The following is a 115,343-nucleotide window of genomic DNA, read 5'->3' as shown; positions in this document are numbered from 1 at the left end:
AAAATTAGCATCAAAGCACAACCAAGAAGTACTACTGGAAAAGGACCTGCGCGTCGTATGCGCGTAGCTGGACTTGTTCCCGCAAATATCATCGGTAATGGAAAGGCTACATCAGCTTCTGTCGTGGAAAAAGAAATTCAAAAGTTGATCGATTCGGGTATTAGAAAAGCTACTCTCATCGAAGTTGAGTTAGACGGCGAAAAGCAAAATGTATTCGTAAAAGAAGTACAAAGATTTCCTCACACTGGTCAAATTCGCCATATCGACTTTTTCAAAGTAACACCCGGAAAGAAGATCCTAACGACTGTTGCAGTAAAGACAACAGGCGTTGCAAAAGGCTCAAAAGCTGGTGGCCAGTTCGAACACCTAGTGCATGAACTTCGTGTAAAATCAACTCCTGAAGATCTAGTTGATGTGATCACAGTTGATGTAACTGGTCTTGATGTGGGAATGAGCATCAAAGTATCAGAACTTCCAACTCCAAAATCATGGGATATCATTGTAAACGGCGATCCGATTGTTACTTCATGTAACAAAACGAAAGCGATCTTAGCTGCAGAAAGAGCAGAAAAGGCTGAAGCTGAAAATGCTAAAAAGCCTGCCGCTAAAAAAGGCGCTAAGAAATAGTTTTCATTAAAAACCAATGAAACTCATAGTCGGGCTAGGAAATCCTGGCGATAAATACAATAACAACCGATCGAACATTGGTTTCAAAATTCTCGATGTCATTGCGAACAACATTGGCATTGAGATCAAAACTAAAAAAAAGAAATCACTGATAGGCCGAGGAGAATTTGAGGGAGACGAAGTCGTCCTTTTGAAACCCCAAACTTTTAGCGACCTCTCGGGCGAATCTGTGCTCTATATTGCCAGCTTCCTCAAAATCCAAGTAAAAGACATTGTACTCATCCATGAGGATTTGCAGCTAGAACTTGGCCAAATCGTCGTTACCAAGGGTGGCGAGAGTGATGGTCATCCCGGCGTCGAGTCCGTCTCTGTTTCTCTTCGGTCTCCAAATTTTATCCGAATTAGGATCGGCGTTCGTAATTCTAAGTATGTTGTGAAAAAAAGAGATGAATTTTTACGTGATGATTTTGAGCCCATGGAGAACCTTAGTCTGATTCAGATCATCAATGATGCCGAAGCGGCAATTCGTTCAATTTCTATGGGTGATATTGACGAAGTGATTCAGAAATATCACCTTTGATACAGTCTAATCAAGGAGACTGATCTCATGAACAAAAACATAAAATCCGTATTTATTTTCCTCCTGATCTTCCTCGTGATCCTTTACACTGTTTACAAAGGCCAAGACTTCAATGGCAAACCAGACGAAATCAGTTATTCCGAATTTTTGAATATGGTTGAGCCAGTTGAAGGTAAAAAACCAATTGGGCATATTACCTCCAAAGAAGGAAAGGATATCACGAACAAACAACAGATCATGATTGATCGCGAGCTGATTGAAGGCTGGTACATTCCTGCAGACTCTAAGGACAATAAACCAAAAGCATTTAAAACTAATATTGCGCCTATTAACGATGATTTGGTGACAAAACTTAGAAAATCTAGACTTTCCTTTACGTCGAAATCTCCCGATGAAAACAAACTTTGGTCCGTAATCTACGGAATTCTTCCTTGGATTTTCATATTAGGATTTGTTTGGTTTATCATGATGCGCCAATTGCAAGCTTCTGGCAATAAAGCATTCACCTTTGGTAAATCCAGAGCTAAGATGAACGTAGATCCGAAAGTCAAAACGACATTTGGTGATGTTGCCGGTTGTGATGAAGCAAAAGTTGAGCTTCTTGAAATCATAGAATTTTTAAAAGATCCAAAAAAATTCCAGGCCATTGGTGCACGTATACCTAAGGGTGTATTGCTCGTTGGTCCTCCAGGAACTGGTAAAACTTTGCTTGCAAAAGCAGTCGCTGGGGAGGCTGCTGTTCCCTTCTTTTCGATTTCAGGTTCTGACTTTGTGGAAATGTTTGTGGGTGTTGGTGCATCCCGAGTCCGCGATCTGTTCGAACAAGGCAAAAAAAACGCGCCATGTATTATTTTTATCGATGAGATTGATGCTGTCGGTAGGTTGCGAGGAGCGGGTCTTGGCGGCGGTCATGATGAACGCGAGCAGACTCTCAATCAAATGTTAGTTGAGATGGACGGATTTGAAATGAATGAAGGTGTCATTGTGATGGCGGCTACAAATAGAGCTGACGTTCTTGACCCTGCATTACTTCGACCTGGTCGTTTTGATAGACAAGTGATCGTTGATTTACCAGACCTTCGTGGACGAGAAGACATCTTAAAGGTTCATGCTAAAAAAGTTCCGATGGTCTCTGATATTTCTCTCAACTCGATTGCTCGAGGAACCCCTGGATTCACTGGTGCCGACCTTGCAAATTTGATTAATGAAGGTGCCCTACTAGCTGCACGTAGAAATAAAAAACGGGTCACGCAAGAGGAATTAGAAGAGGCTCGCGATAAGGTTCTCATGGGCCCGGAAAGGAAATCGATGCTCATTTCTGATAAGGAAAAAGAAATGACCGCCTATCATGAAGCAGGTCATGCACTTCTTGGAACTCTGCTTCCCTACACAGAACCAGTGCATAAAGTGACTATTATTCCCAGAGGAAGAGCACTCGGACTCACACAATCCTTACCGGTAGAAGACAGACATTCGTATCGCAAACAGTATTGCTTAGATCGAATTGTCATGTCTATGGGTGGTTACATTGCCGAAGAATTGATCTTTGGTGAGCCTTCCAATGGGTCCAGCAATGACATCCAACAGGCCACCAACATTGCACGCCGTATGGTCTGCGAATGGGGTATGTCGGAAAAATTAGGTACCATCAATTATGGTGGCGCAGAAAATTCTCCTTTTATCGGAAGAGATTACGGACAGTCGAGCAAGCCATACTCTGAAGAATTTGCAGCTCTCATTGACCAGGAAGTGAAACGAATCGTTCAAACTTCCCTGGACAAAGGAAGAGATCTAGTTCGCAAAAATAGTAAAAAATTGGAAGGGATAGCGAAAGCATTACTTTCAAAAGAAACGATCGATGCAGCAGAACTCATGGCAATTGTACATCCCTCCGGAGAGAAACCTTCGGAAAATGACCAAAAGAAAAAGTTGAATGCATCTTCCTCGAAAAAAACAAAAGGTTCCGCGAATACCAAGCCTGCCTACTCCTAAAAGATGAAGTATTGGCTCTTTAAAACAGAGCCCGATGTCTTCTCAATAGAAGATCTAGAACGGGAAAAAATATCTTTTTGGGAAGGTGTGCGCAACTACCAAGCGCGCAATTATTTGCGTGATGAAGTTAAGCCTTCCGATCTCGTTCTTTTTTACCATAGCAATGCAAGTCCGCCAGGCGTGATCGGCATTGCTGAGATTGTTGCAGCTGGTATTCCAGATCCGCACCAATTCGATCCAAATAGCAAATATTACGATCCCAAGGCTCCCAAGGATATCCCGAGATGGTATGGGGTGAAGCTAAGACTGCACACAAAATTCGAAACATTGATTTCCCTTGACATGCTAAAAAGCCTAGAAGGACTCGAGTCTATGATCGTTATTAAGCGTGGTTCAAGACTTTCCATCCAACCCGTGACAAAAAAAGAATTCGAAATTGTTCAAAAGTTAGGGCTTGGAAGAAAAAACTAACACGCCTTTCACTTTATCAATGTTGTGAAATTTTGCATCTTGGTAGTGATAAACACCTGCGCCAGCATAACTAAAATCCGGATTCAAAATATTTCTACGATGAGGAGGTGAGTTCATCCAGGCCTCCAATAAAGATTCTGCTAGTCCAATATAAGTATGATTTCCGATAGGTGGACCATTTCTTTGGTAGCTGAATTTTTTGTTTAGGTTTTGATCTGGAGTGTATACTGGAGTCCCAGCCTTATAGTCAATCCCAAAGCTGGCAATTATATTCTCACCTGCCAAACTATTCTGAATACCGACTAGATCGAGTCGGTCTTTAAGTGTTTCTTTTCCTTTTACTTTACTCGTGTGTGAATAGAAGTCCAGATTTACCATATCCTGGGCATGAGCATAAGCTGCTTGTTCGCATAACGGAGAATAACGAAATGGTTTCATTCCTAGCTTTCTTCTTTCTCGACTCGTCGCATAATATAAAGCTGCATTGAGTAAGGGATAGTCAACATTCTTAAAATCAATCACCTCTTTTGCAGGCGCATAGGTCGAAAAAGTTTGGTCAGTAAATTCTGAATATTTATCCTCTGTCCACTGACTCGAGGTAGGAATATTTCTTCCGTCAACGATGGATTCAAGGAAGGCTAATTCCTTTTTTTCTTCTGCCGATGATGTTACCGTTACTTTATTTTTAGATTCTGGAACTACTTCTTTAGGTTTTTCAGTCTTAGGTGGCGGCGTGGCGCAATTTGCAATAGTGGCTATGATGAAAAGGATGTTTAATATTTGTAATCTGTTCATTCGTTTTCCTATAAGTATCGATTGTAATCTTGAATCATATTATTAATCATGTTTCTCTCTTTATTGTATTCGATGACCTTTGCTTCTTTGATGCCAGTCTCCCAGATAAGGAAAAATGGTACTCCGAAAAGGGTAGAATGTTTTTGTCGGTATCGTTCCCTGCCTACCAATTTCTCATTCACATAAAAATCTGCGTGAAGGATTCTTTCTTGCGAGTAAATGGAAGGTAAGAGACCCAAGGTACCGATCATGAAGAGGGTAGAAATGGAAGACATCCAAAAATGCTCATACTCATTGATCTCAGAAGTATAAAGATCGATATGATGTGAACTACGAATGCCATCTGTAATGACTCGACCAAAATATCCCGTGTCTGTTATATATTTAACATATAATTTTGTAATATCGTTCAAGGATCGCTCAGATTCAGGTGAAGAAACCTTTAGCGTCAGTAATGCAATTCTCTGATTCATTACGGGACGTGAAATGATGGGAACATCTTCACTTAAGTAATTATAACAATGAGAGAAAAAGAAAAAAGTCAGGAAAATGATACGTGTCGAATTAATGTACATGACCCGCTAGAATCCTACATAAGATATCCAGTAAGGAAAAGTCTTTTTTACTTCTCAAACTGAAAAATCAATCCATCCCATCAAGTACAAGATACCTCCTCCGAGCGTCAGAAAGAATAAGAGAGATACAATGGAGATGAGACTTCCAATTTTTGCCATCTCAATGCTTCGTATCCCTCCATAGCTAAAGGCAAGCGCATTTGGAGGAGTTGAAATAGGAAATGGCATGGCAAGTGAGGCTCCAATGGTCGCACCCAGTGCCGAAGGAAAGATCGCACTCTGGGGTAGTCCCATAGTGATTGGTAATACCAAATTGGCTACAGAAGTATTGCTTAAGAAACAAGACAAGGAAAGGGACATAACACTAAAAAATACAAAAAGGAATGTTGAAGACTGGCCATCTAACGAAAAGGATTCGATCATATGTTTTGCGAGCCCGGTTTCTTCAAGTGCTTTTCCAAGCGCGATACCTCCACCCATAAGAATCAAAACATCCCAAGAAAGAGATCGAAATTCATCTAAAGTTAAAAGTTTAAATCCAAAAAACATAATCACGGGAAACAAGGCGACAGTCCCATTGGAAATCTTGTGTAAATCAGAAGTCATCCAACCAATAACGGTGACCAGAATGATAGCAAGACTAATCCTGCTTCGGTGATCTCCTCTCTTGAGTGCCGATTTTTCTGGAGCCATCAGTAGGCCACTTTCCTCGGTCTGATTCCTAAGAAAAAAGAAATACAATAAAAAAGAAAGAGCAAGGATTGAAACCACACAGACGGGGATCGCAAAAGCCATCCAAGGTAAAAACCCGATGTCGATACCTCTGTCCTTCATATAACCGATGCCAATTACATTCGGAAGTGTCCCTACTGGCGTACCTATACCTCCGAGATTTGCAGAAAATGGAACTACAAATAAAATAGACTTACGAAGATGCGAAACCTCGGATAAATTTTTCATCATGGGAGCTACTAAACCTAACATCATAGCGGCGGTAGCGGTATTGTTCATCCAGCAGGATAGAAATCCCGTTGCCATACCGAGTCCGAGAATCATAAGAATTGAGGAGCCCCTGGTCTGCTTGATTACAAATCTTGCAAGGGACTGATCTAAATTATAATGGGAAATAGCTTGGGAAATTACAAAACCACCTAAGAATAGTAATATGGTTTCAGAAAAATAACAAGACAGAAAAATGGTGGGTTTTGGCGCACCTAATCCCCAAGAGGGCAGGAGCCATAGTAATTCCAAAAATAAGATCAACAATCCAGTCACATACAAAGGAATGAGTTCGGATATCCATAAATAAGCGGCGAGAAGGGCAATCGCTAGGTTAATCTCTTGAATGTGCGTAAGATTAAACCACTTTGCGTAAAGATTAAAGCAGGCAGGAAGAATAAGAAGGATACAAATAAGAGTATGGAATCGTTTCATTGTCGCTTGACGTTTTCCTTTGGTACTGGTATCTTATTTACTAACTTCAACTGTTTCAACAAAAACAGCAAATACGGGAGATTTTACGGTGATTAAAAAAGCTTTTTTTCATATCAGTGGATTTGGACTCATTTTAGGCGGTTGGTTTATTTGCGTCATCAATGTAGGCCTGGACAGAGGAGCCACTCCTTTCCGATTTTTTTCTGTTCCGAACCTAATCGGTCTTACTCTCATACTTGTCGGTGCCTATTTTCCTGAGATCGCCATTCGATTCTTTGGAAAATCCGAAGAAAAATAACGCAATCTAAAATGCCAATTGCCTACAACGACTTAAAACAAGCCGTATTAGGAAGTGGACCAATGGGGCTCATTATAGCCACACTTGTCGCACAAAAATACGATGATGTTGTCTTATGGATTCCCGATAAGGAATTAGTAGAATCTTTAAAGAGACGCAGGCAAACAGAGATTATGGGAATTTCTCTTGAAATTCCTGATCATATTGAAATCGTTTCTAGTCTAGATATATTTGGAAGAGACGATTGGACATTTCATGTAGCAGTTCCATCAAGATCATTCATAGATAACATCCATTCTCTTCTCGATACAATCGACCTTAGAAATGATTTTGTATTTTCCATATTTACAAAGGGAGTTCTGGAAGCGAAATATAGGAAAAAATACGGCTTCACAACTTATAGCCAATATTTAGAATATTTGTTACAAGAGAAAAAACTAAAAACTTCGACGATAGCGGTTGTTAATGGACCATCCATGATAGCGGAGATTATGGAAGGCAAGCTTTCTTTCTTTAATGTTGGCTCTTCGAATAAGAAAACATCTGAGTACATTGCAGAAGTTTTTTATTCTAAAAACATTCATACTTCCACAACAGATGATATAAACGGCATGGAAATCATAGGTGTTGCCAAAAACCCAATGGCCATTGCCTCCGGAATTGTCTCTCTAATGCCTCATTATGGATCCAATCTGCTCGGAGAACTACTTTCAGTAGGCTTTCAAGAAGCGAGGGACTTAGCCATGAAGTATGGTGCCAGACCAGATACCGTAATGGGAAGGTCTGGTTTGGCTGACTTTTTAGCTACTGCGACGAGCAAAAAAAGTCGAAACAGAAATTTTGGTCGAAAAATCGTAGGTGAATTGTTAAGCGGACAGGAAAAACTTTCCATCCGAGATAAACTTGAAATTTTCTTTTCCCCAAAACAATTTATTGAGAGAGAATCAGACAAGTGGCATGATAATATTGAAGGCACATACGCCCTTAGTATTCTGATCGAACTCGCAAATGATATTCGTTTGCCGTTCACATTACATCGCATACTTTTTGATGTATTAACACGTAAGCAACCTCCAGACGCTCTGCTCCAATACATACAAGGTGGAAAACCATCAATACATGCGACACCGTTAGTAGTACCTAAAAAGCAGGGACTCACTCTAACTTCTGGAATCGATTTCATTTCTTTACTCGAGGATAGAATCCTAAAACATATTAATAACGCGCAAGGCAGCATATCTCGAATCAAAAAGCAATCGACTGCCATTATCGAATCTACTAGCAAACGTTTAACGAAAGCTAAAAGAAAAAACCAATCCCTTGATATTTCAAAATTTAGCGGCGAAATAGAAATTTGGCAAAAATTTCATAATGCTTCAAAAGACGAAGATACAACTTACATTAAGGAACTGATCCGATTTTACGTTCGTGAAATAGCCGATAATTATAGTCCCACTGTGCGAGAATCTCTTCTTCGTTTCATCGCACCTATTCGATTATTTTCAGGTGGATTCTTAAAAGGATCGATGATTCCACATATCGGCGGAAAAACGGAAGATGTCAAAGCTCTCGCTTCTAAGTATAATATTCTTTATGCTCCCACACATAGATCTCATCTAGATTCCGTGGAGGTTGCATATTCAATCTTCCATCTAGGATTACCTGTACCTCGTTATGCGGCGGGTATTAACCTGATGTCAAATCCCTTTTGGGAATGGATGTTGAAATCATTAGGGGCGTATGCTGTTGACAGAGATAGAACTCGTAATAGCCTTTATTTGGAATGCCTGACTCTTTATTCCCAGGTTATGTTAGAGCAAGGAATCCCTTCCTTAGTTTATCCAGAGGGGACAAGGTCGAGGACAGGCGCAAATGTGCCCGTAAAAACAGGCCTACTGACAACAGCTGTAAATGCGTATCGAAGTTCTGGAACTGAGATCGTAATCGTTCCTATTTCCGTATCGTATGAAACAGTGCCAGAAGACAATCAATTCTGTGATATACCTGATGAGCTGAGTATGGCTGCCTTTTTATCTAAAAGATCAAACGTATATGTTGAGTTTTGTGATCCGATTCCCATTTCCGAGTATGCACATAACGAGGATCCGACTCTCGAATTGTCCTATCGGATCTCTAAAGGTTGGAAACAATTTCATAAATTACTACCAAACCAAATCCTTGCAAGAATACTCATGGAGAATGAGCATCATATCGAAGTCTCGCAAGCAATCATGTTGATAGAGGATTTTATTTCTCGTCATAATGGAAATTACTTAACGAAAGATCCAGAAGAGATTTGGACGAAAGGTAAAAAAATCTTAGAAAAACGAAAGCTTATAGAAGAATCCAATCGCACTTTACATTCTAAAGTGGAATCACTGATCAATTATTATGGATCTATGATTCCTGAAGATGAGGATAAAAAATATTAAGTCTCTGGTGGTATATCAATTTTTAAATGGCGTTTGCCAGAATTGATTAAATAAACTGCGATCACAGCAAAACCACCACCGACAAGGACTGGAATTTGAAGTTCTTCATCTAACATAAAAATACTAGAAATGTAAGCAGAGAGTGGGACAATGAAAATGAATGAGCTTGCGATATCAGAACCTAATTTCGTCGCAGCATAAAAATATACTGTAGTTCCAAAAGTAGTAGAAATTACAGAAAGATAAAATACGCTCCACCAAAAAGATCCTCCCAAATTCCAAACATCCATCAACTTCGGATTGCCAAATGAAAATAGGAGTTCTATAACGGATCCAAATCCGTAAACATACAAACTGTAGGCGATGGGAGACATGTTTTTTCCTGATCTCTGGCTATTTAGTGATAAAGTTGCCCATGTAAAGGCGCATAACAAGAAATAAACATTTCCAGACTGGATTAGTGAGTCCATACTTTGTTCCCAAATTTTAAGGATAATCATGCCTCCTATCAATCCGAAAAAGAGACCTAACATTTGACGTTTGCTAATTCCCTTTCTAAAAATGAGTGCGACTACAAAAAAAGTAACAATCGGATTTAGTGTCGTAACTAAGACACCGCCAGCTCCAGGTAAACCATGAGAAAGTCCTAGAAAAAAGAACTGATTATAGATCGTGTAAATCATTCCTCCAACAAATACGTCTAGATATTCCTTTCCCGATTTTAAGCGAAAAGGGATTTTTAAAAATACAATCAAAGGAATAACGGATAGAAAAGTTAGAAGAAACCGCCAAAATACTAAAACATGAATGGGGACCAAATTTGAAATCTGCTTTGCAATGGGCCATGAAATCCCCCAGGAAATCATAGCGATAATAAGAAGGATTACAAATTTTAAATTCATAAAATGCCAGCTTTCATTAAATTAAGAAAAAAGTAAGTAGTGATAAAGGATAAAGGTATTCCTATACCCAACATTAGACCTGCGAGATGAGGAACAATATTTCGATCTATCGCGATGATTGTCGAAGTTACCATGGGTGCCATGGCAGATTCCAAAACAATTGTCTCATACATCAATCTTTCTGTATTAAAATTTCTGTAAACTAAGATTGTTATCACGGGTAAAACGATAAGCTTTAGTCCAAGTCCGAGCACCAAATGCAATCTGTGACCTTTCATAGTTCGTAAATTTAATAGAAATCCAACAGAAACAAGTGCCAAGGGAGATAGAGTATCTCCTAATCTCTGCAATACGACAATAAACCATGTAGGATAGGAAAAAGGGCGTGATAACACCGCAAGCAAAAGGGCAAAAACTGGTGCAAAGGTAAATACTCTTTGGAACAAAGTCTTAATCTGCCACTCCTTACCATCTGCGACTGTTGCAAAAATCAAACCTGGAAAACTCAAAACAAGAAAAGTACCAAGCTGATCCGAGATGATGGCGTATCCGATCGATTCTTTGCCAAGAAAGGTCTCTAACAAAGGTATACCTACGAAAGACGTATTACCCAAACCAGCAGTTAAGAGCAAACAGATCGCGGTTTTACGTTCCAACTTCTTAAATCGAAACAAGGCATATAAGAAGATGCCTGCAACGGTAAAAATCATCCAGGGCATCAACGCTGGCAAAAGAGTTTCTTTTGAAAATTGAATCTCATGGATATGATGGAGGACAAGGGCCGGCAGCGAAACGTGTAGAATAAATGAATTTAATACTTGGGATGTGTTCTCTGGAAATCTTTTCGATTTTCGAAACAAGATACCCAAAACAAAACAAATACAAAGTAAAAGTATATTCGCCATTAGAAATTGATGATCGATTTTAAAGAAGATTCATCCATAAACACGCCTTCTTCCCTTCTAGGTGCATCGATTCCATTGTCAAATAATTCCGCATACCCATTGGCGAAAATACTATAGATTGTTTCACTATCTTGCTTCAGGTCATAATGACTTTGTTCGATAAGTTCCGACAATGCTAAGACTCCATAAGCGATATCAGCGATATAAACCCGATTCATTTCACGCCATTCTTTAGATTTATTTCCTAAAATATTCTGTAATTCTGTGAATTTTTTTTTCAGGATTTGGTTTGCATAATCAAGTTGAGAATGAGTGACTGCACTGGCTGTCAATTTTTCAACTAATTCTTGGTATGCGGCAAAAACTTTTTTCTTCTGTAAGGCATGCAAACAATGATCTGTAATGATTAAATGTGTACCCTCCCAAGTTTCATTTATAATTGAATCATTATGCAATCTAGGAAGGGGAGAGAAATCACCGATGATACCATTGCCGCCTAAACAAAGTATGGCTCTCTGGGTAATCATACTCGCCTGTGAAGAAGATTTATACTTTAATAATGGGATCAAAATTTCGCTAACCGCATGATCAGACTCACTCAAATTTACAGACCGGAAATTGACAAAGGTCATAGCTGTTTGCAAAATTTGCATTTCTGCTAGAGTTCGTGCGAATATTGAAAACTGGTTTACATGTTTTCCATAGGCTGTTCTCCATTTCCCATATTCGAGTGCTTCCATGACAGCTCGCCTAGCATTCCCGCAGGCACCAAGTCCAACATGAATTCTGGAAACTTTGATGATGTACTTAATCAGATTTACAATTCCATGTCCAGGCCTTCCAAATTCCTCCGCCTCAACATCGTCATAAATAATTTCTACCGTCAGCTTGCCTCTTGATCCAATGATATCTTTTTTTCTCAGAATGTGATGTCCATTTAACTTTCCATTTTCTTTGATTCGCGGGACAAGAAACATTCCGATGGTATTGGTACCTTCTAGTTTTGCCGTAGTTACCCAAAGATCGCCTGGATTCGAACAAAACCATTTTTCACCTGTCAGTGACCATTTTCCATTATCTAATTTTTTAGCAATCGTTCTGTTAGCGGATACATTGCTCCCACCTACCCTTTCTGTTACATATTGGCCTGCCATAAAGTGGGAAGCACTTCCTTGCCCGGCTACAAGAGGTAAATATTTTTCTTTCTGCTTTTCCGTTCCTATTTTTTTTAAGGCGAGAATCATACCATCTGTCATGGCCAGAGGACAAGCAACTCCGCCCTCGCCATTTAGATTCATTAAATAAGTCAACGCATAACGATGGATATTTGGAAAATCAAAATTCCAATCTTTGTGAAAGTCAAGATTGACAACACCATACTCATAGGAAATCCTCCGTGACTCGGTCTGTTCGATAGAATATTGAATTTTATCAATTCGTTCTCCCGTTCGATCGTATTTAACGACCTCACCATATTTTCCATCTTTATGTGATTTTTCTGTTAGTTCATCTAGGATTCCCCCGACGATTTCTCCATAACCAGATAGATGGGCTAGCAAGGCCTTCTTATGGTCCTCACTAAAATTTTCTGTATACCGAAAAACCATTCTCTTTAGGGCTTGGTCTAAATCGTAAAAATTCTTTCCACGAAGACCGTTATAGTGTGAAATATCATAAGATTTTAAGGACGGATGTTCAGAAATATGATGGTTCATACTTCCAATATAGTAAATGGAACAAGGTTTCACTAGCAAAAAAGAAACTCGTTTCTATTTTGGTTTTAAGAAACAATTCGGCAAAATGGTCTTGAAAGTAGAAACAGGGAAATCTAAACAAATCCTAGGTGATGTGATCTTTGAATTACAAAACCACAGTGATTCCATGCATTGGTTTCTCACGTATGAAAGACTTGCGGAATTACTTGAAATACGTAAGGAAGACTGTCTTCGTAGATTGTATCAGTTTAAAAGCTCAAAACCACAGATGTCTTTGTCTGGCGGTTTTCACGAAGTGGATGGAGAATATCTCATCGATTTCCTAAGCGAATTGCTTGATATCGACGACATACCGAATGATTTTTTAAGAGCGGGCATTTTCTTTAGTGAACGACCGCTTTACGAACTAAGAGAATCTTATAAATCTCTCATCCAAAGGACTATAGAAAATCACAGGCTAGACAAAGAACTACTTCTCCTTCTCGCAACAGCTACTATCGATTTTGATGACGCGGTCGATTCGTATTTGATGGACAAATTTGAAATCGCCTTTTTCGTAAATCGCTCCATTCATTTCTTTTTGGAATCTCAAGAGATTCAGCCAGAATATGGTGCGGAAGAATTTTTAAGAGAATATTTAAATGCTCTCATTCCCACAAAAATTTTAAATTTCCGGGATATCACTAAAGAATTTCGGGATCGCACCTATTATGAGTTATTTGGACGCATTCGGTCTGATAAACCAAAGAAGAAAAAACCAAAGAAAAAAATCGATTTAGAATTTGAAGAGCTATTGGCATTTTTCGATTTAGATATCGAATCAACCATCGTCGATGTGAAAAAGAAGTTCAAATTATTACTAAAAAAATATCATCCTGATATCAATAAAAAAGGCGAAGAGATGACAAAAAAAATCATTATCAAATACAATCGCCTCATAGCATTGTTCAACGAAAAATAAATCTACTTCACTTTGATCTGAAACAAATATTTTATTTCGATATTGTCTTTTGCTTTCATAAATAACAAGGATGGGTTTTCTAACTCGTACTCTGAAAATTTTGCAATTACTTTGCCTTCAACAAGAATGATGTTTGGATCTGTGCTATCTAGATTTGCCGATGAAGAAAATTCTTTTGTTTTTCCATGAATCGTAAGTTTTCCTGTGATCGTATAACCAGCTGTCGCATCAAATTTTACTGCTTCTACCTTAACAAGAACATTTGGGAAGTCTGGAAATCCCAAGATTTCTTTTATGTGCGAATCTCGTCCTTCGTCGCCCGAAGAAACTTTGCTCACAGGAACTGTGATTAGAAATGGGGACTTAAGAGTATATGTTTTGCCGATAAGTTGAATGCTTACAGGTTCAGTAATGACTTCGTTGCAAATTCCAGTGACTTCTTTAGTCGTGTGATCCACAAAAAAGCTGATTTCCTTTTTTAGAATCTCGGAAGCAAATAAGTTATTCGTTAATAAGAATAACACCAAGGAAATACCGATAAATTTTTGTTTTTGATTCATACTCTAGACCTCTCTATATTTAAAATGTAATCATTAATACAGCAATGGATAGTGCCGTCAAAGATGAGATCAAAAGAAACGGCAGAATGAATTGCTTTATCTTCATATTTATCATGATGAGAGTACAAGCCATTCAAGCAATGCATTTCTAAATTTCAATAAATAGAACCTTTCCAAGTTGCTACACCACTGCCATTGATTGGAAAAGGATCTCCTAAATACTTAGGTGGTGTTTCCGATAAGATATCCCAGAGTGCAAGCTGGCGTGCAAAAAATTCTCTCATCCCGTAAAAGCCTTCCTTCTTATACGTTCTTAAATTACATTCATAAGCAAACAGTTTGAGTTTTAGTTCATTGCCTAAATACATAGCGCGAGGTAGGAAAAAGTTTTGGCTCACAAAAATCGCATCGCTCACTAGAAAAACTTCTTTTGCACGGATCAAAGTATCTAACGTGCGAAAGCCTGCATGATCCACAAATAAATCCTCAGGTCTTACTTGATTGCGTAACATAAAATCTAACATGGGTTTCAGTTCATTATAATCTGCTTGTCCGTTGTCACCGGAGAGTAATATTTTTTTAACTTTTTTCAATTTGTATAAATCAAGACCACATTGCAATCGATCCGATAGAATGGTGGATGGAGTTCGTCCACGCACGGAAGCACCTGGGATGATAGCCACCTGGGCCTGTGGCAGATTTTCAGCTACGGAGGAATGGATAGAAGATTCATAGGCCGCATCAAATTGGTAATCAATATAGAATCCAATGGCAAATGCCAAAAGACATAAGATTCCTAGTCCTTGGAGCGGGTATTTCCACTTGACCGAGGAAAGGAAACGCGATGTCTTATCTATGTAGGATTTAACTTGGTCCATGAAGAAAAAAATCGAAGACTTAAAATCTGTTTTCTCACAGGACAATCCTAAAATCAAGAAACAGATTGATCGCGTCAAAGAAAAAGGACACCAGAGAATGACTGTTTTGGTCATTCCTCATGGCTATGATAGCTCTTTTCACTTCCAAATTTCTGTCTTCACCATTCTTTTTTTTGTAGGACTTTTAGTTTCCCTGCTCACCATTGCGATTTTTGCCGTCGTACGATCCAGCAATACAAGGTCTCAGATCAACCAATTATCAGAAATTTACGGTAACTACTTTGATAGCTACCTAACGCACTCTACGCAGTATGAAGAGATGCGAGATGAATATTCAAAACTCAATGAAAACCTCCTAGAAATGTTTACTTTGATCGACGGCCAAGATGAAGAATTGTTAAAAATTCCACCAGAAGATTTCATCCAGGCAAACGCCTATGAGTTTTTGCAGAAAGAGGAACGTGAGGACGGACAATTGGATGTCGGACGTAAATATCTAAACGAGATATATGGCCTGAGAACGTTAAAGCAAAGAATGTCCGTCAACCAGAAACTCATGGATGCCAATTTTGATTTTCTATTTCACCGAGCTTCCATTTTAGAAGCTACGCCGCTGCAAAATCCTATGCTTGCCTATAATATGACTTCACCCTTCGGCATGCGCAAGTCACCTACTTCTGGTTATTGGGAATACCATGATGGAGTCGATTTGGCAAATGCCACGGGAACGCCAATCTATGCAACGGCTCCGGGTCGTGTCATAAAAGTATCCTATGGAAATGTAGGCTATGGTCATCACATAATCATCCAACATGATTTTGGTTATCATACACTTTATGGTCATTGTTCACGGATTTTGGTAAGACAAGGTCAGGATGTAAAGCAGGGCGAACTCATTGCTGAAGTGGGTGCTACGGGAAATGTTACTGGTCCTCACCTTCATTACGAGATCCTACAATTGGATGAAGGAAAATTAGACCCAGAAGAATACATGCAATCAGGAATCTATTGATTGGAAACTGAAGATAAAATAAAAAAGCGAATTAAATCACTCACCAAAGAAATCAATTCGCATAATGATCGTTACTACAAATACAATACTCCTAGCATCCCTGACATAGAATATGATGCTCTTTTTGCTGAATTAAAATCATTAGAAGAAAAATATCCCGTATGGGCAGCAAAAAACTCTCCGACAAAATCGATCGGTTCCGATCTTACAAATCAATTTACTAAATTTAAACACCAAGTCCCTGTACTATCACTCGAGAACACGTATAATACTAGCGAGCTCGAAGAATGGATCACAAAGACGGGAATGGATTTGGAGTATTCTCTCGAATGGAAAATCGATGGCGCTTCGATTTTATTGTATTATACGGAAGGAAAACTAACGACCTGCGTCACCCGGGGTACGGGTGGTATTGGCGATGTCGTTACCGAAAATGTAAAAACGATCCAATCTCTGCCACAGGTTTTAAAATCAGATCTAACCGTCACGGTTCGCGGTGAAATTTTTATGAATTTTTCAGACTTTGAGGAATTCAATGAAGAATATGGCGGGAAATTTGCCAATCCTCGGAATCTCTCGGCAGGTTCCATAAAACACAAGGATCCAAATGAAGTCGCCAAACGTCCATTACGTATTTATGTATATGATGCTTATTTTGGAAATGGAAGGAAAGGCATTCACACTCATGAAGACATTTTAGGCATTCTGAAAAAAGAAGGTTTCCCTCTCGCACCTGATACAGAAATCCTCACAGGTTTAAATCTTGTCTCTAAAATAGATTCCTTCAAAAAAAAGAAAGACAAGATGCCATTTCCGATTGATGGACTCGTGATCAAACTCAATTCCCTGGAAAAAAGAGAATCTCTAGGTGAAACCTCCCACTCTCCTCGATGGGCACGAGCATTCAAGTTTGATGCTTTGATGATGGAGACAGAAATTGAAGCCATTGACTATGCAATCGGTCGCACTGGAAAAATCACTCCAAGAGCCCGGGTCACCCCAACTCTACTCGCAGGAACGACGGTAACATACGCCACCTTACACAATCAAGACTATATTGACCAACTTGGAGCCGGGATAGGCGCTAAGGTTCTCATTTCCAAACGAGGAGAAATCATACCTGCAGTGGAAAAAGTAATCCAGGCTTCAAAAATGGGAGTTTTTAAGCTTCCGAGTAAATGCCCTGTTTGTAATACGAAATTAGTTAAGGTGGATGATTCAGTAGATTTTTTTTGTACTAACCGATACTGTCCTGAGAGAGAGAAAAATACGCTCATCTTTTTTTGCTCAAAAAAACAAATGAACATTGAAGGACTCGGTGAAAAACAAATTGAATTATTTTATAATAACAAATGGATTCATAATATTGCTGATCTCTATCGCTTACATAAAAGGAGAAAAGAACTAGAAACATTAGATGGCTTTGGAGAGAAATCAGTTAAGATAATACTCGAAGGAATTGAAAAATCAAAAGAAAAAGATTTTCGGTTCACCTTACCTTCGCTTGGTTTAAATGAAATAGGACCAAAGGTTACCGAGGTTCTGATTGAAGCTGGAATTGATTCTTGGGAAAAATTGCTTTTACTCTCTAAAAAAGCCACTGCGGAAGAGGAACTTGAATCTATACACGGGATCGGTCCACGAACCATTAAAGCTCTACTTGAAAATGCAAAAGACAAGGAAACGAATAAGTTAATCAAAGATTTGATTTCCTTAGGTGTTAAATTTACAACTGACGAAGTGGAAAAAAGTGAACTCCAACCATTTATTGGTCAATCCTGGTGTGTGACAGGAAGTTTTGAGAATTTTCAGCCTCGAGACAAGGCAATGGACCTAATCACAAAACACGGAGGAAGAAAAGTTTCCTCCGTCTCTTCGAAAACCACTCACTTGTTATACGGCCCAGGCGCTGGATCGAAATTAGACAAAGCGATTGAGCTTGGCGTCCTGACCGTTACGGAGGAAGAATTTTTGAAACTCCTAAAAAAAGAGAAAATTCCATTCTAAGGCTTACATTCTTTTAGGAGGGTGGAGGTTACCTGGAAATCGACAGTCGGCCAGAGAATGCTTTTACCATCAGCTCCCTTGTGTAGGTCGGAACAAACTTCATTCAGTTTTTGAATTCCAGATCCCATTCCGAATTTTAAAACATCTAGCGTGCCTTTCAAGATCACGGTATTTTCCGAGATCGTATAGGTTACCGGAATAGATTCCTTTTTTTTATTGAGTTCAAGCTTGAGCACAGCCGTGCCACCAGTAGGCGAAACAACAATATTGGTAAAATGACCTTTAATCTCTTTTACGGATCCAAAAAAATAGGTTTTGATTTTTGCATCTCGATCCGGATTATTCGAGTTCACCGAATCCGAAAATGCAACGAATTTCAGATTCTTCAGAGTTTCGATTACAGAAGACGATCTTTTCGTCTTTTTCACGTCAACTTTCTGAATTGATCCTTTAACGCCCGTTTTCTCAGTAAATTTGAATGCGGTCCATTCTAAAGTTGTTTTACTGGAATCATAGTCATATTCACACTTTTCCTCAGCTGCTAGGCTATTTCCGAGCAGAAAAAACGATAAAAGGAGCGCGAAAGGAATGATGTTTTTCATAGAGTAACCTTCTCCAACTAAATGTTAACCATTAGACGATAATGTCAAGACCTGAAGTCTGACGCTTTTCGTATAAATCCGTATATTATGCTTCTGTTCAGACTCATCTAAAAAACGACTTTCAATATAAGCCGACATCTAAAATATCTTCCGTAAAGAGAATCAAATTATGCATGGTGAAGAATCATTATTAACAGATATAGGATTGAGCATTATTTTTGCTACCATCCTTAGCCACATCGCTAGAGTTTTAAAACAGCCACTTATTCTTGGTTACATCATTGGTGGCGCACTTCTTGGGAAGGAAATGGGGTTTTCGCTCGTTACAAACGAAGCCTCCATCGAATTGATTTCCGAAATTGGTCTCATTCTCCTACTTTTTATCATCGGTCTCGAGATCAATCTCGGGGAACTGGCAAAAATGGGTAAAGCGATGTTCCTTCTTGGCATCCTTCAGTTTACACTCTCCGTTGCTTTCGTCTATTCTGTGTTTCCCTTCCTGGGATTACCGATCGGATCCGAAAAGTTTGACCTTCTTTACATTGCAGTCGCTCTTTCTCTTAGTTCCACGCTCATTGTTGTTAAATTGCTCCAAGACAAAGTTGAGATAAATACTCTCTCGGGAAAGTTAACCGTCGGCGTTCTTGTTTTCCAAGATATCTGGGCCATACTCTTTATGGGTGTACAACCAAATCTCAATAATCCAGAAATTTTAAAAATCTTGGGTTCTGTGGGTATCATCGTATTACTTTTGATTTTCAGCTTTTCCATTAGTAAATATGCACTTGCTCAGGTTTATAAAGCGTGTTCTAGTAGTCCCGAGCTTGTTCTGCTAACGTCTATCATGTGGTGTTTTGTGGTATGCGGTGTCGCGGGTGAAGTGGGACTCTCGAAAGAGATGGGGGCATTAGTTGCAGGCATGAGTATCGCAGCATTTCCTTATGGTGCAGATGTCATCTCTAAGCTCATCGGAATCAGAGACTTTTTTGTTACTTTATTTTTCGTCGCATTAGGCTTAAAAGTCCCCATGCCAAATGTTCAAGTTATTGCCATCTCCATGGCTATCATTGTCCTAATGTTTTTCGTACGGATGATTACCATCGCACCAGTTATCATATCACTGAAAAAAGGGGTAAGAAATGGGTTTCTCACATCGCTCAATCTAGCCCAAATTTCTGAATTCTCGCTAGTAATTATGGCACTCGGTGCTGGTTTTGAACACGTAACAAGCCAGTTAAAAGCCGTTATACTTACTTCCACGATCATTGCTTCGGTTGTTTCCACTTACGTGATCATGTTCAATCATCCGATAGCTGCTGTACTCACTCGCTGGTTATCAAAATTTGGAATCTCTGATCAGACGGAAGAAGAAAAATCTGCTGATGGTGCCCATGGACACGCCGCAGGTCACGGTGGGGGGGAGGTTCGAGATATCATCGTTCTTGGTTACTTTCGAATTGCTCGTGCCTTTGTGAGTTATTTAGTTGATCTTTCGCCTAGCCTAACGAAACGCATCATCATTGCAGATTATAATCCTGCGTTCAAAGATGAATTAACAGAAAAAGGATTCAAATGGGCATACGCTGATTTGGCACATCCAGAATCGCTGACTCATATTGGTTTGCATGATTCTTCAATGGTAATCTGCACCATTTCAGATAGCTTTCTTAAAGGAACGAATAACACACGTTTACTTTCGACATTGAGTAAATTAGCTCCTCATGCGAAAATTGTATTAACTTCGGATGAACCTGATGATGCTAAGAAATTAGTTGTTGATGGGGCAGATAAGGTGATCGTTCCAGGTGTGATTACGGGAGAGTTTCTTTATGACTATATCGCATCAGGCATGAGAAAAACCTCAAGAGATCAAACCTAGTTTTTTAAATTCTGCTTGGACAACCAGCAAATCTGCTGGTGTATCCACTCCAAGATTTGCTTTGTTTGCAAGATAAACTCCGATTTGCCTTCCTGCTTGGAGGGCACGCAACTGCTCTAAAGACTCTGCTTCTTCCCAACTCGATTGGGGAAGTGAATGATACTGCAAAAGAAAGTTTTTTTCGTAACAATAAATTCCTAAATGGCGATAGTATTTAGCTTCTTTTTTGAAAGAAGCAGGAATTGGTGACCTTGAAAAATAATTTGCCTTGTATTGATGATCAAATACGACCTTTACCTTGTTGGGATCTTTGGGGTCTTCTGAATCTATAAAGGGAACTGCTGCCGTCGTCATTTCCCAATCCTCATGTTTCTTTTTAAGCGCGACGACACCATCTATCAACTCGTGCTCAATTCCTGGTTCATCACCTTGGATGTTTACGATGATTTCAAATTCTAAAAGCTTTTCGCAGACTTCGATGAGTCTATCCGTACCTGTTGGGTGGTCTTCCCGAGTCAGGATCACATTACCACCAAACTTCTCTACCGTGTTTTTTATTTCTTCATGATCCGTCGCAACCACAAGATGGTCGATTGATTTAGATTTCAGAGAATGAATAAAAGTCCACTCGACCATGGTTTTGTTTCCAATCATGGCAAGTGGTTTGGCCGGAAATCGGGTGCTCGCATAACGCGCAGGAATAACACCCAGGACTTTTTTGGTCATATCAGTTCACTAAAAATTCAGTAAAGTAAATCTCTTTGATTTTTCCATTTGTCAAAATGTGATTTAGATGTGCTTTGATCTCTTCACGTAAATCTAATTGGTTGGTTACGGATTTTAGTTCATCTTTCGTCTTACGAGCAATTACCAAGTTAATAATGTTTTGCATTTGAGCTACGCGGGTCGCTAATTCCTGAGATAATGCAGGCTGACCAGCTTCAAATCCAAGCGACATCTTTAACTTAACAAAATGAGACTCGCCAATATCCGAAGTATTGACTCTAAACTCATCTTGAAAGCTATAGATATCTAGCGGAGGCGGTGCTTTTACTAATGCTACGTTTTTCTGTTGTTTAAAGACACTCGTTGCAGTCTTCTGAGCAACAAACATTGATATAACGGTAACAATGATGATACCAAAAATCGCAGCGGCTACATATAACAACCACTTAACGATAGGAGACATCCCGGCACCGGAAGGACTACCCTCGGCTAACCCACCTTCTTCTTCATCTACTTCACGGTCACCCATGTTAGTTTTCTCCTTCTACATTTGTTTCGGTATTTGGTAAACGTGACTCTGGCAAACCATATTTACTTTCGCCTGGTGCACGTTTCGTTGATTTTTCTGTCAGAATGATAATATCTACTCTTCTATTAAATGCCTTTGCTTCAGGCGTCCCATCATTTTCTAAAATCATGGGACGGTAAGATCCAAAGCTTACGGCTTGGAACCAACTTGGATCGATTTCCTCAGAATTGATCATGAATACGGTTGTATTGACTGCTCTCGCGGCTGCCAAATCCCAGTTATTGATATACTCTCTTTCCTCACGACCTGGGCGATTGACAGGATTGACAGCATCATCATCACTATGGCCTTCCACTCTGACGAATCTTTCCAATCCATTGATCAATCCAGCCGCCTTTCTTAAGGTTTCACGAATGGAAGGAGTCAGAATGGCAGAACCTGGATAAAAATAATCTGCACCAACAAGAGAAATAATTAAGCCTCTTTCATTTTCTGAAATTCTGACCTTACCCGCATCTACTTCTGGTTTGAAAATTTCTTGCGCATCTTTCTTTGCTTTCGAAAGATTTCGACCTACAGTTTGTGAGGGCAATGATTCGATATTCATTCCCATTTCTTCCAAAGAGCCTTTGGAAAGAGTTTGGCCACCCGTAAAGAATCCAGTCGTCGACTTAAATGCAGAGAGAATGATCTGCATCTCGCGAGCATCTGTTTTTCCTGTCGTGTAAAGAAGGATGAAGAAACAGAGGAGCAGTGTCACCATGTCCCCGTAAGTTGCCATGAACTCGGGGACCTTTTGAATGCACTCTGGACATTTAGCTTTTGCCATGACGAAAGATTATTCTCCCTCTTCTTTCAATGCAGCTCTTTCACTCGGAGTTAGGAAGCTGGCTAATTTCTCTTTTACGATCCGTGGATTATCTCCTGACTGAATCGATAAAGTTCCTTCGACCATGACTTGTTTGATTACGAGCTCGTCTTCAGATCTTCTTGTTAGCTTACGTACGAGAGGCGCGGCAAGTAAATTCTGAGCAAGTGAACCATATAATGTTGTAATTAGGGCTGTCGCCATACCCTGACCGATGGCACTCGCATCACCACCACCTAGGTTTTTTAGCATCCCTACGAGACCAATGAGTGTCCCTAACATCCCGAAACCAGGCGCAAAACCGGCGTAAGCATCTAACCAAGATCTTCCGTAAAAGTGGCGACCTGCGGTATTAGAAATTTCAGTTTCCATGATATTTCTGACGAGCTCTGGATCCGTTCCATCCACTACAAGCTGGATGCCTTTCTTTAAGAATTCTTCAGGGAGTTCATTGATATCATCTTCAAGGGCAAGTAAACCTTCCCTTCTCGCCTTTTCAGAAAAACTTACAAGAGTGGTAATTAAATTTGGTAAATCAAAGGTTGGATTTTGAAATGCTTTTTTGATTACAGCAGTAACTCCCGTGGTGGAAGTCCAAGGGAATGAAATGATGGTGGCTGCGGCAGCACCTACGAATGTAATCAAGATCGAAGGAATATCGATTAGGTCCCCGATGGCAAGACCCCCAGATACAACACCGAGGCCCATCATGGCGACCCCTAGACCTAAACCAATGACTGTAGCTATATCCATGTCTGTGCTTTATCCTTCCTCGGTCTTTTGATGGGCTTTAGGTAAATGATGGATTCGAGTTTTATAGCTTAAAACTTTTTCCATAACTTCTGCGACCGTCTCTGTAACGATGAATTTTTTTTCCGTCGTTAAAGTGATGATCGTATCAGGATTTGCTTCTATCGTCTCAATGAGTTCTGCATTGAGAATAAATTCTGCACCTTTTAGCCGATGTAGGATGACCAAGAGATCCCCCTATGAGATTTCTACTTATGTCTATCGACTGACTTTAGAATTTCGCTTACGAATTTTTCTTCCGTAAATCTCTCAATGGAGCTTTGAAAATCTCTACGGCGCAAGGAGATCTTTTCTACGTCCAAAATCGCCTGGTTTAAGGCCTCGGGAGTCTGTTCCTTAAAAAATGCCCCCGTTTTTCCTTCCGTAACCGTTTCGAGTGCACCGCCCTTTGCAAATGCGACGACGGGAGTGGCATAACTTTGAGATTCTACGGGAGTTATGCCAAAATCTTCCATCCCTGGAAAGATAAATCCACGGGCCCTTTTGTAATATTCAATGACCTCTTCCCTAGGCAGACCTTTTTTCCAGATGATATTGGAAGGAAGATTTTTTGTAAGTTTCGCTTCGTCCTGCCCGCCTCCGATGAGGACAAGCTTCCGACCATTTTTTCGAAAGGCTTCAATCGCGATATCGAGTCGTTTGTAGGGAGCAAAAGCGGAAACGATGAGGTAAAAATCTTCTTTGGAATAGTCCTGCACTCGGAAATTTGTAGAAACACAAGGTGGATAAATCACCTGGTAATCTCTTCGATAGTATTTTTGAATGCGTTTTCCCACAAAATCTGAGTTACAGGTGAAATGATCCACTCTGTTTGCGGAGGTACTGTCCCAAGTTCGTAAGTAATTGGAGATCATTTGAAATGCGAGGAATTTGAAACCGCTCTTCTTTGGAAAATAATCATAATACATGTCCCAGACGTAACGCATCGGAGAGTGAATGTAACTTAAGTGGAAGGTATTTGGATGAGGAATCACTCCCTTGGCAACGCAATGAGAGGAACTGATGATGACATCATATCCTTTTAGATCTAAAGATTCTATGGCAGTAGGAAAAAGAGGCAAGTAGTATCTATAAAATTTTTCTTTAAAGGGAAGGTTATTGGTAAATGCCGTGATGATTTTTCGATCCTCGATGCGAGCATTCAGTTTTCCTTTATTATAAAATAGCGTAAAAAGATCCGCAGAGGGATAAGCCTTTAAAAGAGAATCAAGAACAACTTCGCCACCTCTCATCCCAGTGAGCCAATCGTGTATTATTGCGACTTTCATGAATGCGTTAACCTTATTCCTTCCTTGTTAAATGTCGACAGAAAGGAAGTGAGAAAGGATTTATTTTTTTCATCACTTCTATATTATTAATTTTGAGGACCAATCCTTCTACCTGTAAGCGTAGTTCTGCCGTAAAAAGAAAGGGTTACGAAAAATGGAATAGGCATCGTATTCTCAAGGTTACGTGAAGATTCCATGTATCTTCTTCCTTCTATTCCAATCACCTCAGCATCATTTACAGTTGTATACAATTCATCATACATTTCAGTCGATCCGATCAACTTTGGCAAGGTTCCTTCATTGCCGTTCAATTTAGTAGATACTGAACTCAAGTTTTTCGTAATGGATCGGATGTCCTCGCGGTTATCCTCCATAGTTTGTGATGCCGCCTTAAAAAAATCATCAAAGTATCGAGCAGAGGGAAGGTAATCTGGAATGGCGTCACCTTCTCTTGCCGTTGGTGTAAAATAGGGAGTGTGACCATCAGAGCTTCCGGGATTGATGTTGATTACGCGATTCGAAAATAAAGTGATGGTTTGAAAATCGACTCGATAGTTATCCCAAAGAGTCAGAGGTTCCTCAAGTGCAATGACAAGCTCTATCGCATCACCCTCGTTACCATTCAAAAATCTTCGATCTGGTATATCTATGATTGGTCGCGTAGTAATATGGGCAATATATCCCTTAGTAATTCCTAATATCCGAACCTCATTCCCTTCGGAAATGCCATCAATGCGGGAATAAAATAACGAAAGGCGGTATGGAAAATTCTTAGCAGGTTTCTCAGGTCGAATGACAGTCGCAAAAAAGGCAAAAACGAGAATCCCCAAAAATATCAGACCCAGGAGAGGTTCATAATAGTTTCGAGTTCCTTTTCGTTTCGTTTCCACCCTTTACCTTTCGACGATAAAGAAAGGCTTGGCAAGTAGTTTTTAGTTCGAAGAAATGGAAGACATGAAAGCAGTCACCATCTTAAAATACGATGAAATCGCACCAGTCCTGGAACTCCGAGAAAAAGAAATTCCCGTTCCGAAGGACAATGAAGTTTTGATAAAAATCCATGCTTCCCCCATCAATCCTTCCGACCTAATGTTCATTAGGGGACTTTATGGAATCAAAAAAAAAGCACCCGTTTCCGCCGGATTTGAAGCGAGTGGCACCGTAGCTGCTGTCGGTAAAGATATTAAATCCTTAAAACCTAATATGCAAGTATCTTGTGTTGCAGGACATAATGACGGTGCTTGGGCGGAATATATGGTGACTACCGAGGAGAACTGTTTACCACTCATCGAGGGGATCACACTTGACGAGGCTTCGAGTTTTTTCGTCAATCCTATGACTGCTTGGGCTATGGTAACACGTTGTCAAAATGAAAACCATGCTGCCATGATACAAACTGCTTCCGCAAGTGCGCTCGGAAAGATGGTAGTTAGACTCTGTTCCGAAAAGAAGATACCACTTATCAATATAGTCAGAAAAAAGGAACAAGAGGACACATTACGTGAATTAGGTGCAGAATTTATCATCAACTCTGAAAGTCCAAATTTTGCAAAAGAACTTTACAAAACTGCCAAAAAACTAAACGCCACGTATGCGATAGATGCTGTTGCAGGAGAGACAGCACAGACTGTGTTGGAATGTATGCCCTATGCCGGAAAAATCATTTGTTATGGAGCCCTTTCTGAAAAACCGATATCCGTGAATGCTGGAATGATGATCTTTCAAAACAAAAAAGTGGAGGGGTATTGGCTTTCTTCTTGGATCTATTCCTTAGGTATTGAAGAATTCCAAAAACAAGCAAAGGAAGCACAAAAGTATTTGAAAACGATCTTTCAAACTAAGATAAATAAAAAATACCCTCTCGATCAGTATCAAGAAGGTTTAGAGTATTACAAAGCACATATGACCGAAGGAAAGGTTGTTTTTGTTGCCTAATATAAGACTTTTCTCACTTCTACTCTCGATTCTTTTTCTTTTTCATTCTTGTTTTACGGGTGTGAAAAAGAATATAGATAATCTAAAAAATTGTAAATTTGAATTGGTTAATTTATTAGTCCATTCGGAACCAAACAAAGACTTTCTATTAATACCGAAATTCGTTGTGACCCCAGTCATATCCGCTTCAAATCCAAATGAAGAAGATGTGGAAATATATAAATTTAATCTAAAATTATTTCTCGTTACAAATAGTGGACAACAACTGATAGGAACCATTATCAATGAAGAACCTAAGCTGATCCCCAAAAATAGCCAAGTTGAACTGCAGCTTACATTAGATATTGATCAGAAAAAAGGAATCGATTCCAAATTGATCTCTCTTCTTTTACAATTGGTTTCTGCTGCGGCAAAGGGAAGTGAGGCCGAGATCTATATTAACGGGGATGTAGAAATTCGTTCCAGTATCGGATCTATTTCTTTGCCAATATCGGAAACACAAAAGATTAAACTCAAAAGATAATGATCCGCCGAAAAATTTTATATATTGGCATGTCTCTTATTTTTGTTAATTGCATTCAGAATAAAGATGATATTTATTATTCTGCTTCTGAAGCAAATGCAAAGGTATTCCAAGCATATGCCGTTAAAGATATCACCTGCGGCAAATCCCACCTCGTAACAACGATTTTTTTGGGAAGGATTAAGGTATCCGCTTTGGACGGTTGTTTGAAGGCAATCGAACTCGTCCCATGTCCGAATTGGCAAACCAATGATCCAACACCCTCAAGATGTAGATCAATAAACTATATTCTAAAGTAATGATACGTTATCTATTTACCTTATCTCCCACTGAATATCTGGTATTTGGATGTTTGGCGTTTGCTGGTCTCATGCTGTTGACATTCACACTCCTAAAAACGAAAAAGCCTTCTCCCACTCAAAACGCAGATGCAAAAAAGGACGAATCCAAGCAGGAGACAAAATCGAAGAAAAAAGATCCGGCACTTCAGGTAATGGAGATTTTTGATTATAACGGTACTAAAATTTTACATCAAGATGGAACTTACACCGTCAACGATAAGGGTGTAGTAACTAATTATTCAAATTGGAACCTGTTGCCCAAAAATTATCAAAAAATGGTCAAGGAGCTTGACAATCGTTCTCTCGGTGAAAAAGGTCAGGATTATTTTTTAGAAATCTTAAATGGATTTTATTATGTTTCTCTTCCTGGAGGGAAAAAGAAACGATATAATTCTTTGGATGATATCCCATCCCACATCAGAAAACGACTAGGGATGTGACATCTACTCATTGTTACATGGCAGCTACTGCATTCGATGCAGGCGCATTTTGTTTGATTTTCTTTTCTACCACGCTTGCTTTTTTTGTTTGTTTCTTTTCATAATCTCGACGAAGACCTTCTTCCAAGACTTTCACCGGAGGTTTTTTTAAGTCCCATACAATTCCAAATAGAGACAATAGTTTTAGAATATAATAAGACATATCAACTTCATACCAATAAAAACCTTGGTTCACTGAGGAACAATAGTAATGATGATTGTTATGCCATCCCTCACCCATTGTAAGAAGGGCTAAGAAAAAGTTATTTTTACTCGTATCTCTCGAATCATAACGGACACTTCCGTAAACATGCGAAAGCGAATTGATCGTCCAAGTAGCATGACCTAGGAAAAATGTCGCGACTGCATAGCCATAGACTAACCAAGCCCATCCGCCAACGAGGTAGAGACCGATTGCAAGACTGAGCGGAGCAATCCAATGGTTTCGATCCAACCAACGTAATTCTGGGTATTTATAAAAATCGGGAATCAATTTCGTTTCAAAATCATTATACTCATCTCTTAGAAACCAAAACATATGCGAATACCAAAAACCTTTCTTGCTAGGAGAATGGATATCCTTGTCCGTATCTGAGTATTTATGGTGATTCCTATGATGAGCAGCCCACCACAATACACCCTTTTGCATAGACATTGATCCAATGTAAGCGAGAACAAATTGGAATACTCTCGAGGTTTTAAAAGTCGCGTGTGAAAAATACCTGTGGTATGCAGCGGTAATACCAAACATTCTAACAAAGTAAGAAACGACAGCGACCCAGAACAATTCCCATGTAAACGGAACCGTAAAAACAGTCAGAACCGTAGCCTGAATCATAAAAAAGAGAATGAGAAATAAGAAAGGAGCCTTGTGCTTTACGACTGACTCGACCATTGTTTGCGATGTATCCATACCAAAATATCCTATATAAAGATATGAGCGGGGGATTGTAGATCGGTTGCAAAAAAATTCATAGTACTTGATTCCCTCGCCAAGGAGGCAAGGCTGGCATTAGAAACCATGTCTTCAAGAATCGTAGTTCAGAAATATGGTGGTACATCCGTAGGTGATACCACAAAAATTCAGAACGTCGCTAGACGTATCAAACGTTACCATGATGAGGGACACAAAATTGCTGTCGTCGTCTCTGCAATGGGACATACTACCGACGAGCTCGTGAATCTGGCCGAGAAAATCTCGAAAAATCCGCCGAAAAGAGAAATGGACATGCTCCTCTCTACGGGAGAGCAGGTATCGATTGCATTACTGGCAATTGCCTTAAATGAGATGGGAGTTCCTGCTCAGTCGTTTACAGGATCCCAGGTAAAAATACTTACCGACGGTAATTTTTCAAATGCAAAAATTGAAATGATTGATCGCACCCGTATCGATGAAGCCTTTAACAAAGGTAAAGTGGTCATCGTCGCGGGTTTCCAGGGCATTGATAAAGACGATAATATAGTCACCTTAGGTCGAGGTGGTAGTGATACCTCGGCTGTCGCACTTGCCGCGGCACTTGGTGCAGATGAATGCGAGATTTATACAGATGTGGATGGTGTATATACCGCTGATCCGCGTAAAATCGCTACTGCCAAAATGCACAAACAGATAACATACGAAGAAATGTTGGAGCTAGCTAGCCTTGGGGCTGGGGTATTGCATTCTAGAAGTGTTGAACTAGGTATGAATTATAATGTTGTGATTCATGTTAGATCTAGTTTTCACGATAAACCAGGAACTCTAGTGATGAGTGAGGACAAAATTATGGAAAAAATGAAAGTTAGCGGCGTTACAGCTAAGGCGGATCAGGCGAGAGTTACAATTGCAGACGTTAAAGATAAACCAGGAATCGCTGCAGATTTGTTTACACAACTTGCCAACAAGGATGTGATTGTAGATGTTATTGTGCAATCTTCTCCTCGTGATGGTATAAATACCATCTCCTTTACCATCGCGAAAAAAGATATTAATGTCGCCAAACCTATCATTGACGCTTATGCCAGGTCCAATGGAAATGGTTCCTCGGAAATCGATGAGGATATCGCGATAGTGTCTGCTGTGGGTGTGGGTATGAAATCACATGTTGGTGTTGCAGCAAAAATGTTCCAGGCACTAGCAGATCAGAAAATCAATATTGAAATGATCTCTACTTCCGAAATTAAAATCTCCTGCGTGATCAAACAAAACCAATCTGAAGATGCTGTAAAAGCGCTTCACTCGGCATTTATTGGTTAGTGAAACAAAAATTAAATTTGACCTTTTTTTTTAGACAAATATATTTTTTATAACGGGAACAAAAGAGAGGGGTGCTTAAATGAATCGAACTATTTTCAGCAAAACCTTTATTCTCCTATCGATTTTCCTCCTGAGCATTTCACTCTCTGCTTACGAATCCTTAAACCAGGTCATTGCCATCGTCGGAAATCAATCCATCACGCAGTCTTCTTTTGATAAGGGCGCGGAAAAATACAAAGCACTATCAAAATACATCCCTGCTTCCAGGAAAAAAGGTTCTCTACATTCTCAAGTATTAGATTTCCTTATCGATCGAGCCATAGTTGACATCGCTGCCGAAGAAGAATCGATTCAGGTAAATGAAAAAAGAATCGAAGCTGAAGTCCAAAAAAGAATGGAAGGACAAGGAATCACAGATCCAGAACTTTTTAAGAAAACTGTTTCACAACAGTTTGGTCAGCCCTACGAACTCTGGTTAGAGGAAATTCCTTACCAGATCAAAAAAGGTCAATTATTGCAGATTAAAATCACACCCGCCCTTCCTTCTGAGCAAGAGGTGATTTCCTGGTATAACAAGAATAAAGCGAAAGTCGGATTTGAATTTAAATTTCGGGAATTGATATTTTCTCCTGCCAATAATTCGATTGATGAAGAGACAAAAATATTTCAAGAGCTAAATGAAATTCGTTCAAAATCCATGAAGGATCCTTCCTTCTTTAAGCTAGTTGCCTCAGGGCCAAGGAATGAAAGTAGACACAAGGCAAACGGTGGTTTGGTCAACTGGATTCCAACATTTGAACTTTATAAATCACAGCCCACAACGGCATCGGTCCTAGCGCAAGTCCAACAAGGTAAGGTATCGGAAGTATTCCGCGACGAAAGAAAACGGTATTGTCTTGTTTTTGTTGAAGGTGTTAGGCCCACTCCATTAGATGCTGTTAGAAAAGGCATCCAAGGTTTACTTTATCGCGATAAAGAACAGGCAACTTTTGAAGAATGGTTGGTCAACACTCGTAAAACCACCACAATAACGATATTTGATCCAATTTATCTAAAAGAACATAACATTGTAAATCCCGAAGAAAAGTATAACCAGGATTAACATGTCAAGAACAAACTACACACCTGCACTCGCTGCAGTTTATTTAGATGAACCTGCTTTACAATATCTTTCTACCAATTTACATATTGAACTCTGGAATAGATTTTTTTTGAAAATACATTCCCTCTTCAAAGACTTACCTATTCACATTCACATTTCTGAATCGATCAAAACGAGTATTTTAAATCTTATCCCGAATGATGCCAATATTGTTTATCACTCAGGGCCAATAACAGAAGAAGGTTTCCTAAAAGAAATTGCGATTTTACTTCCACCATCAAAATTCAATGACCCAGATTGGGACGAAGTATGTTTTCTATACTTCAAAGGCATTTCTCCCTTAGTTGATGTTGGGTTGATGGAAAAATCTTGGGATAGGCATAAAAAATTCTTCAGCCAATATTCCTATAGCGAGAATCTTCCAGAAGGTATCGTACCTTATATATTAACCCGAGAATTTTTAGCTACTTTACCAGATAAACTGCCTAATGATGTTCATTCATTTTTTCTGAAAAATATAAATCAATACGATGTAGATATTTTTTATATTCCACCTGATCTGCGACAATATCGCTTTGATTTTAGATTGAATGATCGAAGAAATTCATTACTCATTGAAAATTTACTAGATAAAAAACCCAACATAACATATGACCAAATTCTTCCTTCCATTCAAGAATTTCCGAGTATCTATCGACTAGCACCTACCTACATTGAATGGGAGATATACAAAGGTTGCGAGCTTGAGTGCGTTTTTTGTCCCAGAAATTTTATCGATACTTCAAATGAACCAACTGCCTACACCCATGAAAATATAAAGTTAACTCTAGATAAGCTAGATTCAGAAATACAGACCCCTTATACAGTTTGCCTTGGGGGCAATGGCGAACCTTTGCTCCATCCAAATTTGAACGAAATCATTCAAACGATACTGATATCAAAGAATGTAAAAGAACTCATTTTGGAAACGGCCTTGTATAAAAATGTAGATTCATTTGCTCGCACATTGGAAAATCTAGATGTTAGTTTAAAAAGTAAACTAACTGTGATTGTAAATCTAACAACACTGAAATCGGACACATACCGAAAATTATACGGTAAAGATTTATATAATACAATTCTTTCGGAAATTGATCGTTTAAAAACAATTCTTCCGAATTCCTCCCTCTATGTACAAATGATTAAGATGGTTGAAGTCGGTGATGAGGTCGAAGCATTCTTCACGTATTTCGAAAAGAAAGAAATTAATGTTATTTTGCAAAAGTATAATCGTTTTGCAGGAAAACTTCCTGAAAAACGCGTCAGTGATCTAACACCCATTCACCGAGAATTTTGCTGGCATCTGAACCGAGATCTAGTGATTGATGCATTAGGCAATGTATCAATTTGCAGGCAAAACCAAACTGAAATTCTTGGAAATATTTTGACAGAAAATTTTTCCGACATTTGGAAAAAGGGCCAAGTTTATTTCGCATATTCTCTTTTAGGTGAACATTCAAAAATTCCAGCACCATGTCTAAATTGTGATGAATGGTATACATTTAACGCCTAGGCCATTTGGCTTCATTCAAGCAAGGTTTGGTTCCACACGCTTACCAGGAAAGATCCTTAAATGTATTCCTGAAAACGGAAGAGATACACTTTTAGATCATATCCATAACCGGCTAAGAAAAATTTTACCCAAAGATTTTATCGTATTTTTGATTCCGGAGAATGATCTTAAACTAGCAGAATTTCTAAAACAAAGAGGTTATTTATATTTTCTCGGATCCGAAGTCGATGTTCGTGATAGATATATTAAAGCCGCTGAAAAATTTGGTGCGGAGCATATCATTCGACTAACAGGAGATAACCCTTTTATTGACCTAACGGCAATCGAATTGCTCTGGGAAGCAATGTTTCACGTAAATTCAGCTAACTATTGTCTCTCGATGCAAGGATTGCCTCTGGGCATGGGAGTCGAATGTTTTTCCTATTCGGCGTTAAGGCAAAACATCGACAAATATAAAGAACCAAGACATACTGAACATGTAAGTCTGCATATAAAAGAGAATCTTACAGAAAATGCCATTTATAGACTATCTCCTCCTCATTTGAATGACAAAGAACAAGCTTGTTCCTCACAAATTCGCATGACCATAGATACACCTTTGGATTTAAAAATGATGAAAGATGTATGGGAAGAATTAGGAGGAAACAATTCCCTTTTTGGCGCAAAGGACGTGATACAATTGTTTTTAAGTAAACCAGAAATCTTCTCTACCAATCAATCCGTGGAACAGATTCGATTCGATTTGCCAAATGAGACAAATCAGAAAAAGAAGATTTCAATGACCTACGGTGAGCCAGCAATTTATGGATCTGGCCACTTCGAACGATGTAAATCACTTTCCATCGAACTTCAAATGGCAGGCTTTGATACATTTTGTAATCCTTCTGGAGAGAAAGGCTTTGATGGTTTTATCGTTGATGCAAGAGAAAGAGAACCAAATGGATTTCCAGCCCTTCTCATCGATAGCCTTCTTCCTCCAAAAGAGGAAACGATCCATATCAACCTTTTGCCTCACCCAGAGGGAAGTGAAAGGGAGCCGAAGGATCTTTCGTTTTACTGTTCGCCGATGATTGAACTTTTTAAAGATCAATCCACAATCCCAGGGCAATGGATGATCTATGCTGGTTCTTTGAACTCTGAAATTTGTACTCTGCTTGATCAATTCCTATTAAAGACCGCCTCAGTGAAATGGGATGTAAAACATTGGATTCGAGTCGGAGGAACCATTCCAAAATCCAACCTGATCCAGTATTTCCCCAGACTCACAAAATATGAATATTTGGAACTGCTTTCCCGCTCAGAGGGTTTCCTCTCCTATTTTGGACAAAGTATTATGGAATCCCTTTACTTAAAAAAGAATACTGTCCTCTTTGGTATGACTGAAATTCATAAAAAACTGGGAGAGTATTTTGCTAACCTGGCAAACCTGACATACATCGGCGAACCCGACCACCTCTACATAGATGGAAAATCGCCTTCTCTTTCCAGTATAAAGCTAAATCGTAATGGACATTTAAAAATAATCAAATGGGCAGAAACACTTTGAACCAGAAAATATCACTATCACTTCTTTTTATTACTTTTTCACTCACTTCTATTTTAGGTGAAGGCAATGAACCGACTAATTTATCTCAAACAGATATCATTCAGTTAAAAATTGAATTAGAAAAAACAGGAAGAAACATCATCAATGCGCTCCGATATGGAAAATTTTCCTTAGCTGACTCGGAATGGAAGAAAATTCAAAGTGATAATTACAAAAATGAGGCAGAGTACCATTACCTAAACGGTGCCATACTTTACACACGCTTAGAATGGCCAGAAGCAAAAGAAAATCTTTTACGTGCACTGTCCCTTGAACCAAACCATGAGGCAGCAAGTTATTTGTTGGGAATGATCTATGCTCAAGAAGATAATTGGGCAGCAGCAAAGACGACTTGGCTTGAAACCAATAAAATTTCTCCTTATAATCCATTTTATCATTACAATCTTGGAGTCGCTTATTTTATATTAGGTGATTTGAATCGTGCAATTTCCTCCCTTTCATTGTCGCTTGAATATAAACCAAACTATTCCGAAGCAAAAACTATTTTAGCAAAGACTTATATGGAAACGGGAGAGTTTCTGAATGCACGTAGAGAAATTGAATCCATATTAGAATCTGATCCCAAAAATCAACTCGCATCCAATTTGTATGGTAGAGTGATCTATGAGATCGAAAAAGACCCCAAAAAAGCACTTTCGAAACTTAAAAACGAACGAATCTTAGGTTGGAGAGAAAAGAAAGTTTATGCAAGATGCTATTATGAAGTAAGAAGATGGAGGGAATCAGAATCTTTATTTCGCACCATCGCATTTTCTCCCTTTGCCGATGAGTATGATCAAAGTTTTTATTTGAATCTCTTATTGAATTTAGGTTTGGAAGAAAAAGCCAATGACTTCTTTCATTTCAGCCAGAAAAAAAGTCGAAATGACTCTTCCATTGCAGAGGCATATAGAAATCTCTTGTCGAGTCGAGAAGGAAAAACGCTTCTCTATCATTATTTTAAAATGAGATATTAAATAGAGTCTGGTTTCGGTTGCGTATATTTCCATTCCACGGCAACACGAATTAATTTTTCATTTTCAGTGATGCTAAGTTTGGTTTTGATGCGAGAACGTAAAGTTTCGATAGTGGAAGCCGCTAACCCCATGTTTGCTGCAATTTCTTTTACAGGCTTTCCTTCACCAATCATTAGAAAGACCTCTAGTTCCCGATTTGATAATCGATCAATGGGATCCTTTTCTTCCTTCTGAGAATTTTTATAAAGATGTCCGAGTAACCTTGTTGCTTGGGAGGAACTTACAAAATAATCTCCTCTAAGAACTGTTTGGATGGCTTCCACGATTTGAGTTGTCGTATCTTCTTTGAAAACATAGCCCATCGCACCTAATTTAAACGCACGATCCACAAAGGTATCATCCGTCAGCATGCTAATCATCACGACTGCTAAGTCAGGAAAAGCAGTCCGTAATTTTTTCAAAAGTTGAAGTCCGCTTTGGTTCTGCTTCAATTGTATATCAACAAGAACCAAACTCGGCTGCAGGCTCTCAATTTCAGAAAATGCTTTTTCAATAGTATCGGAACTTCCAATACATTCTAAGTCTTCTGACTTTGAGATGAGATTTGATAGAGCATCCACTACGAGTGGATGATCATCAACAATGTAAACCTGCTTTTTCATAGTAATTACCAATTAAGATTCTTTAAGTGCGCTGATCATTTCTTGAGTTGCCTTTTTACCATCACCAAACAACATCAAACAGTTGTCAGCTATATACAATGGATTAGGTACTCCCGCGAAACCAGGGCTAAGTGATCTTTTAATCACAACCACTGTCTTTGCTAGACCGACGTCAAGAATCGGCATGCCCGCAATGGGAGATTTCGGATCAGTCTTCGCTAATGGATTCGTAACGTCATTGGCACCGTTTACGATTACTACGTCAACATTTTCAAACATTCCATTGACTTCGTCCATTTCTTTTAGACGATCGTACGGAATATCTGCTTCCGCTAACAATACATTCATGTGTCCAGGCATTCTACCTGCAACAGGATGGATCGCAAATGTAACATCGATTCCTTTGTTCGTTAATAACTGGTAAAGATCTCGGACAGCGTGCTGCGCTTGAGCTACTGCCATTCCATATCCTGGCACAATCACTACAGTTCTTGCAATATCTAGTAACATTGCCACTTCTTCTGCGCTTGTAGATTTCACTTTCCCAGAATAGAAATCTCCATCATGTTTGGTTTCTTCAGCGAAAGCACCAAAACCGCCAAATAGTACATTCGTCAAACTACGATTCATTGCCTTACACATAATTTGCGTAAGAATGATCCCTGAAGCGCCCACAAGTGAACCGGCAATAATTAGAACATTATTATTTAGCACAAAACCGGTAGCAGATGCAGCAATCCCAGAATAAGAGTTGAGAAGGGAGATTACGACTGGCATATCCGCCCCACCAATGGGAACGACAAGAAGGATTCCCAGAACTAAACTCACGGCACTTAAAATCCAGTAGATCGATTCCTCTGACGGATTTATAACATTAAAAATACCTAGGCCGATGCAAATAAGACCCACGATGATTTTTACAATCTGATCTCCCGAGTATCTGACTGCTTTCTCTGTGATGAATCCTTGTAACTTTCCAAATGCGATAAAACTTCCGGAAAAAGTGACGCCCCCTACTAGGGCTGAGAAAACGATGGAAATGATTTCCTGATAGTTCACAGCATATTGGTATTTTGGAATCGAGAGCTGAAGAGCAGATCCTGCTACAAGCACAGAAGCAATCCCTCCAAATCCATTCAGTACGGCAACGAGTTGCGGCATGGCTGTCATTTGGATCTTGATTGCCAAGATCACTCCAAAAACCGAACCAATCAGGATCCCAATGGCGATCCATTCGTAGCTCAAAATATTTTGATCTAAAAGGGTCACCAGAACAGCAATGAGCATACCGATCGCACCAAGGATATTTCCACGAACAGCTGTCTTCGGAGTTCCTAGTTGTTTTAGGCCAACGATAAAGAGAATCGATGCCACGAGATAGGATAGATTTGAAAAATGAGTTAAATTCATTTGTTTGTTACTTAGTCCTTCTTCTTAAACATTCCGAGCATTCGGTGGGTAACCAAAAAACCACCCACAACGTTGATGGTCGCAAAAATCACAGAGAGAAGACCTAATATTTTAGTGATATTATTGTTTTCGATCCCCGCTGCATAGAGAGCTCCAATGAGTGTAATGCCAGAAATGGCGTTGGAACCCGACATAAGAGGGGTGTGAAGGATGGGAGGGATTTTTGTGATGATTTCAAATCCCACAAAAATCGCTAGAACGAAAATCGTGACGGCAATTACAAATATTTCCATAGGCTTGAAGTAGTTATGCAGAATTTGAGGTATTTGGAAAACAATTTTTCGTGGCTCTCAACCGTTCTCAAAGGAACGATTGGGCCACCTTAAATGCACTTTCCTTAAGATTAGGAATAAATTTTCTTAATTTGATCCTTATACTTATCTGTAATGATGTGTCGTTTCAATTTCATGAGATTGGTCAATTCGTCCCCCACTTCAAATGGTTTGGAAACTAAGAAAAACGGACTCACTTGTTCAAATGATTTGAAACCATGTTTGGCACTGTTGAGGTCCTTAATTTCCTTTTTATAAAAATCAACTACTTTTGTGTTGGAAATGAGTGCTGACTCATCCGTTTCCGTTACCCCATTGGCGAGAGCCCATTCCTTTAATTTTGGAAATTCAGGAATGACGATCGCACCTAAGTTTTTTTGATCTTGTCCGATGACCATGATCTGACTGATATAAGGTGATTCCAAAAGTTTATTCTCGATGGGGACAGGTTCAACATTTTCACCGCCAAGCAAGACGACCGTATCTTTTGCACGTCCTGTCAAAGTTAGCGTATCTTTATAGTTGATCATACCCAAGTCTCCAGTATCCATCCAACCATCTTTCAATGCCTTGTCTGTCGCTTCTGGATTTTTATAGTATCCTTTCATCACTTGAGGACCACGCACGTAAACGATCCCTCGGGCGCAACGTTTCCCTTCGATCTTACCATCCATTTTAACATGCGTCAGTACATCACCGTTAAAATCTCTGATTTGGACTTCTGATTTTGGAGCAACCTTACCAACAGAACCCATCACAAGTTTTTTAAAGGTTCGAACAGAGATCACAGGCGAAGTCTCTGTCATGCCATATCCTTCTAGCACGCGTATCCCGATGTCGTTGAAGAATGCATCTACGTGACTTGGTAGTGCGCCTCCACCAGAGCAAGTGGCTCTCAATTTTCCACCAGTAGCTAGGCGAATCTTAGATAGGACAACTGCATCCAAAAGGAGATAAGGAAGGAATGTTAAAATGGCCACAACCAGTGATTTCAAACCCAGAAAGAAGGAGATGATTGGATTTCTTCCTACTAAATCAATTTCATTTCCCTTTAGAAAGCGAATGGCAGCATGGTAATGTTTGGAAAAGAAATATGCTGTATTGAAGAGAGCTCGTCTAATAGCAGGCGTTTGTTTAGGATCTTTAACACGATTGTAGATCCCTAAGTAAATACTTTCCCATAATCTTGGAGCGGAGCCCATAAAAGTGGGTTTTGCTTTCCCGAAGTCATCGCGCATATCACGAACATTCGTAAAATACGTAGCACTTCCGGAAAATATGGCAACATACATAAAAGCGCGTTCAAAAATATGCCAAACGGGAAGGATGGAAAGAAATCTATCCTTAGAGTTACTTTGCAGCAATGGTGTTACATCATCAATCTGGTGCATCAAATTGGAATGCATCAGCATCACACCTTTTGGCTTTCCAGTAGTTCCTGAAGTATAAATCAAGGTGAGTAGATCATCGGGCTTAATGTCTGCGATTCTCGCTTCTGCTTTCTTTGAACCTGCGCCACGTAACTGTTTCCCTCTTTCTATCAACTCATATAGATTTAAAACGCCTTTCTCCCCTTTTGCTTTTGGGTCCATCATGATAACGGTTTTAACAGATGTTTTCGATTTAATACGATTAAATTTTTCTAAAACCTTATCGTTTTCAACAAACAAAACTTTGGCTTCTGAGTGTTCTAGAATATACTCAAGTTCTGGTTCCGTAACGTCTGTTCCACGAGGAACATCCGCAGAACCCGTAAATAAAGTCGCTGCATCAGCGATCACCCACTCAAGTCTATGGTCTGCGATCATACCGATTTTTTCTCGAGCATTCACCCCTAAATCAATAAGTGCTTCAGCCAGGTTTAGTCCTGATTCATAAAGTTCTTTAAAATTTGTGGGAATGTATTTCTTCTTGTCGTCTTTCGAAAAGAAAGCAGGGAGGGTTCCATATTTTTCAGATGATTCTTTGTATACTTCTGCTACGTTTTTTGCCATTTCTATTTTTAATCCTGAGGTAATTAATTCTTGATTCGGTTAAGTCTAGTAAGGAAAACATTGATTCGTCATAGATTCAACTATTTATCTAGTTAACTATGTTCAAATTTATCGAGATTTCAAAAAATCGGCAATGTCGCGAGCATTTTCTTCTAAACTTCCCCGAACTTTGTTTTCGCGAAGTTTTCTTGTGAAATCTGGCAGATTTTCCTCATATTTTTCATTAGAATAAGACGTAAACTCCTTGGACGCAAGGGTAGAGCCATCTGGCAATTTTATGGTGAGATCGATTGTTGTGATCATAAAATAGGATTTTAACAAATATACGATGATGATTTCTTCGAGGACTTCCCAAACAAACACCGCCAAACCTAAATCTGGTTTGCCTGTGGCTTCTCCTATAATGATTCCAAAAACCAATCCGACCGAAAGTCCTTGTAAAAAAACCTTCGCTCTAACCTCGCCCATATCTACGATGCTGGGTTCTAAAATCAAATCTGCCTTTTCCTCGGAAACAAGGGACATCCCCTCCGAAAGCAAAATGCGTCGCAACCGAACATCAAACCACTGCGCATGCCTCTGTGCGATCTTTCGGATCCATTCTTGTCGTAGTTCACTCGGTACTTCCAGAGACGAAATGGACCTCAAAAAAAGAATATCAATTTCGACCTCAGTCGGTCTGACATAAACCTTTAGTTTCGAAGTTCGAGATTGAACGTAATGGTGAAAATCGCGATGGCATTGATTCGCAAATGCGAATGCAAAAAATAATAAGATGACATGAACTTTGAATCTCAAATTTTGATGGAGTTTCGTTACAAATTTGCTGGGTCCCTCAAGCCGGCTTCCTTAAATCCTTTTGCGCGAAGGAGGCAGGAATCACACTTGCCACAAGGCTTTCCTTTTTGTGGATCGTAACAGGAATGAGTGAGATGCAAAGGGGCACCAACTTTTTGACCTAGCAAAATAATTTCTTTTTTATTTAACTCTAACAACGGTGTGATGATCTTGACACGTCCTTTTCCACCAATTCCGGCTTTCGTTCCGAGGTTTGCCATTTTTTGGTATGCCTCAATAAATTCTGGGCGGCAATCTGGATAGCCCGAGTAATCCAGAGCATTGACACCGATATAGATCGAATCAAAATTATGACCCTCTGCCAATGAAAGAGCGAAAGATAAAAACAAGATGTTCCTTCCGGGTACATAGGTATTTGGAATCTCCGAATGATCACCTAATGATTCAAATGCGGCATTTTTCCTAACCTTAATTTTTTTTTCCGTAAGAGAGCTCCCGAGAAAAAAATTTGGATCTAATTTTTGGATGAGGTGTTTGACTCCTAATTCCTTAGTGATCTTACGGCTCTTAGAAATTTCAATCTTGTGTTTTTGTGAATAATTGAATGAAAGCGCGAGTATTGGTAGATTTTTTTTCTTAGGGTAACCGTAATCTCTAGCAGCTAAATAAAGACAAGTAGTTGAATCAAGACCACCTGATAAGAGTACGACGGCGCCAGGCATTTTTAATTACGTTTTTGGCCCGCGATAAACACAAGAGCTTGTGCATGTTTCGTAAAGAGTAATTTTATCCAATAAAGGCAGCTTGGGTTTCAATTGATTCCACAACCAAACAGCCAAATTTTCACTTGTCGGGTTTTCAAGACCTTTGACTTCGTTTAAAACAAAATGATCAAGGTGTTCTTCTAATATAGGTTTTACGATTCTTTTGAGTTCGCTAAAATCCATCAGCCAACCAGTATGTGGATCAATTTGGCCCTTGAGGTAGACCGCGAACCGGAAGCTGTGTCCATGCATACGCTTGCATTTGTGACCTTCAGGAACATTTGGTAAAAAATGTGCCGCCTCAAAACCAAATGTTTTTGAAAGTTCGATCTCTTCCATCTCTACTCTTCTGTAGAATATTCAGTAAATAATGATTTCTGGTTTCCGGCGTGATCTTGGAACTCAACGGGATAATTTGCAGTGAAACATGCATCACAAAATCCTCCACCTTTGTGCCCCTCGACTGCTTTATGCATATTATCGAGTGCCAAATAGGATAGAGTATCCACCCGAAGATACTTGCGAATTTCTTCAATCGAATGAGTGGCAGCGATTAATTCCTTATGCGTTGGAATATCTATGCCATAATAACAAGGTGAAACCGTCGGTGGAGCAGAAACTCGAAAATGAATCTCTGTCGCGCCAGCGGCTCTGATCATTTTTATAATCTTCCGACTTGTTGTCCCTCGCATCACAGAGTCATCAATGACAACCACACGTTTGCCATTCACAACTTCTTTAACAACGTTGTATTTGATTTTGGCACCGAAGTCTCGGATTTTTTGGTCGGGTTCGATAAAGGTCCTTCCAACGTAATGGGAGCGAATGAGTCCACTTTGGTAAGGAATTCCAGATTCTTCTGAGTAACCCAAGGCGGCGATGTTTGCAGAATCAGGAACGGGTATGACCACATCAGCTTCCACAGGTAAAACACGTGCTAGCTGGCGACCCAAGGCCTTTCTTACCTTATAAACAGATTCTTCAAAAATATAAGAGTCAGGTCTGGCAAAATAAATGTATTCGAAAATACAAAGGCTAGGTTTCGCCTTGGGAAATGGGTAAAGTGAGCGAACTCCTGAATGGTCAATGACGATCATTTCTCCTGGAGCAACATCTCTGACATATTCCGTTTCTGTAATATCAAATGCGCAAGTCTCGGAAGCAAAAACAATCGAACCATCCGATCTCTTTCCCATGACCAAAGGACGGAATCCATTTGGATCTCTCACAGCGATCAGATACCGCGGTGTAAGGACGAGAAGCGAATAGGCTCCCCTTACCTGCGAAAGAGACTCACAGAGCGCTTCTAATAGATCGGTTTTATGGCTTTTTGCCATCAAATGTACTATGACTTCAGAATCTATCGTAGTTTGGAAAATGGAGCCGTCTCTTTCGAGTCGATTTCTGATATCCCAAGAATTGACAAGGTTTCCATTATGGGCCAAAGCAATGGGTCCAAGATGGGATTCGACACGGATAGGCTGGGCATTTCTTAAAAAGCTAGCGCCTGTTGTAGAATAACGGTTATGTCCGATGGCAGAGTCGCCGATCAACTCTCTGATCTTAGGTTGTGTGAAAATATTTGCAACCAGTCCCATATTCGCATAGCGATATAGATGCTCACCGTCTGTGGAAACGATGCCACTAGACTCTTGGCCTCGGTGTTGCATGGAGTATAGACCTAGATACGTAAAGTTGGCGGCCTCTTTACTGTTGTAGATGCCAAATATGGCACACTCTTCTTTTGGTTTGTCAGATTGAAGAATCATTGGTAGAATGACAATTGCAGTATTTCTAAAATCACGATTAGATGCAAATCAATTCCAACTATATTCTCGTAGATACGCCAAAAGCATTAGAGCTCGCTCTAATCAACCTCAGGCAATCCAAAATACTGTCGATTGACACAGAATCGTCTGGGTATTACACATATTACCCTCGGGTTTGCCTCATTCAGATCAATTCGAATGGAAAAAACTACCTTGTTGACCCGCTTAAAATTTCCGATCTGAAGGGTCTGGGCCCTCTTTTTGAAGACGAGAAGATCCTAAAGATCTTCCACTCCGCTCAAGACGATATCCGAGCCCTCAAAAGAGATTTTTCGTTTCGATTTAAGAATGTTGCAGATACCATGATCAGTTCTCGACTTCTTTCTATGGAACAGAGCTCGCTTTCCTTTGTCGTAGAATTTTATCACAAAGTAGCACTTTCCAAAGTAGAACAAAAATCCAATTGGGAAATCAGGCCACTTCAAAAACAACAACTACGTTATGCGGCGCTGGATACTGCTTACCTGGAAGCAATCTGGCTTAAAATGGAAGAGGAGCTTCGCAAAAGAAATTTATACGACGAGGCGAAGTCTGAATTCGAATTCACTGCTTCTGAAGACTATGTTGCAAAAGAAGGCGAAGGTTTCTCTCTTGCTAAATTTCCAGACATCGTAAATTTTACACCACTTGAACGCAGAAAAATCTTAGAACTTCTAAGATATCGTGATGAGAAAGCAAAACGAATCAATAAAGCTAGTTTTCGAGTTTTTGGGAATGATAAATTGTCGCAAGCTGTCAAAGAACAACCTAACGAAGAAAAATGCATCGAATGGTTCGGCAAAAAAGACGGTGGTGAAATCTATAAACTTCTCATTAGCGAATATAATGATCCGATCGAAACGTCAGAACTCTCCAAAAGACACGGCGAAGATTTAAACGAGGACGAGGACAAACGCTTCCAAAATGCCAAAAAATGGCGGCTTCGCATTATGCGTATTCGACGTATGGAACATTCCCTATTACCTTCGAACAAACAATTGATTACCATTTTAAAAGCGAATCCACAAACCCAAGAAGAACTTCGTGCATTAAACGTATTCTCCCCTTGGAAAGTTGAAAATTATGGACCGTCTCTTCTTGCCGCCTTGCAAGGACTGAATTATGATTCCATGGTGAATCGACTCTCGCCTGTTCGGTCTAAGGAAGCATTTCTCGCCAAGAGAAGAAAGACCCAAAACCACTCTTCGAAAGAAGAATGAACTTAGATCTAAAAAGCGTTCAAGGTAAACTTTCGCAATCCTGGCACTCGATGCCAGATACCACCAAAAAAATCTCCTCTGTCATCATACCTATCTTTGAATTGGATGATCTTGGCCAAGGACTGATACTCACACAAAGAGCAAAACATCTAAACTCCCACCCAGGTCAAATTTCCTTTCCGGGTGGAGTGTTAGATCCAGAAGACAAAGATTTATTACAGTGCGCACTTCGGGAATGGGAAGAAGAAATGGGAGTCTCGAGAGAACAACTCACTGTTTTAGGCAAACATGAAGGTATGCAAACGAGAACAGGATTCCACATCACTCCATTTCTTGGTAAATATATTGGGGATTTTCAATTTTCACACAACGAAGATGAGGTGGAAAAGATTATCATTTTACCATTTTCTAAACTTCTGAAAGCCCCTTTTTATTCGCTACAATTTACTTCTAGAAATGGTGACGACCATTCTTTCTATTTTGATTTAGAGGACGGTCTTCTTTGGGGTGCCACTTGTGAAATGATCATCCGTCTATTAAATGATTATGCCTCATTTGATCGAAAGCCCATTCAAGTGCAGCCAAATCTCAATTCTCCACCTTTTTTTGATCCTAAACTCATCTAAGGTAAATTCATCTCCACACCGAAAAGAATAAAGTGAGCCTTCGCATTTTGATTTCGAAAATTTCTTTTTTTTTCTCTCTCTCCTTCTTATTGGTTTTCAATCTGTATTCGGAGTCGGTTACATCTAACAAACGATATGTTTTTATTGTTGATGCCAGCGGCTCGATGGCTGAGAAAATAGATGGCGTCACACGTATGGCCATTGCGAAAGACCAGCTGATGAATTTTTTAAGTAAACTTCCGAAAGATTCAGAGGTTGGACTTGTCGCCTATGGAAATCGCATCGCTGGTTGCAGCTCCGCAAGACTGTACCAGCCCATCCAAAAAGGAGGAGCGAGTGCAGCAATTACTAAGCTAACAAGCATCATTCCTTCTGGTTCCACTCCCATTGCGCATACTTTAGAACTTGTAGGTGAGTACCTGCTTCGGGATTATAAAGAGACAGAGATTATCTTTATTTCCGATGGAATGGAAAGCTGCGAGGGCGACCCCGCTATGACTTTGCATGCCTTAAAAACGCGAGGTAAAAAATTCAATTTGCACATCCTTGGTATCGATCTGGATCCAAAAGCAGAAGAGGATTTAACCGCACTTGCAAAGATTGGAAATGGAAAGTATTTTACGGTTAAAAAACGTGAGGATATGGAATACGCTCTCTTAAATTTGGGAGGAAATCTTTTTATTTCCGATACGCAAGCGAGTTCGCCAAAAAAACCATATATAAAAATTCTGAGCATTTTGCCCTATTCGCAAACAAAAGGCAATGAATCGTATATCATCCATTACGAATTTGAAGGCATAACAAACCAAGGAAATCAATTGGTTCAGATGAATCTATTTCCTAGAGAAAAATCGGTCCAAACGAAAGAAGTTCCCCCGCTCAGGGAAAAACGTCTTGGCGATCTCTCGCAAACCGAGGTACAATTCCAGCCCGATTGGAGGGGAAAAGGAAAGTTAGTTCTAAATCTAAATCAAAACCAAGAATCAGAAACCTCCCTCGAGTTGTGGAGTCTAGAGAGTGTACCCAGAATCCTTGCCAAATCTGACATAAAACTTCTTCAGAATTTTTCCCCATAATGTCGATATATGTCGTATGAGAAACTGGCTTGTTTTGATTCTTTGTTTAACTTTGTTCGGCCTTCAGCATGTTACCAACCTGCACGCCCAAGCAGGAAAGAATCGAAATGAAGTATATAAAGCGGAAGAACTGAAACAAGGCGAATTGCTATTTCAAAAGGCATCCGAATTTTATGAAGATCGCAACTACGTAAAATCCACGGAAGAATTGAAATTATTCCTAATTCTTTATCTACGCCACCCTAGGGAATGGGAGGCGAGAAAATTGCTCTCCAAATCCTATCGTAAGCTTGGCGATACGCTCGCCCTTGCAAAAAATGAACTCGCAATGTACAAAGACTATCCGAATACCGAAGAAGGTCTCGATGCCTACCTAGAGGCGGCTCGGGCCCTGATCCGATTGGGTAGAGAGGCGAAAGCTGCTACAATTTTAAAAGACATAACGCAAAATACTTATTCCTCAAAAATTGCCCAGGAGGCAGAATTGGAGCTCGCTCAATTAGAAATTTTAGCTGAGAGTAAAAATAAGTAATTTTGAGGAAAATATTGCCTGTATGATCTCCGATAATAAAGTAGTCACGTTCACAAGTGTAAGGCCTTAGAGTAAATAAAAGATGTCATTTTTTCAAATGGTTACCTTCCCAGCAAACTCCTACATCATTGTAGAAGGGAAGAAAGATGCGAACAATTTCTATATCATCCGCGAAGGGAAAGTTCGTATCACCAGGGAGACAGCCGTTGTCGGCGAAGATCCCAATCAAGTTTTAGGGCCAGGTGATTTTTTTGGCGTTGTTGCTGCTATGAGCCAGCATGCACAAATTGAATCTGCTACCTCTTTAACAAGCGTATCTTTAATCTCAGTCAGCTACGACCAGTTCGGCACGCTCATTCAAAAATCAACGGCTGTAGCGATGAACATCATTCGCTTCTTCTCTATGAAGTTGCGCCAGTTTGATACGACGATCACTCGACTCTCCTTTCGGAATGCTGTCGAAGAGGATCCTAACGAACTCTTCAAAATTGGAGAATACTATTTCCAATTGCAGAACACAGCACATGCTACTTTCGCATATCAAAGTTATCTGAAACATTTACCTAGTGGACAATTTGTCCCTCAGGCCAAATTGCGATTACAAACAATGAACCAGCCATTCCAAGGCGCCGTCATTGACTATACCAAGTTCAATCGAAACTACAAAGACAATGAAATGATCTTTTGTGAACATGAACCAGGCAGAGAGCTTTTCATTCTCCAAAGTGGAAAGGTAAAAATCTCCAAAATTGTAAACCAAAACGAAGTCATGCTCGCGGTATTAAATACGGGAGATATCTTCGGGGAGATGGCCATCCTTGATAACAAACCTAGATCTGCATCGGCCATTGCCTCTGGTGATGTGGAACTTCTTGCCATAAACAAAGCGAACTTTGAAGGAATGGTAAAAGCACAACCGCAACTTGCGACTCGTTTGATCACCCTACTCTCCGAAAGGATATGGACCGCATACAAGCAGTTAGCAAATTTACTGTTGAAAGACTCTCAGGCACGAATCGTTGACACGCTTATGACGTTAAGTGAGAAAAATCGTGTCAAAATCGCTCAAAAACAGGCCTATAATTTTGAAATCGGAACCAAAGACTTATTGAAAATGGTGGGCCTAACGGATCCGAAAGATGAGTTACTCATTGCAGAGATCATGAAACAAAACAAATTTATCCGACTTGAAATGGGAAAAATCGTATGTTCTGATATGGCAGAGCTAGAAAAACTCGTCCAATTCTATCATAAAAAAGCAAATATGGAAAATAAACTGAAGAAGTTAAAATAAATTTCTTCTTGCTATCTTGCAGATAGATTTCTTTATTTATAGGGACAAACCACAATGAACGAAAAAATTCAAATTGAAGAAAAAGGTCAGACCATTCGCATAAAATTTATGGATCAGATTTTGGATGGAAACTCTGCTGAACTAAGAGAAGTCTTAAATTCAACTTTGGAAAAAGCTGTGACTGAAGTTTTCCTAGATCTTGAAAAGGTAGTCATCGTGAGTTCATTAGGAATCTCAAGATTGCTCTCATTTAAGAATAAGGCAGACGAGAAGAAGATGACCGTCAAGATCGTCAACATCCAAGATAAACTCAAAGAGACCTTAAAAAAACTAATGTTAGATCAGTTTTTCGGACTCTAAAAGAATTCGAAAAACTGACTTTAAAAACTTTTACTTAGGCTTCTGGCTTTAACTGATAGGTTGCCAGATCAGCCTCTGTCATAATCCTAACTAATTCTTTAAACTTAACTTTTGGCTCCCAACCTAACTTTTCTTTTGCCTTGGCTGGATTTCCGATCAAAAGTTCAACTTCCGTAGGGCGGTAATACTTCGGATCGATTTTGATCAAAACCTGTCCCGATTTTTTATCTTTGCCGACTTCTGAGTCTGCCTTTCCTTCCCAAATAATTTCGTATCCCGCAATTTTAAAAGACTCTTCAATGAATTCTCGAACCGTGTGAGTTTCATTGGTCGCAACGACATAGTCATCTGCATGGTCTTTTTGGAGCATCATCCACATCATTTGCACGTAGTCGGGAGCGTAGCCCCAATCTCTCTTGGAATCAATGTTTCCCATAGTGATGTGCGAGAGCTTGCCCGCCTTTACTGCCGCTACACCAAGAGTGACCTTGCGTGTGACAAACGTTTCTCCTCTTCTTGGGGATTCATGATTGAAGAGAATCCCATTAGAGGCATGAAGTCCATACGCCTCCCGGTAGTTTACTACCGCCCAATAGGCATATAATTTTGCGACTGCGTAGGGGGATCTTGGATAAAAAGGCGTTTTTTCCGTTTGCGGGACTTCTTGCACCAATCCGTAAAGCTCCGAGGTAGAAGCCTGGTAAAATTTTGACTGGATCCCGGTTTGTTTGATCGCGTCTAAAATACGAAGCGTTCCCACAGCATCTACTTCTGCCGTATACTCTGGAACCTCAAAGGAAACCTGCACGTGTGATTGTGCCGCAAGATTGTAGATCTCAGATGGCTGGATTTTTTCTAAAATTCTGTTTAAATTGGATGAATCCGTCATGTCCCCGTAATGGAGGACTAATTTAGGGTTAGAATGGAGATGTTCGATCCGATTTCGATTGAAGAGGCTCGTCCGACGCACGATGCCGTGAACCTCGTAACCTTTTTCCAATAAAAGTTCTGCAAGATAGGAGCCGTCTTGCCCAGTGATACCTGTAATCAGTGCTTTTTTCATATGACAAGGAACAGTTTCCATACTTGTCCAATTTAGAAAAGGAAAAATTCGTGTTCCTTTTGACCCCTAGTCCTAATGGAACACACCCCAAATGAGAAGAAATTCATAAGATACTTAGCCTAACCTCCGCTAATCTGGAAGATTCATAATATCTTCGATGATTTTTGAACTTCTTGGCGAAATCGGGAAAGGTCTACCAAATGAATTTGTGAGGCTTGCTTCGGTATCTACTCCTGAGGCATGATGGATCGAGGCTATGATATCTCTGACGTGATAGGCAGTCGTATTTTTTGCAGGCCTTTCTCCTTTCTCATCCGATTCTCCTAAAACAAAACCTTTCTGAAATGGTCCCCCGCCTAATAGGGAGGTCCAAACTCTTGGATGGTGGTCTCTTCCATCTCTTGAGCCGACATCCGGTGTCCTTCCAAATTCCGAACTTAGAAAAAAGACTGTCTGGTTAAGCAGACCACTGGCAGCGAGATCTTCAATCAATGCCGAGATCCCTTGGTCTGAATCATTCATAATTTTGGCTATTTGCGCTTTATTATTGTTATGCGTATCCCAACCCCCAATCGTAATTTGAATGAAAGGAACTTCTTTCTCGGCGAGTCGTTTGGCCATCAAACATGCTTTTCCTTGCCAAGAATTTCCATATCTCGCCCGCATCGCCTCTGGCTCTTTTGTTATATCGAAGCTAGCTAAATCAGCCGAATTCCGAAATTCTTCTGCGGCATTCACCATTTCTGACCAAGTTTTCAATTGAGAGGATTTGTTATGTGCACGAAATTCCTCATTCATGATCGAAAGAATATCCTGTCTTCGCATCAACCTCTCTCCTTTGTACTTTCCGAGAGCAGGAGACAGATGTAAGATTGCGTTATCTAAATTGCCTATATGAAATCCAGAATATGGAACTCCTAAAAATCCCGAATTTCCGATGCGACCATTTCGCCCACCCATGGTCACATAACTCGGAAAATAGGATTCTTTTGTTTTTCGTTTTTTCGCAAAAGCGAAGATGGAACCAAAATGCGGTATATCAGGAAAACCCATTCCTTCCGGCATACGGTATCCTGTATTTAGTAAGTACTGTCCGAACGCATGGTCACCATCCTCACTCCAAGTACTTCTGATGATACCTAAATGTTTAAGTTGACCTGCTGTTTTCGAGAAAGGTTCAAGCAAGCTAATCCCGTTAATGGAAGAAGAAACTTTAGAAAACGAGCTATTTGATTTTGGATCTAAGGTATCCACATGACTCATTCCTCCTTCCATATTGATAAATATGATCGATTTGACGGGGGATTTATGCGTGAATTCTGCCTCTTCCTCATTCTCTTCGGCACCAGATAGACTCGATACACCAGAGGTAATAAAGGCGGCGCTTAATAGGGCCAAACTTCGTTTTAAAAATAATTTTCTTTCGATAGATCGAATGTTAGTTGACATGTAAAAATTCCTGACTGTTCAAAATGGCCCAGCAAAGATCTTGAATGAGCTCTCTATCGTAAACTTGTTCTGATTTAATCAATTTTTTGAAAATTTTATCTGATTCAGTAGGATTGATATGTCGACCCAATAGAGAAAAATATACATAGTCTATAGTCTTTGACATAGATTTGGTTTCTTCAAATTTTCTTTTTGGTAGCGAATCATTGCCTCCAAACTCCCATGTTAATTTACTTGATACTCTTCCATTCATAAGAGTTAATACCTGTTCGATGGTTATTTCTGAAAAATCGTCGGAAATGTCTACTCGGTTCCCAGTGCCAAATACAGATAAGAAGGAGGAGTAAGGAGCAGGATGTTCAATTTCTGCTGCACTGGTTATATCTTTTGCCTGTTCTTTAGGGATGCGAATGTTACCTATACCAACAAGATCGACATGGTTCAAGTTTCCAGAATGATCAAATGGAATAACTTTGCGCTCATTGACACTGCCTAACGAGAGTGAATTTGACGCTTTAATCATCGAATTTAGTAATTGATCAGCATCTAATCTTTGTGATGTGAAGTACCTGATTTTATCCTGGACATCTTTATCCTTAGATTTTGGATAAGACCTAGCATAAGCATTTGAGGTGACAATATAAAGGATTAAGTCTTTGATTCGAAAATTTTGTTTCAAAAAAACGTTATCTAAATGATCTAAAATTGCTTTTCCTGTTACTTCTGTATCTTCATTCCAATCATCTAACGGAGTAAAAAAACTCCAACCCATTAGGCTTGTCCAAACACGATTTATAATTACTTTCCTAAATCGATCATTCTTCTTATCGGTAAGCCAGTCAGAAAATACCTTTCTCCTGTCATCTCCTGGTTTCAATTTAGCTTCGACACCATCTAAAAATTTAGGCCTAACTAGATCTCCACCTGGCGCATCATCAGTATGCGGAAAGCGCAGTCCAAGTTTAGGTTGTATATAAACGGTAGCATGCGCCAATTCGAATTTCTTTTGATAGGCTTTACGATCTGCATCACTCCATTGATTCCAATTTTCTCGATTCCATTCACCGTTTTTATCCTGCAGGGATTTCATTTCGGCGGTTGGAAGGTGCTCCTCAAGCTCCCGTGGTACATAGGCCACATCTTTACCTTTAAATTTTTCAGGATCCCAACTTCCATCTCTCACATATTGTTGGCTAAAAAAAGCAGCTAACCCATAGTAGTCTCTTCTGGTGTAGTTAGAAATGTATGGATGATCATGACACCTCGCACATCCTACTCGTTTGGCGTAAAACAATCTTCCAACGTATTCTGCAACTTGTAAGGGATCACCGTTATCCCGAAGATAAAAGCCAGTCGCCGGATTTTCAATTAAGTTTCCTTTGGAATTGATCATTTCTGTTACCAAAACGTCATATCCCTTATTCATATGTAGAGATTCCGCCAAGTACTTAAAAAATGCTCCCGTTAGAATCTTTCGTCCTTTCGTTTTATCTCGAAGCATCGAGGAAAATTTAATTCCCCAATATTCTGCAAAGCTCGGATCTCTTAGATAATTTACTGTATAATGGGTGACACGGGTTTCTTGATTTTCTTTTTCAAAGTCTAATAATTCTCCGGGTGAAGGGATGGTTCCTTTTAAATGCAAAGCTAATCTCCGTAAGACGACGGAGTCATCGGCCACCTTTATATTTGGTGAGATTTTTTTATACAATTTGTCTAAAGGATGTTCAAGGTTGCTTGCGATAGTCTGTGAGGAAAAAACATAGGCAAAGCATAAAAAAGTTACTAGAATCGCAAAAACATTTACTAAAACGCGCGATCCTTTCATTCGATGTTGAATCATAAATCGATTTTATACTCATTACTGAAGAATTGAAATATTTTTCTTGCAAAATTACGATTTTCTTAGATAAAACTTGGCGATGGCAGGCGAAAAAATTTATGAAATGCTTTGGGATTGTGAATTCTGCGGTTCCAAAAAATTACTCGGAAAATCTCATCGACATTGTCCTAATTGCGGTGCTACACAAGATCCCACCCGTAGATATTTTCCTTCTGATTCCGAAAAGGTTGCTGTACAAGATCACGTTTACTACGGAGCAGATAAGGTTTGCCCCTTCTGTCAAACTCCAAACGGAGCGAAATCAACCTTTTGTGGAAACTGCGGAGGAGCCCTTGACGGAGCAAAGGAAGTAACAAGACGTTCGTCTCAAATTGAAGGGGTCTTTCCCGAGGTTGATAGTGTTCAAAATGCAAAGCTAGATCTTAGCAACCAACAAACACCAAATTCCGATTCAACAGCTGGAAACAAGGAGGATTTAGCCTTTAAAGATTCGAAATGGATCAAAGCACATCCAAAAACTCCCAAGTGGGTCGTCTGGATGCTAAGTTCTCTGGGAGTTGGCTCTGTTGGTTTCGTACTCATAGGTGTTTTATGGACTGAAAAAGTTAATCTAAAATTAACGGAACATGAATGGACACGTTCCATAGACATTGAACAATTCAAACCCGTCTCCGACTCATCTTGGTGTGATTCGATGCCGAGCGATGCATACAGTGTTGATCGTAGATCAGAGGTTAGAAGCTATAATCAAATTGCTGATGGAGAAGAATGCCATACTGTAAAATCCGATAACGGTGATGGGACCTATTCCGAAAGCGAAAGTTGTTCAACCAAATATCGGAGCGAGCCCGTCTATGATTCAAAATGTTATTACAAAGTTGACAGGTGGGCTTACGAAAGAGTCAGCACTGCAACAGGAGTCGGTATTGAACCGGAACCGTATTGGCCGGCGCCAGTCTATCGTGACTGTTCAGGTTCTATCGGATGTGAAAGATTAGGAGCAAGAAAGGAAAAATATTTAGTTCATTTCGAAGAAATCGGAGGTGAATCCGCAGGTGAAAAGCATGATTGTGAGTTTGACCAGGGCAAATGGAAATCTTACGATAACAAGGTAACTTACCAGTCAGATAAAAGTGTAATATTTAATTACATTACTTGTGATTCAATTAATACGTTAGGCGCAGAAGAAGTTAAAAAGGATTAGGAGATAGATATGGACCAAGCATGGTTGACATCAACCTTAGAGAGATTTAAGTCAGAAGAAGGCCCCGTCAGAAAATTTTTGAAGGAAAGTTCTATCTTTGCAGAAGCATTTGCTAACCAAGAATTTGATAAAACAGATGCTTTGGTGAGAAAAGAGATCGTCGGAAGACTGGCTCCTTTTAAAGAAGCACTGAGAAAGTTAGAAGAAGGTTTTGTAGCAAAAGCACAGATTCAAAATATCGGAAAAACAAATCCTGCCGTCAATGCATTGGATCGAATCATCATGAAAATTTCCTCTGCAGGATATGGTTTAAATGGCTTAGGTGCCGGTTTCAAAGCTTCAACGGCCGAGCTTGAAACATTACTGAAACATGATTTTGGAATATTAGAAAAACTAGGTTTACTGGAACTTGATATCACTCAAAAACTTAACACTTGGTTTAGTGAAAATCCGGAATCTGCGATCCAAAATGTAATCACCGCATTAGAAAATATCGAAAAAGAATTTGAAGCTAGAAATAATATTTTTCTTAAAAAATAAAAGGAAGTAAGCAATGTCAATCATAGATCGTATTAAATTTGAAGGTTCCGCTAATGAGATCGTCTGGAAATATCCATCAGATGCCATCAGCACCGCAGGTCAGCTCATCGTTGATGAAAATCTCGAAGCCATCTTTTTCAAAGAAGGCAAAGCTCTTGATTCCTTTGGCCCAGGAACACATACCTTAAAAACAGGGAACATCCCTCTGCTTGAAGCACTTATCAATATTCCCTTCGGCGGAAAAACTCCTTTTACAGCAGAAGTATACTACGTAAATAAGTCCATCTTCGCTATGAAATGGGGAACGAATACACCTATCCCTCTAGAGGATCCTAAGTATAAAATTGTTCTCAACATTCGCGCGTTTGGTGATTATAAATTTCGTGTTAAAGATGCTCGGTCTTTTTTATTAAATGTAGTAAAAGGCGGCAACAGAACTACAAATGAGTCCATTGACGAATTTTTAAAACCAAATATTGTTAGAAGTATTGGAGATTTCATCTCTGAAGTCATCCTCAACAACAATACATCTGTTGTTGAAATCAACAAATACCGAGACGAAAGTTCTACAGCAGGTAGAGTGAAGCTTTCCCCGGAATTTGAAAAATACGGCCTCGAACTATCGGAGTTTAACGTCTCGTCTGTCAACTTTGATCAAGCGGACCCGAATTATCAAAGAATTCAGAAGATCATCACCGATAAGTTCGAAATAGATATGTTAGGTGACAAGTACCAACAAAAGAAAATGTTTGATATCGGCCAAGCTTCAGCTGAAAACCAAGGTCAGGGTGGTGGTGCCATGGGTGCTGGTATGGGTATGGGAATGGGTATGAATATGGGCCAAATGATGGGCAATATGATGAATCAGAATCAAGGCGGAGGAGGACAGGCGGCCCAACCAGCGAATGATCCAGCAACAAGGATAGCCAAACTTAAAGGACTGCTTGACCAAGGCCTCATTACTGCTGAGGAATTTGAAACAAAGAAAAAAGATATACTCTCTTCGATATGACAACATTCGGTCTATTAGCGCTCGCAATACTCCCCGGCTTTGTCATCGTACAGAGATATTATTCAAAGGATCACCTACAAAAAGAACCAATCAGTGTTGTTTTGCGATCCTTCTACTGGGGCGCGGCGCTCATATTACCAGCTGGCTTATTCGAAACTCTTTTCGTTCTTTCTGAAACACCAAGTTATATTGATTTGGCGATTCATTATTTTTTGGTCGTGGGCATTACAGAAGAAGTTGCAAAGTACTTGGCGATTCGATTCTACTCCGCAAGAAATGATGCTTTTAATGAACATTTTGATGGCATTGTTTATGGTGCATGTGTCGGAGGTGGTTTTGCCACATTCGAAAATATCTTTTACGTTTTAGAGCATGGTTTTGCGGTGGGAGTTCTAAGAGCTTTTTTATCTGTCCCAGGTCATATCCTCTGGGGTGCGATCATCGGCCATTGGATTGCCAAAGAAAAGATGGAGAAAGAAGATAGGATTAAAGTTTTTTTTATTGGTGTCGGAATCTCAAGTCTGTTACACGGCGGATTTGACTTTGTCCTTAATTTCGGAGCTTCGGCTCTAATGTATGCACCCATTTTTGTGATCACACCACTACTTCTCGTTCGGCACTACTCAAAGAGTGCACTCGAAAAGGATAAAACTTTTTTATTTGGAACTGGGAATGTACTTTTACCGACTGTTTCAACAAATGATACCATACCACCCCCTAATACGACCGTGTTAAAATTAGTTAGGGCCGTATTGGTTTTGTTAGCTGGCATTTTTTTCTTTTTTGCACTTTTCCTGTTTCCTTTTTGCATAGACGATTTCATAAAAGGTGCTGAAGATTTTGAAGCATGGATGTTTTCCATACCTACATTCTCTCTCCTCCTCTCGTTCGGTATGTATTTTTATTCTAAACGGTTCCGAGTTACGTAAAGTCTTTATGCAAACAATTTTTTGATTTCGGCTAGATTGTCTTCGGCTTCTTTCTGGCCCTTATCTATTATCTCTTGATATCTGGCAAAATCGAAAAGCTGGAATTCTTCAAGATGAAAATGTACAAATAGATCCATCTTTGGCCGCTTAAGTCTCGTTATCTCTCTACCTTCTAAGGTAATGGTTCTTGTCATGATCTGTAAAATTGGTGGGTATTTAAGAGTATCCCAAATATAGCGAAAAAAGCCCTTCTCCGTCGTATTTCTGTCTTCGAATAATTTTACTGGAACTATCTCTTGTAATGGCGAAACGTTAATTCCTAGTACCATGTCGGCACCCTTCTCTCGAATCAAACTTTCAGGCACATTATTGATCATTCCACCATCCACTAAGATTTTTTCACCTAAACGATACGGAGGAAATGCGCCTGGCAAACTCATCGCACTTACCAAAGCTTCAGTGATAGGTCCTTGGTCAAAAACATGTTCTTTTCCCGTTTGAAGGTCAACCGCCGAAGTCACAAAGGGAAGTGGCAGTTCCTCTATTCGTTGGTCACCAAAGGCGTTCTTTAACATCCGTTTCATGCGCTTGCCTTTGAAAAATGCGACAACTGGGATTGTCGGATCGAAGGCACTCTCCAATCCTCCGAAAAATTCTTTAATCAATTCCTCGATTCTATCAGGATTTTCTAATCTTGCATATAGGGCAGCAATCACCGCACCCATTGATGCTCCTGATACATAGTCAAATTTAATTCCTTCTCGATGAAGTACTTTTAATAGTCCAACGTGCGCGAGTGCTCTGGCTCCGCCACCGCCTAATGCCAATCCTCTGGTCTTTGAGACGAGATAGCGGGCAAGAGTATCTTTTTGATAAAAAGTTTTGATTTGTTCGTCCGAAGGAAGGTAACTTTTTACGACACCCGCTTCCATGAGGCGGATGGCGCGTCCTCCGAAATTGCGAATGCGACCTTTCCAAAAATTTACAATTTCTTCTTTCTCGCGATAAAATTTTTCGGGATCAGTCTCCCAGAAGACGATAAAATCGGATTGAACAACGAGGAACGATAACTCCTGTCGTGATATTTTTTCATCAAAGTAAAGATGAACCAAAGGTGTTTTTTTACGTATCTCAGTCAGATATTCAGAAATGCGTGTCGTATCCATTCCGACAAATTGCGAAATGGGAACACTGATTGATAAAGACTTTGTATTTTCGCCATAGTTTTCAAGAAAGAGTTCGATTTTTTTTCCAAAATCGTATTCCGGATCTAAAGGAACATGAACACATAATCTCCGTAAGCCGATGAATGCTCCTTGCGTGACATTCTTTTCCATATGGTCGCGCATTCTAGAGCCCATCAAATGAATGATACTTTGTGCTAAGATCTTCTCCTGCGCTGCCAATTGTAAAAAAAGTTTACCATTCAGAACATAAACAAGGCTGTCGATTACTGCGATGGCAGAAGTAGAATGATTGGAGCCAGAGATCAACGAATTTTCTGCGAGAACTTGACCAGCACCTATATATACGGCGCCTTGGTTCGCGATATTCTCAAGCAATATCTCGCCATAGCGAACAATATAAATATTTTCGGATACTTCACCCTTATAATAAAGAGCTTCATGACTTCTGATCAATTTCTCTTGGATGTTATTTGCAATTCGACTCAAGATCGCAGGAGGTAATTTTTTAAACAATTCAACGGACTTTAAAAAATTCTGTATCGCCTGTCTTTCTTGTTCGTTGCGTCTCATATTACCTACTTACTATTAGATTCGTATATTTACCCACTCCTTCTTACGAAATTTTCTAACAAATGAGATGGCTAGGAGTAAAATCCAAATAAAAAATGCAGCCCAGATCCCGATCGATCCGCCTTTGAGTACTATTCCGAATAAATAGGCCAAGGGAAGCATAACAAGAAAGGAAATGATCAAATAGGCAAACATAACCCAGTACATCATTCCAGAACTTCTAAGCGCTGAACCTACGACCATATGATAGGCATCACCCACCTGCACTAGAGCAACGATGCATAGTGCAGGGTAACCTTCTCTTATGACAGCGGGGGCATCCGTAAACATTGCAAGCAATTGACGTCCAAACACGATGAACACTACGCCCATCGTCCCCATAACAATGGCCGAAAATGTGGCAGATCGCATGGTTCCTTGGTAGGCAAGACGAATCTTCCCTTGTCCCATCGCCTGACCAAGAATAGTCGTAGCTGCGATTCCAAAAGCTATACCAGGCATAAAGGAAAGACTCATACAGGAAATGACAACACTCGAGGCAGCAAGTGTAGTTGTGCTGATAAGACCTGCGATTTTATAGAAACCAGCAAATGAGAGATTGGTTAATGTCCCTTCCACTGCGGGAGCAATTCCAACTACACAAAGTTCCTTAATGATTTCAAAATTTGGCTTCCAAACTTGAGCTTTGAAAAAGGGAGCCACATCCTTTCTAAAAAAGAAAAAAAATATGATAAGAAGCGAAGGGATACTTGACAGTGAGGAAGCAATGGCGGCACCTCTTACACCCATTTCCGGAAATCCTAAATTTCCAAATATCAAAATCCAATTTAAGAATATATTCGTGACTGCCGCCGTAATGGAGGAAAGCATACCTGCTTGCACGATGCCAATTCCGTCGAAAAATCCTCGTAAGGCGAATCCTAAGAAAAAAAATCCAGTTCCGAGAAAACGATAGGCTAGATAATCTCCCGCGTAATTTATTACCTCGGGATCGTCGCCGAGCAATTGCATGATCTGAGGGGAGTAAATAAAGCCTAACAAGGACATGATAGTACCAATTGTTATCGAAATGTAAATGGCATTAACGAGTGCATTTCCCACGCCGATGTCATTTTTTTCACCATAACGTCGAGCAACTATGATTTGAACCGCCATTGATCCGCCCATAAGAAACGCAAAAATAGAGAAATAAACCATTCCGCCAAAGCCCACTGCGGCCAAAGGCACCTCTCCAAGTTTTCCAACCATGGCTGTATCAGAAATCATTATAGCGGTATAACTGAGCATTCCGAAAAAAACAGGGATTGCAAGTGTGAGAATTTTCTGATTTAATCGAGTTAGCTTCAACACTCGATGTATTCTATGAAGCATGGTATGGACAACTTTCTATGTATTGTGATCTACACAACCACCTTTATGGATGTTTACCTGCTGAAACCCTATTAAGAATAGGTAAAAAAAATCAGAAACCTCGCTGGGAGATTTACCTAGATTCTTATGAGCGAGCATACGGCATCAAAATAAACCCGAAAACATTTTTTGAGGAATATTCGGAAATTCAAAAATTTAAATCTCTTTACCATTTCAACGAGAAAGCACCCTTTCTTCATTTTCAGGCCAAATTCAATTTAATCATCGCATTGGTTGAATTTCATGACAAGGAAATTCGAGAAATTTGCAAGGACGTCGTCGTTTCGAATGCATTGGATGACGTAAGTTATGGGGAATACCGATTGATGTTTGGAAAAGAGGAACCAAAAGAATCATTTCTCAAAAAGTTAATGGCAAGTTGCGAGGGCTTGCAAGAAGGAGAAGCGAAAGCCAAATCAGAAGGAAAGTTAATTCAAGCAAGGCTTGCAATGTCGATTCATCGGGACCTTAACTTTGAAAAACATTATGATTGGATGAAAAATTGGATGGAAAAAGAATCTATGATAAAAGACTATCTCGTTGCGATCGACTTTTGTCATATCGAAGAAGGATATCCACCAAAGGATAAGAAAACATTTTTTGAACAAGTACTACGCGACAATAGCGCAGAGAAAAGTACGGCACTTTCGATTCTTTATCATGTAGGTGAAAGTTTCAAGGACAAAACTCCATTTTCTGCTGTTAGATGGGTAATGGAAGCTTCACAATATGGCGCTCATAGACTGGGACATGCTCTTGCACTTGGCATCGCTCCGGATTATTTTTTAAGTGAAGAAAGAACAGAACTGGTCTCAGAACGACTAGACCAAATTCATTTTGATTTAGAAAATTATCATTCAATTTTAGAATTTGGAACTTACTTTTCTAAAGAAGAGTTAGAAGAGGAACGAAAACAACTTTTAAAGAAGGATAAGACTGATACCATTTCTATGAATATGAGCAGTGAAAGAACGCAATTCCTACATACTTTCCAAGATTATTGCTTGTCCTGCATTTCTAAAACCGAAAGCGTCATTGAATGTTGTCCTTCATCCAATCTCTACATTGGTATGTTAGAAAATCTAGGCGACCATCCAATCGCAAGATTTAATGATAATGGTTTAAAGATTACAATCGGTTCGGATGATCCCGGACTTTTTGATACGAATCTTTTGCGTGAATACGAGCATGCGCATAAATCAGGTTTGAGTGAAAAGGATCTCAAAGAGATTCAAAATAAGTCATTTCAGTATAAATCAACGATTTTATCTGGTCGTGAAATCGTTGACCAATCCTACCAAAGATTAAACTAGAATTTCCAAGATGAAAAAATTTGGATCCATCGTCGCCCTTATCAGTTTGTCCGTTGCATGGAATGTATTTTCACCACTTATGTCCCAAACAAAAGAGGGGTTTTACGATACGAATAATTATGACCTTCGAAACATTCCTGGTTACGACGCCGAAGGAAATGTTTTACAGGACGTAGACCAACCACCAACATTTCAGAGACCTGACCTGGCAACGCCAAAAGATGTTCGAACGAAATACGATCCTCTTGCGTCCATACCCGGCGCCGGAACAAATCTTCCGACAAATTTGCAGACTCAACCCAATAATAATCAATACCAGTCAGCAAACAATTCCATCTTAAACAAAAGCCCTATCAATCCCCTAACAGGTGAACTGAATCCAGGTGCACTTCAAAATCAGGGAACAAAAAGTAGAGGTAAAAGAGAAGCGATCAAAAAACTTCGAGAAGAATTCGATGAAGATACAGTTTATGAGGAAGATAAATTTCGTAGAGGTTACATTATTTTTTTTCTGACGCTTCCCTTCGCTTTAGGCGCTTCCGCGGCTTTGGCAAGTGTTTTGGTCGTTACAAAGACATTAACGGGCAGTCTGATTATGATTACCGGCACCGCCGGTCTTGGTGGTACAAATGTGTATCTCGACCAACAACGATTGGAAGAAAATCGCAAAAAGAAAGCTGCGCTTAAATCTGTAACTCCTTGAAGCTCCGCAAATTTACTGTCAAAGTCCTCCTCCTTTTTAGAAAACTTGAGAATGCAAAACATTCTATTCGCAACTTTTATAAAGAAAATCTGCGAAGTATCGGAAGATTTATCTATACACTTTCGGGAATCATTTCTTTCTTCATCCTCATTTTCGAATATGGCTTCTATTATCCTGTAGATTGGATACCTGTCGTTCGAAGTATTGTAACAACCCTTGTTAATTTCTTCTTAATTTATGAGTTGTTCTCCTTTCTTTTTTCCTCAAAAAAAGCTCTAGAATATTTATTCGAACACAAACTACAGTTTTTTATAATCTTTTTGATCCTCATAGAAAGATTGTTTCAAGAGAGCATACTTGCCTTCTTGAGCACCTATCACCTGACTGGTGATGATACCACATTGATATTTCTTTCAACCAATCAACTCCTTTTGATCTTTTCAAATTTAGCACATTTTTATCGTATCTCTCGTCTTTATAATGCCAAAAATATAAACCCATCTTTTGTTTTCATTGGATCATTTGCGGCCATTATTTTTTTTGGAAGTTTGTTCCTTCATTTTCCAAAAGCCACAAGTCAAAATCTTCCAAGTATTGATATCATATTTACGTCAGTGTCTGCAACGTGCGTGACTGGCCTCTCAACGATCAACATTACAGATGAGTTTACGAGAACGGGACAACTGATCATTCTGATGATGATCCAAGTGGGGGGACTTGGCTTAATGACTTTAACGAGTTTCTTTTCGTTTTTTTTGGCGGGGCAAGCATCTGTTAACGACAAACTCTTGTTAAAGGACTTACTCTCGGAGGAATCAATTGGAAAAGTTAAAGAAATATTAAAACAAATTGCCTACCAGACCATATTTATTGAAATTCTTGGAGCCGTTTTACTCTATCTTACGTTTCCTATTTCGCTTTCACTACCAGAATCTGAGAAGATATTTTTTTGTATTTTTCATTCCATTTCGGCTTTTTGTAATGCCGGTTTTAGTCTTCTGCCCGGAAATTTAAATGATCCACATTTTTCTACTGCGCAAAGTTTTCTTTCGACAATCATGATCTTGATTATGCTAGGTGGACTCGGATTTCCCGTTCTGGGCCAACTACGCCGATGGATATTTTATCGAAACGAACCTACATTTCGCTTTTCCGTCGCCACTAGGTTAGTGCTTTTTACATCCGTATTTCTCTGGTTCTTCGGTGCTATCTCCTATTTTCTTTTAGAACAGCAATATACCTTAAAGAATTTATCCATCACGGAACAGCTTTTTCATTCTTTATTTTATTCTGTAACGACAAGAACTGCGGGATTTAACACTCTCGATCTTACCAAAATGGGCATTCCCATAACATTTATTAGTTTTTTCTTAATGTGGGTGGGAGCTTCACCAATATCGACTGGCGGTGGCATCAAAACGACAACCTTCGCTATATCATTTTTAAATATAGTAAACCAGATCATAGGAAAAAATACTCTAGAAATATATTACCGATCCATAGCTCCTTCGACGATCGCAAGAGCAAGCGCCACAATTGTTTTATCTTTGTTTGTGATTTTTACAGCTATTTTAGGTCTCGTAATTTTTGAATCTGCTCCTTTTCTTGATTTATGTTATGAGGTTGTCTCTGCCTTTGGAACTGTTGGTCTATCTCGAGGTCTGACGCCAACGCTTGGATTTCAAAGTAAAGTGATCATTTGCATTGTCATGTTTGTTGGTCGCGTCGGAATTTTGACTTTATTAATCGCACTTTCAAAAAGAGCAAAAAATTATTCTTATAAATATCCGCTAGAATACGTCGTCGTAGGTTAAATATGGAACGAAAAAAAATTGCAGTCATCGGTATTGGAAGTTTTGGAAAGCTCTTCGCTAAGTATTTATTCCAAGAAGGTCATGAAGTTTTGGCCATAGATAAAAGGGAGGATATCATTCAGGACATAAAAGATTTCACAACTGTTGCTGTCAGTCTTGACGCGACGGATGAAAGTGCTTTGCGATCTCAGGCAATCGAAGAAATGGACATCGTTGTGTTGGCGATCGCGGACGATTTCCAAACGTCAGTGATTTGTGCTGACATATTAAAAAAAATTGGCGCTAAAAATATTTATGCCCGATACCAAACTGATCTCCAACAGAAGATATTAAGTTTATTAGGTATAGCAAATTTATTCAATCCGGAAGAGAGAGCTGCTCGCTCCATGTCAGAAATGTTAGGTTATTCTTCTGTAAAATCAAATTTTCTTGTTTCAGAAGAATATAGCGTTGTTGAAGTAAATGTACCAAAGCGGTATATAGATAAAACAATTGCTGAGGCAGATATTAGACATAAATATGAAATTAATATAATTACCATTAAACGCTACATAGTAAATAAAGAAAGTAAGCGTGCCTCTGATAGTAAAATCGAAAAGATCCTAGGAATTCCAAAGGGAAGTATGACTCTTCGTGAAAATGATATTCTTGTCATTTTCGCATCACAGCAAAGCTTAAATAAATTTTTGGAAGGATGATCCTTGGGTCCTAATCGAATCATCTGTCTAACGGAAGAAACCACAGAACTTTTATACCTCCTTGGTGAAGAAGAACGTATTGTTGGAATTTCTGCTTACACAGAGAGACCTCTCAGAGCAAAGCTCGAAAAACCCAAGGTATCGGCCTTCATCAGCGGAAATATCAAAAAGATAGAAAGCCTTCATCCTGATCTTGTCATAGGGTTTTCAGACATCCAGGGACAATTGGCAAAGGATCTCATAGAACGAGGATTAAATGTTTTAATTTTGAATCAGAGGTCCATTCAGGAGATATTCGACGCCATGTCCGTCCTCGGAGGAATTGTTGGAAAATTAAAACAAACGGAAGTGATGATTGATTCTTGGAAAAAGGAAATTGAAAGACTCAAAACCGAGAACCAGTCTAGATCCTTTCGACCAAAGATATTTTTCCAAGAATGGGATGAGCCCATCATTACGGGAATCCAATGGGTGAGTGAAGCCATTGCTATTGCTGGGGGTGAAGATGCATTTTCGTACTTACAGACAAAAAAACTGGCAAAGGACAGAATCATCTCTCCAGAAGACGTCTCCAAAGCCAATCCCGATGCTATCATAGGATGCTGGTGCGGGAAACCAATGGATTGGAATTGGGTTGGAAATAAACCAGAATGGCAAGATACAGTGGCAATTTCGAAGGATCAAATTTATGAGATGGATCCGTCGATCATTCTCCAGCCAGGACCTGCCCTCTTTTTAGAAGGAATTCCCGAATTAAGTAGAATCATCCGTCTGCTTGCGAAATAGGCTCTTTGTAATACTTCTGTAATAATTTTGTAACACAAATCCACTATCGTTTCTCTATATCATTCTGATATGGAGACATTCATGAACTTTCCAGTCAAAAAGACTGCAGTAAAATACTCAGTAGTTTTTATCATCGTACTCGTTGCCATTTTTACAATTGCAAAGCCTATCACTGCGCAAACTACACCCGATCCGCAAAACAATAGTACAACGGAAACTCAGACTCCTTCTGAAACAAAAACAGAAACCCCTGCTCCTGTAGCAAAAGAGTCCGAAATTGGTTTGGTGAAATTATTTAATACAGGTGGCTGGTCCATGTGGCCCCTGCTTCTTTCCTCTATCGTTGCCTTGGGTGTTATCTTTGAACGAATTTACTTTTTCTCACGAACAAAACTGATGAGAAAAGGCTTCAACCAAGACTTGGAAGATGCGATCACAGGTGGCGGTCTGAAAGGTGTTGAAGATTTTCTTTCACAAAACACTGATCAGAAAATTACAGACGTCTTAAAGAACGGTATGGAAGTTTCGCAAAACGATCCAGAAATTTTTGCATCAGGTGTGGAACGCGAAGCCAGCGAAGTGATCACTTTGTTAGAGAAGGGACTTACAGTACTTGCCGCGGTCTCCACCATTGCTCCATTAGTTGGATTCCTTGGAACAGTATCTGGTATGATCAACGCCTTCGATGCGATTGCGAACGCCGATTCAGTGAACGCAAAAGTTGTTGCGGGTGGTATTAAAGAAGCACTCATTACGACTGCAGCTGGTTTGATCGTTGCGATTCCTGCGATGGTATTTTACCAATATTTGCAAGGTCGCGTAGCAAGCTTTATCTCCGAAGTGGAAGAGTCTGCAAATAAGATCTATAAAGAATATTTAAAAGTGAAAGCTGGAAAAAAAGCAGTTTAGGCATTTCTCATGATTAAGTTAAAAAAGAAGCAGGAAATAGAAGAAATATCGGCCGCATCGATGTCCGATATTGCCTTTCTATTACTTGTGTTTTTCATGGTAACGGCTGTTTTTTTTGTGAAGGAAGGGTTAAATATTTCTCTTCCTAGAAAACAATCGGAACCTCAACCATTTTTAAGAAAGAATGTTTATGAGATCCTTGTCACTCAAGACAAATTCAAAATGCGCAATTCATCGTTTGGCACAAAAGAATTTGAAGATTTGAAAGAATTTAGAAAAGAATTAAACAATTTAGAAATTCCAGATTTACCTAACAAATTAGCGTTAATTGTCACAACAGGCGATACGAAGTATGGTAAGATGTTAGATGCACTTTCCGCTGTGCAACTCCGTGGATTTGAAAAAATATCAGTGAGAAAAAAGAAATAATATGCTCCGCAGAAATAGACCCGCTCCATCAGTTCCAGTAAGTTCAATGGCTGACATAGCATTTTTACTTCTAGTTTTCTTTATGGTAACATCGGTTTTAGACTCCGATCCGGATCTTCCGATTGACCTTCCAGATGTTCCTGGTGGAGAACAATTAAATAAGAAAATCGCAAATCTTTATCTCTCTGCGGACAAAAATCGAACTGTTTATTTTAACGGTGCCATTATGCCGTTCAATGAGGCATTGAATAACATTCGAGCAAAGATTTCAACAACGCCTGATTTGAAAGTTCTTATCCATGCTGATCAAAATCTAACCTATGAAGAGATTGATAATACTTTCGAGTCACTCAGAGAAATCGGTGCACTCAAAATATCACTAGTTACTAAAACCACCCAAGGTGGTGGGTTGAACGGAAAATAAGTTGGAAACACTAGCCATTCCCAAGAGATCCAAAAGACAAAGAGTTTTTCGCTTCATCGATAGATATCGGATGGAAGCGGGACTTTTATTATCAGCATTAGTACAGCTAGCGATTCTTTTTTTCTGGTTCACACCTAACTTTGATTCGAATAGCCTAGATGATTTGATCGAGGAAGTTGCCTTCATCGATAACGTCCAAATCACTGAACCAACAAATGAATCAAAACCAACGGATGGTGATTTTGATCTAACAGATAAGGAGAAAGAGGAGAAAAAGGAGGACCCCAGAATTGCTGGTGCTTCCGATCCCATCGTGTCCGGTGCGACTTCCCCTGTAGATCTTTCTCCCAATACAAGACCTGAATATACGTCAGAAGCGAAATCCTTGGGCATTACTGGTACCATGACACTTGAAGTAGTCATCTCAGATACGGGAGAAGTTTTGCGAGTTCGCTCTGTTGGAAAGACATTAGGCGGTGGACTCGAACTCGAGGCCATCACCACTTATAAGAGAAAGCGATTTTCTCCTTCCATTTTAGAAGGAAAGCCAATAACGGTAAAAGTTTTAGTTCCGATTCGTTTTACGCTCAATTAATTTTGTTCACGAATCAGTTGTTCTTCAATTAATGGTTTCTTAGGGATTTCAATTCGTTCAATGCGGATTTCATGCACAAAGTCTTCTGCATTGAACTTGTCTAAAATAGTAATCCTTCTTGGAAAATAAAGTCCCTCCCAATTTTCATAAAAGCCAAACTTCAACACTCCGCGATACCAAGAGAAAAGATCTCTGTAGGTAAACTCCATCCATTCCAGGGCACCGCTGTCTTTTTCATAATAAGCTAAGTATTGGTCGGTATCTGGCGTAGCCTCTACCTGAACAGAGGTTAAATACACAGTTTCATAATCCTTTCCCATTGTATTAACTTCGCCAGCATATTGTTTAATTTCAAAATCCTTTGGTTTCCATACTAACATCAAATAAAGTCTCAGAGATTCTAAGTATACCCTTACTTCATCGTCGCCAGTGAATACTTTCCCCGTATCGTCCGAGATTTGGTAGGCATCTTTCTTTGCGATCCCTAATATCAAACCCTTATTGACTCCATTTAGTAATTCGATCTCCATTGTATTTTTTTCAAAATCGAGGAACACCTTCATTCTTTGATCGGATTCTTTGATCGGCGTAAAGAATCTTACAACCTTAGAATGCCAGACATCTCGCAGAGTGAATTGGATCTGTTTGTAATTTTTCCAATCTCCAGGCTTGAGGTTAACATCCGAGGGATTAGAAATAACTGTGATAGCTTTTTTGTTCAGTTCAGGATTGATGCCCGTGTTTAATAATAAACTAGGTCTTAAGTCAGCTAACTTACAAGAGAATATGATGGATGTTAGGATGAGAAGTATGGAGAGAGGGATTTTTTTCATCAATTCCCATATAAAATGAAAAGAAAGTTATGTCAATGTGTATAAATAGAAAAGGCTGGTTGCCCAGCCTTAAGGTATTGTTGGTTTGCTCTTAAGCTTTTGCTGTAGGAGCGCTTGATTTTTTAATTGATTCAGCAACTTCATTAATTTTTGCTTTTACTGATTCAATTTTGCCTTCAGGCATTCTAGATTTAATCTCTTCAGAAATCTTAGCATAATTTTCTACGATTTTTGAACGAGTTTCATCATAATTTTTTCCAGCAACGCTAGAAAATTCTTTAATGTCTGTTAGGATTTTGTCAACAGATTGGCGCACTTTTACAGAGTCTTCAGAATTGTCAGAAGCACCTTTTGATACTAACTCATTATAAGTTTGCTCAAGTTGTACTTTTGCTTTGTCCAAACCTTCTTTTCCTGATTGGAAAATTCCGATCCCTGCATTAAGAATGTCCATTATTTGTTTTTCCATTGTTTAGCTCCTGGTTTTCACCTATTGTGCACTGCACAACCCAATCTTGTGCGTCGCACAATTTTTGTAAATACTTTTTTTCCTGAATGGGCTTTTTTTTTGTTTTTAAGTGGCTGATCCCACAAGCTTTTCTCTTTGGTGGGCCATGATGTTAGCCAGGATGGCTTGGTATTCTTCTCTTCCAGGATAGCCAATTTGGGAGACACCTGATTTCACTGCCGCTTCCGCAACCGCAGGCGCAACGCTATAAAGGACTCGTGCATCTAAGGGTTTCGGAATGATGTAGTCTTTATTGAATTCGATATGCTCTAAGCCGTACGCTTCCGCCACTTCTAAAGGAACTGGTTCTTTCGTTAACGCAGCAAGCGCGTAGGCGGCAGCTAATTTCATTTCCATATTGACTATCTTTGCTCTAACATCAATGGCACCTCGAAATATAAAGGGGAAGCCAAGAACATTATTCACCTGATTCGGATAATCACTTCTACCTGTTGCCATGATCAAATCTTCCCTGACGGCTTTCGCATCTGGATAAGGAATTTCGGGATCTGGATTGGCAAGAGCAAATACGATCGGATCTTTCGCCATCGACTTAATCATATTTGGTGTTACGACGTTCGCAACAGAAACACCAATAAATAAGTCCGTGCCTGGAAAAATTTCTTCCAAAGTCACTGCATTTGTTTGGCGCATAAAAGGAATTTTGGATTCATGTAAGCCAGTACGTTTATCTGTGATGACTCCTTTCGAATCTAACATAAATATTTTATCATGATCCACTCCAATTCGCGTAAGCATCTCAGCAATCGAAATCGCGGCCGCACCTGCACCGTTGATCACAACTTTTAAATCTTGAGCTTTTTTACCCGTCAATTCGAGAGAATTGAGTAAGGCTGCCGTACAAATGATGGCTGTTCCATGCTGGTCGTCATGGAAAACGGGAATCGCCATTTGAGCATCTAACGTTCGCTCGATATGAAAACACTCTGGAGCTCGAATGTCTTCTAAATTAATCCCACCAAACGTTGGTTCTAGGGATTTTACAATTTGAATGAATTTTTCTGGATCTGTCTCGTTGACTTCGATATCAAATACATCGATACCGGCAAATTTTTTGAAAAGTACGGCCTTACCTTCCATAACAGGTTTTCCCGCTGCCGCACCGATATTCCCTAAACCAAGAACTGCGGTTCCATTCGAGATGATACCGACCAAATTACCCTTGTTCGTATATTCATAAACCATCTCAGGATTTTTTTCGATTTCCAAACATGGGAAAGCAACTCCAGGAGAATACGCAAGCGATAGATCATAGCTGGTTTCAGTGGGTTTTGTTGGGACAATTTTTGTTTTTCCCTTTGGAAAACTAGAGTGGTACTCAAGAGCCTTATTTTTCATGGTCGATTTTTCCAATATTTCAGATTCTAGAGAAAATCCCAGAAGAAAATCCTCTGAAAAAAATTGCATTTATGATTGCCAATCATCCTCTATGTCCCTTTAAATTATCGAAATCAAAGGTGTTTTTTAAATGAATGAATGGACAGGCGAATTTTTCGGGACTCTTGTATTAATTCTATTAGGTGACGGAGTCGTTGCTGGCGCACTTTTAGAGCATTCCAAAGCAAAGAATTCTGGCTGGATTTCCATCACAGCTGGTTGGGCGCTCGCCGTCATATTCGGCATCTTTGTAGCAAAAGCATTTGGAAGTCCGGGGGCACATTTGAATCCTGCTGTCACGCTTTCTGTCTGCATCCAAACGGGTGATTTTTCAAAACTACTGCTTTATATCTCGGCTCAAATATCCGGGGCTTTTTTTGGAGCACTTCTTGTATACCTTCACTATCTTCCCCATTGGAAAAAAACCACAGATCCAAGCTTGATTTTGGCAGTCTTTTCGACCGATCCTGCCATTTCATATACGATTGCAAATTTTCTTAGCGAAGTGTTTGGGACGATTGTACTTGTAATTGGCATTCACTCAATTTTCGCGCCATCTAACAATGCTTTGTCTCCCGCATTTGGTGCCTGTCTAGTCGGGGCTTTGGTGTTTGCAATCGGGCTTTCTATGGGAGGAACAACAGGTTATGCCATCAATCCTGCTAGAGATCTTGGTCCAAGGCTTGCCCATTATTTACTACCTATCCCCAACAAAGGAACCTCCAACTGGAAGTATGCCTGGTTACCGATACTTGCTCCCATTGCAGGGGCTGGAATTGCTGCTTCCCTTCTGATGTTATGACTAAAATCCTACTTTTATTCATACTAGTCATCGAAACTTACAGTAAGTTAGATGCGTATGAAAAAAAAGTAAGGCCAGAATCTTGTTCAGAGGCGATTCCCTTATCGTCCTATCTTTCTCGTACACCGATGGCTTTGACTTTGGAAGATCCAACGGGAGCCGAGTCAGCCGAGGAACTTGTTACAATACCAAAAAAATGGCGAAAAGTCAATTTGCCTTACCTATTGGGTTTTACGAAAGCAACTCATTGGATCTGTCTCAATATTTTGAATGATACAAACAATGAGACCTTTTATTTAGAAAATACTGCACCTTATGTAGATCATGTTGAAATTTTCCAATTTTCGGAAGGAGAACTTATTTCACATAGAATAGATGGTGATAAATATCCACTTCGCAAATCGCCTTTTCCCCATTATCCGAATCCTGTATTTGATATCTCACTTCCAAAAAATAAAAAATCAAAACTGCTCTTAAAGTTTTCTGCTGAATCTAATTTATTTATCGATCCACAAATATTTTCAGACTCAGAAATGCACCTTCAAATTGTAACCACCTATGGAAAGTTTTACGGTTTTTTTGGAATTCTAGTCATGATATTTTCTTTGAATATAATGCTATTCCTGAGAACAAGAAATACAAGTTTTCTGTATTATTCGATATATGCATTCTTTACTGCGATTTATCAATTTACCTATTTTGGGTTAGGCAAAGTTTATCTATGGCCAGAATCAGGATCTTGGAACAACCAGTGCATTGTCTTCTTTGGTTCTACCGCATTTCTTGGAGTCATATTATTCTCTAATCGATTTTTAGGGATTGCGAAAAGGACAAAATTTGTTTATCCAATTTTACTTTTTTTATCTTTCCTCATCTTAATCAACGCATGCACGAGTTTATTTTTATCCCTTCAGACTGCGGATAAAATTGTACATGTGTTGGGAACGATTACTTCATTTTTGTTGCTCGGTATAGGAATTTACGTTTGGAAAAAAGGTCTCAAGATCGCAAGGTTTTATATACTCGCTTGGTTTGCGCTCCTTATCAGCATTGTTCTTTTTAATCTATTTGCACTAGGTGTGTTAACTGACTCTCCCCTCGCAAGATACTCGGTCCAGATTGGTACTTTGATAGAGATGTTTCTTTTTAATTTTGCCATTGTGGATCGAATGCAAGAACTAAATGAAAATAAATATTTCAAAATGACTCAGGTAATTATTGGAGATAGAGATAAAGCAGATCATATTCCCAAAAAGTCAACGCGACTGCTGAATCTGGATCGTTCTTTAATATTAGAAAAAATGAAACTTCTCATGGAAGAGGAAAAACTTTACTGCGATGAAGACTTGAGCCTTAACAGACTATCCGAAATGCTGGGAATCCGTGCAGACCAGCTTTCGGAACTCATTAATGAAGAAATGAAAACAAATTTTTCTGGATATATAAATCAGTATCGGATCGTCGAATCAAAGGAATTATTGCGCACGGAGCCAAAAAGAAGTGTTCTATCCATAGCGTTTGCGGTAGGTTTTAATACTAAATCGAGCTTTTATGAATCCTTTCAGAAGTTCACAGGCATGAATCCCAAAGATTTTAGAAAAAATGTTCTCGTTGGAAGTTCGGATTCTTGATTCCAGGCGAATTCTAATATAAAAAGATTATAATTATTGCTTATGGGAAACGTCCCTAAGGAATCAATATGAAATCTGCTAATTTAAAGTTTCAGAATATTTTAAAGGGGATATTCGCTCTTTCCCTTCTACTCACTACTAGTTTTTGCCAAAAAAAAGAGGATCCGAACAAAGACGTACTCGGTCAATTTTTATTTTGGCAAACGATCCTTGCACCCTCCACTTCGAGTATACCAGCCAATGCGACTTGTCTGATTGTCGCAAACGGCGCAATCCTAGGCAATGCTGATTCTACTTACAAAGATTGGTCTGGAGCCAGGATAAGTAACACTTTTGGTGCAAAAGATACCGATGGAAATTTTATCTACGCTCAGGACGCAATTCATGATGGAACAAGTTGGTTTTTAGGAGAAGCTCTTGGAATCGTAAAATCGAACAGTTCTAACGGATGGCAAACTCTCACAAGGAGCCATGACTATATTTATGGCATTGCGACATCTGGCGGGACAACGATTGGGGTAGGTAGAGCCGGCCTCATATTACGATCAACAAATGGAACAACTGCTTCAGATATATCTGCTACAGGTGTTTCTCCAAATAATTTATCAACGATTGCTGTGGGAAATGGAACATGGGTAGCGGGTGGAAATTTAGCCAACCAAACATCATTCAATTCTTCGATTCTATATTCTACAAATAACGGAACCAATTGGACTGCTTCGACCAATAACAAAGCCATGGTTGTTGTAAAAATCATATATGCTAACTCTATGTTTGTTGCTGTGGGTGGTTCAGGCATTATAAGCACGTCAACAGATGGTATAACCTGGACCATACGCACAGGTGAAGACTCCTCATTTAATTTTAGTGATATAGCATTTGGAAATGGAATCTTCGTTGCAGTTGGTACAACCTCTACCCAATCCAGTCATTTCACTTCCACAGATGGCATCACTTGGACAAAATCAAATCGGGTACTTTTGAGATCTATTTCCTATGATTCGACAAATGCAACCTTTGTAGGTGTCCAGCCAACTAGTGCAAGTAACTCAATTTACACTAAAGTCTCTACTTCTAAAGATGGTTTGAGTTGGAGTAACGTAACTACTAGCTTTGGAATTTCAGAAACAATCTTCTTAGGCAAAATTCGTTGTAAATAAGTCTACGTATGGAGAAGGATTTTTTTCCTTCTCCACGAGAGTAAAAAAGTCGCACTCCAACATATAGAGGTTTTCGAGAAATGATCTCTCGTAACAACTGAGAGTTTTCTTAAGATGTTTTTAATTCTATAACCAATTGCCAAGTTTCGTCTTTCCAAGCAAAACAAAATCGCGTAGAAAATCTCTATATCCGACTATTGTTTCCTTTTTATTTTCAGGTGCCGGATTGAATATCCCACGTTTGCGAAAAAGTTTTGATGGATTTTCTTTTATATCTGACCATGTTCCAATTTCAAGTGTCAGAGGAAGAAAGCGAGAATTGATATTTTCATTTTTGGCAATGATCTTTTCTTGAAAATGATCATAGAATCTATCCCAAAGATCACCATGCGTCGTATACGTTTCGCTTTGCGGACCAAACCTGTATTTCGTGTGACCAAGTCTAGTTTGCATATAGTTTGCAATTTTCTCAAACAACTGAGTATCAACACAAGGTCGTTTGGTTCCTGCATAGGGCCACCAAACATGATCAACCGTTCCAAAACCAGAATGAAGGTCGAGCACAGGCATGATCGCATCTTCGGTGGAGAAAAAATATTTATGAACGTAACGATAAAGAGCACGTGATTCTGGTTCCAACGTTCTCCCTCTAAAATATGGTAGCTTCGCACTGAATTTCTGACCTCCAAACAGTAAGGGTGCAGATTCTGCTTCAACACCCGAGTTCCGCATCAAATCCACTCCTGCAGGATTTGAACGGGTTTTTTTGGCTACGCCTCCCGGATTCACGATCGGAACAACGATGATACCGACCTTACCTTTTTCAACATCAGCAAGGTAACCACTGTTCCGTTTATTGAGAATAAATTCTAAAAAATCGAGAAGAACACGGATACCAATCGTTTCAAGTCCGTGGACTCCCGCAACGATCCCCACAGGATTTTTTCGAATCGCCTTTTCCGTTCCAATTTCTATCGCATGAATGGGAAAGCGAAATCCTTCTTCGGTTTTACTCGAAAACCCAAATTGTTGTAAGCGAGCATTTTTACCACCTAGCTTAACAATTTCTAAAATTCTTCTCTCATAACGGTTGAGCCTTCTAAGTCCACGTAACATATATTAATTTACCTGTTGAATTTTTTTAAATTCGTTGCAGGCGGCTATGGTTTCAATGACACCTTTTTTAAGTGCTTCGCAGCTTGCAGAAAATATTTTTTCAGAACACTCCCGATAAGAGGTGATAATGATTTTCGGATCTCCACCAAGTAAGCGATAGGCATTACTATTTCTAAATTCTTTTTGGCAATTTGCTTCGTCTAATCGAGATTTCGTGAACTCCTTTAGCTTATCTGGAACACCAGGCCAAGAAGCATCGGCACAAGATCGATATTTCTCACAGATCCTGGATGTAATCTTCAATGACTCATCCTTCCATTCGGTGGCATCTATCCCTTTCTTTTTTTTGCAATTTGCAAATTGAAATAAAATTAAAATTATTACTGCTAAATATCTCACTTTATAACTTCCTTTTTTCGTATTAGAATCTCGATACGCTCGTCTTTTGCCTTTTTTTCTGGAGTATCATTTTCATTTGATTTTTGAAATACCGCATAACCCTGAACGGATACTTGTTCTCTAGGTATGCCAAATTCATTTACCATTTTTTCTGCAATGATTGAGGCTCTATGCGAATGGTAGTCCCAGGCATTTTGAAATTTTGACTTATCAATGCTTGATTCATAAGGAATTTGGACTCTTACGATAATATCTATATCCATTCCTTTTGATAATTCGGATAATTGTTTGAACGCAAATTGTAAATCCGGATCATCTTCTACAATATCTCCCTTTGCTAGATCGGGTGTGATAAAAGTTAACTTTAGCTCTTCAGCTTCTGCAAGTCCTAGTTTTAACTTTGCCTTGTCTTTCAATTCCTTCAATGCATGGCCGATACGTTCCCATAAGTGGAAAATCTCAGACTTTGGCTCCATACTATCGTCTTCTAATATGCCCACGCCCCCGTCGACAATTTGACCTATGGTAGTCACTTTTAATCCAAAACCCTTTTTGATATCTGAGGCTACTTCACTCAATTTTTTTGAATCAACTTTACTGATCGCATACAGAATAATAAAGAGACCTAATAAAAGTGTGATCATATCTGCATATGTCAACAACCAACGTTCTTGGTCATGTGATACTTCTTCTGTTTTCGATTTAGGAAAGCGAGGTCTTCTCATGACTTACCTTTCAATTCAGGAAAAGAATCATAGAGAAAATCCCATTCTCTCTCTTCTACCACTTTAAAGAATGCTTCAAAGGTATCTTTTTTTACGGGTAACGTTGCGTAGTAACCTTGTTCTATTTTTTCAAAAAGAGGATAGACACCTAACATTTTTGACATCATGGCTGCGGGTTTAATAATGTATCCGCTTATTGGTTTATGGGCAAGTTCAAAAAATTTCCTTAGATTAAAAAGAACTACTTCTAGTTGCTTCTTTCTCAGTCTGGCTTCGCCAAGGGCTTTATAACAAACTTTGTATTCGGACTGGCTAATCACTTTTCCTGGTTTCCATCCATTGCTTAGCAATAGTCTAGCAAGTTTGATATCAAGTTCATCTGTTATATGATTTAAATCTATCAATCTCTCCACGTTCTCGCGAGTTGTTTCTTTTAACATATGTTTTACTTTCGAATATGTTGTTAATGCCAACTCTTCTAACTCTTCTCTACCATCTAAATTGTAGACGGTTTCAAAAAAATAGCGAGCCATCCCAATCGTTTCTTCTTGATTGAAATAACTTGAATAGAACTCATGGAATCTTTCTACTTGCACGCGAACAACTTCAACATGAGCAAGAGTTTCTTCAGTGGTAAGGATTTCTTTCATTTTTGTTTTATTTCAAGTGGATATGTATAAAAACCTTGCTGATCAATTTCCGTTTTAGAAATAGAATATTGATTGGGTATGGAAACGATTTCTTTATAATACTTGAATGAGGATCTAAATAAGATTCTTGTATCGAGTGTTTTTAAGGGTCGATAATAAAAGCTCAGTCCGTATTTAAAGTTTGTGCCCCAAGCCTCCTTAGTAGCTTCCAAAAGTATATTCGTCGCTGGAATTTGACGGCCTTGGAGGATATTATATACCGTTTGACCTTTGTTATAAATGCGAACTCCTTGAGAAGTTTCTGATTTAGTGATTTCGGCATCATCGGGAAAGGTTAATGACAAATAAGTCACCGAGGCAAAGTTTCCTCGGTTTTTAAATTGTAAGGTGATTTTTGATTCTTTCCCAAGTTCCAACTTAGGTTGGATGTCCATAGAAATAAATGCCGGCACCGGTTGCATGGGTAAATTAGGGATCATTTCCCAACCATTAAATACAAATTCTTGCGAATAGTTTGGGCTTGAAGGGAATATTCGAATGGATTTATCTTTTGAAGAATATTCAAAATCCAATCTTTTCGTGCGAACCAATTCCTCATGTTCTTTTAATTGCAAACCATCTAAAATTTTTTTTCCTTTTCTATACCCGAAAGGAATTGAAAAAAGACCTAACGGTGGTTCTTCGGATAAAACTTCAAGGAATATGGAATTAAATGTATCACCAGCTAATTCATCGATGACGATACGACGAATACAGTCTCCTTCTAGTGTTTTTTTCTCTTTCCCTTGTAGTTTTCCTGGCTGCCATTTCAAAGCTTTCAAATCGTAATGGGATTCACCTAGACTGAGTAAATTGAATTCCTGTTTCCATTGGAAAATCCACGAGCCATTGATTTTTTTATAAACCGAAACCGCTTCCGCTTGGCCTGATTGCGAAAGTACAATGGACTCTAAATCTGGCTCCTCATCTAAATTGGCAACCTTCGAGCCTAAAATACGAACCGTCTTTTCCGTTTCGGCTCCATATAAGGCTTGTGCAACCTCCGAGGCCGACGGAGCGTCCGCTTGCTTGCAATACCCTAAAACGAGGGGAGCAGAAAAAATTAGTACGAGAATGCCTATTTTTTGCGACATAATATCAATCTCAAATCTCTCACTCACTTTGTCCAGATTCTAACCTTTTTTCCTTTTCAGTAAACATTCAACTCGTATTCTCCGTCTATAGTAATAGAACGGGGGCGACATTGGTTTCGACTGTTGTTGACTTGGGTTCAGTGGCACGTAGAGGTGAGGGTCCTGCTTAAAAACCTTCAAAACAATAACCGCAAATAACGAATTTGCTCTAGCAGCTTAATTTAAGCTCTACGGTTTCAACGGCTGTTTCTCTCGGTGGCCTAGAAACTGACACCTCTCGAGAGACTTTTCTATACTGTCTTCAGCTTCAGTAGGAATCGAACTATAAGTTGGATCGGAAGTGACCCCTGGTTGTAGGGCAAGTCCTTCCAAAATTTATTTACAACCTAAATGTGTAGAAGCTGTACTTGAGAACGATAGGACCTGGGTTCGAATCCCAGCGTCTCCAGAAATTATTTTTAAAAATCACCGACAAAGGCCAGGTCACAAAATCTCAGTTTGCTGGGATTCGAACGACCGCATCTGAGAGAAATGGTAGCTCGCGGACTGGGACACCCCAGTCCGCGCGCGTTAAGCCATTTCGACCCGAGCACACGAAGTGCGAGGGCAGATGCGGGACGGCCTGGAACGTGTTCGACCCGGATGGGAGAACCGCGGAGACCGAATCCCAGCGTCTCCAGCATGTTTCAGATTTTGTTGTTCGCGCTCTCTAGGCCATCCTTGGCCTAATGTCGCGCTCGTGCCCATCCGTGGGCACTGTTCACAACAAAATCTTCCACTGGCCTCTCGGACCGGATACAATAACAGACATTTATTCATTGGTCACAAAATCCCAGTTCGCTGGGTTTCGAACGACCGCGAGTGAAAGATGCAATAGCGACCCCGTGAAGGCTTCATAAAAGCCGGAAGCGAGGTTGGCGTAGCCAAGGGTGGAGAAGCGTAAACCTTTTTTCCCGAGGACAGGATGTCCAAGGGCACGAGCGGGACGGCCTGGAACGTGTTCGACCCGGACGGGAAGGCGACGGAGACCGAATCCCAGCCTTCGTGCAGCTGGGCGAGTCCCCTTTGGCGCCTGAGCTATGCAGGGCTGCGGTCGCCAAGCGACCGCTACGCGCCCTTACTATCCCTCTCGCGGAAGGAAGAGATTGGAGTTTCTGCTATTCTTCTTTTTGTTGGAAAATCAGCATAATGCATTTATTTCATGTTATACGGATAAATTCGAAACTAAATTTGGTAAGATCCCGACTTGGAAACTCATCGAGGTTGAAAAACTACTCAACTGCAGTAAAACAATCGCGGCTTTATTTGGAATGAATGAAAGGCTTCAAGTATTTGCATCTCCTGTTCACGTGACATCCTTGTCACGATTCACGAGCTCCGCATTCCTGCTTCGTTATAAAAGCAATGTAGAATCTATCACCAAAGTAAAGTCATATCAAAGTTTAACGATGTCGATTGATGAATTTTTGTCTCGCATGGTATTTTTCTTACCCAACAAACAGGAAAAGTCCGTGGGTGACTATGCCATATCCGTGAGACCTGTACGAAAAATTAAGCTCGAATCTCTCGCATCGAAATACACCAGAAGCATTTTAGAGCGACCTAGTTTTCCCGATCACTTCGATACTACTTCTGCCCCAAAAAATGCCAAATCCAGTGGCTTGGTCTCTTTAAGTCTCATTCAAATTTATGTCGTATTTTTTGCGAAGATATAGCCGTCTTTAAGCCAGTCTGCTTCCTATAATGGGCAATCTTTCGCGAATATCGGGCATCTCGATTAATTTTTGTGATTTGGTTCTGGTAAAAGCCTTACCAAAGTCCCAAGTGGTTGATATGGTGGAAGAACAACAGAATTCCAAAATATGGATTACTGGTGAAAACTTTTCTATGGCCGATTGTTCTGCTGTGCCAGCTTTATTCTATGCGGACACACTGCTTAGTTTTTGGGAGAGTCATCCGAAAACTGAGGCTTATTTTGAACGTTTATTGGAAAGATCTTCCGTTAAACGTACGTTAACGGAAGATGAACCAGATTTTGATATGGATCCGTTTTCTAAAAGAATTCACAAACGATTTCGAAAATAAAAATCTAAAAATAAAACTGAATGCAAAAAGATAGTAACTCGGATGTGATTAAATAATGAAATCTAAAATCTCAGGTTTAGAAAATATCTTTCATGCACTTTCCGATCGAAGTCGGTTGGGAATAGTCGAACAATTAAGTCACGAGTCGGCTTCCGTTAAAGAATTAGCTGAACCGCTTGGCATGGCATTACCTTCAGTACTTAAACATTTAAAAGTTTTGGAAGAGGGAGGAATTGTTTTTTCAGAAAAGTTAGGTAGGGTTCGCACTTACCAATTGGATCCAACAAAACTTTCGAGTATTGATTCTTTGATGGAAGAAAGGAAAGCTGCTTGGAACCGAAGTTATGATTGTCTTGGAAAATTTTTAATCGAATCATCGGATGAGAATTCCGACGGAGAATGAAAGGAAAAATACAGAAGCAAAACACTCTACATTTACAATTGAAAGAATTATTACTGCTTCTAAAGAAAGATCCTTTTCCACCTGGGCGAATGCTGATTCCAAACGAAGATGGTTTGCCTGCCATGATGATTGGAAAATAGTCGAATTCAACTTAGAATTTCGTATCGGTGGATCGGAATCCAATCTGGTGTTAACACCATCAGGAAGGCGGCATGTATTTGATGCACATTATTATGTTATAATAATAAACGTATTTATCATTTATTCGTTTTCGATGTATGTAAACGATATTCGAATTTCTGTTTCCTTAGTAACTGTTGTTTTTGAGTCACATGTCGAAAGTCGTAATAAAATGACTTTTACCGAACAGATTGTACTTCTTAAAGTGCTGGATAAGGTCAACTTTTCACTCGAGAAAGAAGTTCGTGGCCGGGTAGAATGTACAAAGGCAGGTTTTGATCGGCTAGATAAAGTGCTTAATGAAGGCTCTGAGTAAAGGAGCCTTCATTTTATCATTGTTTTTGCCCACATTTACCTTACTTTGATCACCGCTTTTCCTTTGGCTCGACCACTTTCTACATAGGCCAATGCTTCGTTTGTTTTTTCAAAAGGAAATACTTTGTCCACAATAGGGCGAATGTACCCAGAGTTGATAAGTCCCGAAATTTGGCTCAACTGTTGTCCTTCTGCTCTCATAAAAAGAAATACAAAACTTACCTTCAGTTGATTTGCCTTTTTCCTCACTCTAAAACTGAGGTATCGAAGAATCAATTTGATGAACCAAGGAGCTGCAATTTCTTCTGCAAATTTTGGATCTGGTGGTCCTGAGATGGAAATCAGTTTCCCACCTGGTTTCAGGATGTTTAACGATTTATTTAAAGTTTTGGCATCTTGGCTGTGTAAAACCAAATCATAATCTTTCAGTATGGTCTCAAAGTTTTCTGTTCGGTAATCGATAACAATATCTGCTCCCAGACTTTTCACCAATTCGAAATTAGACGAACTAGTGGTTGTGGCAACTGTAGCACCTAAATGTTTGGCTAATTGAATGGCAAAACTTCCCACACCACCTGAACCTGCTTGGATAAAAACCTTTTGTCCTTTTTTTAAGTTAGCCAATTCGACTAATGCTTGATAGGCAGTTAGTCCAACCAATGGAATTGACGCGGCCTCTTCCATGCTTATGTTTTTGGGTTTGAGAGCTAAGTCATTTTGATTGATAACAATTTGTTCGGCAAAAGTTCCAATCCTAAAGTCAGCGGGTCTAGAATACACTTCATCCCCAACTTTAAATTTTTTTACTTGTGTGCCAACTTTAACAACTTTACCTGCGACATCGTGGCCTAAAATGAGTGGAAGTTTATAAGGTAAAATTAGTTTAAAATCACCATTTTTAATTTTTGAATCTAGTAAGTTGACACCAGCAGCAAAAACCTCAACTAGTACCTCATCCTCATTCAAAACAGGTTCTGGCATTTCTACAAGTGTTAGGCCATTTTTTTTGTTATATTTTTGAATTACATATGCTTTCATATTTTTCCCCATTCATTAGATGAAATTATTTAAATTTTTTAATTTGTTTCAGAATGGAATTTTCAAAAAGTTTATATGCATAGTGTTGCATTGTAAGAATAAAGGATGCTCCTTGGCCCACTGGAAAATTAAATTTTGGATTTTTTAGATCTATAATTTTAACTACTGTGGAAACGACAGGTTCTGGGGAAGGGGCCTTATCAAATAAATCTTTTGCGAATGCTGCAATTTGTTTTCGAAACAGGTTATAATCATCAATTTTTATCTCGGATGGAACAGAGTTATTTCCAATGTTTGTTTTGAAAGCAAGTGGCTCTACCATACTAACTTTAATATTAAATCCACTTAATTCAAATCTTAATACTTTAAAATATCCTTCTAAAGAATGTTTTGAAGCAGAATAAAATGCTACGTTGGGAAGTCCGATGAGTCCGAGGAAAGATCCTACTGTGATGATTTTTCCTTGTTTCTGTTTTCTAAAATATGGTAATAGTTGATTTGTGATTTTAACTGTTCCCCAAAAATTAGTTTCAAACTGCTTTTGGCCTAACTCGATAGGAGTCTCTTCGGCAAGCCCGGTGACTAAATATCCTGCATTATTAATTAAAACATCTAGTTTGTCAGTATGTTTAAACAATCGTTCGCTGAAGGAATTTATCGATTGATCAGAGGAAATATCTAATTCAATCAGTTTAAAAGGTAAACTAGACTGATGACTCTCTGGATTACGACTTGTTCCGATGACTGTAAAACCATTCTTGTGAAGTTGATTGGCAATTAAAAGTCCGATACCCGAAGATGCTCCGGTGATTAATATTGTTTGTTTCATTGTTTTGATCTCGTTTATCTAAATTTTTTGTAGTAACATTGGATTTTAGTAATCATAAGCGAATTTACTTGCAAAATGCAAGTAATATTTGAATAAAAATACTTGTTTTTTGCAAGTATTTTCCAAAAAATCAATTTATGTCATCGAGTCATAAAAAAAGATCGGAATGCCCAATCAGCTGTTCTCTCGATATCTGGGGAGATAAATGGTCACTTCTCATCATTAGGGATATGATATTCTTTAAAAAACGTAGTTATGGTGATTTCCTGAAATCCGCGGAAGGGATAGCTACCAATATTCTAGCTTCGAGACTTCTGGCCCTGGAAGAAAACGGTCTCATAGAAAAATTAGAACATCCAGACAACAAAGTAAAAGTTTTATACAAGTTAACGCAGAAGGGAATTGATTTGGTTTCTGTATTTATCGAAATTTATATTTGGGCCGAAAAGTATTTTGAGATTCCCAAAGACTTAAAAACAAAGATAAAAGAAGTTAAGAATGATAAGGAAGAGTTTGTGAAAATGATCACAAAGGAATTACGAATGAATTCTTACTAATTGAAATTCATATTTAAATTGGATCGGAATCATGTTTTGTGAAATATAAAGGATTTAAAATATAGCCGTCTTTAAGCCAGTCTGCTTCCTATAATGGGCAATCTTTCGCGAATATCGGGCATCTCGATTAATTTTTGTGATTTGGTTCTGGTAAAAGCCTTACCAAAGTCCCAAGTGGTTAAAAACAGGAGAAAATCACATGGAAACATCATTTTTAAAGAAGATATTGCGAGTATTGCTCGGAGCGTTCATGACCTTGGCTGGTATTGGTCATTTAACATTCCAAAGGGGAGAATTCCAGGCTCAAGTGCCGAAATGGCTGCCACAAGCTCCTAATTTCATTGATTTCGTAGTATTGTCATCGGGGGTTGTTGAGATTTCCTTAGGACTAGCGCTTATCTTTTTAGTCAAACACCAAATCAAAGTAGGATTAACACTATCTCTCTTTTTCATTGCCATTTTTCCTGGAAATGTTTCTCAGTATATGAATGGCATAACTGCCTTTGGTTTGGATACAGATGATAAGCGTTTGGTTCGATTGTTCTTTCAGCCAGTTCTAATTTTATGGGCCTTATGGTCGACGGAAGCCTTAGCATACTTAAAAGCACGAATCAAAAAAACTTGAATTGATCGGATTTAAAAAGAGTTTTTAATCGTCACTATTCACTGATGATGCATGTTACTTTTTTGATCATTCTTGCGATCGCAATTAGCTCCTGTGATCGTTTAGATCCCTTTGGATCTAAGTTAAAGGAAAACAAAAATTATCAATTGAGTGTGCTTCTCTGCTATCTTCCGACTCCGAAATTAAGTGCAACGGAGCCCCTTATTAAATACGCAAGTGATCCTAATTTACTTGCCGCAAGTTTTGCTGAAAATGCATCTATGGAGTTTCCGAAAGCGAATTTTGCTGTGTCGGTAGACCGAGGTTCAACTTGGAAATTTTTTAATGTTTCAGAAACTATCCGAGATTTTTCAATTCTCTCTTCAGAAAAGTATTTTGTAATCAGCAACGAAGCTATAATTTTTACCTTGGACGGAGGACAGACTTGGAATAAAAGATCACATAACATAGATTTAGCCCAAGATCAGGTGATCACCTTATTTTCTGCAAGGCCAGAACGCCGACTGATTCTCATTTTAAGAAAAGTGAATTCTAATTATGTTTATACTTCAGTTGATGAGGGACTTTCTTGGAATCAAACAGTATTAAATGGAAATTTAATCAACGACGAATCCTTCCAAAATTCACGATCCCGCATTTTAACCTCCGCATCAAATACAAATGGAACTATTGGAAAATTCTATTTATATGAGAGTTCTGAAATGGGAGACCAATATCAATTGATCTTTGAAAAGGCCCTTGGCAATAATCCATCAAGCCAGGTTGTACCGACGCGGATCTATTTTGAAGACCAAAACAAAGGATATTTATCCGGAAACACTCTAATCTATAAAACGATGGACGGAGGATTGAATTGGTCTGAATTTTCAACATCATCTAGGGGTAGCATCTTTTATAGCGAAGGAAATGTTTTATTTTATGCTGCGAGAAATTTCATCCAGAAGTCAGTCGATGGTGGAAACAACTGGTCACGAATAAAATCAAACTTTTCCCTCATAAGATTTTATAATCTTAATTCTTTTTATGGTAAGGAAACTGGAAAAAATTTTGAAGCATATTATAATTCTTTTGATTCGGAGGGAATCGCTAACTCTAAACTAACTTTGAGTAATTGGAATGGATTTACGTATCAGAACAATGATTTCGCAATATGTCGAAAAAGTGATGAACCTTTGCCAGTGAATATAAATGATTTTTAAAGGATTAAAAGATAAATATAGTCGCCTTTAAGTCAACTGGATTCCTAAAATGAGCAATCTGTCGGGAATATCGGGCTTCTCAATTGATTTTTGTGGTTAGGTTCTAGAAAAAGGCTTACCGACTTCCTAAGTGGTAGTGATTAATATTGTGTCATTCTTAAAAACTAAATCTAACTAAGAGTATACTCTCCAAGAAGACAGAAGGATCCAGAACAGAATCCTGCTCTCTTCTTTCAAATTTAAAATCCAAATAAGCCGCAGATGAATTCAAAATGTGTGATGAGATAGACTAGCGGAATGATATTCCCAAAGATGATAGAAGGCAATAACCAAAGAAATAAAATGACAACAGATTTTTCGATCATAAATACGAAAAACGAAAATAGAAAGATTCCGATATAGAGATCAATCCCAACCTGGCGACCCCAGAGTAGCGGAAATATTTTCCTAAATGATTTTACAAAATTCTCCTTGAAAGAGCAGTAGATTGTATAAGCGACAAAAGACACCAAAGCTCCGAGGAGAATGTACTTAACATAGAGTAATTCCACTCGGAGTGGTTTTGCTTTAGGCAATTCTTGGAATCCAAAAGCATAACCCGAGAAGAGAAACAATAAAAGATATATCAATTTTGTTTGAATGTTCATAGGAACAAGGGATAACAAAGAAAACTGAAGTCAATTTCTCTGTTCTCTTCTATAAAGAAATATGTGTAAAATTATTTGACGTTTTATCAAATAATTTGATATTTATACTTTTGTAGTAAATGCGAATGTAAGTCATTTACTCGCTAATTCAATGAAAGAGAAAAAAAAGAGCTGGGTAAACTTATCTATACTGGTAGATGAAGTCAATCGATTGTTTTATAGAATGCAATTTGTCGAGGAAAGGACACACGCCTATGAAAATCTAGATTCTGCAGAAAGAAGTGTATTATTTCTTCTTGCCTCCGCAGAGGCGACCATTCCCGAACTAGCATTTATGAGAAATGTTTCCCGACAAAGGATGCACCAAATCATAAGTAAACTTCAAAAAAAGAAACTAATCGAAGCTATCTACAACCCACAACATTCTTCATCTTCAAAATTCAAACTTTCACTAGTTGGTAAAAAAATTCTAATGCGCATGTTGCAAAGAGAAAAGAAATTGTATAAAAATCTATTTCCGCTTCCCGATGATAGATTCATTTCAATTGCCAAAAGATTGAAAGAAATCCGAGAAACATTCGAAAATGTGCCATTTTAGAATAAAAAATCGCATGGTCATAGTTAAATCAAGAACTATGACTTCTTATTCGTGTATCAAAATTATTCTTAAAATTCAATGCCTACATGCACCGACCCATTCCATCCAGATTGCGCAAAGTGGTATTCATTAAATAGGATAGATGGATTACCCACATATCGATCATTCAATGTATAGGCAATATTTGGATAAATATAAACACCTTCAAATACACGATAGATGTACCCTCCCGAGATTCCTTTACTTATTACATTAAAACTTGGATACTATTGCACCTTGCTTCCCATTGAATCAAATTGTTATTTGATTGAGAGGATTCTACGACAGCATGGGGCATGTTGAATGCACCTCCACCCAATGCGATATCTAGTCCATTATCAAATGATTTCCTTACTATGCCCGAATAACCATTCAAAAAGTAGGCAGCCGTATCTCCTTCTATAGAAATAGAGCTAGCGGATACATGTAATGAAGTGATGGAAAAGATTAAGAAAAAGCGCAAGATTGTTTTATTCATAATGGTTACCATATTTATTAAAAAACTTTTGTTTGTTTTTCTAATTTAAAGAAATTTTTTTCTCATCATGTCGTCCATGGATGTTATACCGTCTGAGGTTGCCGTCATTTTCTCCAAGCCAGCCGCAGTAGATTGTGTCAGCACTTTCATATACTCAACTGCTGTTGAAACTTCCGTTATTGCGGTTTTCGAGTTTGTATCTACTTTATCAAAATAATTTTTTATTGGTCTAAGTTGGTAAACTAATACGTATTATAGGATTTGAGCAACAACAAGCGAAAAGATAAGACCAATTATTAACGCATTCAATTGTTCATCGTTCGGCTCAAAGAATAATACTATAAATGCGAAGGCCAATGGATTCAGAAAAAATAAATTTATGATCTGATTCCAAAGAAAATACCTCTTCGAAAAACTTTTATAAGACTGCATTGGTTTCCTCTTTTTTAAACATATAATATCCCAAGATGACCATCCACAACAACCAACAGAGACTTCCAATCAAACCAGCGAAAGGTATCTCGGAAATTTCTGGAATCACCAAGGATAATAATTCTGTCTGCGCAAGAATATAAATGATCGAGGAAAATAATCCGAATGATCCTAACCATTTTGGAAATTTTTTCTCTTTCAAGATGAGGACCGAATTGATTGCCATCCAAAGGATCGTAAACAATTGTCCCAGATGTTCGCCGATCAAAACTCCGAATAAATGATGGATCGTTTGAAATGATACTATGACGGCTTCTTTTGTACCGACAGTAGCGTTTATATCAGTATAGAGATTAGTTAATATTGGTACGACAAATACCCAGCGCAATAGGCCGATTAGCTGAAAGAACAAAGCTGAGATACCAAAAATTACTGCCACAAGGGCTGCGATTTGCGACTTTTCTTTTGTAAGTTGATAAAGAGCTAAATACGAATAAACAAGAGGTAAACCAGCAAATCCAAAAAACAACCAAGTCAAGATGAGGGAAGAACCTCCCTTTTGAAATTCGATTAAAATCTTTTCCGTTGGTTCCCGAAGTATATCTGGATACTGAAAATTCATGATTAGAATTGTATAGGGAATTTGAATTAGGAACGGAGTGATCAGAAAGATCAGACCTGCAAATTGATAAGTTTGTTTTGTTTGTTTGTCCATTTGTATTACCTCAAAAGAAAATTGAATAACTGATTCCAGGAGTCGGATTGACTTTTGTACTTTCGCCTTCGGCACCAAGAGCAATCACTCCCAATCGAAAGCTCAAACCCTCCCAAATCATCAATCGATAGCCAACCTCATACATAATTGTATCTTTATTTTTATAGTCTAAGTTGATGCCTTTCCCATAGGATAAGTAAGTATAAAATGATGAGGGCTGGTCAGAAGAAGAAAACGCTAGTTTGGTGGGTAAAAACCAATAACCCACACCTAATTTATAAAACTTAGTAGTGATGTCGGGTTCAAAATTCGTAACATAATAACCGCCATGGATAGAAATTTGGTCCCTTCTATATTCGCCACCAATCGAAGGCGCTCGAAAGAAGTTGATTGAGTATTCTTCCTTTGAAAACGAAGGTGAGGAAAATATTGAAGATTGGATGATAATAAAACCAATAAGAATAAAGATTTTAATTTTCATATAGAGCCTAAATCGTTTTATAGTAACCTAACGAAACGTTGACAAAGAGTCCATTGTCGTGTGCTTTGTGAAGGCCCATCACGCCGAATTTGTTTTCAAAAGCCTGAAGTTCAGGGGCGTCTGTCCAGATATTCGGCCAATAACGAACTGAGGGTTCGATCATTAAGCCTTCTTCACCACCTAATGGAAAATATCTGTAATACATTCCAAGTCCGACAGATCTAGTCCTATAGCGCGCGGTTGTATTCGGAAATGTATATTTTGCATCATACAATAATTCTGCGAGTACTGCTTTTTGAAGGGTCAGTTCTATTGGATTGGTTTGATTGTTCTGGTTGGGTAACCAGAACTCTGTTCCATTACCCTCAAAAGGTAAATCACTTCTAAGACCGAAAAATTGATTCAAAGCAAGTTCATCGAGTGTAGTTTCGGATTTTACTCGGTATAGGTTTTCTTTAATTTCCACACGAATGTCCCAGTTTTTTCGGATCAAGTACCCGATTCCGAACCCAGTGCTGTAAGGCGCATAAACCTTTAGGTTTTGAGCCTTTTCCTCTTCGGAGAGACCGATCCCACCTGAGGCATCATAACGAAGCCCTGATCCATGGGAGTATTCGAATACCATGGATTTTCCATAATATGTCACCGCTACATTTGCTCCCTGCAAGAGGAGTGGTTGGCTCAAACCCCCCTGGACAGATACCGCTTGAGACCGTATCGGCTGATTCATGACCAACAAAGAGAGAATTAGAAAGCAAAGAATTTTTGTATGCACTGTTTACCTCAATCGTAAGAGAAGCATACACCATACAAATTTGTCTGTCGTTCCACCCGATGGGAAGGCACCTTATTTTATAAAAAATTGGAAGAAACGCATTTGATTGGCTCAATCATTCTCAGTTCAGGGGCAGTACAATCCATTCTATTGGCATTGTACTTTTATAATAAGGCGAAATCGGGAAGACAACTCAGCCTCTATTTAGGACATTTTTTCGTTCACTTTACTTGTATCATGCTTTTGAATTTGGCTTACTTTACTGGCACTGTGAAAGAATTCCCACATATCATTAAAGCTGGTTATGTGCTGGGTGTTTTTTCAGCACCGCTATTTTATTATGCAGTGGTTCGGTATTTTGGAATACCCAAAGAGAGGAAGTTTTGGTTATCTATTTGCCTTCTACCATCGATCATTCTGTTTTTCTATTGCATTCCCTTTTTTTTACAGCCTGCTGAATATAAGCTTCACTATATCGCGATTGTTGCGAAAGGCGAATTGACATCGGAAGCAAGTCTTTTGCAAATTTTTACGATGGTCACAAATTTATTTATATTTGTCCGTGTCCATTTAAGATTTCGAGAAATTAGCAAAGACTTTTCAAAGTCTGCCGACCCTGAGATTGCCATATTTGGAAGATACACAGTAGTACTTGTTATCTGGCTTTTTTTGTCTACACTCTTGGCGATTTTATTTCCAGGCAAAGTTTCAGAAGGAATCACCAATATCGGCTTTTCATTCTGGATACTCGGATTTGCATGGCACCGCGTTTATAAAGATCAGATTCAAATTGATACTTCAGAAATCGTTTCCGATGATCCAAAATACCAAAAGTCTTTTCTAAAAGAGGATAAGCTTCAAGAATTAGGGATCAAATTGGAACAAATTCTTAGGAACGAAGAGCTGATCTTAGATAGTGAATTGAATCTCCGAAAACTTGCAGATTTGCTTGGAGTTTCTGTTCATCTAACTTCGCAAGTTATGAATCGGTATTTCAACCAAGGATTCATCGAAATCATTCGGACTCGTCGTATTGAGATTGCAAAAAGATTGTTATCAAGCTCTGATCTTCCGATTCTTAGAATTGGATATGAAGTTGGCTTTAATTCAAAAAATGCCTTCATTCGGGCATTCAAAGAGATAGAAAGTATTCCTCCTTCCGAGTATCGAAGATTAAATGGTCAGAAGAAATCGCAGATATAGGAGTCGCGTTAAACTGATAGGAATCAGCAAATTTGATTCGAATCTACTTCTACTCGGACATGGTCGAGTGGAACACGCGGTACTTGCGATGTGTACCGGGCGACATTCACAGCCATTCCTTTGGAATGAGTCGAGTTTACCTGTTAGTTGGCCATTTCCCAAGGATCTGAAAAATTCAGAAGTTGTTGCATATCACTTTCAGATTTATCATCTTCCGAGATTGAAGATTGATTTATAAAAAAAGATTAATGCTTTAACTGTATCGTATGGAAATATACATTGACTTTCTTTTTGGTATTTCTTAGCATACTAGGGATTTCAAATTCAAAGGATCACTCATGAAAACAATTTTCTCCTTCTTAATCATAGTAACTATGATTGGCTGCGCTTCGCATCCGATTACGTATAGCGGTAGTAAAGCATTGACGCCATACCCATTAAATGGAAAAAGTAAAATTTTACTTTTGACTTACATGTCAAATAAAGAGACCGATATCACCGTTTCGATCGCTAATACAAATCAAAAATATTACGCCGAGATTAAGGATGTTGCTTCATTATCCAAAGATTTACCAAAATCATTTTCAGCAAATGTAAATGCAGTTTTAGTTTCCAGTGAAATTTTATCATCGTCTCCTACATTCACTGCTCTTGATGAAAAATATAAATTTCAGAAAAATTATCTAAACCTAAATCAGGGAATGCTGATACTTACAGATGAGGATCTTTTACTGATACCGAAAATCGCATCAGAAACAAAAGTAGATGCAATACTACTTATGCGTGCAGATTTTAAGATCGTAACTATGGGAGATTTTACCGTAGATGTGCACGGTCTTTTATTTGATCCGAAAGGAAACCTATCTTATTCCAATACCGCTTCAGGCGGGGGATCATTTGCCAACGTTAGCGATGATTCACTAGACGGTGCAGGAGCGAAAGCTGGAGCCTTATTAAATGCACTTAATATGACTTTTGTTCATAACAAAACAACGGGCTTACAGCCAATATTAGTTGAGGCGACAAAGAAGGTGCTAGACCAGTATTTTGTCAATTTTGCAACCACAACTAACTTAGCCAAAAAAAAGAAATAATATTCGAGCAGCCTATCAAATCAAGGACATACATTTCCGACGGCGATGTTGTACTTGCTAGAAAGATAACAACGAACCTTATTCCCCTCTGAAGTTGAAAGAACGCGGTCAAAATAGAGAATCTCTGAGATTTTCCCGTTATAAAAATCGGCACCTGGTCCAGGACCGGGTCCCGCTCCTACCACCGTTCCATTGTTCATTCCAGCAAAAGGAACGGCGAATGTTCCCGTTGATAAGGTAGTACCTTCTGCGCCTGTCGTGTCCCAAAAAAACGGGGAGGCAATCGAACTTGTGTTATCGAAATAAAAAGAAAAAATCCTGGCTGTCGCTAACCCGCTGAATCCCGTTGAACTTCGTGAGCAAACGAAAGAATTGGACCTATCTAAAGCAAAAACAGAACCAAAGCCTGTCTGCGTGCCGCCTGGATCATCAAAATAAAATTTTTTGCCACCTAGGATAGGACCAATTTGCAACGCAACTTGTATGTTAGCCGTTGCAGCACGAGAATTAACGATAAAAAAGGTAAAGGAATCTGTAGAAAGTCCAGGATAGGTACCTGAGGTATTTTCCAAATACTGTGAGCCACTAAAAATAACCGAGGGTTTGTTATTCAGTCCATTCATCATCCAACTCGGTCTGCTTGGTGGATTCCCTTGGACGACGGTATTCCCACCGAAAAAACCCGTATTATTATTTGGACTATTGTCTACCCAGGTAGCGAAGGGAGAAGTATTGATCGAATCTGCCTGCAAATGTAACTGGAGACCCGAGATTTGTAAAGGGTGATGGCCGCTTAACGCAGTGATTTCGCTCGAGGTTAACACTCGGTTATAGATACGAACATCATCCAACATCCCAGTCATGGCTTGAGATCCATCCAGCTTCATACCTATTCGTAAGAGTGTTGAAGTTCCCGTTGTCCAAGAAATGGCAGATGAGGATTGGAGGATTCCATTATAATAAACGGAGGCGTTGGTCCCATCATAGGTACCACAGATATGAGTCCATAAATTGAGTAAGTTAAAATGAGGAACAGACAGATTGGGCGTATTTCCATCATTGATTATGGTCGAGTTATCAATTGTTAAACCACTTAAAGTTCCAGCAGCCAAGGTTCCAAAATTTACAATGCTCATGGCTCCCGCGGCAGTGGGCCTAACCCAAGCACAATAACTGCGAGGTGCATTTCCCATAGGCATTCGGTTGGGTGAAGTTCTTTCAATGAAATCACTAGCAAATGCCATGGCAGAACTGATATTCCCAAAACGATCATTTGTAGGTCCAGCAGTTACAGAGGTCGCATTATTTTCATTGCCGCTCCAATCAATCGCATTCCCGTTTAACGGGAAATAGGAGATGATGCCCGATGGAACTTGGATGGCCAATTTCTCTATGGCCTTTCCATCAAGAGCGCCATTAAAAAATCGAACATCTGAAACCTTTCCCTTAAATGAGTTTGCAGCCGTTCCATCGCCTGCGATCAAAAAGCTCCCCGTAGGACCCACGGTCAGCGTGGTAGCAAACGTTAGCTTATTGACTCCGTTTACATAAACTTCCGAGTTACCGTTTCGAACGATCATTGCAACATGCGTCCAGGTATTGAAAGGGATTAAGACAGGAACAGCACCACTTACGTTTACGTTGTTATAACGAATGTACAATTGACTGTTGCTATTAATGATAAGACCATACCCATCAGATCCGAAAGAACCATTATAAAATATGATTCCATTTGTAGCTGTTCCCGCATTGAAAATCCAGGCTGAAATTGTGGAATCCCTGACAGGTGATACCATCGAGGAAGGAATGACGGACTGTACATATTGAGAAGTACCATTAAATTCATAGGCGCCATTGGTCGTCCCGTTCTCATCTGATGTCGCAGTAGGAGTACCGATCAGACTTCCGTGATTTGTTCCTACCGAATCATTTGCGTTCCCATCTAACGTATAACGGGTAATCTCAGCATTTTCCAAACGTCGCAAGGCGTGATTTGCTTCTTCAGTTATATATATATTGACTCCATCACTTGATACGTAGGCGGCACGCTCCATAAGGGCATTGCCACCCGCATTGTCTGCATAGCCGACAGTTCCTCCAGCCAAAGTCGTAACTTTTGCGTCGCTGAGTCGAACATGGCGAATTTTATAGGTACCATAATCAGATAGGATAAGGTTTGTTCCGTCTGTCGTGAGGGCAAACGGGGATGAAAATTGTGCATTCGTTCCGAACCCGTCCGTAGATGCCGCGATCCCTTGACCGGCAATCGTTGTCACGGAAATGGAACCCGTCGGATCAATCCTACGAATGCGGTGGTTTGCTCCATCGGTCACATAAAGATAGCTTCCCACCCCCACAATCCCAATAGGATTGTCAAACTGAGCAGAGGTCCCATTTAGATCCGCAAAGCCAGCGACACCTGACCCAGCGAGTGTACTCACAGCTCCCGTTACGGGATTGACTGTGCGTATTCTATGATTGTATCGATCAGAGACGTAGAGCATTCCATTAAACAAAACAATACCATGAGGGTTGTTAAACGATGCTAGCATCCCATCCGAGTTGTCAGCAAAAGGTGCGTTATTGCCATTTCCTGCAAGCGTAGTTACTTCCGCCGTTGCAAGGTCGATCCGACGGATGCGATTTCCTAAAAACTCCAGTACATATAAAGAAGTTCCATCGGTTGTTAGGGCAAAGGGTCGATAGAACTGAGCCGCTGTTCCTGTTCCATCCAAACAATTGGTCGTTGTCGTTCCAGGACAAACAGATCCACCGCCCGTGGCTCCACCAGCAAACGTTGTCGTTGTCCCATTTGTTTTGTCGATTTTTCGAATCAGATCGTTGGCATAATCTGCCACATAAACATAAGATCCATCACTTGCCATACCCTTGGGGTTATTAAACCTGGTAGCGCTTGAGGTTCCATCGGCCGTTCCAAAAATTGGTCCTCCCCCACCGGGGACATTGGTAGGATAGGAACCCACCAGGGAGTTAACGAACATATTGCTTGCGGAAGGATCGGGAAATAAATCAGCGGAAGCCACCGAGTGGACGGTTCCTCCCTTTAAATAACCTGGTAAACATTTTACAAAGACAGTTACGTTTGCCATTGGCATGGTGCCAACACTCAATTTGGGATTGACGAAACTACAAAGTACACCAGGAGTTTGGCTCGTAATGGTGACTGCATAGTTTGATCCTGTCTTGATACGAGAATTAAACTTTGTCAAACCGAGAGAGGATATGGAAGTGCTGTCGGTCCCATTATTTTGGACAGCTAAGGTCGATGTAGTTCCAGAAACACTCACGCCCACTTCGTAATATCCCGACTCCCATCCGCAGGTAAGACTCACATTGGCGATGTTCGATGTCTGCATGGTTCCACTCGCGTTTGCTAAAGTGCAAATCATCTTGGCTGAATCAGGAGTAGAAAAGGTAACGTTGTACGTTGATCCTGTTTTAACTTTGGTGCTGAAAGTAAAATTACCATCTGCAGAGACTGTCGTCGAATCGGAACCGTTGGAAAGAGTGACGCTTGTGTTTGAAAGTAGGCCTGAAACTGCCCCCCCAAGTGTAAACTCTCCCACTGTTTCCGTGGATGCTGTAGTCGCTGGAGACCGCGTGAAGATTCGAAAAATACTCAAAAATTCAATCGGGTTCCGACTGAGTGATGGTACGCTACAGGAAAGAGCGAGTAAAGATAAAAGTATGTAGGAAAAATATTTCATGTTTACTCTAACAAGGAGTAATAATATGATTCTCGGCCTAAAATAAATCTTTGTAAAGAAAAATCTGAAAATTTAGCCACTACTTTTACAAGGCGTGAAATTCAGGAGCCAAGAATTCTGAAAAATTTTAACGTCCGCATGCTTCGATTTTTGATTCCGAATGAATTTTGCTGAGAAAGACTAATTGTTTATGCAAAAATCTGTTCATAAATATACTTCGGATATTTCCTTTTTAAAGTGTGGCTAGAAGATCCCTTTTAGCAAGGCTTTCAATAGCCACACCTATCAAATGTTAATTGACCGTTAATGTGCCTAGTGCAGAAGGATTAAAGATTAGAGTTGCATTCGCTCCAGCACCATCCGTATCGCAATAAGTATAATTGACCCCATCCCCTGAGAAACGAAATGTATAGAGATAAGAACCGATCGCCGGTGCCGTAAAGGCATACTGGTATTCATCATCATTTGGATTTGCCATCATCTCGACACCGCCAGGATTGAAAGTGGCAGGGGCAAAGATCCAATTGGCATCTGTTCTTGGGTCAGTTCCCGCTGGACCATATCCAAAATCGGCTCGAATATCAACATGTCCCCCCGTATTCTGATCCGTTAACCCTAGTTCGTAAACACGGCCATACATATACGTTACAACTCCGGAATTTACGGTAAGCGTTGGGGGGTGTTGCAACTTGCACCAATCAATTTCTGCCACAACATCAGTCTCATTGACCGCGATAATGGATGTCGGCGTCGCCGGAGAGGATGATGAAAGAGTACTCTCGCCACCATTATGCGAAGCCGTTACAGCAAAATAATATGTTGTCCCATTGGACAGGCCAGTCACTTCAATCGGTGAACTAGTCCCACTCACCGAACTATCAGTTGTTGTGATAGAGTTGGTCGTTTTGTAATAAACTTTATAGTTAGTTGCTCCAGATACGGAACCGAAACTAACTGTTACCTTTCCGTTGCCAACAGACACACTAGAAAGGGAAGGCGCAGATGGCGGACCAATCGAATAGGTTACGGTGCTGATTCCTGAGAGATTCCCTGCAAGATCGCGAGCCATAAACTTATAGGTGGATACCGATCCGTTCGGAGTGGTAATGCTTCCAGAATACAGACTGCCATTTGTGATGGTTCCCGATGCATCCACGGTAGGGTCAGATCCATTGGTAGTATAGATGACCTTTTGACAACTCGTCGTAGTATCTGTACAACTTACTGTAACGGATTGTTGGGTAGCATATGTACCAGATGCAGGCGTTATAGATAGGGTGGGAGATCCCGTATCAACAGTTAACGTGGAGGAAGAGCTACCAAAATTTCCGACCATATTGCTCACGCAGAAGTTAATCTTTCGCGATCCTTCACTTAATTGTGAGCCTGAAGAGATTGTAGAGACAAGTGAAATTCCAGAAGTTACTGTACCACTTACATTTGTACCTGTTGCCTGTGTTCCAGAGGTACAATCAGAACCAATCTTCACAGCATAACTTCCGTCCCGATTTGATTGCCAATTGATTTGTGGACTTACGCCGCCTTGGATCGAAGTCCCAGGGCTCACGGAATTGATCGTGATGGTAGGCAAAATAGTGTCTACCGTATATGTCTGCGAATACAAACTAGAAATATTACCTGCCTTATCACAAGATTTAAATTTGATGGTCGTAATACTTGCATTTGGTGTTACAATCGGTGCCGAGTAAAGGGCTCCCGTCGTCACAGCACATGAAGATGTAAAAACAGGAGTAGTTCCATTCGTAGTGTATGCGACGGCTCCGCATCCAGAACCACCTGTATCACCGCAATTTAAAGCTACATTCTGAATGGTTCCATAATTACCCCCTGCAGGATTTACGGAAACAGTTGGCAGTGAATCATCTCGCGTGACGGACTGAACCAAGCTGCCCGTAACACCAGAACTCACAACACAAATGCGGTAGTTAGTCAAACCTAGAGCCAGTGATGATGCACTCAGTGGACCAAAAGTTTGATTCGTTCCTGCAGTCACCGAACCAGAACTTACGACACTCCCATCCGAACAATTCGTTCCACCTGCTCTGATCGAAAAGCTACCCGTTTTCGAACTCTGCCAAACAAACTGTGTACTGTTGATGGCGTTTGTCAGAGAACTGACAAACGACGAACCACTAGAAACGATGCTGAGTACCGGACCTGTAGAAGGAACGTACGGATCTTCACTGTTAGGGATGCCATTGCCATTAAAGTCTGCAGCAGGAAAAGCCGTACTGATCGGATCGTAGCCGAGTATCGCAACCAATTGATTTAAAAAAGGACCAAGTGTTGAGGAATGAGCTTGGAAATATTCACTCACACTGCCGTATCCTTCTTGGGCAAAACTAGAGAGTTCCGCGATGACATTGTTTGCTATATTTTGAACGGGATTGGAATTCGTAATGATGCCATTATTTACTAACCATACTTGGATCGTGAGTCCAACACCAAACGAGAAATGCTCCACTTCCACGATCATTTTGTTTTGAGAGTAATCAACCGAAACCACCTTCATTTTTTCTAAGGTAGAATCATCCTTAATATAATAAAAGCCAAGGCTTCTTTCTTCGAAACCAGATTCTATCATATCACCTTGTTCATAGGTAATGGTAAGCCTCGCCGGCTTTTGGAAAACAAGTCCCGCAGGTTCAAATTTTAGAATGTTTGTTTGAGTCGCATAGCCCGTCGGAATATTTCCGATCGGTGAGGCATTTCTAGTCACGGTGATTTGGCTTGTTTCCGAAAGGGCGCCAGACGGAATCTCTAGTGAGTATTTACCATCCTCCGAAACTACCGATCCACCCGAAGTTGTCACGGTTGCCGATGAAGAGCTTCCCTCGGTCGTCGTTTGCACACCACCCAAGGCAAGGAGCATGATATTGGACATCACAGCCGGATTTTTTTTAGCATTCTGATCAAAAAGGGAAGAAAGAATACAATTCGAACTCAGTAATAGTATAACAACTAGGTAAATTAATCTTTTCATTTTTTCCACTCACGCTTAATATTTTTTCACTTACTTTGACATTTAACACACATATGCCCAATCATTTCAATTTTTTTTAATTTCGGTTTCTCAAAAAAAGATTCATCGGATCAAATGCTTATTTAATTTCCTCTTTGTTCAGGCTTCCCTAAACAAAAAGACATTCCCTGAATCTATCATTTTTTTTACCTTCTTTCAAACATTTACTCTAAATTTTAACATACGTTACACAAGTCACAGAATAGCAATAAATGCCACAAGGCTTCGAATGCTCGCTAATTGCCGTCATCGAATCTTTCCAGCAAATAGCATTGAACTGATATGAGACGTTAACCCCTCAAAAGAGAAAAATGGCTTGTATGAATTTATTTCATGATTTAGTATATGAGAGAATTACATATAAATGAAATATATAACAACTTTATTTTGGGTCTCTTAATCCATGACGACAACAGCAGAAAAAAGAAAAATTTTATTAGTCGAAGACGAAGTATTAATTTCGCTCGCGACAAAAAAATCCTTGGAGCAGTACCGTTATGAAGTCAAAACGGCATCTTCACCTGAAGCGGCAATCAAAAGCATCAAAGAAAATCTATATTTTGATTTGGTTTTGATGGATTTGGATTTAAATCACGAAATTGATGGAATCCAAGTTGCTCAAGATATACTCAAAATTTTAGAAATTCCCATCGTATTTTTATCCAGCCATAGCTCCCTCCATTTTATTGAAAAAACAGAACGCGTTACCTCTTATGGGTTTATAGTAAAATCATCCAGCTTAACTGTGATCGATACGTCCATCAAAATGGCACTTAGACTATTTGAGGCAAAAAAAATCATAGCGAGCGAACTAGAAAGTCATAAACGAACCACCAAAGCATTGCTAGAGAAAGAAGATAAGTTAGCTACCACGCTAAATTCTATAGGTGATGCCGTCATGGTAACAGATCTTTCCGGAAACATAACAAGAATGAATCCAGCAGCAACACGCCTGACCGGATGGAATGTATCTGAAGCCGTCGGAAAACACATTGATGAAGTGTTTGTCATTTTCAATGTCTATACTAAAAAAGTCGTGACCAACCCTGTTCAAACTGTTTTAGAGAAAGGGGAAATTGTTGGTTTGGCCAATCATACAACACTTCGTTCTCGAGACGGTAAAGAATACCAAATCTCTGACAGTGCTTCACCGATTCGGGAAACAAATGGAAAGATACGAGGAGCTGTATTAGTATTTAGTGATATAACTGAAAAATACCAACAAGCGGAAGCCATTCGACTGAGTGAAAACTTATTATCTGAATCGCAAAGGATAGCCAAAATTGGAAGTTGGTGTTATGTGGCTAAAACAAAAGAGCTGAAGTGGTCTGCGGAAACATATAATATTTATGGCGTTGAAGCATCCGAGTTTCAAGTTACGATCGAAAATTATCTTGCCTTGATACATCCGGAAGACCTTCCTTATGTCATCGAAAGAGGAAAAAGAATCGAAGAAGGGTATACTGACGGAGGGTTTACCGACTTTAGAATTGTTTTAAAAACTGGGGAAATTCGGTACCTTCGTGGGCATGCGGAAAAGCTTCTGGCTACAGTTTATAGTCCCGAGATGATGATTGGAACCGTTCAGGATGTAACGAGTCAAAAATTGGAAACAGAAAGATATAGATTTCTTTTCGAAATCACTTCGGATGCCGTCTTTGTCTCAGATTCTAATTTTAAGGTCGTGGATGTGAATCCTAGTTTCACCCAACTTATGGGATATCCAAGAGAAGAGATCATCGGTAAGTCCTTAATGCTTCTCATTTTTGATGAAGATGCACACAAAGTGAACCAAGCTAGATTTCAAGAAGCGCAAGAATTGGGAAGAGTGGAATCAAGGTGGAATTTCAGAGCGAAAAACGGAAATCCAGTAACTGTGGACGTTATATCCTATGCTCTTACGCAGGATAGTCGACTGGCTATCTTTAAAAAAGTAATTTAGATGGACCTATAGGCAATCATCCATTTTCTTTTATCTTCAGAATTGTTTCTGTCTTGCCGGCGTTTCCATCGATCTTATAAACTTTCTTTCATGAGAAAATACACCTTCTTGCTCATCCTTTTTCCTTTACTCAATTGCATCACGATGGCATACTCTAAAAAATTTAACTTTGATGCAGATGCCTCGCCGAGAAAAGAATTCAATTCGCAACCAGACATAGCTTTGGGTTACAGAGTAGAGGGAGACTCACGATCTTATCTTTTTGAAAATCTGCTCATCGGAAATGAGCGCCGACTGATTTTTAATGTGAATGAAGATGTCATACTTCTATCAGAATCTAAAGTTTTACCTAATCGTTTAAAGCAGGTAGTTCTTTATAAATCAATAGGAGGAGAATTATTTAACGATAAGAAAATGGTTAGTGAGGCTGAATTAATAAGAACTGGTATCAAACCGGAAGAAATACAGGATCATTATATTTTAATTCGTGTTCTCGAAAAACTAGGTTCCTTTCAGTCTGCGCAGTATGTAAGCATCCAACGGAACGATGAAAATAAGAAAATGTTTACAAAAGAGTTTCCTCCCCGTGAGGCTTATATTTATGTCAATCAAATTGAATGGAAACAAAGAGATAAGTTAAAATATATAGGCAATAATATATTTTATTATAGTGGCTTACTCATAACAATGCCGCTCGATGTTTTAACTTCGCCTATCCAGTTAATAGGCGGTGTTTACATCCTTTTTTCTGGTGGATTCGTAAAATAAAGAGATAAACTCAATATTCAAAAATCCTCACATAATCCTTCCCTCTCGCATGACAAGAAATACAGCTAGTTCCATTTGTATTCACAGATGCTTGGACGGCTCCAGAGGAAGTATACTCGCCCCAAGCCCATCCACTCGTAAACTTGCTATTTTTTTTCATCATTCGCTATCGCCTTTGAATTTAACGATTCTGGCAAGTTTTTTTGATAACATTCGTTAGTTTTCACTGCAGGAGTTAGAAGCAGGACCAAAGCAAATAATGCTTCAAATGAAAAATGCGACATAATTTTCTAGGCTATTGCAATTTTTCCCATGAGCATTCGCAAACTCAGTGTTAAAAAATTACTTATTTTCCAGAAGTATAATTCCTTGCCTTCCGTCCTAATTTTCTTTTAGATACCGAAAGAATCTTTTCACCCATCTTACGGCAAAACGGCTGCAAAATTAAAAATGCGAACAATACTCTCCCACAGAAAGAATTTAATCATACTGGCTGCCCTCTCCCTTTTATTCATTGGAATTCAATCCTATACATCAGCATCCACAAGTTTTGTCTCTGATCCTCTGGCAAAAGCGATCCAGATCGAATCGGCAAAAACAAATCGTGGCAAATGGATCTATCCAGCGGAACGCATCGATCCAGAAAAAAAATTTGGTCCAACCCTATTTGTCATAAAAGATAAAACAGGAGCCTTCAAATCAGTTTTTTCCCAAACGTTTGCAGATATCTACTCTAGTCTCTTTCCCTTGATTCCCGTCCAATATCTTCCTTACGTTAACATCGTTTTTATCGTTTTAGGCATCCTATCCATGCATTTCATTGCAGGCATTTCCATCTCCGCCTGTTGTATCGGAGTGTTTGCCACTGTCTTTTTCTCTCAGTCGCTTGACCTATCAGAAGTTCCATTACTGTTTTTCTGGATCTCTCTCAGCTATTCGATTTGGTCACGAGGGTTCGAAGAATTCAATTCTAAAAAAATAAGCTTAGGCATATTTCTATTATTGCTGGGATGTTTTTTAAGACTCGAAATTTTGATACTTGGAAGTATTACTTTTGGCATATCTCTGATTCTGCTCTGGAGAGATAAAAGAATCAATGATTTCCTCCTTTTGATTTTTTCCTTCGCGCTACCTATTGCACTTTTTTTCCTAATCAATTATTCCCGAGACGGACACATATTTGGAATTCGGTATTTGTACAATTTTGAATCGAATGCCCACCTAACTTATATAACTAGATTTCAAAATATGTTGAATATCGTTTTCACTTCATTTCAAAGTACTTCTTTAAAAATTGGTTTTTTCTTCTACTCACCGTTTTTCCTTTACCTAATTTTCTATTTTCTACGTTCAAATAGAGAATTTAAAAAATTAAATGTAACGATGGCACATTTTATCATTATGATTTCTTATCCTCTGATCGTTGGATTTACGGCACCAAATGATGGAATTACAGTAACAGGAAGATATGCTATGGCGACTGTATTTCCTGGGATGTTTCTAATTTCCCTACATTGGAATGAATTGAAGCTAAAAAAACTTTTTTGGATTCTAGTCGTAGTATCTTTAATCATAAGTTTTATTATGATTAAGATTTCCAAAAATAGTAACAAAATGATTCGTAAAACAAATCAAATCTTGGAGCCGTTAAAGGCTGACGTATGGATCTTCTTTGATCAAAATATAAGTGGGATTGCGGGCTTACGTTTGTTAGAACAAAAGAGCATTGCTGTCGAGCAATTAGATTGGAAAAATGATTTGCATTCTCTTGTTTCAAAAATTAGAGAAGAGAAACTTAAATCCGTCATTGTCTTTGATTTTGCTAAATCTAGTCCTGTCAAATTTCCTAGGACCTTACAATTAGATTCAGAGGAATTTAACTCCCTTTGGAAAAAAGAGAACTTCCAATGTGAATTGATGGAGGAAGTTGATTATATTGCTCTACGAAGATGTAAATCCAAATCAGAGGACTGATCTCGTTTTACCTACATCAAAAATTCTTTACTTTTGAAGTTTGATTTTTAGAGGTGTCCGAAAAATCTTACATCTATGTCCGAACATCAGAAAGAAATCCAGGCTTTTATGAATATAGTAAAAGCTAAAAACAGTCATGAAACAGAGTTTTTACAAGCCGTTCAAGAAGTCGCGGAGACAGTGATTCCCTATATTTCTGACAAACCAAAATACAAAGAAGCAAACATTTTGGAGCGGCTGATAGAACCAGAAAGGACAATCATCTTTCGTGTTCCTTGGTTAGACGATCAAGGCAAGGTACGCGTAAATCGTGGCTTTCGTATTCAATTTAATTCCGCCATCGGTCCGTTTAAGGGTGGATTTCGCTTTCATCCAACCGTAAATTTATCTGTCTTAAAATTTTTGGGTTTTGAACAAACGTTGAAGAATGCCTTAACCACCTTACCGATGGGTGGTGGAAAAGGTGGGTCCGATTTTGATCCCAAAGGTAAAACTGACAATGAGGTTATGCGTTTTTGTCAGTCTTTTATGACAGAAATGTTCCGTCATATCGGCGCGAACACAGATGTGCCTGCAGGTGATATTGGTGTTGGAGGTCGGGAAATTGGCTATCTATTTGGTCAATATAAAAGACTCGCGAACGAGTTCGTTGGAGTTCTGACAGGTAAAGGCAAAAATTGGGGTGGGTCTCTCATTCGTCCTGAAGCAACCGGATATGGTACTGTTTATTTTACACAGGAAATGTTAAAAACAAAGGGCGAATCGTTAGTAGGAAAGCAAGTGGCTATTTCTGGTTCTGGAAATGTTGCTCAATATGCCTGCCAAAAACTAATAGAATTAGGTGCAATCGTTGTAACCATGTCGGACTCTTCTGGTTACATTTATGATCCAGAGGGAATCAATTCTGAAAAGTTAGCATTTGTTATGGATTTGAAGAATGTAAAAAGAGGTCGCGTACAAGAATACATTCAAAAATTCAAATCGGCTAAGTACCATGAGAAAGAACATCCTTGGAAAGAAAAAATAGACATTGCCCTTCCTTGTGCCACACAAAATGAATTGAATGGAGAGGAAGCGAGAACGTTATTAGCGAATGGTTGTATCTGTGTTGCCGAAGGTGCCAATATGCCTTCTACACCTGAAGCAATTGCAGAATTCCATAAAGCACAGATATTATTCTCTCCCGGTAAAGCATCCAATGCGGGAGGTGTCGCCACTTCTGGTTTAGAAATGTCTCAAAATTCTTTACGCTTGTCGTGGACTGCCGAGGAAGTAGACAAACGATTGCATGAAATCATGGTGAACATTCATGAAACTTGTGTTAGATACGGGAAAGTTGACAATCATGTAAATTACGTAATGGGTGCAAATATTGCAGGTTTTGTTAAGGTGGCAGATTCCATGATCGACCAAGGTTTCGTTTAGACTTATTAAGGTTAACGCTCGTATCGTTGCGGATTCGCAGTCCAAACAGGAACGAGTGTTAAATAGATTGGTTCTGCGCCTCAAAAATCTTGAGATAACAAGAAGTATGTTATATTACCAAATGGCTCATAAAAGTTATTTTTTTATGTTGGTAATTATGTTTCCATTCTCAGGTTCTGTGTTTCCTTTGAGAGTATCTATGTAACAAGACTGAAATTGCTTTAGAAAATCAAACTGGTTGAAATGAATCCATTTGTTTGCATCTGGTAAAAATAAATGAAACTTTCGATTGAGCTCTGCCTGTAATTTTTCGATTCCCCACTCTCGGCTACGTTTTTTCATTTGAGCCGGTGCAAAGAACGTCTTGCCACCTGAATCCTCTTCTTCCTTGGTCACCTGATCCCATTGAGAGAGTCCCACCAAACAAATGTATTTAATTTTGTCATTTAATGACTGTTTTAGCTTTGAAAGGAGTTCCTTATTTCCTGCAAAATCTATGATCACGGTATCGATCGATGACAGACTGGCAGCCGAATCATAATCTTTAACATCATCGAAATATTGGGATCCTTTTACAAAATCAATATTTTTTGAAGAGGTGATACCAATGACCTCTATGTTAAACATAGCTTCTTTTTTCCTCTCTTTTAATAAGAAAGCAAGAGCAAGTGCTGTCTTACTTGATGCACTTGTAATCACTATTTGTTTTGTTCCAAAATTTTGATGGTCAAAGAGAAAATCTTCAAGTAAGAAGGAGGTAGAAAACAGAGGTCTAAAGACCGCCTGAAAATTTTCGGTATCTGGAGAATAAATTGAATCAAAATTTACGTTGGAATAAAAATTATAAACAGCAGAGAGGTCCTTTCTATGCGGTGAGATATCGGAAAAGCCTGATGTCCTTACTTTTCCAGGCGCCAGTATCGCATGTGTCGCAGTCGGATAATAGCCATAAAATCTTTCGCCTACTTTCAAGGCTTCATGATTCGATTCAAGTATTGTCGCAAATCCCCAAACAGGGATGATGCCAAAATCAACCTCACCTGGAAAAAAATTCCAATAACGAAAACTTTCACCGAGCAGTGCATAGGTGATATTATTGGCAGTGAAAGAAAATCTATCGATTCGTAATAGGATTTGCCCTTCTTTTAACTCGATTCTGTTTTCAACCCATTTCGTATCTTGAAAGTTTCTTTTATGAACTTGGAATGTTGAATGTACAATTTCTGTCATACTTGATGCTCTACTACATTTTTGTTTTGTGCATAGGCTTGGCTAAGTAAAAATCCAAGTGTAGCAACCACCCCACCTATCATAATAAATAACTCAGCCCCAAAAGCCTGCTGTTCAAAGGCATCCTTTGTGAAAAAAAGATATAAAAGTGGCGCAATGTATTGATTTGCAAATAAGACGATAAAAAGAATCTGATTGCCCACTCCACCTTTTAAAAATTGCCATAAAAAGAGATTCTTATTACTGAGAATTGTCGAAGCTGCTAGAGCAGCCATAAAACACATTTCCAGGATGGAAATACCAACTCTGGAATCTAAACCCATGCTTAGGTATGTTGGATTATGAAACAAATGTCCAATCAAACTTAGCGCTCCCGGAACAAGTGCTAGATGAATCAAAATATCATCTAAAATAAAAACATTTTTAGGAGTCCTTCGTAAAGATAATAGAATCTCGTAAATACTAAATAAAATAAAACCCATAGAGGTAAAAATCGATGTCATTACAAAAGAAGAATTTGCATTAACGTGGACAGCGGGAACCGAAACTAACATCAAAATAGATGATAAATTTCCTCCGCCAACGATCAAAAGAAATGCTATGCTTTGCGTGAAGGGCCAAAGGTAAAAATACCTTCGAGCCAGTCGATTCCCAGTGAGAATGAAAAGCGAGATAGCCGCGAAAATCGACATTACTGGACCATCTGCACGGTAAAACAAAGGATTTCCGAGAAACCACATCAGGATACATAAAACGGAACCACCGAAAATTAAAAAATCTAAAACAATGGCGATCCTTTCGGAATTTTTCTCCATAACCAAATCCCTTCCTTGTAAAAAATTTCCACCTCATTCATTACTTAAAAAAAACAATGTCAATCTTTTTGTTCTCATTTATCTATTGTATGCTACCTATCGATGTTCCTTTCCGACGTTCATCGTTAACATTTCAAAAGGCAATATTGCTAAAATTTTCATGGGGAAAGAGGAATAGAGAAGAAAGAATTTTGTCTAAGTATTAGAGACCAGCATGAAAGAGACTACCTTCTCATTGAATTTAGAGACAAGCTACACGAATCTTCCAGAGTCATTCTATAAACCTTGTTTACCGACACCTGTGGCATCTCCAGATCTAATTCTATGGAATGAGAATCTAGCGAACGAGTTGGGGATATCCTACAGTATACCGGACTTACAATCGATAACGAATTTGCTTTCAGGAAATATCATTCCACAAGGGATGATACCGATTGCACAAGCCTATGCAGGGCATCAGTTTGGTAACTTTACAATGCTCGGAGATGGTAGAGCAATTCTATTGGGTGAACTTGCAGTTCCAGAAGGAGGAAAAGTTGATATCCAATTGAAAGGTTCTGGGAGGACACCTTATTCTCGTAACGGAGATGGACGGGCGACTCTCTCCTCAATGCTTAGAGAATACCTTATCAGTGAAGCGATGTTCAACCTTGGGATTCCTTCGACACGGAGTTTGGCTGTAACAAAAACAGGAGAAGCTGTTAGACGAGAACTCGTCCATGAAGGCGCCATACTCACAAGAATCGCGAAAAGTCATATTCGTTTTGGCACATTTGAATACACTTACCATTTTTTAGATACTGAGGAGTTACAGAAGCTTGCGCAATATACAATAGATAGACACTTTCCCGAAATAGCAGATTCCGAAAATCCTTATCTATCTTTATTTGAATCTGTGATGAATCGACAGATTGATCTCATCGTAGATTGGATGAGAGTTGGCTTCATACATGGCGTTATGAATACCGATAATAGCAGCGTCGCATGTGAAACGATCGACTACGGTCCATGTGCGTTTATGAATTCTTATGATCCATCGACAGTCTTTAGCTCCATTGATGCGAACGGAAGGTACTCGTTTGGGAACCAACCAGGTATCATTCACTGGAATCTAGCTTGTTTTGCCAACACTTTGCTTCCGTTAATTGATTCAGATGAGTCAGTTAGTATTGAAAAAGCAAAGACTAAATTGGATATATTTCCAGATCGCTTTGAAAGTAGGTATTGGAAGATGCTGGGAAATAAAATCGGATTCAGTGAAGTCGATGAGAATGATAAAACACTGATTTCATCTTTATTGAATTGGATGAAAAAAGCTAAAGCCGATTATACGAATACATTTTTACAAATCGAGTATGCATCCGAGGAATCGCCTGCTATCTATCAAGAAGTTGAATTCGTAGAATGGAAACAGAGATGGTCTGATAGAATTGTGGCAAAAAATCTCGATAGAGAAAGTGTTCTCAGTCTGATGCAAAAAACGAATCCCTTTGTCATTCCGCGCAATGCTAGAGTCGAGTCCGTTTTACAATCGGCTAGATTAGGCGAGATGGAACCTTTTAAAGAATTAGTAAAAATTCTCGCCTCTCCCTATGCTCGCTTAGACAAAATTCCTTTTCCTGAAGAAGAAACTCCAGAATCGGATTCTATTTACCAAACATTTTGCGGAACATAGAAGAATCTCCGATTATTGAAAGTTCCACCATCCATCGACACTGCCCGATCCATTAAAGGCAAAACTTTCTCCAATTTTGGGAACCTGTAAATTCAGTTTTAGTGATTTGGATGCAGCTAACACACGTATGATGGGATCATTCCAAGGATGCAAAGATAAAATAAACTTACCCCAGTGAACTGGGACAAATGATTTTGCACCTATAGCGACCGCAGCAAGAGCTGTTTCTTCAGGTCTCATGTGAATAGAAGGCCAATCCTCACCATACTGACCGCATTCTAGGAAAGCAAGATCGAACGGTCCATATTTTTTTCCAATCGATTCAAAGACAGAACCAAAGCCTGAATCGCCACCGACGAATACTTTATATTCGCCTATCTCAACCACATACGAACACCATAAGCTTTGATTGCGAAGGATACTTCTTCCGGAAAAATGTCGGGTCGGTGTAGCGGTTAGTCTAAGGCCAGTTGTAATATTCTTTGTTTCATACCAATCTAACTCAATAATTTTTTCAATTGGCACACCCCAAGAGAGTAAATGTGCGGACACACCTAACGGAACGATGATGGTTTTGGTCTTTGGAAATAACTTGATCACGGTTTCATAATCGAGATGATCATAATGATCGTGGGTGATAAGTAAGATATCTAATTCCGGCATATCTTCTGGCAAATAAACATCCGTTCCTTCGAAGGCTTGGACAGCAAATGAAACTGGCGAAGCATAGCCCGAAAAAACTGGGTCCACCAAAATTTTTTTACCACCAGCCAGAAATAAATAAGAAGAGTGCCCAAACCATACGTATTGCGCTTTGTTGGCATCCAATTCCTTTAGATTGATTTTAACAGAAGGGACAGGCGAGGAAGGTCTGATGGAATTTGGCTTTTGCCAGTATTTGATTGCCATCTTCCAATAAGAACTGTCAGGTGCCAACATCTCCGTCCGTTCTAAATTTTGAAAACTCCCAGATTGGAAATGTTCTGACTCGGAGACACGTTTCAAAATGTCTCCATAAGGTAGTTTGCCGAGCGTTGTGATCAATCTGATTTCCTCTTTGATTGGACTTGTCTCGGAAGCGGAAAGTGGCCGATTGTTTTTAAAAACCAGAATGCTCACGAAGTCCTTTTGAAATTCGAATAAAACATTGACATGTTTTCAAAATCCACAACCATATGGTTGTGGATACTTTGACCAGGACACTTGCGGCACTTTCCGATCCGACAAGACGGGCGATCCTTGCTCAGCTTAAGAACGGACCTGCAACCGTGAATGATCTGGTTCAACCTTTTTCTGTCTCGCAGCAGGCTATCTCCAAACACCTCGGGTATTTAGCGAAGGCAAAGCTGATTCGAAAAACTAAAGAAGGTCGGCAAAGCATTTGTGAACTGAATCCCCTGCCATTAAGAGAGCTAGAAGGCTGGGTGATGGAGTACCGTGAATTTTGGGAAGGTGCGATCAATCGGTTGGATGAATTCCTGAAAGAAAATAAAGAGGTGAGAAACAATGGAAGATCTAAATGAACCAAGAATTCGAATCGAAAGGATTCTAAAACATTCCATCGAAAAGGTCTATGAAGGTTGGACCAATCCGAACTTACTCATGAAATGGTACGCGCCGGAAGGATGTACGATTCGTTTTAAAACAATTGATGTAAAGCAAGGTGGGACTTTTCATTCCTGTATCAGCAATCCTGAGTTTGGTGATTGTTGGGTTATCGGCGAATATCTGCAATTAGATCGACCGAAAAAAATAGTTCAAACTCTCGTCATCGCAGATGAGAACGGTAAGGCCGTCGCGCCGATAGACGCTGGTCATGATCCTGATTGGGTTCCTAAAACGACTCTAAGTATCACGCTTGAAAAGATGGAAGGAAACCAGACAAGACTTATCCTCGAACAAGATGTTTCTGAGAAGCTTGCTCGAAAAACAGGCGCCTATCAAAGTTGGCTCTCCATGCTTGACAATCTTGAGAATGAACTGAAAGGAATCGCAATGCATTGAGATAGATTTTTACAACATCCGATCCAATCGTAAATGAGTCTTGCTTGGCATAGCTGCTGAAAAAATGATATGCCAGGTATATAATATTATACTTGCAGTAACCCTCCCTAAAGACGAGATTGAAGTTATGCGCCTCAGAGAAAGATTATTTTGTATTTGCATTGCATTTGCTTTTAATTTTGTAACTTCCTGTAAACCGTTGCGTTTGAACAATCCAGGCGATACCTGGTCTTCTCGCTATCTTGAAACATTATCTCTGCAATCTTTAACACGTCCAGTTAGTACTCAGGCTGCCACGGCTGACGATAGCATTATTACCTTTCAATATGATAAGACACTTCTCGTTGGCGAAACGGGAAAGACATTTTCAGAGACTGCCACACCTAACACTAGCGGCCTAAACAACTGTCAAATCGATACAGCCCTACCCCAAGGACTTACCTTAAATGAAAACGGCATCATAGCTTCCGATGGAACGCAACCGCAGGAAACCAGCGCAAAGCTTGAAAAAACAATCTCATGTAAAAATTCAACGGGCATCAATTACCAAGCCAAAATTTCTACCGAAGTGAAGGGTATCAGCTGGGTTAAAAACTTAACCTCAACAGGTTTTTCTTCTGCCATATACGAAGCAAAGGCATTCAATGCGAATGAGATTTTTTTTGTTGGAACCATTTCCAATAACGGTACGAATTGGGCACAGGATTTTTCTCAAAACATTACGAAATCTAGTTATCCCACTCCAGGAACTTCTGTTTCACCCATTATTTTCAAACTGAATGCCAAAGGAGAATTGCTTTACAATCGTTATATCGCTGGAGCTGATACTCTATCTTCGGCTCGCATTGGATTGGATGACCAAGGAAACCAATATCTGTTAAGCATGATTAAAAACAATCTTCAGATCAATATTGACTCTGAATTTGGCGGAACAGCCGTAAATCAAACGGTTTCAAATGTAAATAGTACATTTTTACTAAGTCGTATCAACTATGATGGAACATTTAGTTATGCGAAAACGGTAAGTGCGAACACTTTAACAGAGGCAAATTCCTTTTGTTATAATTCTCAAAATCAGAATATCTATATAGGAGGACGCGCAAATGGAACCTTGATCGATTATGGTTTTGATTTTAGCGTTACCGATACAGGAAATACTCCAGCCGGTTTTTTGTTAGAATTGACAAAAGGCGGGAATTATGTAACTAATCGAAAATTTTTGGGAAGTACACATGTGATTACAGATATCAATTGCCTCAACGACGGAGCTATCGTCTTGGCCATAAACCAAGTTTCGACTTCCCTAGACTATCGGACTCCCTTTGATGGAATCGCCGACATCAAAAATGCGACGAACGGCACAGCGGTAACGAGAGTTAACTCGGGTAATAGCTACCAATTTACAAAAACCATTTTTAATCCTGGAAACAATGTTACACCCAGGGTGATGGCTACCGACGCGGATGGAAATTCCTATATTGGATTCCAATCCAATGCAACATCCATTGACATCCGAATCAACATCGATGGAATTTCAGATATCAAAACTGTAAATGGAGGTATTGATTTTTATATCGTAAAGATATCGCCGGCAGGAAATTACGTATGGGGAAGACGCATTGGAGGTCTAACCTCAGATCAATTGTACGCCATGAAAATTAGACCGAGTGATGGACATATTTTTATCACAGGAACTTTCTCCGGTGCCAACCAACCACTTTATGGTGATTTTGGAATCGCGGATGTACATTCAACCATATCAGGGCAATCAAATTCCTTTATCATGGAAATCACCAAAGATGGTAGCTTTGTCAGACACATTCCCATTTCCTCTTCCTCAGTATTCCTTGTGATCAATCATATGGAATTTGATTCGGAAGAGAATCTATATCTAAGTGGCAGCTTTGGCGGCGCTGCAGATTTTCGATATTCCACAGGTGGTAAATTGATATCTAAAAGTTTTACCTATACAGTTCCGCAAGGCTTCTTTATCAAACTTAGACCGTAAACGGATTTTTCCCTTTTTAAGTTTAAAAACTTCAAATCCAATACAATGCTAGGAAATTTTCTTTTAATTGAAATCAGGCAAACAAAAGCTAGCTTACATGTTAGCTATTGTCGAACAAATTCGCAGTGACCGTGAGTGGAAAAATGAGAGGATCTTATCTTGGTTTCGATTCTCCACATCATTCGTCTTTTCTTTTTTTGATTTGCTCGCCTACCTTGGTTTTCTTGAATTTACGAATGTCACACCTACTCGAACCACTCTCCTCATAGATTTTTTCTTAATCTTATACGGAGCAATTGTCTTAAAAATCGTCTATCAGTACACGTTTTTATCAAAGTTAAAATACTTTGTTATCCTTTTTGATTATTTTACCATTATCCTGATCTTCAAATTCGATCTCACCGTCGCAACGAAAGGCGACACACTACTGTTTACAATTTTCCTAGCTACCTTCTATTTTTATTTTTTGAACCTTTTACGATACTCAAAGTCAGGTACCATATTTGCCATGTTCATCGCGATCAGTTTCTTTGAATGGAATCGCTACTCATTGCTTCCTGTGGATGTCGAAGAACTTTTACCCATGCGCATGGCTTTACTTATCATTCTTTTCATCGGTTATGCTATCATCCATTCTCAAGATAAGATGATGAAGGAAGTGGGTACTAAAAAGTTAATGGAAAGGTACTTAGCTCCCGAGCTCGTTGACCATCTAGACAAAGGCGATAAAAGTCAATTGAGCACGGGCATGAGTAAAAATCTAGCCATCCTATTCTCTGATATTCGTTCCTTTACGAGTTTCTCAGAGAAACTAAAACCAGACGAAGTCGTTCGTTTCCTAAATGAATATTTAACTCTGATGACAGAACAAATATTATCCGAGGATGGCATGATAGATAAATTTATAGGTGATGCCATCCTAGCAACTTACGGATTGACAAAAACAGAAAATAAATCACTTCATGCAGTACTCTCAGCCATCAAAATGATCCAATCAATTTCAAAAATCGATCCTTTGCTAAAAATCGGAATCGGAATCCATACAGGAAATGTTACAGTCGGAAATATTGGATCTATAAACCGATTCGATTTCACGGTCATTGGTGATGCAGTTAATCTAGCCTCACGAATTGAAAGCTTAACAAAGGTTTATCAATGCGGAATTCTTGCTTCCGAGTCTACAATTTTCGAGTTACCTAAAGATACAAAACAATATGGATTTTTAATCCGAGAAATTGACAGAGTACGAGTACATGGAAAACAAAAAGCAGTAACAGTTTTCGAAATCATTCCTATTTAGAAGGCTGAATATTTATCCGTAGATAAAAAAACTAACCAAGACACTTAGTAACACCACCGCCCAAGAAGGTAAATTCCAAAATTGCAAAAGGATAAAACCAATGGCCGCTACCGCAAAATCTTTCGGAGTAAAAATCGCACTGGTCCAAACAGGACGGTAGAGAGCCGCCAGTAAAATTCCTACAACCGACGCATTCAGTCCTAACATCGCATGACGTATGTTTGGTAAACGACGTAAGGATTCCCAAAAAGGCAAAGATCCTACGATTAAAAGAAAAGACGGTAAAAAGGCAGCACACAAACAAATAATACCTCCTAACCATCCATTAGGTGGCAAAACAGAGGCGGCACCAAGATAAGAACTAAAGGCAAAAAGAGGTCCCGGTATAGCATTTGCCACACCGTATCCTGCCATGAATATGTCATTCGTGACCCATCCGGTTGGCACAACTTCCGCTTGTAATAAAGGCAATACTACATGACCGCCACCGAACACAAGCGCACCGGCTCGGTAAAAGCTATCAAAAAGTTTAATACTCCGATCCGGATACAAATTTCGCGCGAGGGGAAGAACGATGAGCAAGGCAAAGAATAAAAACACGAAAACGGCACCTCTGATTCGACCACCAGTATGAAGAGGCTCGTGCGGTAGATCAGAACTAGACTTGAAAAAAAAGACGCCGAAGATACCAGCACCGAGTAAAACGAGGATTTGAATGAATGCTGAGTTAGCAAGAAGAACGACCACCATTGAAACAATCGCCAACGTGATGCGCTCTTTATCAGGACAGAGATTTTTCCCCATACCTAAAACAGCCTGTGCCACGACTGATACCGCTACCACTTTGAGCCCATGTAACCAGTGTTGGTGCAAGGATACATCCAAATTTGACATACCAAGTCCAAAAATGATTAGGATCAATGCGGAGGGGAATGTAAATCCGGCCCAGGAAAGGATTGCACCCAATAATCCTGCTCGAGATAAGCCTATTGCCATACCAACCTGGCTACTCGCAGGGCCTGGAAGAAATTGGCACAGAGCAACTAAATCTGCATAACCGTGATCGCTAATCCATTTCTTTTTTATTACATACTCATCTCTAAAATATCCTAAATGAGCAATAGGTCCTCCGAAAGATGTTAAACCAAGTCGTAACGCGGTAAAAAAGACTTCAAAATATTTCATTTTAAATAATTCACTTACTTTTAATCATTCTGCGATAAAAGTATGCGAAACTAAACCTTAGTTTCTTTCCATTTTCCCTTTTTAAAAAGCCAAAGTGTAAAAATGCCGACTGATGTTTCGGTAACCATCATGGACCAAAAAACCCCTTCATATCCAAAATTTAGAATCTTACCCATTGTAAACGCAAGAGGTAACTGAATGAGCCAAAAGAATACGATATTTATTTTGGTTGGAGTCATGGTATCTCCAGATCCATTAAATGCTTGTGATGCGGCCATCCACCAGGCATAAACAAAATAAGAATAGGACACGATTGTAAGCCATTTGCCACCGATCTGAATGACGATTGGATCATCAGTGAAAAGGGAAATGAGTCGCTCTGCCATAAAAAAATATACAAACGAAACACATATTAAATAGACCATATTGCAGGTACCTGTAAACCATACAGATTGTTCGGCCCGATCAGGTTTTCCAGCTCCTAAATTTTGTCCTACTAATGTCGCGACGGCATTGGACATTCCCCATGAAGGCATCATCGTAAACATCATTACGCGAAGAGCTATTGTTGCACCTGCTACTGTTTGGCTACCAAATTCAGCAAGGATACGCGTGATAAAAATCCATGATGTCATCGCTACGATCATTTGTCCAATCCCACCGATAGAAGTCTTTAAAATCCCACCAATCGTTTTCCAATCTACTTTCAAGTGAGTTGCGAGAATTTGAATGTGTTTTCCACCATTAAACAATAGCCAGAGCTGAAAACAAACTCCTACACCTCTTCCCATATTTGTAGCGATCGCAGCTCCTTCAATGCCAAATGCAGGGATAGGACCCCATCCAAAGATTAAGATGGGATCCAAAATAATATTCAACCCATTTGAA

At 39.3% G+C, this 115,343-nt stretch carries 113 protein-coding genes and 1 other RNA gene (2 of these 114 cut by a window edge); 61 read left to right on the top strand and 53 right to left on the bottom strand.

Features of this window, described 5'->3' with window-relative positions:
- The 4 genes in view from EHQ58_RS17020 to EHQ58_RS17005 are tightly spaced (at most 27 nt apart) and all read left to right on the top strand, a layout consistent with a single transcriptional unit that may run on beyond the window.
- Positions 1-627, top strand: the 3' portion of a protein-coding gene (locus tag EHQ58_RS17020) for a 50S ribosomal protein L25/general stress protein Ctc (RefSeq protein ID WP_135625156.1). It extends 6 nt beyond the left edge of the window; only the last 627 of its 633 coding nucleotides appear in the window; the start codon falls outside the window, past its left edge; its stop codon occupies positions 625-627.
- Positions 628-643: 16 nt separating this feature from the next.
- Positions 644-1,207 (top strand): aminoacyl-tRNA hydrolase, encoded by a 564-nt coding sequence (gene pth, locus EHQ58_RS17015; RefSeq protein WP_135625155.1) that lies wholly within the window; start codon positions 644-646, stop codon positions 1,205-1,207.
- A 27-nt stretch (positions 1,208-1,234) separates the two neighbouring features.
- Positions 1,235-3,199, top strand: coding sequence for an ATP-dependent zinc metalloprotease FtsH (gene ftsH, locus EHQ58_RS17010; RefSeq protein ID WP_135625154.1), 1,965 nt, complete (start codon positions 1,235-1,237; stop codon positions 3,197-3,199).
- 3 nt (positions 3,200-3,202) lie between these two features.
- A complete protein-coding gene (locus tag EHQ58_RS17005; RefSeq protein ID WP_135625152.1) occupies positions 3,203-3,670 on the top strand; it encodes an EVE domain-containing protein in 468 nt (155 codons plus the stop codon).
- Here the strand turns inward: EHQ58_RS17005 and EHQ58_RS17000 are convergent.
- Genes EHQ58_RS17000 through EHQ58_RS16990 form a run of 3 tightly spaced genes read right to left on the bottom strand, consistent with a single transcriptional unit; the run spans position 3,647 to position 6,474 of the window.
- Complete coding sequence (locus EHQ58_RS17000; RefSeq protein WP_135625150.1) at positions 3,647-4,465, bottom strand: CAP domain-containing protein; 819 nt, start codon at positions 4,463-4,465, stop codon at positions 3,647-3,649. The genes EHQ58_RS17005 and EHQ58_RS17000 overlap by 24 nt on opposite strands.
- A gap of 8 nt (positions 4,466-4,473) precedes the next feature.
- Positions 4,474-5,040, bottom strand: coding sequence for a hypothetical protein (locus EHQ58_RS16995; protein WP_135625149.1), 567 nt, complete (start codon positions 5,038-5,040; stop codon positions 4,474-4,476).
- Positions 5,041-5,094: 54 nt separating this feature from the next.
- Positions 5,095-6,474, bottom strand: a complete 1,380-nt coding sequence (locus EHQ58_RS16990) for an SLC13 family permease (RefSeq protein ID WP_135625148.1) — start codon at positions 6,472-6,474, stop codon at positions 5,095-5,097.
- Between the two features lie 19 nt (positions 6,475-6,493).
- On the opposite strand from EHQ58_RS16990, the gene EHQ58_RS16985 reads away from it, so the two are divergent.
- Both EHQ58_RS16985 and EHQ58_RS16980 read left to right on the top strand, forming a co-directional pair.
- Entirely contained in the window at positions 6,494-6,772 is a 279-nt protein-coding gene (locus EHQ58_RS16985) for a hypothetical protein (protein WP_246047417.1), read from the top strand.
- An 11-nt stretch (positions 6,773-6,783) separates the two neighbouring features.
- Positions 6,784-9,204, top strand: coding sequence for a 1-acyl-sn-glycerol-3-phosphate acyltransferase (locus EHQ58_RS16980; protein WP_135625147.1), 2,421 nt, complete (start codon positions 6,784-6,786; stop codon positions 9,202-9,204).
- On the opposite strand, the gene EHQ58_RS16975 is transcribed toward EHQ58_RS16980, so the two are convergent.
- Genes EHQ58_RS16975 through EHQ58_RS16965 form a run of 3 tightly spaced genes read right to left on the bottom strand, consistent with a single transcriptional unit; the run spans position 9,201 to position 12,726 of the window.
- Positions 9,201-10,106: a DMT family transporter gene (locus EHQ58_RS16975; protein WP_135625145.1), complete on the bottom strand. Its 906-nt coding sequence runs from the start codon at positions 10,104-10,106 to the stop codon at positions 9,201-9,203. The two genes, EHQ58_RS16980 and EHQ58_RS16975, sit on opposite strands and share 4 nt — an antisense overlap.
- Entirely contained in the window at positions 10,103-11,011 is a 909-nt protein-coding gene (locus EHQ58_RS16970; protein ID WP_135625143.1) for an AEC family transporter, read from the bottom strand. The genes EHQ58_RS16975 and EHQ58_RS16970 overlap by 4 nt, the downstream gene beginning before the upstream one ends.
- Positions 11,011-12,726: an acyl-CoA dehydrogenase family protein gene (locus EHQ58_RS16965; protein WP_135625142.1), complete on the bottom strand. Its 1,716-nt coding sequence runs from the start codon at positions 12,724-12,726 to the stop codon at positions 11,011-11,013. The genes EHQ58_RS16970 and EHQ58_RS16965 overlap by 1 nt, the downstream gene beginning before the upstream one ends.
- Before the next feature lie 16 nt (positions 12,727-12,742).
- Between EHQ58_RS16965 and EHQ58_RS16960 the strand changes: the two genes are divergently transcribed.
- Positions 12,743-13,687, top strand: a complete 945-nt coding sequence (locus EHQ58_RS16960; protein WP_246047416.1) for a molecular chaperone DnaJ — start codon at positions 12,743-12,745, stop codon at positions 13,685-13,687.
- 2 nt (positions 13,688-13,689) lie between these two features.
- On the opposite strand, the gene EHQ58_RS16955 is transcribed toward EHQ58_RS16960, so the two are convergent.
- On the bottom strand, positions 13,690-14,247 hold the full coding sequence (locus EHQ58_RS16955; protein ID WP_135625140.1) for a YceI family protein: 558 nt from the start codon (positions 14,245-14,247) through the stop codon (positions 13,690-13,692).
- 155 nt (positions 14,248-14,402) lie between these two features.
- On the bottom strand, positions 14,403-15,125 hold the full coding sequence (locus EHQ58_RS16950; RefSeq protein ID WP_135625138.1) for a SanA/YdcF family protein: 723 nt from the start codon (positions 15,123-15,125) through the stop codon (positions 14,403-14,405).
- On the opposite strand from EHQ58_RS16950, the gene EHQ58_RS16945 reads away from it, so the two are divergent.
- Complete coding sequence (locus tag EHQ58_RS16945; RefSeq protein ID WP_135625136.1) at positions 15,124-16,137, top strand: M23 family metallopeptidase; 1,014 nt, start codon at positions 15,124-15,126, stop codon at positions 16,135-16,137. The two genes, EHQ58_RS16950 and EHQ58_RS16945, sit on opposite strands and share 2 nt — an antisense overlap.
- Positions 16,138-18,144, top strand: a complete 2,007-nt coding sequence (ligA, locus tag EHQ58_RS16940) for an NAD-dependent DNA ligase LigA (RefSeq protein WP_135625134.1) — start codon at positions 16,138-16,140, stop codon at positions 18,142-18,144. It abuts the gene before it with no gap.
- Here ligA and EHQ58_RS16935 read toward each other — a convergent pair.
- Positions 18,141-18,746, bottom strand: coding sequence for a YceI family protein (locus EHQ58_RS16935; RefSeq protein ID WP_135625132.1), 606 nt, complete (start codon positions 18,744-18,746; stop codon positions 18,141-18,143). The two genes, ligA and EHQ58_RS16935, sit on opposite strands and share 4 nt — an antisense overlap.
- 169 nt (positions 18,747-18,915) lie before the next feature.
- On the opposite strand from EHQ58_RS16935, the gene EHQ58_RS16930 reads away from it, so the two are divergent.
- The gene (locus tag EHQ58_RS16930) at positions 18,916-20,625 is read left to right on the top strand and encodes a cation:proton antiporter (RefSeq protein ID WP_135625131.1); all 1,710 of its coding nucleotides are present in this window, start codon (positions 18,916-18,918) and stop codon (positions 20,623-20,625) included.
- On the opposite strand, the gene kdsB is transcribed toward EHQ58_RS16930, so the two are convergent.
- The 7 genes from kdsB to EHQ58_RS16895 all read right to left on the bottom strand — a co-directional run bounded on the left by kdsB (position 20,608) and on the right by EHQ58_RS16895 (position 25,716).
- Entirely contained in the window at positions 20,608-21,351 is a 744-nt protein-coding gene (gene kdsB, locus EHQ58_RS16925) for a 3-deoxy-manno-octulosonate cytidylyltransferase (protein ID WP_135625129.1), read from the bottom strand. The genes EHQ58_RS16930 and kdsB overlap by 18 nt on opposite strands.
- Position 21,352: 1 nt before the next feature.
- Positions 21,353-21,880 (bottom strand): flagellar basal body-associated FliL family protein, encoded by a 528-nt coding sequence (locus tag EHQ58_RS16920; RefSeq protein WP_135625128.1) that lies wholly within the window; start codon positions 21,878-21,880, stop codon positions 21,353-21,355.
- Between the two features lies 1 nt (position 21,881).
- Positions 21,882-22,709 (bottom strand): flagellar motor protein MotB, encoded by an 828-nt coding sequence (motB, locus tag EHQ58_RS16915; RefSeq protein WP_135625126.1) that lies wholly within the window; start codon positions 22,707-22,709, stop codon positions 21,882-21,884.
- Positions 22,710-22,718: 9 nt separating this feature from the next.
- A complete protein-coding gene (locus EHQ58_RS16910; protein WP_135625124.1) occupies positions 22,719-23,501 on the bottom strand; it encodes a motility protein A in 783 nt (260 codons plus the stop codon).
- Positions 23,502-23,510: 9 nt separating this feature from the next.
- Positions 23,511-23,726, bottom strand: a complete 216-nt coding sequence (locus EHQ58_RS16905) for a flagellar FlbD family protein (RefSeq protein WP_135625122.1) — start codon at positions 23,724-23,726, stop codon at positions 23,511-23,513.
- 20 nt (positions 23,727-23,746) lie between these two features.
- Positions 23,747-24,826: a glycosyltransferase gene (locus EHQ58_RS16900; RefSeq protein WP_135625121.1), complete on the bottom strand. Its 1,080-nt coding sequence runs from the start codon at positions 24,824-24,826 to the stop codon at positions 23,747-23,749.
- A gap of 86 nt (positions 24,827-24,912) precedes the next feature.
- Positions 24,913-25,716, bottom strand: coding sequence for an MlaD family protein (locus EHQ58_RS16895; protein ID WP_135625119.1), 804 nt, complete (start codon positions 25,714-25,716; stop codon positions 24,913-24,915).
- Positions 25,717-25,780: 64 nt separating this feature from the next.
- On the opposite strand from EHQ58_RS16895, the gene EHQ58_RS16890 reads away from it, so the two are divergent.
- From EHQ58_RS16890 to EHQ58_RS16875, 4 genes are all read left to right on the top strand, one after another.
- Entirely contained in the window at positions 25,781-26,761 is a 981-nt protein-coding gene (locus tag EHQ58_RS16890) for a zinc-binding dehydrogenase (protein WP_246047415.1), read from the top strand.
- A gap of 61 nt (positions 26,762-26,822) precedes the next feature.
- A complete protein-coding gene (locus tag EHQ58_RS16885; RefSeq protein WP_167883669.1) occupies positions 26,823-27,284 on the top strand; it encodes a hypothetical protein in 462 nt (153 codons plus the stop codon).
- Positions 27,284-27,583, top strand: a complete 300-nt coding sequence (locus tag EHQ58_RS16880) for an LIC13255 family lipoprotein (protein ID WP_135625113.1) — start codon at positions 27,284-27,286, stop codon at positions 27,581-27,583. Before EHQ58_RS16885 ends, EHQ58_RS16880 begins: the two co-directional genes overlap by 1 nt.
- Entirely contained in the window at positions 27,583-28,065 is a 483-nt protein-coding gene (locus EHQ58_RS16875) for a hypothetical protein (protein WP_135625111.1), read from the top strand. The genes EHQ58_RS16880 and EHQ58_RS16875 overlap by 1 nt, the downstream gene beginning before the upstream one ends.
- 13 nt (positions 28,066-28,078) lie before the next feature.
- Here EHQ58_RS16875 and EHQ58_RS16870 read toward each other — a convergent pair whose 3' ends face one another.
- Positions 28,079-29,017, bottom strand: coding sequence for an acyl-CoA desaturase (locus EHQ58_RS16870; protein ID WP_135625109.1), 939 nt, complete (start codon positions 29,015-29,017; stop codon positions 28,079-28,081).
- A 108-nt stretch (positions 29,018-29,125) separates the two neighbouring features.
- On the opposite strand from EHQ58_RS16870, the gene EHQ58_RS16865 reads away from it, so the two are divergent.
- The 5 genes from EHQ58_RS16865 (at position 29,126) to EHQ58_RS16845 (ending at position 35,556) form a co-directional block, all read left to right on the top strand.
- Positions 29,126-30,340, top strand: coding sequence for an aspartate kinase (locus EHQ58_RS16865; RefSeq protein WP_135625107.1), 1,215 nt, complete (start codon positions 29,126-29,128; stop codon positions 30,338-30,340).
- Between the two features lie 79 nt (positions 30,341-30,419).
- Positions 30,420-31,442 (top strand): putative peptidyl-prolyl cis-trans isomerase, encoded by a 1,023-nt coding sequence (locus EHQ58_RS16860; protein WP_135625105.1) that lies wholly within the window; start codon positions 30,420-30,422, stop codon positions 31,440-31,442.
- Between the two features lies 1 nt (position 31,443).
- Entirely contained in the window at positions 31,444-32,994 is a 1,551-nt protein-coding gene (locus tag EHQ58_RS16855) for a spiro-SPASM protein (RefSeq protein WP_135625103.1), read from the top strand.
- Entirely contained in the window at positions 32,969-34,540 is a 1,572-nt protein-coding gene (locus EHQ58_RS16850; RefSeq protein ID WP_135625101.1) for a cytidylyltransferase domain-containing protein, read from the top strand. The genes EHQ58_RS16855 and EHQ58_RS16850 overlap by 26 nt, the downstream gene beginning before the upstream one ends.
- A complete protein-coding gene (locus EHQ58_RS16845; RefSeq protein WP_246047414.1) occupies positions 34,537-35,556 on the top strand; it encodes a tetratricopeptide repeat protein in 1,020 nt (339 codons plus the stop codon). Before EHQ58_RS16850 ends, EHQ58_RS16845 begins: the two co-directional genes overlap by 4 nt.
- Here EHQ58_RS16845 and EHQ58_RS16840 read toward each other — a convergent pair.
- The 8 genes from EHQ58_RS16840 to purF all read right to left on the bottom strand — a co-directional run bounded on the left by EHQ58_RS16840 (position 35,553) and on the right by purF (position 43,285).
- The gene (locus EHQ58_RS16840) at positions 35,553-36,218 is read right to left on the bottom strand and encodes a response regulator transcription factor (RefSeq protein ID WP_135625097.1); all 666 of its coding nucleotides are present in this window, start codon (positions 36,216-36,218) and stop codon (positions 35,553-35,555) included. The two genes, EHQ58_RS16845 and EHQ58_RS16840, sit on opposite strands and share 4 nt — an antisense overlap.
- 12 nt (positions 36,219-36,230) lie before the next feature.
- Positions 36,231-37,628 (bottom strand): NAD(P)(+) transhydrogenase (Re/Si-specific) subunit beta, encoded by a 1,398-nt coding sequence (locus EHQ58_RS16835; RefSeq protein WP_135625095.1) that lies wholly within the window; start codon positions 37,626-37,628, stop codon positions 36,231-36,233.
- An 11-nt stretch (positions 37,629-37,639) separates the two neighbouring features.
- Positions 37,640-37,921 carry an NAD(P) transhydrogenase subunit alpha part 2 gene (locus tag EHQ58_RS16830; RefSeq protein ID WP_135625093.1) on the bottom strand — a complete coding sequence of 94 codons (282 nt, stop codon included), beginning with the start codon at positions 37,919-37,921 and terminating at the stop codon, positions 37,640-37,642.
- Positions 37,922-38,031: 110 nt separating this feature from the next.
- Entirely contained in the window at positions 38,032-39,954 is a 1,923-nt protein-coding gene (locus EHQ58_RS16825; RefSeq protein WP_135625091.1) for an AMP-dependent synthetase/ligase, read from the bottom strand.
- 108 nt (positions 39,955-40,062) lie between these two features.
- The gene (locus EHQ58_RS16820; protein ID WP_135625090.1) at positions 40,063-40,752 is read right to left on the bottom strand and encodes a hypothetical protein; all 690 of its coding nucleotides are present in this window, start codon (positions 40,750-40,752) and stop codon (positions 40,063-40,065) included.
- A 17-nt stretch (positions 40,753-40,769) separates the two neighbouring features.
- Positions 40,770-41,474: a 7-cyano-7-deazaguanine synthase QueC gene (queC, locus tag EHQ58_RS16815; protein WP_135625088.1), complete on the bottom strand. Its 705-nt coding sequence runs from the start codon at positions 41,472-41,474 to the stop codon at positions 40,770-40,772.
- A gap of 6 nt (positions 41,475-41,480) precedes the next feature.
- Entirely contained in the window at positions 41,481-41,855 is a 375-nt protein-coding gene (gene queD, locus EHQ58_RS16810; protein ID WP_135625086.1) for a 6-carboxytetrahydropterin synthase QueD, read from the bottom strand.
- A gap of 2 nt (positions 41,856-41,857) precedes the next feature.
- Complete coding sequence (gene purF, locus EHQ58_RS16805; protein WP_135625084.1) at positions 41,858-43,285, bottom strand: amidophosphoribosyltransferase; 1,428 nt, start codon at positions 43,283-43,285, stop codon at positions 41,858-41,860.
- A 41-nt stretch (positions 43,286-43,326) separates the two neighbouring features.
- Here purF and EHQ58_RS16800 point away from each other — a divergent pair, with 41 nt between their 5' ends.
- The 6 genes from EHQ58_RS16800 to EHQ58_RS16775 all read left to right on the top strand — a co-directional run bounded on the left by EHQ58_RS16800 (position 43,327) and on the right by EHQ58_RS16775 (position 48,432).
- Positions 43,327-44,544: a ribonuclease D gene (locus tag EHQ58_RS16800; RefSeq protein ID WP_135625082.1), complete on the top strand. Its 1,218-nt coding sequence runs from the start codon at positions 43,327-43,329 to the stop codon at positions 44,542-44,544.
- Positions 44,541-45,170, top strand: coding sequence for an NUDIX hydrolase (locus tag EHQ58_RS16795; RefSeq protein ID WP_135625081.1), 630 nt, complete (start codon positions 44,541-44,543; stop codon positions 45,168-45,170). The genes EHQ58_RS16800 and EHQ58_RS16795 overlap by 4 nt, the downstream gene beginning before the upstream one ends.
- A 32-nt stretch (positions 45,171-45,202) precedes the next feature.
- Positions 45,203-46,246 (top strand): vWA domain-containing protein, encoded by a 1,044-nt coding sequence (locus EHQ58_RS16790; RefSeq protein WP_246047413.1) that lies wholly within the window; start codon positions 45,203-45,205, stop codon positions 46,244-46,246.
- A gap of 16 nt (positions 46,247-46,262) precedes the next feature.
- Complete coding sequence (locus EHQ58_RS16785) at positions 46,263-46,778, top strand: tetratricopeptide repeat protein (protein WP_246047412.1); 516 nt, start codon at positions 46,263-46,265, stop codon at positions 46,776-46,778.
- A gap of 82 nt (positions 46,779-46,860) precedes the next feature.
- Positions 46,861-48,072, top strand: a complete 1,212-nt coding sequence (locus tag EHQ58_RS16780) for a Crp/Fnr family transcriptional regulator (protein ID WP_135625078.1) — start codon at positions 46,861-46,863, stop codon at positions 48,070-48,072.
- Positions 48,073-48,126: 54 nt separating this feature from the next.
- A complete protein-coding gene (locus EHQ58_RS16775) occupies positions 48,127-48,432 on the top strand; it encodes an STAS domain-containing protein (RefSeq protein ID WP_135625076.1) in 306 nt (101 codons plus the stop codon).
- 34 nt (positions 48,433-48,466) lie between these two features.
- Here EHQ58_RS16775 and gmd read toward each other — a convergent pair whose 3' ends face one another.
- The 3 genes from gmd to EHQ58_RS16760 form a co-directional block, all read right to left on the bottom strand.
- Positions 48,467-49,495, bottom strand: coding sequence for a GDP-mannose 4,6-dehydratase (gene gmd, locus EHQ58_RS16770; RefSeq protein WP_135625074.1), 1,029 nt, complete (start codon positions 49,493-49,495; stop codon positions 48,467-48,469).
- Positions 49,496-49,624: 129 nt separating this feature from the next.
- The gene (locus tag EHQ58_RS16765) at positions 49,625-50,944 is read right to left on the bottom strand and encodes a DUF1501 domain-containing protein (RefSeq protein ID WP_210412842.1); all 1,320 of its coding nucleotides are present in this window, start codon (positions 50,942-50,944) and stop codon (positions 49,625-49,627) included.
- A complete protein-coding gene (locus EHQ58_RS16760) occupies positions 50,934-52,787 on the bottom strand; it encodes a DUF1553 domain-containing protein (RefSeq protein WP_246047411.1) in 1,854 nt (617 codons plus the stop codon). The genes EHQ58_RS16765 and EHQ58_RS16760 overlap by 11 nt, the downstream gene beginning before the upstream one ends.
- Positions 52,788-52,866: 79 nt before the next feature.
- Between EHQ58_RS16760 and EHQ58_RS16755 the strand changes: the two genes are divergently transcribed.
- Genes EHQ58_RS16755 through EHQ58_RS16740 form a run of 4 tightly spaced genes read left to right on the top strand, consistent with a single transcriptional unit; the run spans position 52,867 to position 56,472 of the window.
- Positions 52,867-53,991 (top strand): zinc ribbon domain-containing protein, encoded by a 1,125-nt coding sequence (locus EHQ58_RS16755; protein WP_135625072.1) that lies wholly within the window; start codon positions 52,867-52,869, stop codon positions 53,989-53,991.
- A 9-nt stretch (positions 53,992-54,000) separates the two neighbouring features.
- Positions 54,001-54,531 carry an LIMLP_15305 family protein gene (locus tag EHQ58_RS16750; RefSeq protein ID WP_135625070.1) on the top strand — a complete coding sequence of 177 codons (531 nt, stop codon included), beginning with the start codon at positions 54,001-54,003 and terminating at the stop codon, positions 54,529-54,531.
- 13 nt (positions 54,532-54,544) lie between these two features.
- Entirely contained in the window at positions 54,545-55,543 is a 999-nt protein-coding gene (locus EHQ58_RS16745) for an SPFH domain-containing protein (RefSeq protein ID WP_135625068.1), read from the top strand.
- Positions 55,540-56,472, top strand: coding sequence for a PrsW family intramembrane metalloprotease (locus EHQ58_RS16740; protein ID WP_135625066.1), 933 nt, complete (start codon positions 55,540-55,542; stop codon positions 56,470-56,472). Before EHQ58_RS16745 ends, EHQ58_RS16740 begins: the two co-directional genes overlap by 4 nt.
- Before the next feature lie 5 nt (positions 56,473-56,477).
- Here the strand turns inward: EHQ58_RS16740 and EHQ58_RS16735 are convergent, their stop codons facing one another.
- Entirely contained in the window at positions 56,478-58,229 is a 1,752-nt protein-coding gene (locus EHQ58_RS16735; RefSeq protein ID WP_135625065.1) for a patatin-like phospholipase family protein, read from the bottom strand.
- A gap of 15 nt (positions 58,230-58,244) precedes the next feature.
- Positions 58,245-59,579, bottom strand: coding sequence for an MATE family efflux transporter (locus tag EHQ58_RS16730; RefSeq protein ID WP_246047433.1), 1,335 nt, complete (start codon positions 59,577-59,579; stop codon positions 58,245-58,247).
- A 38-nt stretch (positions 59,580-59,617) separates the two neighbouring features.
- Here EHQ58_RS16730 and EHQ58_RS16725 point away from each other — a divergent pair, with 38 nt between their 5' ends.
- From EHQ58_RS16725 to EHQ58_RS16685, 9 genes are all read left to right on the top strand, one after another.
- Positions 59,618-60,952 carry an amidohydrolase family protein gene (locus tag EHQ58_RS16725; protein WP_135625061.1) on the top strand — a complete coding sequence of 445 codons (1,335 nt, stop codon included), beginning with the start codon at positions 59,618-59,620 and terminating at the stop codon, positions 60,950-60,952.
- Positions 60,953-60,962: 10 nt separating this feature from the next.
- On the top strand, positions 60,963-61,655 hold the full coding sequence (locus EHQ58_RS16720; RefSeq protein ID WP_135625059.1) for a hypothetical protein: 693 nt from the start codon (positions 60,963-60,965) through the stop codon (positions 61,653-61,655).
- Positions 61,652-63,469: a TrkH family potassium uptake protein gene (locus tag EHQ58_RS16715; RefSeq protein WP_246047410.1), complete on the top strand. Its 1,818-nt coding sequence runs from the start codon at positions 61,652-61,654 to the stop codon at positions 63,467-63,469. The genes EHQ58_RS16720 and EHQ58_RS16715 overlap by 4 nt, the downstream gene beginning before the upstream one ends.
- Positions 63,470-63,471: 2 nt before the next feature.
- Positions 63,472-64,167, top strand: a complete 696-nt coding sequence (locus tag EHQ58_RS16710; protein ID WP_135625058.1) for a potassium channel family protein — start codon at positions 63,472-63,474, stop codon at positions 64,165-64,167.
- Between the two features lie 3 nt (positions 64,168-64,170).
- The gene (locus tag EHQ58_RS16705; protein ID WP_135625056.1) at positions 64,171-64,953 is read left to right on the top strand and encodes an ABC transporter substrate-binding protein; all 783 of its coding nucleotides are present in this window, start codon (positions 64,171-64,173) and stop codon (positions 64,951-64,953) included.
- Between the two features lie 81 nt (positions 64,954-65,034).
- Positions 65,035-65,862: a MotA/TolQ/ExbB proton channel family protein gene (locus EHQ58_RS16700; RefSeq protein WP_135625054.1), complete on the top strand. Its 828-nt coding sequence runs from the start codon at positions 65,035-65,037 to the stop codon at positions 65,860-65,862.
- Positions 65,863-65,871: 9 nt separating this feature from the next.
- A complete protein-coding gene (locus EHQ58_RS16695; protein ID WP_135625052.1) occupies positions 65,872-66,291 on the top strand; it encodes an ExbD/TolR family protein in 420 nt (139 codons plus the stop codon).
- Position 66,292: 1 nt separating this feature from the next.
- The gene (locus EHQ58_RS16690) at positions 66,293-66,715 is read left to right on the top strand and encodes an ExbD/TolR family protein (RefSeq protein ID WP_135625050.1); all 423 of its coding nucleotides are present in this window, start codon (positions 66,293-66,295) and stop codon (positions 66,713-66,715) included.
- A 1-nt stretch (position 66,716) separates the two neighbouring features.
- Positions 66,717-67,310 carry an energy transducer TonB gene (locus EHQ58_RS16685; protein ID WP_210412841.1) on the top strand — a complete coding sequence of 198 codons (594 nt, stop codon included), beginning with the start codon at positions 66,717-66,719 and terminating at the stop codon, positions 67,308-67,310.
- Here EHQ58_RS16685 and EHQ58_RS16680 read toward each other — a convergent pair.
- The 3 genes from EHQ58_RS16680 to EHQ58_RS16670 form a co-directional block, all read right to left on the bottom strand.
- Positions 67,307-68,143 (bottom strand): LBF_0142 family lipoprotein, encoded by an 837-nt coding sequence (locus EHQ58_RS16680; protein ID WP_135625049.1) that lies wholly within the window; start codon positions 68,141-68,143, stop codon positions 67,307-67,309. The two genes, EHQ58_RS16685 and EHQ58_RS16680, sit on opposite strands and share 4 nt — an antisense overlap.
- Positions 68,144-68,234: 91 nt before the next feature.
- A complete protein-coding gene (locus EHQ58_RS16675; protein WP_135625048.1) occupies positions 68,235-68,612 on the bottom strand; it encodes a phasin-related domain-containing protein in 378 nt (125 codons plus the stop codon).
- Between the two features lie 105 nt (positions 68,613-68,717).
- On the bottom strand, positions 68,718-70,010 hold the full coding sequence (locus EHQ58_RS16670; RefSeq protein WP_135625047.1) for a malic enzyme-like NAD(P)-binding protein: 1,293 nt from the start codon (positions 70,008-70,010) through the stop codon (positions 68,718-68,720).
- Positions 70,011-70,140: 130 nt separating this feature from the next.
- Between EHQ58_RS16670 and EHQ58_RS16665 the strand changes: the two genes are divergently transcribed.
- The 3 genes from EHQ58_RS16665 (at position 70,141) to EHQ58_RS16655 (ending at position 73,642) form a co-directional block, all read left to right on the top strand.
- A complete protein-coding gene (locus EHQ58_RS16665) occupies positions 70,141-70,851 on the top strand; it encodes an MIP/aquaporin family protein (RefSeq protein WP_135625046.1) in 711 nt (236 codons plus the stop codon).
- Complete coding sequence (locus EHQ58_RS16660) at positions 70,848-72,482, top strand: 7TM diverse intracellular signaling domain-containing protein (RefSeq protein WP_135625045.1); 1,635 nt, start codon at positions 70,848-70,850, stop codon at positions 72,480-72,482. Before EHQ58_RS16665 ends, EHQ58_RS16660 begins: the two co-directional genes overlap by 4 nt.
- 68 nt (positions 72,483-72,550) lie before the next feature.
- On the top strand, positions 72,551-73,642 hold the full coding sequence (locus tag EHQ58_RS16655) for a WD40/YVTN/BNR-like repeat-containing protein (protein WP_135625044.1): 1,092 nt from the start codon (positions 72,551-72,553) through the stop codon (positions 73,640-73,642).
- 126 nt (positions 73,643-73,768) lie between these two features.
- Here the strand turns inward: EHQ58_RS16655 and EHQ58_RS16650 are convergent, their stop codons facing one another.
- Genes EHQ58_RS16650 through EHQ58_RS16630 form a run of 5 tightly spaced genes read right to left on the bottom strand, consistent with a single transcriptional unit; the run spans position 73,769 to position 77,665 of the window.
- Positions 73,769-74,758 carry a M14 family zinc carboxypeptidase gene (locus tag EHQ58_RS16650; RefSeq protein WP_135625043.1) on the bottom strand — a complete coding sequence of 330 codons (990 nt, stop codon included), beginning with the start codon at positions 74,756-74,758 and terminating at the stop codon, positions 73,769-73,771.
- A 3-nt stretch (positions 74,759-74,761) separates the two neighbouring features.
- Positions 74,762-75,157, bottom strand: a complete 396-nt coding sequence (locus EHQ58_RS16645) for an LA_2478/LA_2722/LA_4182 family protein (protein ID WP_246047409.1) — start codon at positions 75,155-75,157, stop codon at positions 74,762-74,764.
- On the bottom strand, positions 75,154-75,882 hold the full coding sequence (locus tag EHQ58_RS16640) for an OmpA/MotB family protein (RefSeq protein ID WP_135625042.1): 729 nt from the start codon (positions 75,880-75,882) through the stop codon (positions 75,154-75,156). The genes EHQ58_RS16645 and EHQ58_RS16640 overlap by 4 nt, the downstream gene beginning before the upstream one ends.
- A complete protein-coding gene (locus EHQ58_RS16635) occupies positions 75,879-76,532 on the bottom strand; it encodes an FFLEELY motif protein (RefSeq protein ID WP_135625041.1) in 654 nt (217 codons plus the stop codon). Before EHQ58_RS16635 ends, EHQ58_RS16640 begins: the two co-directional genes overlap by 4 nt.
- The gene (locus tag EHQ58_RS16630; protein ID WP_135625040.1) at positions 76,529-77,665 is read right to left on the bottom strand and encodes an LIC13341 family surface-exposed protein; all 1,137 of its coding nucleotides are present in this window, start codon (positions 77,663-77,665) and stop codon (positions 76,529-76,531) included. The genes EHQ58_RS16635 and EHQ58_RS16630 overlap by 4 nt, the downstream gene beginning before the upstream one ends.
- Positions 77,666-77,765: 100 nt before the next feature.
- Here EHQ58_RS16630 and ssrA point away from each other — a divergent pair.
- The 5 genes from ssrA (at position 77,766) to EHQ58_RS16610 (ending at position 80,649) form a co-directional block, all read left to right on the top strand.
- Positions 77,766-78,116: a transfer-messenger RNA gene (gene ssrA / locus EHQ58_RS16625) on the top strand.
- A gap of 694 nt (positions 78,117-78,810) precedes the next feature.
- Positions 78,811-79,380 carry a hypothetical protein gene (locus EHQ58_RS18785; protein ID WP_167883665.1) on the top strand — a complete coding sequence of 190 codons (570 nt, stop codon included), beginning with the start codon at positions 78,811-78,813 and terminating at the stop codon, positions 79,378-79,380.
- A 28-nt stretch (positions 79,381-79,408) separates the two neighbouring features.
- The gene (locus EHQ58_RS16620; RefSeq protein ID WP_135625039.1) at positions 79,409-79,750 is read left to right on the top strand and encodes a glutathione S-transferase family protein; all 342 of its coding nucleotides are present in this window, start codon (positions 79,409-79,411) and stop codon (positions 79,748-79,750) included.
- Positions 79,751-79,805: 55 nt separating this feature from the next.
- The gene (locus EHQ58_RS16615) at positions 79,806-80,153 is read left to right on the top strand and encodes an ArsR/SmtB family transcription factor (protein ID WP_135625038.1); all 348 of its coding nucleotides are present in this window, start codon (positions 79,806-79,808) and stop codon (positions 80,151-80,153) included.
- On the top strand, positions 80,131-80,649 hold the full coding sequence (locus tag EHQ58_RS16610) for an SRPBCC family protein (RefSeq protein ID WP_135625037.1): 519 nt from the start codon (positions 80,131-80,133) through the stop codon (positions 80,647-80,649). The genes EHQ58_RS16615 and EHQ58_RS16610 overlap by 23 nt, the downstream gene beginning before the upstream one ends.
- 35 nt (positions 80,650-80,684) lie before the next feature.
- Here the strand turns inward: EHQ58_RS16610 and EHQ58_RS16605 are convergent, their stop codons facing one another.
- Together EHQ58_RS16605 and EHQ58_RS16600 are read right to left on the bottom strand one after the other, a co-directional pair.
- Positions 80,685-81,686, bottom strand: coding sequence for an NADP-dependent oxidoreductase (locus EHQ58_RS16605; RefSeq protein WP_135625036.1), 1,002 nt, complete (start codon positions 81,684-81,686; stop codon positions 80,685-80,687).
- A gap of 25 nt (positions 81,687-81,711) precedes the next feature.
- Complete coding sequence (locus EHQ58_RS16600) at positions 81,712-82,515, bottom strand: SDR family oxidoreductase (RefSeq protein WP_135625035.1); 804 nt, start codon at positions 82,513-82,515, stop codon at positions 81,712-81,714.
- A 137-nt stretch (positions 82,516-82,652) separates the two neighbouring features.
- Here EHQ58_RS16600 and EHQ58_RS16595 point away from each other — a divergent pair, with 137 nt between their 5' ends.
- From EHQ58_RS16595 to EHQ58_RS16585, 3 genes are all read left to right on the top strand, one after another.
- The gene (locus EHQ58_RS16595) at positions 82,653-83,072 is read left to right on the top strand and encodes a winged helix-turn-helix transcriptional regulator (RefSeq protein WP_135625034.1); all 420 of its coding nucleotides are present in this window, start codon (positions 82,653-82,655) and stop codon (positions 83,070-83,072) included.
- Positions 83,073-83,271: 199 nt separating this feature from the next.
- Positions 83,272-83,697 (top strand): DoxX family protein, encoded by a 426-nt coding sequence (locus EHQ58_RS16590; protein WP_135625033.1) that lies wholly within the window; start codon positions 83,272-83,274, stop codon positions 83,695-83,697.
- A gap of 44 nt (positions 83,698-83,741) precedes the next feature.
- The gene (locus EHQ58_RS16585) at positions 83,742-84,896 is read left to right on the top strand and encodes a sialidase family protein (protein WP_135625032.1); all 1,155 of its coding nucleotides are present in this window, start codon (positions 83,742-83,744) and stop codon (positions 84,894-84,896) included.
- A 239-nt stretch (positions 84,897-85,135) separates the two neighbouring features.
- On the opposite strand, the gene EHQ58_RS16580 is transcribed toward EHQ58_RS16585, so the two are convergent.
- Entirely contained in the window at positions 85,136-85,543 is a 408-nt protein-coding gene (locus EHQ58_RS16580) for a hypothetical protein (protein ID WP_135625031.1), read from the bottom strand.
- Positions 85,544-85,694: 151 nt separating this feature from the next.
- Here EHQ58_RS16580 and EHQ58_RS16575 point away from each other — a divergent pair, with 151 nt between their 5' ends.
- Positions 85,695-86,141: a MarR family transcriptional regulator gene (locus EHQ58_RS16575; protein WP_135625030.1), complete on the top strand. Its 447-nt coding sequence runs from the start codon at positions 85,695-85,697 to the stop codon at positions 86,139-86,141.
- Positions 86,142-86,388: 247 nt separating this feature from the next.
- Here the strand turns inward: EHQ58_RS16575 and EHQ58_RS16570 are convergent, their stop codons facing one another.
- The 4 genes from EHQ58_RS16570 to EHQ58_RS16555 form a co-directional block, all read right to left on the bottom strand.
- Positions 86,389-86,658, bottom strand: coding sequence for a hypothetical protein (locus EHQ58_RS16570; RefSeq protein WP_135625029.1), 270 nt, complete (start codon positions 86,656-86,658; stop codon positions 86,389-86,391).
- 418 nt (positions 86,659-87,076) lie between these two features.
- A complete protein-coding gene (locus tag EHQ58_RS16565) occupies positions 87,077-87,805 on the bottom strand; it encodes a DUF4386 domain-containing protein (RefSeq protein WP_135625028.1) in 729 nt (242 codons plus the stop codon).
- A gap of 10 nt (positions 87,806-87,815) precedes the next feature.
- Complete coding sequence (locus EHQ58_RS16560) at positions 87,816-88,286, bottom strand: hypothetical protein (RefSeq protein ID WP_135625027.1); 471 nt, start codon at positions 88,284-88,286, stop codon at positions 87,816-87,818.
- Between the two features lie 7 nt (positions 88,287-88,293).
- A complete protein-coding gene (locus EHQ58_RS16555; RefSeq protein WP_135625026.1) occupies positions 88,294-88,971 on the bottom strand; it encodes a hypothetical protein in 678 nt (225 codons plus the stop codon).
- A gap of 177 nt (positions 88,972-89,148) precedes the next feature.
- On the opposite strand from EHQ58_RS16555, the gene EHQ58_RS16550 reads away from it, so the two are divergent.
- Both EHQ58_RS16550 and EHQ58_RS16545 read left to right on the top strand, forming a co-directional pair.
- The gene (locus EHQ58_RS16550) at positions 89,149-90,264 is read left to right on the top strand and encodes a helix-turn-helix domain-containing protein (protein WP_246047408.1); all 1,116 of its coding nucleotides are present in this window, start codon (positions 89,149-89,151) and stop codon (positions 90,262-90,264) included.
- 338 nt (positions 90,265-90,602) lie between these two features.
- Complete coding sequence (locus EHQ58_RS16545; RefSeq protein ID WP_135625025.1) at positions 90,603-91,358, top strand: hypothetical protein; 756 nt, start codon at positions 90,603-90,605, stop codon at positions 91,356-91,358.
- Between the two features lie 20 nt (positions 91,359-91,378).
- On the opposite strand, the gene EHQ58_RS16540 is transcribed toward EHQ58_RS16545, so the two are convergent.
- Together EHQ58_RS16540 and EHQ58_RS16535 are read right to left on the bottom strand one after the other, a co-directional pair.
- The gene (locus EHQ58_RS16540) at positions 91,379-95,086 is read right to left on the bottom strand and encodes a LamG-like jellyroll fold domain-containing protein (protein WP_135625024.1); all 3,708 of its coding nucleotides are present in this window, start codon (positions 95,084-95,086) and stop codon (positions 91,379-91,381) included.
- 292 nt (positions 95,087-95,378) lie between these two features.
- Positions 95,379-98,090, bottom strand: a complete 2,712-nt coding sequence (locus EHQ58_RS16535; RefSeq protein WP_135625023.1) for a chitobiase/beta-hexosaminidase C-terminal domain-containing protein — start codon at positions 98,088-98,090, stop codon at positions 95,379-95,381.
- 442 nt (positions 98,091-98,532) lie between these two features.
- Here EHQ58_RS16535 and EHQ58_RS16530 point away from each other — a divergent pair, with 442 nt between their 5' ends.
- Positions 98,533-100,071 (top strand): PAS domain S-box protein, encoded by a 1,539-nt coding sequence (locus EHQ58_RS16530; protein WP_135625022.1) that lies wholly within the window; start codon positions 98,533-98,535, stop codon positions 100,069-100,071.
- Between the two features lie 90 nt (positions 100,072-100,161).
- Positions 100,162-100,839: a hypothetical protein gene (locus EHQ58_RS16525; RefSeq protein WP_135625021.1), complete on the top strand. Its 678-nt coding sequence runs from the start codon at positions 100,162-100,164 to the stop codon at positions 100,837-100,839.
- Between the two features lie 10 nt (positions 100,840-100,849).
- Here EHQ58_RS16525 and EHQ58_RS16520 read toward each other — a convergent pair whose 3' ends face one another.
- Positions 100,850-100,999 (bottom strand): cytochrome P460 family protein, encoded by a 150-nt coding sequence (locus tag EHQ58_RS16520; protein WP_167883668.1) that lies wholly within the window; start codon positions 100,997-100,999, stop codon positions 100,850-100,852.
- Between the two features lie 290 nt (positions 101,000-101,289).
- Here EHQ58_RS16520 and EHQ58_RS16515 point away from each other — a divergent pair, with 290 nt between their 5' ends.
- A complete protein-coding gene (locus EHQ58_RS16515; protein ID WP_135625019.1) occupies positions 101,290-102,813 on the top strand; it encodes an LA_3751/LA_3752 family putative glycosyltransferase in 1,524 nt (507 codons plus the stop codon).
- Positions 102,814-102,888: 75 nt separating this feature from the next.
- Entirely contained in the window at positions 102,889-104,238 is a 1,350-nt protein-coding gene (gdhA, locus tag EHQ58_RS16510; protein ID WP_135625018.1) for an NADP-specific glutamate dehydrogenase, read from the top strand.
- Between the two features lie 135 nt (positions 104,239-104,373).
- Here the strand turns inward: gdhA and EHQ58_RS16505 are convergent, their stop codons facing one another.
- Positions 104,374-105,468, bottom strand: coding sequence for a DUF2855 family protein (locus tag EHQ58_RS16505; protein ID WP_135625017.1), 1,095 nt, complete (start codon positions 105,466-105,468; stop codon positions 104,374-104,376).
- Positions 105,465-106,283, bottom strand: coding sequence for a hypothetical protein (locus EHQ58_RS16500; protein WP_135625016.1), 819 nt, complete (start codon positions 106,281-106,283; stop codon positions 105,465-105,467). The genes EHQ58_RS16505 and EHQ58_RS16500 overlap by 4 nt, the downstream gene beginning before the upstream one ends.
- 214 nt (positions 106,284-106,497) lie before the next feature.
- Here EHQ58_RS16500 and EHQ58_RS16495 point away from each other — a divergent pair, with 214 nt between their 5' ends.
- The gene (locus tag EHQ58_RS16495) at positions 106,498-107,958 is read left to right on the top strand and encodes a protein adenylyltransferase SelO (protein ID WP_135625015.1); all 1,461 of its coding nucleotides are present in this window, start codon (positions 106,498-106,500) and stop codon (positions 107,956-107,958) included.
- A gap of 12 nt (positions 107,959-107,970) precedes the next feature.
- Here EHQ58_RS16495 and EHQ58_RS16490 read toward each other — a convergent pair whose 3' ends face one another.
- A complete protein-coding gene (locus tag EHQ58_RS16490) occupies positions 107,971-109,077 on the bottom strand; it encodes an MBL fold metallo-hydrolase (protein WP_246047407.1) in 1,107 nt (368 codons plus the stop codon).
- A 62-nt stretch (positions 109,078-109,139) separates the two neighbouring features.
- On the opposite strand from EHQ58_RS16490, the gene EHQ58_RS16485 reads away from it, so the two are divergent.
- The 4 genes from EHQ58_RS16485 (at position 109,140) to EHQ58_RS16470 (ending at position 113,270) form a co-directional block, all read left to right on the top strand.
- Positions 109,140-109,481 carry an ArsR/SmtB family transcription factor gene (locus tag EHQ58_RS16485; RefSeq protein WP_246047406.1) on the top strand — a complete coding sequence of 114 codons (342 nt, stop codon included), beginning with the start codon at positions 109,140-109,142 and terminating at the stop codon, positions 109,479-109,481.
- The gene (locus EHQ58_RS16480) at positions 109,465-109,962 is read left to right on the top strand and encodes an SRPBCC family protein (protein WP_135625013.1); all 498 of its coding nucleotides are present in this window, start codon (positions 109,465-109,467) and stop codon (positions 109,960-109,962) included. The genes EHQ58_RS16485 and EHQ58_RS16480 overlap by 17 nt, the downstream gene beginning before the upstream one ends.
- Before the next feature lie 64 nt (positions 109,963-110,026).
- Positions 110,027-111,970 (top strand): hypothetical protein, encoded by a 1,944-nt coding sequence (locus tag EHQ58_RS16475; RefSeq protein WP_135625012.1) that lies wholly within the window; start codon positions 110,027-110,029, stop codon positions 111,968-111,970.
- Between the two features lie 67 nt (positions 111,971-112,037).
- Positions 112,038-113,270, top strand: a complete 1,233-nt coding sequence (locus EHQ58_RS16470) for an adenylate/guanylate cyclase domain-containing protein (RefSeq protein WP_135625011.1) — start codon at positions 112,038-112,040, stop codon at positions 113,268-113,270.
- 12 nt (positions 113,271-113,282) lie between these two features.
- Here the strand turns inward: EHQ58_RS16470 and chrA are convergent, their stop codons facing one another.
- Complete coding sequence (gene chrA / locus EHQ58_RS16465) at positions 113,283-114,455, bottom strand: chromate efflux transporter (RefSeq protein WP_135625010.1); 1,173 nt, start codon at positions 114,453-114,455, stop codon at positions 113,283-113,285.
- A 50-nt stretch (positions 114,456-114,505) separates the two neighbouring features.
- Positions 114,506-115,343, bottom strand: the 3' portion of a protein-coding gene (locus tag EHQ58_RS16460) for an MATE family efflux transporter (RefSeq protein WP_135625466.1). Its footprint extends 554 nt past the window's final position; only the last 838 of its 1,392 coding nucleotides appear in the window; its start codon lies off the right edge, out of view — the gene reads right to left on this strand; the stop codon is at positions 114,506-114,508.

It is taken from the genome of Leptospira ognonensis (genome assembly GCF_004770745.1).
GTDB lineage: Bacteria > Spirochaetota > Leptospiria > Leptospirales > Leptospiraceae > Leptospira_A > Leptospira_A ognonensis.
Note: the sequence above shows the minus strand (reverse complement) of the source record. Positions and strands in the feature narration are given on the sequence as shown.

What these genes read in the sequence shown, in the direction of transcription:
- pth (WP_135625155.1), top strand. Translation starts at nt 644, where the DNA reads ATGAAACTCATAGTCGGGCTAGGAAATCCTGGCGATAAATACAATAAC.
- ftsH (WP_135625154.1), top strand. Translation starts at nt 1,235, where the DNA reads ATGAACAAAAACATAAAATCCGTATTTATTTTCCTCCTGATCTTCCTC.
- EHQ58_RS17005 (WP_135625152.1), top strand. Translation starts at nt 3,203, where the DNA reads ATGAAGTATTGGCTCTTTAAAACAGAGCCCGATGTCTTCTCAATAGAA.
- EHQ58_RS17000 (WP_135625150.1), bottom strand. Translation starts at nt 4,465, where the DNA reads ATGAACAGATTACAAATATTAAACATCCTTTTCATCATAGCCACTATT.
- EHQ58_RS16995 (WP_135625149.1), bottom strand. Translation starts at nt 5,040, where the DNA reads ATGTACATTAATTCGACACGTATCATTTTCCTGACTTTTTTCTTTTTC.
- EHQ58_RS16990 (WP_135625148.1), bottom strand. Translation starts at nt 6,474, where the DNA reads ATGAAACGATTCCATACTCTTATTTGTATCCTTCTTATTCTTCCTGCC.
- EHQ58_RS16980 (WP_135625147.1), top strand. Translation starts at nt 6,784, where the DNA reads ATGCCAATTGCCTACAACGACTTAAAACAAGCCGTATTAGGAAGTGGA.
- EHQ58_RS16975 (WP_135625145.1), bottom strand. Translation starts at nt 10,106, where the DNA reads ATGAATTTAAAATTTGTAATCCTTCTTATTATCGCTATGATTTCCTGG.
- EHQ58_RS16970 (WP_135625143.1), bottom strand. Translation starts at nt 11,011, where the DNA reads ATGGCGAATATACTTTTACTTTGTATTTGTTTTGTTTTGGGTATCTTG.
- EHQ58_RS16965 (WP_135625142.1), bottom strand. Translation starts at nt 12,726, where the DNA reads ATGAACCATCATATTTCTGAACATCCGTCCTTAAAATCTTATGATATT.
- EHQ58_RS16960 (WP_246047416.1), top strand. Translation starts at nt 12,743, where the DNA reads ATGGAACAAGGTTTCACTAGCAAAAAAGAAACTCGTTTCTATTTTGGT.
- EHQ58_RS16955 (WP_135625140.1), bottom strand. Translation starts at nt 14,247, where the DNA reads ATGAATCAAAAACAAAAATTTATCGGTATTTCCTTGGTGTTATTCTTA.
- EHQ58_RS16945 (WP_135625136.1), top strand. Translation starts at nt 15,124, where the DNA reads ATGAAGAAAAAAATCGAAGACTTAAAATCTGTTTTCTCACAGGACAAT.
- EHQ58_RS16950 (WP_135625138.1), bottom strand. Translation starts at nt 15,125, where the DNA reads ATGGACCAAGTTAAATCCTACATAGATAAGACATCGCGTTTCCTTTCC.
- EHQ58_RS16935 (WP_135625132.1), bottom strand. Translation starts at nt 18,746, where the DNA reads ATGAAAAACATCATTCCTTTCGCGCTCCTTTTATCGTTTTTTCTGCTC.
- EHQ58_RS16930 (WP_135625131.1), top strand. Translation starts at nt 18,916, where the DNA reads ATGCATGGTGAAGAATCATTATTAACAGATATAGGATTGAGCATTATT.
- kdsB (WP_135625129.1), bottom strand. Translation starts at nt 21,351, where the DNA reads ATGACCAAAAAAGTCCTGGGTGTTATTCCTGCGCGTTATGCGAGCACC.
- EHQ58_RS16920 (WP_135625128.1), bottom strand. Translation starts at nt 21,880, where the DNA reads ATGGGTGACCGTGAAGTAGATGAAGAAGAAGGTGGGTTAGCCGAGGGT.
- motB (WP_135625126.1), bottom strand. Translation starts at nt 22,709, where the DNA reads ATGGCAAAAGCTAAATGTCCAGAGTGCATTCAAAAGGTCCCCGAGTTC.
- EHQ58_RS16910 (WP_135625124.1), bottom strand. Translation starts at nt 23,501, where the DNA reads ATGGATATAGCTACAGTCATTGGTTTAGGTCTAGGGGTCGCCATGATG.
- EHQ58_RS16900 (WP_135625121.1), bottom strand. Translation starts at nt 24,826, where the DNA reads ATGAAAGTCGCAATAATACACGATTGGCTCACTGGGATGAGAGGTGGC.
- EHQ58_RS16890 (WP_246047415.1), top strand. Translation starts at nt 25,781, where the DNA reads ATGAAAGCAGTCACCATCTTAAAATACGATGAAATCGCACCAGTCCTG.
- EHQ58_RS16880 (WP_135625113.1), top strand. Translation starts at nt 27,284, where the DNA reads ATGATCCGCCGAAAAATTTTATATATTGGCATGTCTCTTATTTTTGTT.
- EHQ58_RS16875 (WP_135625111.1), top strand. Translation starts at nt 27,583, where the DNA reads ATGATACGTTATCTATTTACCTTATCTCCCACTGAATATCTGGTATTT.
- EHQ58_RS16870 (WP_135625109.1), bottom strand. Translation starts at nt 29,017, where the DNA reads ATGGATACATCGCAAACAATGGTCGAGTCAGTCGTAAAGCACAAGGCT.
- EHQ58_RS16865 (WP_135625107.1), top strand. Translation starts at nt 29,126, where the DNA reads ATGTCTTCAAGAATCGTAGTTCAGAAATATGGTGGTACATCCGTAGGT.
- EHQ58_RS16860 (WP_135625105.1), top strand. Translation starts at nt 30,420, where the DNA reads ATGAATCGAACTATTTTCAGCAAAACCTTTATTCTCCTATCGATTTTC.
- EHQ58_RS16855 (WP_135625103.1), top strand. Translation starts at nt 31,444, where the DNA reads ATGTCAAGAACAAACTACACACCTGCACTCGCTGCAGTTTATTTAGAT.
- EHQ58_RS16850 (WP_135625101.1), top strand. Translation starts at nt 32,969, where the DNA reads ATGAATGGTATACATTTAACGCCTAGGCCATTTGGCTTCATTCAAGCA.
- EHQ58_RS16840 (WP_135625097.1), bottom strand. Translation starts at nt 36,218, where the DNA reads ATGAAAAAGCAGGTTTACATTGTTGATGATCATCCACTCGTAGTGGAT.
- EHQ58_RS16835 (WP_135625095.1), bottom strand. Translation starts at nt 37,628, where the DNA reads ATGAATTTAACTCATTTTTCAAATCTATCCTATCTCGTGGCATCGATT.
- EHQ58_RS16830 (WP_135625093.1), bottom strand. Translation starts at nt 37,921, where the DNA reads ATGGAAATATTTGTAATTGCCGTCACGATTTTCGTTCTAGCGATTTTT.
- EHQ58_RS16825 (WP_135625091.1), bottom strand. Translation starts at nt 39,954, where the DNA reads ATGGCAAAAAACGTAGCAGAAGTATACAAAGAATCATCTGAAAAATAT.
- queC (WP_135625088.1), bottom strand. Translation starts at nt 41,474, where the DNA reads ATGCCTGGCGCCGTCGTACTCTTATCAGGTGGTCTTGATTCAACTACT.
- queD (WP_135625086.1), bottom strand. Translation starts at nt 41,855, where the DNA reads ATGGAAGAGATCGAACTTTCAAAAACATTTGGTTTTGAGGCGGCACAT.
- purF (WP_135625084.1), bottom strand. Translation starts at nt 43,285, where the DNA reads ATGATTCTTCAATCTGACAAACCAAAAGAAGAGTGTGCCATATTTGGC.
- EHQ58_RS16800 (WP_135625082.1), top strand. Translation starts at nt 43,327, where the DNA reads ATGCAAATCAATTCCAACTATATTCTCGTAGATACGCCAAAAGCATTA.
- EHQ58_RS16795 (WP_135625081.1), top strand. Translation starts at nt 44,541, where the DNA reads ATGAACTTAGATCTAAAAAGCGTTCAAGGTAAACTTTCGCAATCCTGG.
- EHQ58_RS16785 (WP_246047412.1), top strand. Translation starts at nt 46,263, where the DNA reads ATGAGAAACTGGCTTGTTTTGATTCTTTGTTTAACTTTGTTCGGCCTT.
- EHQ58_RS16780 (WP_135625078.1), top strand. Translation starts at nt 46,861, where the DNA reads ATGTCATTTTTTCAAATGGTTACCTTCCCAGCAAACTCCTACATCATT.
- EHQ58_RS16775 (WP_135625076.1), top strand. Translation starts at nt 48,127, where the DNA reads ATGAACGAAAAAATTCAAATTGAAGAAAAAGGTCAGACCATTCGCATA.
- gmd (WP_135625074.1), bottom strand. Translation starts at nt 49,495, where the DNA reads ATGAAAAAAGCACTGATTACAGGTATCACTGGGCAAGACGGCTCCTAT.
- EHQ58_RS16765 (WP_210412842.1), bottom strand. Translation starts at nt 50,944, where the DNA reads ATGTCAACTAACATTCGATCTATCGAAAGAAAATTATTTTTAAAACGA.
- EHQ58_RS16760 (WP_246047411.1), bottom strand. Translation starts at nt 52,787, where the DNA reads ATGATTCAACATCGAATGAAAGGATCGCGCGTTTTAGTAAATGTTTTT.
- EHQ58_RS16755 (WP_135625072.1), top strand. Translation starts at nt 52,867, where the DNA reads ATGGCAGGCGAAAAAATTTATGAAATGCTTTGGGATTGTGAATTCTGC.
- EHQ58_RS16750 (WP_135625070.1), top strand. Translation starts at nt 54,001, where the DNA reads ATGGACCAAGCATGGTTGACATCAACCTTAGAGAGATTTAAGTCAGAA.
- EHQ58_RS16745 (WP_135625068.1), top strand. Translation starts at nt 54,545, where the DNA reads ATGTCAATCATAGATCGTATTAAATTTGAAGGTTCCGCTAATGAGATC.
- EHQ58_RS16740 (WP_135625066.1), top strand. Translation starts at nt 55,540, where the DNA reads ATGACAACATTCGGTCTATTAGCGCTCGCAATACTCCCCGGCTTTGTC.
- EHQ58_RS16735 (WP_135625065.1), bottom strand. Translation starts at nt 58,229, where the DNA reads ATGAGACGCAACGAACAAGAAAGACAGGCGATACAGAATTTTTTAAAG.
- EHQ58_RS16725 (WP_135625061.1), top strand. Translation starts at nt 59,618, where the DNA reads ATGTATTGTGATCTACACAACCACCTTTATGGATGTTTACCTGCTGAA.
- EHQ58_RS16720 (WP_135625059.1), top strand. Translation starts at nt 60,963, where the DNA reads ATGAAAAAATTTGGATCCATCGTCGCCCTTATCAGTTTGTCCGTTGCA.
- EHQ58_RS16710 (WP_135625058.1), top strand. Translation starts at nt 63,472, where the DNA reads ATGGAACGAAAAAAAATTGCAGTCATCGGTATTGGAAGTTTTGGAAAG.
- EHQ58_RS16700 (WP_135625054.1), top strand. Translation starts at nt 65,035, where the DNA reads ATGAACTTTCCAGTCAAAAAGACTGCAGTAAAATACTCAGTAGTTTTT.
- EHQ58_RS16695 (WP_135625052.1), top strand. Translation starts at nt 65,872, where the DNA reads ATGATTAAGTTAAAAAAGAAGCAGGAAATAGAAGAAATATCGGCCGCA.
- EHQ58_RS16690 (WP_135625050.1), top strand. Translation starts at nt 66,293, where the DNA reads ATGCTCCGCAGAAATAGACCCGCTCCATCAGTTCCAGTAAGTTCAATG.
- EHQ58_RS16680 (WP_135625049.1), bottom strand. Translation starts at nt 68,143, where the DNA reads ATGAAAAAAATCCCTCTCTCCATACTTCTCATCCTAACATCCATCATA.
- EHQ58_RS16675 (WP_135625048.1), bottom strand. Translation starts at nt 68,612, where the DNA reads ATGGAAAAACAAATAATGGACATTCTTAATGCAGGGATCGGAATTTTC.
- EHQ58_RS16670 (WP_135625047.1), bottom strand. Translation starts at nt 70,010, where the DNA reads ATGAAAAATAAGGCTCTTGAGTACCACTCTAGTTTTCCAAAGGGAAAA.
- EHQ58_RS16665 (WP_135625046.1), top strand. Translation starts at nt 70,141, where the DNA reads ATGAATGAATGGACAGGCGAATTTTTCGGGACTCTTGTATTAATTCTA.
- EHQ58_RS16660 (WP_135625045.1), top strand. Translation starts at nt 70,848, where the DNA reads ATGACTAAAATCCTACTTTTATTCATACTAGTCATCGAAACTTACAGT.
- EHQ58_RS16655 (WP_135625044.1), top strand. Translation starts at nt 72,551, where the DNA reads ATGAAATCTGCTAATTTAAAGTTTCAGAATATTTTAAAGGGGATATTC.
- EHQ58_RS16650 (WP_135625043.1), bottom strand. Translation starts at nt 74,758, where the DNA reads ATGTTACGTGGACTTAGAAGGCTCAACCGTTATGAGAGAAGAATTTTA.
- EHQ58_RS16640 (WP_135625042.1), bottom strand. Translation starts at nt 75,882, where the DNA reads ATGAGAAGACCTCGCTTTCCTAAATCGAAAACAGAAGAAGTATCACAT.
- EHQ58_RS16635 (WP_135625041.1), bottom strand. Translation starts at nt 76,532, where the DNA reads ATGAAAGAAATCCTTACCACTGAAGAAACTCTTGCTCATGTTGAAGTT.
- EHQ58_RS16630 (WP_135625040.1), bottom strand. Translation starts at nt 77,665, where the DNA reads ATGTCGCAAAAAATAGGCATTCTCGTACTAATTTTTTCTGCTCCCCTC.
- EHQ58_RS16620 (WP_135625039.1), top strand. Translation starts at nt 79,409, where the DNA reads ATGGGCAATCTTTCGCGAATATCGGGCATCTCGATTAATTTTTGTGAT.
- EHQ58_RS16615 (WP_135625038.1), top strand. Translation starts at nt 79,806, where the DNA reads ATGAAATCTAAAATCTCAGGTTTAGAAAATATCTTTCATGCACTTTCC.
- EHQ58_RS16610 (WP_135625037.1), top strand. Translation starts at nt 80,131, where the DNA reads ATGAGAATTCCGACGGAGAATGAAAGGAAAAATACAGAAGCAAAACAC.
- EHQ58_RS16605 (WP_135625036.1), bottom strand. Translation starts at nt 81,686, where the DNA reads ATGAAAGCATATGTAATTCAAAAATATAACAAAAAAAATGGCCTAACA.
- EHQ58_RS16600 (WP_135625035.1), bottom strand. Translation starts at nt 82,515, where the DNA reads ATGAAACAAACAATATTAATCACCGGAGCATCTTCGGGTATCGGACTT.
- EHQ58_RS16595 (WP_135625034.1), top strand. Translation starts at nt 82,653, where the DNA reads ATGTCATCGAGTCATAAAAAAAGATCGGAATGCCCAATCAGCTGTTCT.
- EHQ58_RS16590 (WP_135625033.1), top strand. Translation starts at nt 83,272, where the DNA reads ATGGAAACATCATTTTTAAAGAAGATATTGCGAGTATTGCTCGGAGCG.
- EHQ58_RS16585 (WP_135625032.1), top strand. Translation starts at nt 83,742, where the DNA reads ATGATGCATGTTACTTTTTTGATCATTCTTGCGATCGCAATTAGCTCC.
- EHQ58_RS16580 (WP_135625031.1), bottom strand. Translation starts at nt 85,543, where the DNA reads ATGAACATTCAAACAAAATTGATATATCTTTTATTGTTTCTCTTCTCG.
- EHQ58_RS16575 (WP_135625030.1), top strand. Translation starts at nt 85,695, where the DNA reads ATGAAAGAGAAAAAAAAGAGCTGGGTAAACTTATCTATACTGGTAGAT.
- EHQ58_RS16570 (WP_135625029.1), bottom strand. Translation starts at nt 86,658, where the DNA reads ATGAATAAAACAATCTTGCGCTTTTTCTTAATCTTTTCCATCACTTCA.
- EHQ58_RS16565 (WP_135625028.1), bottom strand. Translation starts at nt 87,805, where the DNA reads ATGGACAAACAAACAAAACAAACTTATCAATTTGCAGGTCTGATCTTT.
- EHQ58_RS16560 (WP_135625027.1), bottom strand. Translation starts at nt 88,286, where the DNA reads ATGAAAATTAAAATCTTTATTCTTATTGGTTTTATTATCATCCAATCT.
- EHQ58_RS16545 (WP_135625025.1), top strand. Translation starts at nt 90,603, where the DNA reads ATGAAAACAATTTTCTCCTTCTTAATCATAGTAACTATGATTGGCTGC.
- EHQ58_RS16540 (WP_135625024.1), bottom strand. Translation starts at nt 95,086, where the DNA reads ATGAAATATTTTTCCTACATACTTTTATCTTTACTCGCTCTTTCCTGT.
- EHQ58_RS16535 (WP_135625023.1), bottom strand. Translation starts at nt 98,090, where the DNA reads ATGAAAAGATTAATTTACCTAGTTGTTATACTATTACTGAGTTCGAAT.
- EHQ58_RS16530 (WP_135625022.1), top strand. Translation starts at nt 98,533, where the DNA reads ATGACGACAACAGCAGAAAAAAGAAAAATTTTATTAGTCGAAGACGAA.
- EHQ58_RS16525 (WP_135625021.1), top strand. Translation starts at nt 100,162, where the DNA reads ATGAGAAAATACACCTTCTTGCTCATCCTTTTTCCTTTACTCAATTGC.
- EHQ58_RS16520 (WP_167883668.1), bottom strand. Translation starts at nt 100,999, where the DNA reads ATGAAAAAAAATAGCAAGTTTACGAGTGGATGGGCTTGGGGCGAGTAT.
- EHQ58_RS16515 (WP_135625019.1), top strand. Translation starts at nt 101,290, where the DNA reads ATGCGAACAATACTCTCCCACAGAAAGAATTTAATCATACTGGCTGCC.
- gdhA (WP_135625018.1), top strand. Translation starts at nt 102,889, where the DNA reads ATGTCCGAACATCAGAAAGAAATCCAGGCTTTTATGAATATAGTAAAA.
- EHQ58_RS16505 (WP_135625017.1), bottom strand. Translation starts at nt 105,468, where the DNA reads ATGACAGAAATTGTACATTCAACATTCCAAGTTCATAAAAGAAACTTT.
- EHQ58_RS16500 (WP_135625016.1), bottom strand. Translation starts at nt 106,283, where the DNA reads ATGGAGAAAAATTCCGAAAGGATCGCCATTGTTTTAGATTTTTTAATT.
- EHQ58_RS16495 (WP_135625015.1), top strand. Translation starts at nt 106,498, where the DNA reads ATGAAAGAGACTACCTTCTCATTGAATTTAGAGACAAGCTACACGAAT.
- EHQ58_RS16480 (WP_135625013.1), top strand. Translation starts at nt 109,465, where the DNA reads ATGGAAGATCTAAATGAACCAAGAATTCGAATCGAAAGGATTCTAAAA.
- EHQ58_RS16475 (WP_135625012.1), top strand. Translation starts at nt 110,027, where the DNA reads ATGATATGCCAGGTATATAATATTATACTTGCAGTAACCCTCCCTAAA.
- chrA (WP_135625010.1), bottom strand. Translation starts at nt 114,455, where the DNA reads ATGAAATATTTTGAAGTCTTTTTTACCGCGTTACGACTTGGTTTAACA.